Here is a 115343-nt window from a genome sequence, read left to right as displayed (position 1 = left end):
TTCACCACCTTCAAGGCAGTATTGTGCTGATTGCTTGGCGGCATTAGCGGTGGATTCAGCGTGACCTGCAACTTCATTGGCGGTGGCTGACATCTGCCGAGTTGCCGTGGCAATTTGGGTGAGCTCATCATGTTGTTTGGCGACGCCAGCATTGGCTTGATTGGCCGTGCTGGCGGTGTGATCTATTTTATCATTGAGCCGCTGGGTATCTTGATTGATGGCTTGCACCATTTTTTGCAATGTTTGCAGAAACAGGTTCATATGCAAAGACAACTGGCCTATCTCATCAGCGCGCTTGACCCTAAATCTATGGGTTAAATCGCCTTTACCCTCTGCAAGCGCTGCCACGGCTACAGTGAGTTCACTGAGTGGCTTAAACATATGATTGATGGCGATACTGGCGAGTAAATTGACAATAATCACCATAATCAGACTCGACAGTAAGATATCCCAGATCTGTTCATCAACCGAGGCAAATGCTAGTTGTTTATCTTGTACTATGCCCAAGGTCCAGTTGGTGCCAGCAATGGGGGTTAACTGCAGAAGTTTTTGTTGACCTGAGTTGCGCCATAGCACTGTCTCTAACTGCTGGGTTTGGCGCATTTGTTGAATATTCTGCGGGCTAAGTTGCCTGTCTAGCTCCGTCGCTGCGCGGTTGAGTAACTGACGGTTTTCATGGGCGAGGATTTTATTGTTGCCGTCAATCAGGAAAGCTGCGCCTTGGTTGTCAATTTGAAGCTGAGCCACGTTTGCAGCAATTTGATCGATCTGTAGATCTGCTCCCATGACGCCTTGGCTTGTTTGGTTGAACGCCTTTGCCAGTGTCACCACGCTACTGCCGGTTTCCACATCAATATAGGGTTCAGTTGTGATCATGGCATGATGTTGTTGTGCCTGGTGGTACCAAGGTCGGCTGCGAGGATCGACATTAACGACTTGATGCCCTTGTTGATTGACGTAGGTGAGGCTGCCATCTTGTCGGCCGACAAATATCGACATAAAGCCGGCTGCATTTAAGGTTTGGGTAAGCTCTGCAATGGTTTCTTTGTCTGATGAAATAGTGGCTTCGTTAGCCTCAAAAATGGCCTGACGCTGCTGTAGCCAATCACTGACATAAAAGCTGGTCGCTCGACTGGTTTCTGTCACATTAGCGCTAATGGCTGCAGCGGTTTCTTGCTGTAACTGAGTGATCGAAATCCAAGCTTGGATGATGCTAGTGATGGCGCAAATGGCCAAGATGGCTAGCTGAATTTTGTGTTTAATGGTTAAAGTCATGGGGCTATTATCAGGTTAATGAACAGCTGCGAGCTGAAGTTAGGGTATTGAGTTTTTCACAGACAAATGAGCGCCAGACTATACAGAATTTGATTGGGGTAAACATGTGCCAATGCTGTTTTTTTGAACTTGAATCGACGCTATTTCCGTGGCGTAACTTAAGCGATAGGTTTTGCTTACAAATGGGCTTCAATTCAGTGTAGCTATTTACGTTTTGTTAGCGTTTGGCAGCAGTTTGCAAGAGAGCTGGTTTGCAAGATAGGTAGCTGGCAAGAGGGGCGGTTAGCAAGAGGTTAGTTGGCAACTGTTCGGTTGCTAAAAGAAGCGGTAGGTAATGGGCTTGGCTGCGAAGGTGGATGATGATGGTAGCGCATGGATCAGTTAGCGCCCATACACCAACAGTGAATGGGCGCTGCGTTGAGCGATTAGATCTTAAATAAACGTAACCGTTGGCTCACTTGCTCTGACGTGGCCAACATCGTTTGGGTACTTTCACTGACACTTTGCGTTTGTGATGCCAGTTCATGGGATACATCACTGATAGCTTGTGTATTGCGGTTGATATCTTCTGATACCGCTCGCTGCTCTTCAGCGGCGCTGGCAATTTGGGTTGCCATATCCGATATTTCTTCAATCGACTGACTAATCTCTTCTAAGCTGGCCTGAGCTTGCGCTGAGTAGTCGACGCTTTGTTGTGCTAAGTCTGTGCTAGCATGCATCGATGCCACGGCTTGTTGACTATTTTGTTGAAGGGTCGCAATCATATTACGTATCTCTTCTGTTGAGTCTTGGGTGCGGTGGCTGAGCACTCTGACTTCATCAGCGACCACCGCAAAGCCTCGACCTTGCTCGCCAGCGCGGGCTGCTTCAATCGCGGCATTGAGTGCGAGTAAGTTTGTTTGCTCAGCAATCGACTGAATGGTAGACAAAATCGTGTGAATCTCAGCGGCATTATTTTCTAAGGTGCTGACTTCTGTCGCTGCTTGTTGCAGTTGCTGAGACAGATGCTGAATCGACTCGTTACTCTGATTGATGATGTTGGTGCCCGCTGCAGAAGCTTCACTGCTATTTTGAGCCGCGTTGGCGGTCATTTCTGCATGGTTAGCCACTTCATTCGCGGTAGCTGACATCTCATGAATAGCCGTGGCTATTTGGTCGACATCTTGGTGCTGCGCACTGATCCCTTGATTTGTCTGCTGGGTCAGCTGAGCTGAGTGCTGGATCTGGGTGATCAAGGCGTGAGTGTCTTCGGTAATATGACTCACCATCTCTTGTAATGATTGCAAGAAGGTGTTCATGTGCTTTTCTAAATCACCAATCTCATCGTTTTTATCAGCGGCAAAGCGTTGGGTTAAATCACCATGGCCTTGGCTGAGCTTTTCAACCGCGTCAGTGAGCTGATGTAAAGGCGCAAACATGCGATTAATACTGAATGTCGCAATCGCCAGAATTAAGCCACCGAGTATCGCAATGGTGATTAGAAGCTGCTGAGTTTGGCTGTTTATCGATTGATAGACCAAAGACTTTTTCTCAACCACGCCAAGTGTCCAACCGGTATCACCCAGTTTAGACAAATGGGCAAGATAGGGCTGGTTATCATTGGCTGAGGTCAAGGTGACGATATTATCTTGCACAACCAAGTTGTTCACTTGGTTAGCCTGTAATTCGGTAAATAACTGCGTAGCAGGTTGCTGTACTAGCTGACTGTTAACTGCAGCAAGTACGCGATTGTCCTGATCTAAGATGAATGCAAAACCCTGATTTTCAATGTTCAAGTTGCTGATTTGCTCGCTGATATAGTTAAGACTGAGATCAGCGGCCACAACGCCTCGTTGCGCACCAGAAAATGACTGTGCCATAGTGACGACAATTTCACCGGTCACATCGCGGTAGGGTTTTGTCAGTGCTAATTCAGTTTGATTAATAGCAAGCCGATACCAAGGGCGTGTTCGTGGATCATAGCCTTCGGGCCACTCCATGGTTTTGTCACCATAGACAATATCGCCGCTTTCTAGACCGGCATACAAGTAGATAAAGCCACCGGCGTGTTGGCTCACGAGCAGTTCACGCTCAACATCTGACGTGCTAGCGATAATAGACTGGTTACTTGTTAGGATTTGCGATTTAGCCGCAAGCCAGCTTTCAATATTGGCGCTGGTACTTTGGGCTAAAGCATCAAAACGTTGGCTAATATGGCTTTCTGTTTCTTCGGCTAAACGAGAAATAGAAAGGTAAGCTTGCACACTGCTAATGACCACAATAACGGCTAACAGGGCTAGCTGAATCTTATGTTTAATGGTGAAACGCATTGAATGTATACTCACGAACAAAGGTTAATATCAATGCATGTTTTCGCTTGTATACGCGGTTCGTTCCCTCATTATTTCATGCCGGCGGAGTATAGCTGTGGCAAAAAACAAATGAAAGCGCGCTAGATCACAAAATAGACAAGTGTGTATAAGGTGGGTTAGTCTGCTTGTTGGTGCTAATTTAGTAAAAACCTATGTAGGTCAAATACATCAGTTGAAAAATGATGTAGTTTATTTTTTCAGCTAAAAAAATTTAATTTGCCCACAAAAAAGCCCACCTTAAGTGGGCTTTTTTCATCAGTAAAAATTAGTCTTCACTGTCACCAAGTGATAATAGCGTTGCGTTACCGCCTATCGCTGTAATGTTGTTAGTGCGGGTTTTCTCAGTGATAAATCGAGTGAGGTAGTGTGGACCGCCAGCTTTAGGGCCTGTACCTGATAAACCTTGGCCGCCAAATGGCTGTACACCTACCACGGCACCAATTTGGTTACGGTTGATGTAGACATTACCCACATTCACTTTATCAGCCACGCTTAATGCATGACCTTCGTTACGGCTATGGATCCCCAAAGTGAGTCCAAAACCGGTGCTGTTGATTTCGTCGATGACTTGCTCAAGTTCCGAGGCTTTATAACGGATCACATGTAGGATAGGTCCGAAGTGCTCTTTTTCTAGGACTTTAATTGAGTCGATTTCGACAGCGGTCGGAGCGACAAAATGGCCATTATCAGTGCCAGCGGGCAGGGCAACCTGCTTTAACAGTTTACCCACCTGCTTAATGTGATCGATGTGTGCATTAAGGTTGGCTTTTGCTGTGGCATCAATAACTGGGCCTACATCGGTTTTCACTAGGCTTGGATCACCAATGCTAAGCTCATCCATCGCACCTTGCATGACATCAAGCACGCGGTCGGCAATATCTTCTTGTAGGAATAACACACGTAAGGCAGAACAACGTTGACCTGCACTGGTAAATGACGATGACACCACATCTTGTACTACCTGCTCAGGTTGTGATGTTGAGTCAACCACCATGGCGTTTTGACCACCGGTTTCAGCAATGAGTGGAATAATAGCGCCTTCGCGTTGTGCTAAGGTCAAGTTAATGCGCTTAGCGGTGCCTGTTGAGCCGGTAAAACATACACCACCGATGCGCTCGTCAGCCGTGATAGCTGCACCCACTGTCGCGCCGGTGCCAGGTAGGAATTGCAGCACGTCTTTTGGAATACCCGCTTCATGAGCCAGTTGCACTGCGCGATATCCCACAATTGAAGTCTGTTCCGCAGGCTTAGCTACAACGGTATTACCCGCTGCCAGAGCAGCAGTGACTTGACCGAGGAAAATAGCAAGTGGGAAGTTCCATGGGCTAATACAAACGAACACACCACGCCCTTGAAGGAACAGCTCATTAAGCTCACCTGTTGGGCCAGGCAATAGTTCAGGTTGTGCCATCATCTTCTTCGCTTCTACGGCGTAGAAACGACAGAAATCAACCGCTTCACGAACCTCATCGATACCATCTTGAAGGCTCTTGCCGGCTTCGCGTGTACAAAGGGCAATTAACTCTTCACGGTTTTCTTCTAGTAGATCTGCTAGCTTTTGTAGCGCATTCGCGCGGGTTTCGACCGGAGTACGACACCAGCTAGCAAACGCCGCATCAGCACTTGCTAGTGCATGCTCGACAGCTTGGTTATTTGCAAATGCAACTTTACCAACAACTTTTGTGGTATCAAATGGGCTAACAACTTCATGGATTTCACCATCTAAGGTTTCGCCATTGACTAGCGGACCTGCTTGCCATTGCGTGTCTTTATACTTTTCTAATGCGGCAAAGAAGGGTTGAGATTCAGATAAGATGTTCATGTTTAGTCCCTTAGAGTTCTTACGCTCCTCACCGAAAATGTCGGCGGGTTGTACAATTTTATTATTGGCTAGGGTTTTGTACTTTCTTAATGTCGTTAGTGGGTGAACCACCAGTGACTCAATGGGGGTTTTAGGGTCAACTAACTTGTGAACAAATGAGGTATTGGCCCCATTTTCAAGTAGGCGACGAACTAAATAGGGTAATAGGTCTTTATGGGCACCAACTGGGGCATAGATACGCACATTGGTCACGCCACTTTCAGCTAAAATCGTGTCGTAAAGCTCTTCACCCATACCATGTAGGCGTTGGAACTCGTAGTTACGATCTCCGGCCATGTTGGTAATGCTGGCAACAGTTTGCGCGTTATGGCTGGCAAACTGAGGGTATATCGCACCGCGGGTTGCATCTGATAACAGGAATCGTGCACAAGCGAGGTAAGAGACATCGGTACCCGCTTTACGGGTATACAGTGGATAGCCACCTTCACCGTTTTCTTGCGACCACTTTAATTCACTATCCCAGTAAGCCCCTTTTACCAAACGTAGCGGGATTTCATCGCCTTGTTCTTTGGCCAGTTTAGTTAACCAGCAAAGCACTGGCAGGGCGCGTTTTGAGTAGGCTTGGACCACGATACCTAACAATCCCCAGCCCTTCGCTGCATCTGATTGATATAGGCGCTTGAACAGCTTCAAAGACAGTTCAAGGCGATCCATCTCTTCAGCATCGATTGATACACCCACATTCAAGCTGCGTGCTTGAGAAATAAGCTTGATTAAGGTGTCATACAATTCGGTTAATGTACGGTCTTCATTGGCGACTTCATAACGAGGGTGCAAGGCAGAAAGCTTGATGGAGATGGTTGGTCTCGGGGCATCATTCTCGTCGTATTCTTGTGCACCTAATGCCGCAATGGCATTGGAATAATCATTGAAGTACTGCTCGGCATCTTTTTTCGTTAGTGCCGCTTCACCTAGCATGTCGTAACTATGGGTGTAGCCTAACTTACGCTTATCGACGCTGTTCTTTAATGCTTCTTGAATGGTGCGTCCAAGCACAAACTGTTTGCCCATGATCTTCATTGCTGCAAGCATTGCTTGACGAATAATAGGCTCACCAACGCGGTTTACTAACCGGTTGAGCAGGCTACTTGGCTTACCGTTGATGCTCTTATCTAAGGTGACGACTTTACCCGTAAGCATTAATCCCCAAGTGGACGCGTTAACAAGCGTTGAATCACTTTGGCTAATATGTTCGTCCCATTTTGCGCCTGATAGTTTATCTTCAATTAGCGCATCAGCGGTGGCTGAATCAGGAATACGAAGTAGGGCTTCGGCTAGACACATTAGGATAATACCTTCTTGTGTCTCTAGGCTGTATTGTTGCAAGAATGCATCAATACCCACCATTAATCCTTTCTTGTCATACTGGCGTACCTTGCCCACTAATTCATGAGCTCTTGCGGTGACGCGGTCAATTTCTTCATCAGTTGAAGGAACGAGTTTAATCAGTTCTGATAAGTATTGCTCTTCATCGACAATATAGTTATCGGTGATGGCTTGAAAGAGCTCATCAAGGCTTGCTGAGTCGTAACGACCAGTTAGAACTTCACTTGCTTTAAACATAGTTATCACTTCCACCTGGACCTATAAAAAGGGACAGTTTTTGCTTGAACAAAATAGATGTCAGATGCTTTGTTAACCGTATTGGTTTTGTTTTTGTATACAATCTTGCACCTTGCGCGCGCCGATTATACATCCAAAATGTGATGAGGAACACCATTGTGAATCGTTATGTGACTTTTGTTTGATCTCATCGGTCCAGAAGGTGACCAAAGTGTGGCTGGATGAGGGATTGCTAAATTAGCAATAAAAAAGCCAGCGTATTAAATGCTGGCTTTTTTAAATAATTATTATGCTGTTTACCAACGATTTTTTTGACGTCGGCGTGGGCGAGGGATATAGGCCAAAATTAAACCAACTAATAAACCTGCACCGGCTATCATGCCGCCTTGCTTCAAGAACTCGAAGCGTTCGTCATTTTTAAGGTTGGCCAATTGGCGAGTGGCACTATCACGTTCATTGCTTGCTTGTTCTAATGCTTGGTTACTTTGTGCCAGCTGCGCTCGTAATTGACTAATTTGCTCAGCATCGCCACTGCTTGCTTGGGTTAATTCATCCAGCTGCGATTTAACAGAGGTTAGCTCTGCTTGTACTTCAGGTAGCTGTACCCGGAAACTTTTTTCACTGCTAATTAAATCAGCAACAACCCAACCTTCGCGCCCTTTGTGGTCAATGATTTTTGCATAGTCACCTTGCTCTTCACCTAAATAAGTGATCGGCTGACCTGCTTCTACACTGCCTAAGATACGGTATTGAGTACCTGGACCACCATGAAGGTAAAGATAAACTTTGTCGGCAATATAACGTGTTTGGCCTTCAGCCAATAAGGATGGGGACAGTAGCATCATTACTACTAAAGCTAAGAGTCTTAACACTTATGAATTCTCGTCAACGAAATATAGCCACATGCTAGGGATTTGAGGTGGCTTTTGCAAGTATTAGATGTGCTTACAGTGGTGCTAAGCAGCGTTTTGCGCGGATAATAAATTGGCAGGGCGAAATATGCTGGACTGGGATAATTCGTCGCTAGCCGCTAAGGTAAGCGGCAAATAAAAAAGGAAGCCATAGGCTTCCTTTTTTGCAGATTTGGTTAGCTTTAACCAAAGATGCCTTTAATCATGAAGAAGAACATGATAGATAAACCAGCACCTGCAGGTAGGGTAATGACCCAAGAAACCACAATATTACGTACTACACCGATATTGATTGCAGCAATACCGCGTGCCATACCAACACCCAGTACCGCACCCACTAAGGTTTGAGTGGTTGAAATAGGTAGACCTGTACCTGAAGCAATAACTACCGTTGATGCAGCAGCAAGTTCAGCAGCAAAACCGCGGCTTGGTGTTAGGTGAGTAATGTTCTTACCGATGGTTTGCATTACGCGCTTACCAAAGATGGCTAGACCCATAACAATACCAACAGCACCTAATGGCAGAATCCACCATGCTAGCGCGGCTTTAGCACCAATAGTACCGCCACTTTCTACTACTGAAACAACCGCAGCTAGTGGACCAATTGCGTTAGCAACATCGTTTGAGCCGTGCGCAAATGCCATACAACATGCGGTGACAACCATTAAGATGGCGAACACTTTCTCAACATTACCAAACTGAGTTTGTTGATCAGCTGCAGCTGGCATCTTAAGGCGCTTAATTGCTACCATACCGCCAATACCGACGAGCACAGCAACAACAGCGGCTAGACCATACGCTTGCGCCGTAGAGAAGTGCAAACCGACATGTTTTAGACCTTTGGTGATAGTCACAAGTGACATCACAAAGCCTGCAAATGCCATGTAAAACGGTACGTAGCGTTTTGCGTTTTCTAGTGGTGAATCAGTATTGAAAATCAACTTCTGGGTGCTTTGGAACAACATAAAAGCAATGAAGCCGGAAATGGCGGGGGTGACAACCCAAGAGCCAACAATACCTAATACTTTACCCCATTCAACGGCTTCAGTACCCACACCTACCGCAGCAAAACCAACAATGGCGCCGATAATAGAGTGAGTGGTAGAAACTGGCCAGCCCAATGCTGAAGCCAATACCAACCAGATACCTGCAGCAAGTAGTGCTGCAATCATGCCGTAGACGAGCAGTTCGGGCGAATCAACAAAATATGCTGAATCAATAATACCCTTACGAATAGTGCTGGTGACTTCGCCACCGGCCAAATATGCACCGGCGAACTCGAAAATCATCGCAATGATGATCGCTTGTTTAATCGTAATAGCATTTGAACCTACTGAGGTTCCCATTGCATTAGCAACGTCGTTCGCGCCAATACCCCATGCCATTAAAAAACCAAATGCGGCCGCAATTGCAATAAGCACGGGGCCGTTGGTGACTAATACATCAACCATGTTGATACCTTGATTACTTGTTGTTTAGACGCGAGCTAGCATCAGCTCTAAGCGGGAACCAACGCGTTCAGCAAGATCTGCTAAATCACCAACCCACTCAATAATCTTGTAAAGGAACATTACATCCACAGGATTTAGCTCACCTTCAATGCTAAACAACTGTCGACGAATCTTGATTTGTAGATCATCGGTGTCCTCTTCAATCTTGTCGAGTTCAGCGATCATCTTTGCGACTAGGTCTACTTCACGACCACGAAAACCTGTTTCTAGAAGGTCATCGAGTTCATTGATTGCTTGTTTTGCCTGTGTCACTGCATCAATACAGCGAGTAAGGTAAGCGATAAATGGATCATGAATAGCTGCAGGGACCTGCAATTGACGGCCAACGATTCGGCCAGAAATGTCTTTCGCCTTGTTAGCGATTTTATCTTGCTGGGTTAATAGCTCCAGTAAGTCAGTTCGTTCAACTGGCATAAACAAACCACCAGGGAGGGTCAGACGAATCTCTCGTTTGAGTTCATCGGCTTCCCGTTCCGCAATGCTAATTTGCTTACGAAGTTGGACAGCTTTATCCCAATCGTTCTTAGCCGTAGCTTCGAAAAATGGAACGAGTATTGATGCACAAGAGTGCACTTTATCTATATGCTCTTGAAGAGGCTTAATTGGCGATTTTGCAAACACGCCCAAAATAGAGTTTACTGGCATTGCCGTGTACCTATTTAGGTTATTCCACTGTTGGAAAATGCGGGCGCATGTTAACCCAAGCGACCGCGTAAAGAAACTGTGTTTTTGTATAAAAACGAGCAGTTTTTATTCTATCGAGTTATATATTAACTTTAAAGCGCAATCCTAATGCTGTTTTATGACAGTAATATTACATTGTGAACTTTAAATTAAATTATAATGAATTATTCATTACAGGCCTTGCCCGGCCACATAACTAAGCGAGTATGAGGCGAATGGAAGCCGAGATTGAACTGAAACTGTTTTTCCCATCTACACAACAACACGCATTAACCACGTTTCTCGATAGCTTACCCCATAGTGAGCACAAAGGGCAGAAACAGTTATTATCTAATTGTTATTATGATAGTGATGATTTGCAGTTACGTCGCTGGGATATGGGACTGCGGATCCGCGGTTGTGATGGAAAGTTTGAGCAAACGATAAAGACTCAAGGTCAAGTCGTTGGTGGTGTCCATAGCCGGCCTGAGTACAATGTGGCGCTAGCCAGTGATCAACTTGATTTGGCGCTTTTCCCAACAGAAATCTGGCCTCAAGGCCTTGATATCGCCGCACTCCAAGCGCAGCTGAAACCGCTATTTAGTACCGATTTTTATCGTAGCAAGTGGCATATCTACATCGAAGATAGCTTAGTTGAAGTGGCAATTGATATGGGGCAAATATCGGTTGATGAGCAGCAAGAGCCAATCTGTGAAATTGAGTTTGAATTGTTGGCGGGTGAGCCCAGTGCTTTATTATCGTTAGGTCAGCAAGTTGCTAAACAAATTCCGGTGCGTCTTGGTCGTGCCAGTAAGGCGCAGCGCGGGTATCGATTAAGTGCCAAGGCAAGTCCTTTGAGTTTAGAAGCGCTGACCTTTATTTCCTTAAAGCCAGAGGCGAATCTTAAACAGACCTTTATCTCCTTGCTGGCAACAGGTATTGAACGTTGGCAAATTCTAGAGAATATGTTGTTAGATGCTTTTGCCAATCCAGAGCAGTTACCGTTATTAAGTTATCGTTTACGGGCTTGTATTCGCCTGTTACGCCGGACGTTAGAGCAGTTTGGTCAAGACCAAGCAAGTTTAACCACATGGTTTGAAGAGATTGAGCAGCACCTTGAGTTTGTTGAGCAAGGATTAAGCTTAGCGGCTATCACCGACAACAATAACAGCTTGATTGCAAAATTACCTGAGGCTGAGTCCATTGCCAAGCAGGTCGAACGCCAAATACAAACGATGGCGATTCCTGAGCAAATAGAGGCGTTATTAAATCATCAGTTTTATGGTCAATTACAATTAGCGTTAGTACAACAGCTATTTGATTATCAAGCTGGAAAAAGGCATTTCAATAACGAGATTCCGTTACGTGATTTTGCTGATGAAATGCAAGAAGCGTCGTGGCAGCGGATCATCAAAATGGTGCCCGCCGAACGAGATTTAAGTAGCCAAGATTACCAAGCATTTGCTCGTGCGTTAGATGAAAGTGTCTTCGTTGGTGTTGCCTATGGTGAGCTTTATGCTGCTAAAGATCGCGATCAATTTAGGGCACCGTGGCAAGATTTGTTGTTGGGGATTCGCTCTCTCGCAGCCTATCGGACGTTGCGAGAACTACAAAAAGATCAGCCGTGGAATATTGAAGATTGGCTGCAAAACAAGCAAGAAAGCTTGCTGTTTGCCATGGAGCACTCACGTCGAAGTGCGCTACAAAACAATCCTTACTGGCGATAATCTCATTTGTAAAGAAGCGATAGGCTAGCCCCTATCGCTTTTCTAAATCATGGACTTTTTTATTAAGCTGTTCAATTTCAGATAGCAGAATTAGCTGGTTTTTTTCCATTCTCATCAATGCCTGTTCAAGCTCAGATTTAATTTCTTTGCTTTGGCTTTCAAGCTTTTCTGACTCGTCAGGGGCAATAAACAGTGATGCCATATAACCGGAAATTACACCGAAAAAGCTGACACCACATACGATCACTAAACCACCAACAAAGTGTCCAGCACCCGTAACGGGATAAAAATCACCATAACCCACAGTAGATATCGTCACTAATGACCACCACAGCGCATCTTCAGCGGTTTGAATGTTAGCGCCTGGTACACCGTTTTCGATAATGAGGATCATAATCGATGACATGGTTAAAATGGTCACTGTGGCAAGCAAAAGGCTGGCCACAGTGGCTTGGCGACGCTGTTTGAGCAAGGGGCCAATGAGAGACTGGGTCATGCGTAACAGGCGAATAATCCGCAGTACCTGAAATATTCGCGCCATCCGCAATGGTTCAATCGCCGGAATGCTGGCAACTAAATCTATCCAGTGGTGTTTGAAGTACAGCTTTTTGTCATCAGCTTGAAATAGCCGAATGAAGAAGTAACTGATAAAGATGGTACATATACAGGCATCGATGATCATCAACAACCGATTGGTTTCACTGTCAAACGAACCGAAACTAATCATCAATACCACGATAACTGAGATCAATGATAATACCATCATTGCTATTTCAAATGGGCTAGGTGCCTCTTCAACGTGAAATAGCCAGCTACGTTTATTTGCCATGATATCCGATACTCCCTGATGCCGCTTAGTCGCTGCTTTTAGCTATTATCATCGCCAAAATGGATCAAGTCGTCCAGTACTCGCTTTTTTATCTCTAACTGTGCATTTGGATCTAAGCCGTATTTTTCAGCCAGTTGCCGATAATCATCTGCATTAAGTGAAACAGTGAGCCTTGGGCGTTTAGGGCGTTTGGTTACGTTCAGGCCCAAGATAGTTCGAATTTGATCTGATGGACTGACCCCAGCATCAAGCGCAGCTTTGCGAATGGAATACTGAAATTTTTCATCTAAATCAAAGGCTACTTGGGTCGCCTTGGCTGCTTTTTGGTTTTGCGCCCATTGCTCGGGCATTGGCGCTTTTTTATTACTCATGGTACTTCCTTGCTATCTGGTCGCTTTTAGCCGAGCTGTTATTATTCGCCTGGCCAAAAGTCACGTATATCGGTCAAGGGGCGATATAAAGTGAGCATCACATCAGTTTCACCGCCTTCGTAGACTTCTACTTCAACCGCACTTTTCTCTTCATCATCTAACAAGAGATATGCTTCAAAGGGTTCGCCTGTTGCCCCATGGCTGTCTTGAGGTGGCTTCATGCCTCGGTAATCTTGGCGGTGGAAGTAGCCAAATTGCGCGAACTGATGTTGGTGATATTGTTTTCCGAGCCACTGCCCATATTGGGACTGAATCTCACCTTCTAGCGGCAAAGTGACTAGCTGGGCAGTGTCATCTTCTTCAAAAATAACACTAAACTCATCGAGGTCAAACAGTTGCTCGACGATGGAACGAGGGATTTTGATTGATAGGCTTAGGTAGCTTTCATCATCTTCATCTAGGCTGAGGAAGATGGTGTCATTGCTGTGTCCTTTTAATACCCACTCACTGCGTTGACTGCGCTGGTATTCATAGGTGTTAATTGCTTCTACACGTAACTGTTGTCCGCGAAGCGCTGGGGGGAGGGCAAAGCTGTCATCGAGCGAGATCATATCGCCAACTTGTAGGTGAGACACATGGTTGAGTTGACGTTTAGGTTGCTCTTTTTTGCCAAAAATACTTTTTAGAAATCCCATAAATCACTCCGAAAATAACGCATTTAACACGAAAGCACCTTTAGGGAGCCCTAAAGGTGCTATTAGGTAACAAACCATCACTTAAAGCGGTGATGCTTACTTACGTGCTTTAAGGCGATCTAGTACGGCATTAGCATTGGTTTTCTGCTCGCCAATACCCGCTTCGGCTAGCTTAGCTTGTAATGACTTGTCACTGTTCTCTTCAGCGAGTGCTTCAGATGCTTGCATACGGTCATCAAACTGTTGCTGACGTGCCTTGATACGCTCTAAAGAGTCTTTAGCATTAAGTAACTTAGAGTTACTGCTAGCAAATGAGTCCGTGATGGTCGCCGTTGCCTTTTGAACACTTTCAGTGGTCTTTACCATGCTTAATTGGCGTTGATAATCTGCCAATTGACGCTCAGTCTTTTTAACTAAATCTTTTAGTCTTGCAGCATGGGCACTGAAACTGTCGTTAGCTGACTGCTGCTCGGCAAGCTCACTGTCAAGCTGAGCGATTTTTTCTGCGACTTCCAGTGCTAAGGCTTCGTTACCTTGCTCTAGCGCTTGAGTGGCATAACCTTCATGCTCAGTGATAGAACGCTTTAGGCGGTCGACTTCACGGCTGGCTTGCATCTCTTTGGCCATGACATCGGTTAATTCACGCTTTGCTTTGGTTAGGTGCTTTTCTGCATCGCGAATTTCTTGTTCGAAGATACGCGTTGAATTAGCATCAACAATGCTTTGACCCACTTCGGTTGCACCGCCGCGAAATGCGGTCAAGATCTTATTTAGAATACCCATAATTTTGGCTCCTTAATATTGAAACTGTTACTGCAAAAAGTCGACGAGTTCGTCAATGACTTCAAGACAGTTATCCGATAGCACCGAGAGTTCTTGTTCAATCTCTTGCATGCTTGAGTGCACTGAAAGCGCACCATAAACCACATATTTATCATCGACTTTAGCGAAAGATGACAATGGCATTGGAATGTTGAGTTCCAACATGGTTTCAAACATTTCCGCACGACGCTCCTGCTTGACTTCATCTTCGCCCCACAGGTAGGAGATGCATAGCACTTGATTGTCAGTCACAGAAACAAATACGGGGATCTCTTCTCGGCCAACCACGTTAACCTGTAATACTTCCACTTCCCCATCAATTGGGTAGCAGTCGAACTGAAAGCCTGTGTGGCTGTTGTCACCAAGATCGTTTAGGTGATTGGCAATAGTGTGAATGTTCATACTTGTCCTCTTTGACATATTATGTCTGCGATTAAAGATAACAGCTCGACATATTATGTCAAGCGCTATTTTTGATCAGAATAACACTAACCTTTCATTTTCTGACCAAGCCTGTTGGTGGTACTGGTACAGCTGAGATGAGCCAATGCGATTTGGCTTTATCTCGTCAATGTGTTGATAGAAATTTTTAGGGAACTCAAAAGATCCATGGATTAACCCAAGAGTGAGCCAGTCATCAACAACTGGCATACGGTTTAATAAGGCTAATCGGCTTTGGGGATCTTTGCCCGATAATGTCGCAATGCTCCAACCCCATTCGCCAAAACTTGGCACGTTGTGGTGATATTGCTGCACATCAAATCCAGCTAATTCCAGTGTTTTTGCTACGGAAATAAACGCCTTGGGTGCATGGTATGGCGAGGTAGACTGTACAGTGACCACCCCATCATTACTGAGCAGTTCTTTTAATTTTAAGTAGAACATGTCCGAGTACAGCTTATTGAGATCCGGGTGACTGGGGTCGGGCAGATCGACAATGATGGCATCGAATTTTTGCTGTTGTTTAATCAGTTCATCCACACCATTAAAGGCATCGTTAAAGATGAGATTGACCCGAGGGTCGTTTAAAGCATCAGCATTTAATGTAAACAGTGCTTGGCGTAAACGACTGGGCACCTCGTTGTCATGCTGTTTGAAAAGTTTGACTAAATCTTCATCTAGGTCCATCAAGGTGACTGATTTAGGTTGCCAGTCGAGCACTTTTTTTAATCCCAGACCATCGCCACCGCCAATAATTAATACGTTGTCGGTTCGTGCACTTGCAGCCAATGTCGGGTGCACTAAAAACGCATGATAAATATGCTCATCTTGACTAGAGAATTGCAGGCGGCCGTTGATATACAAGGAATACACAGGTGGTAAGTCATTACCACGTAGTCTTTCGGTGAACGTTAATTGCTGAAAACGGGTCGATTTACTGTAGACCACATTATCTTTATACAACAGGTTATTGAAGTTTTGCTCCCAACTTGGGCCATGCCAAGCCAGTAATAGCAGCACCGCTGCTGCGATAAAATGGCCAACAAGTAGTATGGGAGCGAAGCGGATCTTTGGCCAGAATCGCCACAGAAATAGCAGGCCGGCGATGAGGTTAAAGCTGGCAGTCAGTGCTGCGGCAAGTTGGATGTCGATGGCCAGCATAAAGCTCACCCAAATGGCTGCACCTATACCGGCACCGATATAATCTGCACCATAAATGGTACCGGCGTTATGCAACAGGTGTTGCTCACTCAGTGATTGTCGAACTCGGGCAATCAGCGGGATCTCCATGCCGATCATCAAACCGAGAATCACGCCCCAAACGTAGGGCAAATATTCACTGAGCTTTTGCAATATACCAATGAACCCGCCACTGGGCAGTTGATCCGGCGGCAGTCCAACCATCTCCGCAACCAATATTGGTAGTTGTTGACCAAAACCGATGACTGCAGCGGTGATTAAAATGGCGAGTGCACCGCATAAAGCGACAGTGAGCTCCAAAATCGCAAAGCCGCTGAATGCACATCGGATTTTTCGTGCCGCAAAGGCCCCTAATCCCATTGAGACAATCATCAGCCCAATCATGGTGTAAATTGCAGCTTCTAGGGCGCCGAGTATTCGTCCGGCGTAATGGGATAGCAGGTACTCATAGATAAGACCGCAGCCTGCTAGGACAGCCATAATGCCTAGCAGTAAAATATCATCAAAGCGACTGATTTTACCTGAGCCAGTGGTAACTGACTCAGGTTGACTTGAGGAGGGCATTTAAAAACCTATGTTGTCAAACAGCCTAGGCCATTAAGCTTGTTAGAATCATAGCAATTGCGACGCTAATCGCTAATTCGACGGTCGCAATACCTATGTTGTGTTGTTGCTCCACCTCTTCAGCTAGATTGATGGCGGCCAAAACCAGCTTCTTGACCACTTTCAGTAGTAAAGACAAGCAAACCAGCATGATGACTGAGAACACCAACCAGCCAAGAATGTTGCTTACATAAGCTTGGGGGACATACACGATAAAGTGACTTGCAGCATTGAAGCTCAAAGCCATGGCGAGCATGTAGCCTGCATGACGAATCGCTAACGCTGTTTGTCCCTGCGCGAGAGCTTTTTGCATTGATGCTTGCTGGTTACGTTTAGCATAGCGAATCTCACGGAGTCGGGTTAATGCCACCATCATCAGTTGTGATACTGCAAAAGCACTGAAAATCGCGATAAAGGTATCTAGGGTTAAATCTTCAGCCCATAGCAATACGGAGCGAATGATAATCGCCGTGGCGATGGCGGCCGCTGCATCGACTAAAGCGACTGAAATATTGCCTTTAATAATAAGGGCATTTTTATCTATTTCGTTTAGGGCAATTTTGTCATGCAGATAGCGCCCCAGCTTGATTAATACCAAACCGAAAAGCCCGTATGCGCTCATCCCGATTGCTTCAACAAGAAATGACTCGGCAGCTTCACCGGTAATTGCGCCGGTTAATACGATACCTAAGGCTGCTACTGCACCTGCTGTACTGATACCGAAAGCAAAGTTGTCTTTTTCGGCAAGCTCTATACGGCTATCCACCTTTACTGACCAGCCTTGCAGATAGCGCATTGCCGCGAGCAGTGCGATGGCGATGGTTAAATCTATGATTAAGATAATGGCGAGGTCAAAGCTCAGGCCTTCATAACTGTTCAAAAATGTCATTGTCATTTCCTACCTATTTTCCTCGACGCACGCCGCGTGTAGTGCGACTGCTAGAATTTCTTAAATTGCTATTTTTGGCATAGTTCGAGCGGAACTTAGTATTTTTTGCCGCACCAGCACTGCTGGCTTTAGGCACGCTGGCACTTTGGCGAGATAAGCTCGTGGAGCCTGAGCGTGACTTGGCATAAGGGCTATCAAATCGTTTACCTTGGCGGCTAAACTGTTTTTGAGTGCGCTCAAACGTCGCGTTCTGACTGCGAGCTTGTTTGGGGGAGGTATAACGATAGCGTCCGACATCATTGTAATAGCTATAATTACGGCCACTTGACCACCTGTCGTAATACACAGGGCCGCGAACTAAGTTGGAAAACATCGAATACATGCCGTACCAAGCCCAAAAAGACATGCCATTTGAACCTGTTTGCCATTCTCCATAAGAGGGATTACCAACTAGTTGACTGCCGGCACCAAAGTCCTCTGCGCCGTTGGCTAATACCGCAGCTTCTCGGCTAATAGAGTTGACCCTGGCGAGTGCGCCTTGGGACATGTCCGCAACGACATTAACAGGGTCAGAAAGCATGTCGTTAAACAAACTCGGGTCGGCTGCTTGGTAGAGGTTTTCCGCTTCCGCCAGTTGCTGATCGAGATCGACAAAATTACTGCTGACACTTAACTCGTTCAATCGACGCTGAAGCGATTGATAGAGCGGACCTGCGGAGGTTGAGTCTTTTGCCAATTCGTTTAATAGTGGCGTTAATTCACTATTTTGTTTCGCGACGATATCGCTGTATTGACTGAGCAAGTTTGCATTGCGAATTTGACCGTTATCGAGCATATTGCCGAGGTCATCAATTCGTTGTTTTGCTAAGCCTTGGTATTGGCTGATTTTTTCTGGCCTATCGTCACCGCAACCGACTAAGGTAAGCAACAACGTCAAGGTGAGAACACGCATTAGCATTACTGCCATGTTTTCTCCCAATTTGTTTCAGATGTCAGGCAATAATTCATAAGTTGCCCTTAAATTTCATACACAATACATAGTCTGCTTAAGGTATAGTAACCTCACATAGGTGTGAAGCAATAACCCTTTTTAACCAATCATCTGCTGCAAGGCGATCTTGCACTCAGATATTTACACTTTGATTGCATTTACATCATATCTATATCATTTATGACATATTATGTCGGCAGATAAAACTGTTAGGGAATATTTTTACCATGGAGCATCATAGTCAGTCGGGTCTTTCTCCTCTTATCTGTGAACGAGCAGATGAACACCTCCAACGCCTGATTGCTAGGTGGCCTGAAATCAGCCAGCTGTCTGATGAACAACATCAAGAGCTGTATAAGGTTATCGGCCTCAGTGACTTTATTGCCGAGCAGCTCACCCGTCATCCAGAGTGGATTTTGCCTTTGTTTCAAGGCCTGTTAGTTGATCTTGATAGAAAAACCTTTGATGGCGAACTACAAGCCTTGCTGGCCAATTTACAAGATGAGGAGCAGGCGAAGTCAGTTTTGCGCCAATATCGCAATCGGCAAATGGTGACTATCGCATGGCGCGATTTTATCGGCTACGCACCGTTAAATGAATGTTTAGTGGATTTATCGACTTTAGCTGAAGCCTTGATTATTTCAGCTAGAGACTGGTTATATCATTTGATGTCTCAACAATTGGGCACACCCTGTGATGAACAAGGCAATCCACAGCCATTAATGATATTGGGCATGGGTAAGTTGGGCGGACGTGAACTTAACTTTTCATCTGATATTGATCTCATATTTACGTTTCCTGAGCATGGTGAAACCCAAGGAGGGCGGAGGCCAATAGAAAACCAGCAGTTCTTTATTCGTATGGGACAAAGGCTGGTGAATATGTTGCATCAAGTGACGGTTGACGGTTTTGTTTTTCGGGTCGATATGCGCCTGCGCCCCTACGGTGAAAGTGGTCCATTAGTGGTTAGCTTTAGTGGTTTAGAAGATTACTATCAAGAGCAAGGGCGGGACTGGGAACGCTATGCCATGGTGAAAGCCCGCGCGCTAGGGCCGTGGACCCATTATAGTGACGAATTACACGGGATGTTACGCCCGTTTGTTTATCGCCGTTACTTAGATTTCTCAGCCATTGAATCCCTACGTAAAATGAAACTACTCATTTCGCAAGAAGTGAGACGTCGCCAATTAACAGACAACATTAAGTTGGGCGCTGGTGGTATACGAGAAGTTGAATTCGTGGTGCAGAGTTTTCAATTGATTCGAGGCGGGCGAGAGCCGGCATTACGCCAACAATCTCTGTTTGCAGCGATTGATACCTTATATCAACTGGGGCAACTAGAATATCGGGCAGTGGATGAGTTAAAGAAAAGCTATCAACTGCTGCGTCGAGTGGAAAACCTGCTGCAAGCGATAGCTGATCAGCAAACGCAAACCTTACCCTGTGATGCGCTCAATTGGCAACGGCTTTGTTACGCATTAGACATGGCCTCTGAAGCCGAGCTTAGGGCTAATGTTGAAGCGGCGATGAATAAAATCCATGGTCACTTTAAAGATACCGTTGGCGGTCAAGATGCCGATGATGTGGATGACATATGGACGCAGCAACTGTGGAATATTCAACAAGATGACCATGCACAAGCAGTTTTGCTTGAACATGGGGTCGATGATGACGCATTTTGGCCAGCATTAAAGCAGTGGTGGCAAACGGTGATAAAACGCTCAATTGGACCTCGTGGCCGACAAACCTTAGATAAGCTAATGCCGTGGCTATTAAATGAAATTGTTGGCTTTGAATTACCCTCCAAAGCCTTCGAGCCCGTATCTAAAGTGCTAGACCAGATCCTCACTCGAACAACCTACCTAGAGCTGTTGTATGAAAACCCCGGCGCGAGACAACAACTGGTCAGCTTGTGTATGGCCAGCCCGTGGATTGCTGAGCAGCTGGCTAAGTTTCCTATGTTGCTCGATGAGCTTATTGATCCGGTGCAGTTATACGATACGACGGCGTTGGATGATTATGGCAGTGAACTGAGACAATACCTTTTGCGGGTGCCAGAAGATGATATGGAACAGCAGATGGAGGCCTTGCGTCAGTTTAAGTTATCGCAGCAGTTGAAAATTGCAGCGGCTGATGTCACCGGGGTATTACCTGTGATGCAAGTCAGTGACCACTTAACCTTGTTAGCTGAAGCGATTATTGAACAGGTGATCTTACAAGCTTGGCAACAAGTGAGTGCTCGCCATGGTGTGCCGCCGCATTTAACGGGGTCAGATATGGGCTTTGCTGTGATCGGCTACGGTAAAGCGGGCGGAATAGAGCTTGGCTATGGATCTGACTTAGATTTGGTGTTTCTTCATGATTACAATCGCACTAAATACCCAGACAGTTTGCATACTAACGGCGACAGAGAAATAGAAATTGGGCATTTCTATCTAAAACTTGCGCAGCGAATTTTGCATTTATTTTCCACTCGAACCTCTTCGGGAGAGTTATATGAGGTCGATATGCGGCTGCGACCTTCCGGTGCCTCAGGTTTATTAGTGAGTGAAATTGAAAACTTTGGCGACTATCAAGCAAATGAAGCTTGGACATGGGAGCATCAGGCTTTAGTGCGCGCCCGCTTTATGTTTGGTGATGCTGACTTGTCAGTGCGTTTCAATGAACTGCGCTCGCAAGTGTTATGTGCTAGCAGAGAAAAATCGCAATTAGCTGTCGCTGTAAGAGATATGCGTGTCAAAATGCGTGATCATTTGCTGAAAGTTGAACAAGATGAGTTTGACTTAAAGCAGAGTCCAGGCGGTATTGCTGATATTGAGTTTATCGCTCAATACCTGGTATTAGCCAATGCTTCAGAGCATAAAGAACTGACCATGTGGTCTGATAATGTCAGAATATTTGAGTCGTTAGCTGAATTGGAGTTACTTAGTTACGTTGAAGCAAAACAATTGACCGATGCCTATTGTTATCTGCGAGATGAAAGCCATCGTCTGACGCTACAACAAAAACCGACAAGGGTTCCACAAAACCAAGTTATAGAGCACTCACAACAAGTGGTTTCCATTTATGCTTCGGCCATAGAATCACAGTGTTGATATGAGCTTTGGTGGATAAACAGGTGTCAAATGGCCGTTAAAATGCACTGCAAATTGCGAAACTAGCTAGCAGTGCATAAGTAACTTATTGATATTGCAGGTTAGGTAAAATATGGCCTAGTTAATGCAGCTGAACTATTCAATGCGACAAGCTTTGGAGGCTGCTATGGCTAAGCTCGGTAATCAACCCACTTTTACAATCAATAAGTCAATCACAATACCTTGTGAGGCGATGGTTTTTAGCTTGGTTAAGCATTTGCAGCAGGCTCGTCAATCAAGACCTATTCCCGCAGTGATGAATTCAAAACACGATAAAAACAGCGCTAAACCGCGTTTACCTGTGGCATGGCTACTATTACTCGTAAGCCTGTTCATCGTTAATGATTGCCAAGCTGATGCGGAAAAGGTTTCAGGAATCTCAGCTTCGCCATGGTCTATTAGTTTTGATGATATGACCATTGGTGGATATCACTCGTTTAACGCTTTTGAAACACAGCAACGGGCCTTGAGTTATCTGCCTCCAAGTTTATATCAGGGATGGGGAGCAAAAATGGCCTATCGCTATCAAGTTGATGAGATTGAACTTCAATGGGGGGTAGGTGTATTCCAATGGCAGCACAACATGACAATGAAAGCGGATCAACATATGAATAATGGCACAGCCCCCTATCTCTCGCTAGGGATGCAATTTGCCCCATCAGCCACTCAAGCGTTGAGCCTGCAATTTCAACATATTGAGATTGAAAATACCGCCTTTCAGCAAATGGGAGTATCTTTTAAATTATTGTTTTAAAATGGAGATACAACTTGTATCACTATTTAAGAAGATGGGGATTTCATCTTTATAGTGTTGCAGCTATAGTGTGGATATTAGGGCTATCAGCGGAAAATTAACATGAGCGCGGTATCTGGTCACATAGTCAACGAAGCACGTCCTTCTGTGTCGATTGGTATTACTCCTACAATAACAAATGAGCAAGGCGGTGCTTCAACAACTCAACCTGCTATTAGTAAGGTCTCTGTTGAAGTGACTTTATCACAGGCAGGAAAAGCATTAAGCGAGCAAGCAAGCTCAGAACCTAAAGACGTTAAACCTTTAGAAACTAAACCCAGTGAAGAGTTGGTGAAAAATAACTGTGAATGTAAGTCTGCTCAGTCTGAGGATAAACAAACAGTTGAAAAAGAAGCGGTAGATAAAGACGCAGAAGCTGAAGCCGACGATAGTTATGGCATTGGCAAATATATTAAAGCCGCAGCGGGAATAGGCAGTATTATCGCATTATTCGCGTAAGCTTGGTTTATACAAGAAAGGGCGCCTTGAAGGTGCCCTTTTTAATGTGTGATGAGCTGCTTTATTCTAATAAAACCTGTTGGCTGTAAACTGACTTTTAAGGTGAGCAATAGCGCCAACGTCACCGAGATAGTCAGCATAGTAAAAATGGCCACCATGATGATTAACTGATATTTCACCGCAATAATAGGGTCGGTTCCACCAAGAATTTGTCCGGTCATCATGCCGGGTAAGGTAACGAGTCCTGTGGTTGCCATCGATGCTAAAATAGGCGCTTGCGACTGTTGCAATGCTGACTGTATAAACGGCCATGCTGCTTGTTTAGGCGTTGCCCCTAACACTAAGGCGGACTCGTAATCACTACGCTTTTCACTAAACGCGGTGAATAAGCGCTGCAAAGCAACAATATTGCCACTTAAACAATTACCTAATAGCATGCCAGCTAAAGGGATAAGGTATTGGGCGCTGTAAACCGGATCAGGTTGCAATAATACCATGAGCAACAGTCCCATTAAGGGCAAAGTTGCAATCAGAAGTGCCGCGGTAATAGGAAAAAAAAGCACCTTTTTAGGCAGTTTTGCACCGCCTAAGATTGCACTTGCTCCCACCATGAGCATGATGGCTAACCAGGCTAAATTGAGCCATAGGCTATTGAGCTCAAATAACAAACCTAGGTAGACACCTACCAGCATAAGTTGCACAGTCATTCGCAATGTAGCGATACTGATTTCTTTACCTAGTTTGAGTTCGAAGCGGAAATTGATCAGCGCGGGAATCGCTAAAATCAGCATAAAACAGCCGACTGCATACCAGCTGATATCTATCGTCGCCTGCATGATGAGCACCGTTTGAATACTTTGCGCTAAGTGTATCTCGTTTCGCTATCTCGGGGCAGTCCTGTGGCGAGAAAATTTCAGCATTATACTCACGGGAATATTTGGTTGTCGCTGTGCTTTATTTTAACAGTAACCAGCAGCATGTAGTTTCAATAGTGAGTTGATGGGCAAGATAAAACACTGCTCTGTATGAGCAGTGTTTTAAGTGTCTATATTTGTGTTAATACAAATAAGAAATTAAAAAATTAGCCTAACGAGAATAGGCAAGCAGTAGCTGACTGCGGTTCTTAACTTTGGTTTTTTTGTAGATGTTCTGCAGGTGCATTTTGATGGTATTAATCGATACACTTAAACGTTCAGCTACCTCGTTATTACTCAGCCCCATGCAAACTAAAGAAAGCACTTCTTGTTCTTTCTTTGTAGTTAGTTTAAATAAAGATAAATATTCAGTTGAGGCAACTGGGCGTTGCTGGCTCAAAATGTATCGGGACAGGGCTTCATTACTAAAGGATAAATTACCTTCTAAAGTCTGTTTTATCACTTTCAACATGATGTAAGTGGGTTGCTTGCTATCGCAAGCACCAGTAAAGCCCTGATTAAGAAGGGCTAACTCATCATTCAGGGTTAGGTTGTGACATATCGCAATATGCTTGCCGCTGTTAAAAAGCTTGCGATCCAAATTGATCATCGCAAGCGGAATATCATTAATAAAGTGTATTAATATTTTTTTCTTGCTCGAAGAGTGAGCCCATGCAAATTCTGCATCTTGATCTGTATTTAGCGCGAGATCTAATAGTCCAGCACAACTATTTAACAATTGAAGATTGATCGGGTCATCACTAAGTGTGAATAATTCACCTTGGTACATTTCATATCCTTATGACATCTTAGTATGCGCATATTGTTACTCCAGATAGGATTTATTGTAATGTTATTATCCTTTAGGGCGGTATTTTAGTGATCGTGAATTATAAATCAATAGTTATTGTTTAATAAATATTCTATTTGACTATGTTATCTTGTTTGAATTTTATTTTGTTATGAATGATAGCGCTTTCAATTGGCAAAGCTGTATTAAAGGGTGTGTTATAGAGCTGTTTATACTCTAAGGTGTGTTTTTCAATATTTTATACAAACTATAGGGTTTATTATCTTTAAACGTGATTGGTTATTTAGTGTAAATTATTTAAGTTGTTGTTTTTTATGTTTTTTGTGTTTTGGTTTTAATACTTTTTCATAGGTATTAATACAAAGGTATAGTTTTTTGTAAATCCTTAAATTTAAAATGATATTCATAATTTGCATTTATTTTAATTGATTTTATTAATTTTATTTATTTGGTTTGGTGTTGTTTTTTTATTTTCCCTAATGCAGTATGTGCAGCCTAAAATTATCGCATTTTAAATTAATGTGGGTAGTTAAGTGGTAGGGAATGGTAATACTTATGGATAAGTTAAATAAAAATACACCCGCTCAGGAAGATAAAACGCTTATTGCTGGTATAAAGTCAGACAATAGTAATGAGACTCATAATTTAATAGGGCAGTGTTTGAAGGGGCGCTACCTAATCGAGTCGCATATTGGCAGTGGTGGTATGAGTGATATATATAAGGCTAAGGATTTGCAGTTTGAATCTGCTGGTATTGCCGAGCCTTATGTGGCGATTAAAGTGCTGCTTCCACAATACAGTGCAACACCAGAAGCTCGCCAAGTCCTTGTGAGAGAGGCGAGAAAAACTCAGCAACTTTCCCATCCAAATATCATCAGAGTTTACGATGTTGATTCGGACAATCAACACCACTTTTTGGTGATGGAGTGGCTTGATGGTGAGTCTCTAGATCAAGTTATCAAGCGTTCAAAGCCACTGGGTATTAAGTTTGACGGCGTGATCAAAATTATCACTCAAATAAGTGCAGCATTGGAGTATACCCACAGACAAGGTATCGTTCACACTGACCTAAAACCTTCAAATATTATTCTCACCCGTCAAGGACAAATCAAAGTTTTCGATTTCGGTGTAGCTAGGGCGCTGCAGTTGAATTTTGATAAGTTTGCCGTACCTAATCAAGAAGTTAGCTCTCCCCTTAGTGGCTTTACACCTGCTTATGCCAGCTTAGAGCAACTAGAAGGGCAAGATGGTTGTGCTGCAGATGACGTTTACGCATTTTCCTGTATTGTTTATGAACTGCTATCAAGTAAGCACCCGTATCACAGGCAAGCGGCAAACCAAGTCGATATTGCTCAGTTTAAGCTTGAAAAGCCCAAAAATATCAGTTTATTACTGTGGCCCATATTAAAAAAAGGCTTAGCGCTCCATAAGCAAGATAGAGCGGTAAGCGTTGATAGCATGGTTAGGCGTTTGGCGACACCTAAGTGGCCAGTAATGACATCAGTTGCTGCAGCAATCACCTTAATTGTAAGCGTCGGTTGGCTTTATCAGTCACAACACAATGAAATTGAACAACTGCAACACACTGCACATATCGTTGTGCAGCAGCAACAAAAGCTCGCTGATTATCAGCAGTTGAATGGCCAACAGTTACTTGGCCAGTATGCCGCGATCACTGATATTAGTCCGTTGAGCAAACAAGGTTTGTTGGCGATGAAACGCCCACAAATCATGGCGATACTAGCGCGTGATATAGAACAAGTACCGCGCATCGGTAAGGGGCAATATCGTAACTTCAGTGAAATTAACCGGATTTTGCGTGAAGGGCAGCTGCTATTTCCAGACTCAGCCACCCTAGCCAGTATGCAAGTTGAAGTGGATACCAATCAGCAATCGGTATTAAACGCACTGTCTGAGCGGCTTAATATGTTGTTAGCGCAAGGTCGATATGGTGAGCACGGAAGCAATGATATTGGGGTAATTTTAAATGATATGCAGATGGTCCAGTCAGGATATGCATTTGTGCCAAGTGACGCTGCATTTGAGCTATACCAATCACGATTTAACCAAGCATTATCAAACCACGACCTGAAAGCATTAGCTTCGCTTGATGAAGTGGGTGAGTTGCTATTTGCACATCATGAACAAGCTGTTGATTTACTTGATTATGGGCAGAAAATGAGTGCAGCGGTTGTCGAAATCAATAGCTACAACCAAGCCATCTCTCAGGGGCTTGACAAGCCTTACCCTTATGGTGCCGCAGAAATTTACTATGCCGAGACATTTGAACAACTTTCCGTGCAGCTTGATAGCGTGTCTACACCGAAAGAATTACATGCCTTTGACGGTGTGGTGAGTGATCTGGCCACCAATTTACCGCAAGATTTTCAACCTCTTCTTAAGCTTGAAAAGCGAGTCGCTGCAACGTATTTGAGATTCGCCAATATTTATATGGAAAAACAATATTTTAAAACGGCAAGAGATCTGATTGCTCGCGGGAATGAACTGTTTGAACGTCTTGGCGGCGTATAGTGAGACTATGCGCGGATCTTAATTTTATGCAATGGAACTAGGATTGTAATTTGCTATGGAATTAGCCTTAGAAATTGTCAGCTATCATCGGCTATCACCAGAACAGGTATCCAACAAACGCTTGACAGAATCAATGACGCTAGGTCGTTCACAAAATAACGACTGGCATTTACCTGATCCGGAAAAAGTCGTTTCAGGTGTCCACGCTCGGATCGATAAGCAACATGATGGATTTTACCTTTCTGATTTGTCGACCAATGGCTTATTTGTTAATCGTGCAGTCGAAGCGTTAGGTAAAGAACGTCAGCATAAGTTGGTTGATGGTGACTTACTCACTTTTGGCGACTATGAAGTAAAAGTGTCAGCGATTGGTGCGGATGCGGCCAGCAATGAAACCTGGAATGAATCAAGCCTGGCTGGAGGCGACTCACTGCCTGTATCAAGATCGCAACCTCAAGTAACCGGTTTAGCTGTCGCTAGTGTTTTGCACAATGCCTCACAAACACCGGGAAGGTCAGTCTCATCAGAAAGTGATACTTCAAGTTTACAACCCATGCAAGCACCATCAGTGCATCCTGACTTGCAAGATCATATTCAGCTACCTAAACATGCAATACCAGAAGCTTGGGAGCAATCTTTCGAATCATTATCAGAACCCGAGAGTATTGGCGGTCATCAAACAGACAATCATAGCCCTAATCACCAAACCGCGGCACAACCTAAGCAAGCTGTTGATCTAGACTCTGGTGATATGAAAGCTTTCTTTGACGGGCTGGGAGTGGCTAAAGAGCAATTACCTTCAGTGGTTTCCGATGCGCTTCTATTTGAAATGGGGCAGAGCATGAAAATGATGCTCGAAGGCTTAATGGCGACGCTACGTCAACGGTCAGCGCTAAAGAATCAGTATCGAATAAATCAAACGACTTTCCAGCAGCAAGAAAATAACCCGTTGAAGTTTTCCGCTTCAATTGATGATGTGTTTCAGAACCTATTCTTACGCAGAAGTAGCACCTTTTTGTCATCAAAGCAGGCCATTTCAGCGGCTTTTAATGATGCAAGAAAACATGATGAAGCCTTTATCGCAGGAGCGTCAGGGGCGATGCAAGGCTTACTGACTCAACTAGATCCACTGAAAGTTGAGCAGCAACTTGCTCACTTATCGGTGGTGGAATCTTTGATTCCAGGGCAAAAACAAACCAAGTATTGGCGCTTTTACAAGAGCTTATATGAAGACATGTGTAGTGATTTTAAACAGCAAGGGCATGGGGCTCTTTCTGATGATTTTATCAAAGCCTACGATGAAAAAATTAAGACTATATAACGGGTGCAGATGATGAATATGGATATCAAAGTTTGGCTATTTAGGGCCATAGTCGCAGGGTGTGGTATGTTGTTGGCGGCATGTTCAACCATTAATGCCATTGTTCCCCCTTCCACTGACGTAACGTTCAACGCTTCAGCAGATATTAATCCAGATATTAACGGGCGACCATCTCCTGTTGTGGTTAAGTTATTTGAGCTGTCTTCTAGAACCATTTTTGATACGCAGGATTTTTTCACCCTTTATGAGTCTGCAGAAACCATCTTAGGTCCAGATTTAATTAAGAAAGATGAATTAGAAATGCAGCCTATGCAACAACTTGAATACCCGATGACGCTCAATACCAATACTCGATATATCGGCGTAGTTGTCGCCTACCGAGATATTGATGCGTCACGGTGGCGCTCGGTAGTCGAGGTTGATCCCACTGGCTATGACGATGTGAATATTAATATTGAGAAGATTGCGGTTTACAGCACTGAGCAATAAATGCCTATCAGGAAAGTGAGTTTATGAGTGATTTTAGCCCTGTAGCCTGGACCGAAGGCATGTTTTTGCGTCCGCAACATATGCAACAACAAGAACGGTATTTACATCATCAGTATGCCAGCTTAGCCAATCGGGTAACGCCTCTGGCATGGGGAATATATCGATTGGAAATTGATGAGAGTTTATTGCGAATTGGTCAGTTGCGATTGAACCACATCGAATGTGTTTTTCAAGATTCGACACTCGCGGTGTTACCGCAACAACACCCACTACCGGAAGCGATTTCTGTTGCACCGGGAACCAGTGACCAACTGGTTTACATCGTTTTGCCCGTCAGCAAAACCACTGGGCAGAATATTTCGGCAATGGGGCAAAATACCATTACTCGGTTTAGCTTTGATGATCACAATATTGTCGATACCAGTGTTGGGGCTGAAGCGATGGAGGTGTTGCAAGTGGCGAAGCTAAATTGCCAGCTCAAATTACAAGCTGAAGATAGGGCGGGTTATGTGAGCCTTGCTATCGCCAAGATCATCGATGTTTCCGAGGAAGGCGTTATTCGTCTTGATAAAAAATTCATCGTACCTAGCTTAGCCGTGGAGCATAACGAAGTGCTGCAAGCAATGATAAGTGAAGTGCATGGGATGGTGGTACAGCGGGCTGATGCGATTGCGGCAAGGCTGAGTCAAGCGCAGGGAAATGCTAGCTCTATTGCCGATTTTTTGATGCTGCAGTTACTTAATAAATACCAACCTATTCTTGAACGCTATCAAACCACACTCGGTATTCATCCTGAACAGGTCTTTTCGACATTTTCCTGCTTGTCTGCTGAGTTAGCCACTTTTAGCGCTCCTGATAAACGCGTTGCTCAGTTGCCTGATTACCACCATGAGAAGCTGAGTGCCTGTTTTAGCTCTTTAATGATGGTGCTTAATCAGTTCTTGAGTAGTGTGTATGAGCAAAGTGCGATTGAATTGCCCCTTGAACGAACCAAATTTGGGATTTATTTCAGCCAAATCGCAGATAAAGCCAGTTTAGACAATGCTGAGTTTGTATTAGCGGTAAAAGCCAGCATTCCCAACGAAGAGTTACGCCAACGATTGCCGGCACAGATAAAAATTGGATCGGTAGAAACAATTCGCGAGTTGGTCAATAACCAGTTGGCTGGTATTGGTGTAGCGGGGTTACCCGTCGCGCCTCGTCAGGTCCCTTATCATGCCGGATACCATTATTTTCAGCTTGATAAAACCCATGCGCTTTGGCGTAGCTTACAGGCAAGTGGCGGTATTGCTATTCACTTATCGGGTCATTACCCAGACTTAGATATCGCCCTATGGGTGATTCATAACTGATCTTCACCATATTAAGGATGATATAAAGTGAATGATAAAACGGTGGTAAAGCCACGCCCAGGTATGCGGTTAGCACCTGAGCAAGCACCAATGCCCACTGAGGCTGATAGCCAAAAAACTCAGGTTCAACACTGGCCAACAGCTCCCCGTGCTAATCAGTCCGTGTTGGGGGTGTCCCAGAATATTATGGTTGATCAGGCTGGCACACTGTTGTCGATCGGCATCCAGATCAGAAATAGTAATCATCATGATGACGTGACCTCTTTAAGAGTGCAGTGTCTCGAGTTAATTAAAAATTACGAACAAAACCTTCGCAATAGTCATTTAGCTGCTGAAGATATAGAGTCAGCACGGTATTGTTTGTGCTGTTTTCTCGATGAGACTGTGCTCAATACCACTTGGGGAGGAGAGAGTGTTTGGGCGTCGGAGAGCTTACTGTCAACGTTTCATAAAGAAACCTTAGGCGGAGAGTATTTCTTTACTTTAATGCAAGACTGCTTACAACAACCACAACAAAAACATCAGCTGCTCGAACTGATGTATTTATGTATAACGTTAGGTTTTGCGGGCAAAATGCGTCTAGAGCCTCAAGGTGAACAGCAGCTGGAGCAGTTAAGGGATAGGGCCTTCCAAGCGTTGCAAGCTGTAAAAGGTGATCGTCACAAAGCACTATCACCTAATTGGCGTGATAAAGTGGTTCAAGATGTGGCCTTTGTACAGCCATTTCCCATTTGGGTCATTGGGGCGTTATTTGCGGTCTTAACCCTGTTTATATACATGGGATTTAGTTACAGCATTAATCAATATTCGTCTAACGTGTACAAATCGTTGGTGGCGCTGGTGCCATGGCAGCCAACCAATAATCATGACGCGCAGAGTCTCAGTCGTGATGAGGCCTTGGTATTACAACAATTGTTGCAAACTGAAATTGCTAAGCAGTTGCTGGAAGTTGAACAGTTAAGCGATCGCACTCGCATTCGTATTGGTGCGGGGGTGCTGTTCTCATCGGGAAGCACTCAGCCTCGGTCTGATTTTGAGGCGATTCTAGCCAAAATAGCCCGCACGTTAGAGAGTACTTCTGGCAAGATTCTGATCACGGGCCATACCGATGATGACCCCATTTTTACCAGTAAATATCCTTCCAATTGGCATTTGTCTCTAGCCAGAGCCACCGCAATCGGTAACTTTCTTGCCAATAATGCCTCATTGAGTGGACGACTTTGGCCCGAAGGACGAGGGGAGTCTGAACCAAGAGTTGAGAATAATAGCGAGCATAATCGAGCGCTTAATCGGCGAATTGAAATCGACTTGCTATTTTAATTGTCATACAAGGGAACTGTTAAATGTCAATAAAATCATTGGGCAACAAGCTAGTTAACTATGTTAAATCCAAGTGGTTTATTACTATTGTTGGATTTCTTTGTTTGGCCCTTCTGCTTTGGTTTGGTGGTCCGATGGTCGCGATTGCGGGTTACGAGCCGCTAGCATCGCCTTTGGTCAGAGTTATTGTATTACTCAGTATCGTTATCATCTGGGGAAGCGTTCATTTCATCTATAAAGCCAAGCGTAAAAAACAAAGTGATGAGATGGTCAATCACTTGATTAATGGCGAAGGAAGTCAAGAAGGTGCCGTTGGAGACGAGGTTGTTCAAAATGAAATTGCCTTGCTGCAGAAGAAAATGCAACAAGCTCTCGATATTTTAAAAACCACAAAATTAGCCAAAAACAAAAGTATTTACGAACTGCCTTGGTACATCATGATAGGCCCACCTGGCTCCGGAAAAACCACAGCGATAGGCCACTCAGGACTCGAATACCCGCTAAAAGAGAAAATGGGTATTGATATGATTCAAGGTGTAGGAGGTACTCGTCATTGTGACTGGTGGTTTACCAATAAAGCTGTGTTGATTGACACCGCCGGTCGCTACACCACCCAAGATAGCCATGCAACTCAAGATAGTCGCGCATGGCAAGGTTTTTTGGGGTTATTAAGAAAATTTCGCCCCCAGAGACCAATCAATGGCGTGATCATTAGCATGAGTATGGCTGAGCTGCTGAATCAGACCAAGACAGAACGAAATCTGCATGCACGAGCAATTAAGCAGAGATTGCAGGAGCTGCAAAATCAGTTGGGTATGACTTTCCCTGTTTATGTGTTGTTGTCTAAATCTGATTTGATTGCGGGCTTTAATGAGTTTTTTAGCGACTTTGATAAAGAAGACTGTGAGCAAATTTGGGGTATTACCTTTGAGTTAGATTTGAGTCAGCCTCAAGACAATACTGTTAGCTCTTTCAACAAAGAGTTTCATGAGTTGTTAGTTAACCTCAATGCTCGCATTAATCAGCGTTTGATGCATGAAAGGGACTTGATTAGGCGTGCACGGATCTATGAATTTCCAAAACAGTTGCGACTGCTTCAATCTGCGACAGATGATTTTCTAAAAGAAATTTTCTCACCCAATGCTTATGAAGAGTCGCCATTATTACGGGGTGTTTATCTCACGAGTGCGACCCAAGAAGGTCAGCCAATTGATCATCTATCTCAGCATTTAGGCAGTGGCGTAACCAGCACTGTTGACAATAGTACTCATCAGCAAAGTCGCAGTTATTTTATTAAACGGCTTTTGGAAGAGGTTATCTTTCCTGAGAAAAATCTTGCTTCGACGAATCGAAAACATACGCAAAAGAATAAAAAGCTAAGGCGGGTGACGATTGCGATGGCCGCCACTGTAACATTGGTGATGACTTATGCGTGGTGGGACAGTTATCAGTGGAATCGTCAGCTTATTGATGGCACCCAACAAGCATTGACACACTATCAACAATTGACAGATGGCGGGCTGAATCCGCAGTCGCAAATTGTGACGTTAACTCAGGGGTTAACCCAATTGCACGTGTTGGCGCAAGGTGTAGACAACGATCGTTTGCAGCAGGCAAAAACGTTGGGATTATTCCAAGGCGATAAGCTAAAACAGCCTGCGGATGCCGCTTACCAGCGAGCACTGGAGGGGTATTTTAGGCCGTTTCTTATGCAGGTGCTTGTGCAGGAAATGGCTGAAAATAGTTCACACCTTAACTACCTGTACGAAACGTTAAAAACCTATTTGATGTTTTATCAGCCACAGCACTTTGATGCCGATGATATTCAGGTCTGGTTTTCTGCTTATTTTGACCGCAATGTACCAGGTAAAGTTAATGCCAGTATACGTGAACAACTTAATGGTCACTTAGCTACCCTGCTAGGAATTGGAATTCGTGGCTCGACAATCAATGAAGAAGCGGTCATTCAAGCTCGGGCGACCTTGACGATGCTACCTTTGGTTGAACGTGCATATCAACGACTTAAAAGCGATCATCTGCAAAGCAGTATTCCGGATTTCAGGCTGATAGATATTCTTAGTTATGAGAGTCTTGATGGGTTGATGTTTCAAAGCGGACGAGCGCTTGATGCGGGTATTCCCGGGCTGTTCACCTTTAATGGTTTCCACGGTATTTTTAGCATAGAAAAAAGCAAAATTGTCAAAAATCTAACCGCGGATAGTTGGGTTTATGGTGATGATCTAAATCATCTTGATGAACAAGCCAAGCAGCGTTTAGCTGCAGAGTTAGAAAGGAAGTACATTCGTGATTATATCTATTACTGGGAAGACTTTATTGCTGATATCGCAGTGAAAAATTATCAAACGCTGTCACAAGCAGAGATAGTTACCCGAGCTTTGTCTAGCCCAGATCAGCCTATTAAAACCATCATTTCAGCGGTACAGAAAAATGTGCAATTGACTAAGTTACCACTATCAACAAATGCCAAAGCGGCAGTTGAAGTCGCTAAAAGTGCCAGTGATGTTGCGTTTCAATCAAAGAAAACCCAAATCAATCGTTTATTACCTAAAGAACCGTTGCAAGTAGAAGTGGAGCTGCCAGGTAAAGACGTTGAGCTCGCGTTTAGCGAAATACTGTCGATAGAGCTTAGCCAATTAGATGAGATTCAAACCACACTGAGGGCGCTGAATCGAAACATTGGCAAGATTATGCTCAATGGTGACAACCGCGCAAGCTTGATGAATCAAAGTTTAGAAGGTCAATTTGCTCAGTTAGGTAGCAATCTGGCAGAGCAGATCATCGATATGCCATATCCAGTGAACAATTGGCTCGATGATATTGCTTATCAAGCGAAGCGCATGGCAAGTAATAATCAAAATCAACGCTTTAATGGCATTTGGCAATCGCAAGTTTTGGCTGAATTCAATCGTGCCATTAAAGGTCGGTATCCGTTTAATCGCCAAGCTGCAGAAGATGTACGTCTGAAAGACTTTAGCAAATTCTTTGGCTATGGCGGGACGTTAGATAAATTCTGGGACCAGTACCTCGCCAGTCATGTCGATACCAGTAAAAAACCTTGGCGCTTTACCAAGAACATCGGCATCAGCAATGACATTTTATTAATGTATCAGCGAGCGGAAGTGATTAAAGAAGCGTTTTTTGAACCCGGTACCAAAAGACCCAAAATCGATTTTACGTTAGAGCCGCAACTGCTTGATAGCAACGTCAGCTTATTTATGTTGGAAGTCGATGAACAACAGCTTAAATACCGTCATGGCCCGTCACGAAAAGAGCAATTTGTTTGGCCAGGCATCAGTGCCAATAACGAAACACGCATTGCATTTACTCCACCCAATGGCGGACGTTCAATTAACATCAAATATGAAGGAGAGTGGTCGTTTTTCCGCTTGCTTGACGAGCTAAGTAATAAGCGCCCTCAGACTAAGCAAGATGGTGTACTAGAAATTGAGTTAAGTGGCTACAACGCAGAACTGAAGCTGGTGGCCAATAGCGTAAATAATCCGTTTTGGATGGCCAATATGGAGCAGTTTTCATGTCCACGAAATCTCTAAACCCGATCGGCTACTGCGGCAAAGTACCGTCAAAGGGAGATTTTGTGCAGCATAATCTCAGTGCCGATTTTATTAAAAGCTGGAGTGAATGGCAGCAGGCGGTCGTTGCGGTCAGTAAGGAGCAAATACCACAATGCTGGTTAGATTGTTACCTAACCAGCCCTGTTTGGCATTTTGCGTTGTCAGCTGGTGTGTGCAGTGACTTTGCCATGTGCGGCACGATGATCCCAAGTGTCGATAATGTCGGTCGCCACTTCCCGTTTACCCTCGCGGCTCAGCATCGGTTAAGTCCTTTGGCTATTTGGCATCATAGCGCTGATTGGGCTCCGAGCTTCCAGCAAGCCATTCTTGAAACCTTGGAAGATGACTGTCAATTGGAACCTTGGTTGGCAAAGCTTATAGATAGGATTGATTTTGCTACCGCTCCTGAAAATCTACACATAAATGACCAGCATGTAGATCTCGTCAAAAAGTCATGGGTTTTCCAAGGCCGTGAAGGAATTGCTGCTGATCATTTATTGCATCGTTATTACCAACAACATTTTGGACGTTACAGCATTTGGTGGACAGAGGGCTCACAGTGGGTATCTCCCTGCTTTATCGTTTGTGAAGGTCTGCCAGAGGTGAGCCAGTTTGTGTCAATGCTCAATGGCCAATGGGCTGAAAGAGATTGGAATGTGGCGCGCGTCACGGAGAAACAGTAATGCATCAAACAAGTCATGGGATTAGCCATAGAGGTACGGTAAGAGAAATTAATGAAGATGCCTGCTTAGAGCTAACTCACTTGGGGGTTTGGGTCGTGGCAGATGGCATGGGAGGGCATGCAGCTGGTGATGTTGCCAGTCAACTTGTGATTGATGTTATTCAGGAGTCCTTAAGTCACTGTACGCCTGAGCAGGTTAGCCAAGCATTGTTGGTGAGTGCGTTGGAGGAAAGTAATCGACGTTTAAGACAGATGAGCGAACAACAATTTGCCGGAAAAATCGCTGGTAGTACCGTAGTTATTTTGTGGATTCATCAACACCAATATCACTTAATGTGGGCTGGAGATAGTCGAGGTTATTTGTTTCGCGGCAACGAGTTAAAACAAATTACCAAAGATCATAGTCAGGTTAATGACATGGTCGACGAGGGTGTCTTGCTCCCTGAAGAAGCTGAACAACATCCTTTAGCGAATGTGATCACCCGTGCCGTAGGAGTGGACGATTACTTATTAGTGGATATTAAGCAAGGTACCTTGGTCAATAACGATATATTCCTTTTATGTACGGATGGATTAAATAAAGAGCTGACTGATAATGAAATTGCTAATGCTATTCAGCCAGGAAATATCATTGATTCAGGTATGGCGTTAATTCACAGTTCATTAGTTCGTCATGCGAAAGATAATGTCACTTGTATATTGGTTAAAACTCACTACGGCATTTCAAATAATCAATCTCGCGATGTTGATGAAGGGGATAAAACCATACCTGTATTTGTGTAATTAATTCTCGTTATTGATTTAAATGTGTGATGCAGATTATTATGTCTTCTGATTGTTTTATATTTTTTATTTGTTTGGGTGTTTTTTGTTTTTCGGTGTATATAGGTATGTATTCGCATGGGTGTGATTTTTAAATTTATATATACTTGAGTGTTTTTTGTTTGTTTGGAATTAATGTTTGGTTTTTATTCAAGGATTGAATTTGTGCAATTTGATATGCTAAAAATAGATGAATATACATTACCTGTTTCTGCAGATAATCCTTGCGGTAATGATCCTCGTGAAAATGTTAGTCCAACTTCAAGGTATTACTCCCTTAAAGATGTAAGAAATAGTGCAAGAGCTAAAGAGCGTAAAGCCTTAGTTGATGAAGAAAACGTGCTTAGCGTTGCCACAGATTGGCGGCCGATCGCCGAGCAGGTTCCACAAGCATTAGTTGATGAGTGTAAAGACTTGGAATATGTCGCTTGGTTTATTGAAGCGCGTTGCAGGTTATCGGGTTTTAAAGGCTTGGCCGAAGGCTTTGTGCTAGCAGCGAAGTTGATAGAACTGTACTGGGATGCATTGTATCCGACTCCCGACCCCACAGATCTCGAGGAGAGACTTTCTCCCTTGATAGGCCTTAATGGTGTTGATAGTGAAGGCTCACTTATTCAGCCGATAAAATCCATTTTGATATCACAAGGCTCGACTTATGGCGCTTTTTCTACTTGGCAATATGATCAGGCGCAGGAAGTGGCAAGATTAGATAAAGACAAGCAACAAAAGCGCATAGATGCAGGTGCTGTGAGTTTAGAAGAGCTGGAGTTAAGTATAAAAGAGACTGACGATGAGTTTTATCTTCACTTGTGCCAAGACTTAGAGCAGGCCGTTGCCGGGTTTAATTTACTCTCTACAGCCATGGACAACGCCATGCAAGGCGTGCCGCAGCCGACAAGTTATATCAGTAAAGCATTAGCACATTGTCAGCAACAAGTCCTCACGATTGCCGAGCCAATTTTAAATAAGCATCGAGTTGCTGATGATGAAGCTGAGTTATCACATCAGCAAGGTGTTGAACTGTCTCAGAATAAACCAACTAATGATAAAAATATTATTAAGCAGCTTAGTTCAAGGGAAGAGGCTATTAATAATCTGAGTAAGGTTTCAGAGTTTTTTAGAAAAACAGAACCACATTCACCAATGTCTTATGCCATAGAGCAAGTGATTCGTTGGAGTGATTTAAGTTTGCCTGAATTATTAAATGAATTGATTCAGGATGGTGAAGCAAGGAATGGTTATTTTAAGTTGTCGGGTATTAAGCCTGAAGAATGATTTAACTTGCGAGCATATAAAGGAAAGGAGTTCTAATGAGTATTCACGATAGATTAAAAAGAGTACGAAAACCACGAGTACATATTACATACGATGTGGAAACAGAAGGGACGGTAGTTAAAAAAGAGTTACCTTTTGTTATTGGTATCACGGGTGATTTTACTGGGCACAACACAGAAAACTTAAAGCCTTTAAAAGATCGTCGGTTTATTCAGATTGATCGCGATAATTTTGATGATGTGATTAAGCGCATGAACCCAACGTTGTCGCTCGCGGTAGAAAATACTTTGGCGGGTGATGATTCGCAGTTAAAAGTCGATTTAAGTTTTAACTCATTAGAAGACTTTGAGCCAGCAGCGATTGTTAATCAAGTTGAGCCGTTGAAAAAGTTGATGGAAACCCGCAATAAACTGCGAGATCTGATGACCAAAGTAGATCGCTCCGAAGATCTTGAGAATATCCTTGAGGATGTACTGAACAACACGACGAGCTTAGAAAAGTTAGCGCAAGAATTAGATATTCAAGGAGCGGAGTCATGAGCACGGAAACAGCGGATGCGGTATTAGAACCAGCAGCAGAGCAGGCGAGTGTCTCTTTGTTGGAGCAGGCTATTGGTGCAACAAAGCAAACCGATTCAAATCGCGCCGAAGAATTGATTCGCTCGCTTACTGAGGAGGCGTTAAAAGGCACGGTAAAATGGAATAAAAACCTGACAGTGACCTTTAATGAAGCGATTAAAGTGATCGACAGCGTAATCTCAAAGCAGCTGGCAGCTATTATGCATCACGATGACTTACAAAAGCTCGAAGGCAGTTGGCGTGGGTTACACCATACCGTGAGTAATTCAGAAACGAATGAAACTCTTAAGATTCGTATGATGAGCTTAAGTAAAAAAGAGCTCCATAAGGATTTAAGTAAAGCGGTAGAGTTTGATCAAAGCCAGATGTTCAAAAAGATTTATGAAGCGGAATTTGGCACGCCAGGCGGCGAACCTTATGGCTGCTTAGTTGGCGATTACGAATTTAGCAATCACCCTGAAGATGTCGAAACCTTGTCGTTAATGTCTAACGTGGCAGCTGCGGGCTTCTGTCCATTTATTTCCGCTGCAGGATCATCGCTATTTGGCTTTGATGACTGGACTCAGTTGAGTAAACCCAGAGACTTAGAGAAAGTCTTTGAGTCATTGGAATATACTCAGTGGCGTTCTTTCAGAGAAAGTGATGATTCTCGTTTTGTTTCCTTGACCATGCCTAGAGTGCTCGCTCGACTACCGTATGGTAATGCGACAAAGCCAGTTGAAGAATTTTGCTATGAAGAGTTTGAACTGGATGAAACCAGTACTCGCTCTAAAACCGCCAATCACGATGATTACTGCTGGATGAACTCCTCTTACGTGATGGCAACCAATATGGGGCAAGCTTTCAGTAAGTATGGATTCTGCACGGCGATCAGAGGCGCAGAAGGAGGCGGCAAGGTCGAGGGTTTACCTGCGCATATCTTTACCAGTGATGATGGCGATCCTGATCTTATGTGTCCAACTGAGATCGGTATTACAGACCGCCGTGAAGCAGAGCTGAGCAAGTTAGGTTTTCTGCCACTGTGCCATTACAAGCATACCGACTATGCGGTGTTTTTTGGCGCGCAGTCTTGCCAAAAACCACAGATATTCTCCAGTCATGATGCGACTGCTAACGCCGCAATTTCATCTCGTTTGCCATACCTAATGGCGACATCACGTTTTGCCCATTATCTGAAAGTAATGGCGCGAGATAAGATTGGTAGCTTTATGGAAGCGGAAGATGTTGAGTCTTGGTTGAATCGTTGGATTTTATCTTTTGTTAATGCATCAGAGGGAGGGGGGCAAGATATTCGTGCCAAATACCCACTCGCTGATGCAAAAGTCGAAGTGAAAGAGATTCCTGGACAACCAGGCAGCTATAACGCAGTTGCATGGTTAAGGCCGTGGTTACAGATGGAAGAGCTTACTGCCTCGCTAAGGCTAGTGGCAAAAATTCCTAAAGTGGGCTAACTGCGCTTTCAAAGATATGCGCTTTCAAGGATAGATATCTGCATGAGTCAGGAAAGCATTTCATTTGTTGATGATGAAATATTTCAGCATGATGCCGCGTGTACATTTGCGGCATCTGAACCACAACTCCGGCTTAAGAATAAGCATTTAGTGGAGCGATTTTTGCGCGAGCCTAATAGTAGAAGATCTCTGCTGTTATGGTTAGAAAATAGTGGTGCTTCACTCCCTCGCTTAGATAAGCAGTCTATCTATCCTTTGTTGTTAAAAGCAGTCAACGAGATTGACCGTAAAATAGCGCAGCAACTTAATGCGATTATTCACCACCCCAGCGTGCAGCAGCTTGAAGCAAGCTGGCGTGGTGTATTGTATTTGGTCGAGCAAAAACAACGCTGTGATAAATCAGAACGCGTCAAAGTAAAGCTGCTTGACTGCAGCTGGAAGACCTTGAGCAAAGATATTAATAAAGCGATAGAGTTCGATCAAAGCGAGTTTTTTAAGCTTATTTATAACAATGAGTTTGATATGTCAGGCGGTGAGCCGTTTGGGGTAGTTGTCGGCGACTACATGATAGGTAATCGACAATACGGTGGACAAGGTTTCAATGATATTGAAGTGTTGAAGGAGATTTCTCGTACTGCCGCTGCGGCATTCGCGCCATTTATTTCATCGGTTTCACCGACTTTTTTTGGCGCTGATGATTTCTCCGATCTTGCCGTTAGTACTCACTATGCAGATACCTTTGAACAACCTGAATACATTAAGTGGCATGCTTTTAGGCGTATGGATGATGCCCGATTTATCGGCTTAACGTTGCCGCAAATTCTTATGCGTCCACCTTATCGAATTGATGGCTTACGCAGTGAAGGTTTTAAGTTTAAAGAGCAAATATCACAACCACAACGCGATCATCTTTGGGGTAATGCGGCTTATGCATTTGCTGGTATTTTGATTCGGGCTTTTACTGAATCAGGATGGTTTGGTCAGATCCGTGGAATGCAGCCAGGACAAAAGAAAAAAGGCTTAGTGAGCGACTTGCCTGTTTGCCAATATGAAACGGATTTACATCGTAAAACAAGTAAACCTTCGGTGAATTTACTGGTGACAGATAGCGCAGAAAAGTCACTATCAGATCAAGGGTTTATTCCGCTGTCTCCCATTCCAGGTTGCGAACATCTGGTGTTTTACAGCAATGCCTCCGTTCAAAAGCCACAGCAGTATGAGCGTTTGGAAGAGAGTATAAACGCAAAGCTATCAGCAATGCTGCAGTACATTTTGTGTGTCTCTCGGTTTGCCCATTACATTAAGGTGTTAGGCCGAGATAAAGTGGGCTCTTCACTCTCTGCCGAACAATGTCAATCAGAATTACAAAAATGGCTGCATCAATATACTACCGCGTCAGAATCCGCTTCGGATGAGATACGCAGTAAATACCCATTACGCAGTGCCCAAGTACAGGTCAAAGAGATGCGGGGGAAGCCAGGACATTTTTATTCCATCATTCAGCTTCAGCCCCATTTCCAACTTGATCAAATGGTATCAAGTATCAAGTTGGTGACTGAATTAACGCCAAGAAATTAAGTAAAACGGGAAAAATAACATGGAAATAGTTAAGCAGATGATTCAAGAAGCCAAATTAACTGAGGCGATTGAATTTGTGCAGCAACAGCTAAAGGATGACCCCCTTAACCCTGACTTGAAGAGTACCTTAATTGAACTCTTATGCATTAATGGTGAGTTCGAACGGGCAGATAACCTGCTGAATTTAATTGTGCAAAAGCATCCTGATTTTCTAATTGGTGCGGCAAATTTACGCCAGCTGATTCGTGCTGCGCAGTCGCGCCAAGATTGTTTGAATGGGCAGAGCGTTCCTAAATTATTTCAAGACGTTGATGCTCACAGCGAAGCTTTTATGAAGCTACGTTTAGAGCTCAGTCAAGGTCCGTCAGATGAGGTGAGTCAGCGAGCCCAAGCCCTAGAGTTAGCAAGGCCTGAAGTTGCCTTAACTATCAATGAAAAGTGTAACCAAGAGGTGCGTGACCTCGATGATACTCTCGGTGGTTTTGTGGAAATTTTTGGCACCGATGGCAACTACTATATTGCCCAGCTTGCAGAGATAGATTACTTGCATTTGAAACCTGTCTCATCGCTTATTGAACATGTTTGGCGCCGGGTTGATTTAGCGATTAAAAACGGACCAAGCGGTGAAGCCCATATTCCGGTGGTATATGCCATGAGCGAAACAGACTCGCAAAAGCTGGGACGAGAGACTGACTGGTTAGAGGCGGCTACTAATGTGATGACAGGCCGTGGCATGAAGATGTGGTTTGCAGATAATGAGGCTGTGCCATTTAATGCCATTAACAAGCTTGCTGCAGCCAGTTAGGTATAACGCTTGATGACCACTAATACCGCTATTGGCTCTGCCAAAATACAAGCCTCGTTATTAGATCGATTAATCGATGATGATCCGCAATCTGCCGATAGCAAAGAAAGCCATCGAGGTCTGAACTTACAACAGCTGCGCAGTAACGTTAGGCGTGATTTAGAGAACCTGTTGAACGCTAAGGTGCAGTGGCACAAATGGCCATCGCATTACCATGAGTTAGAGGCATCTTTGCTCAATTATGGTCTTAGTGACTTTTCAAGTATGGCTGTGGCAAGCCTCGAAGGCCGGCAAATGTTATGTCAACAAGTTGCTGACACCATCAAGCGATTTGAGCCTAGATTTATTGAAGTCTTGGTTGAGACCACTGATACAGAGCAACCGTTAGATCGCATATTACGCCTGCGGATTAATGCGCTGCTGTATGCCGATCCTGAGCCGGAATATATTACGTTTGATTCTGAGGTTGAGCCCGTTCATTTAGGTATGACAGTAAATGAGGCCGAATTTTGAACCAAGAATTACTGAAATACTACAATCGAGAGCTAGCCTTTATTCGCCATATGGGGGCCGAGTTTGCTCAGCAGTACCCTAAATTAGCGGGGCGATTGCGACTGAGTGACGAGCACGTTGAAGATCCTCATGTCTCAAGGTTGATAGAAGCATTTGCGCTTTTGACTGCGCAAATTAGGCAGAAACTTGATGATAGTTTTCCTGAACTGACTGAAGCTTTACTTGGTCAACTCTATCCAGATTATCAAGCTCCTATTCCTTCTATGTCGGTGATTAAAATCGAGACAGAGAATGTCTCGACTACAGGAGTTGTATTACCAAGGGGGAGTCAAGTCGATACGCAGGTTGAAGGCATGAAAACTTGTCACTTTCAGACTTGTTATGATACGAAATTATGGCCGTTAGATGTCATTGATGCGCAATTTGAAAATGCCCCTTTTAATGCCCCGAAACCAATCTGGAATGAGCATGCTAAATCGACGTTAACCATCAGTCTGGCCGGCGAATTTACTGAAGTATCGATGGCAACTTTAGCAATCAAAGAGCTGCGGTTCTTTCTTAATGGGCAGGCACATCAAACCTTTCATTTATATCAGATGCTGTTTGAGCATTGTATTGGCATGGCCATCTCGCCAAAGGGTCAATATAACCAAGCTAAATATATTGAAAGACGCCATATTCAAGCAGTGGGTTTTGCTGAGCAACAGCAAGTTGTTCCATACAGTCAACGCACGTCATCGGGTTTTCGCTTGTTGGTGGAAAACTTCCTTTTTGCTGAGAAATTTCTATTTTTTGATTTAGTCGATTTGCAAGATTGTTGGCAACATTTGCAGAGTGAGTTTGAGTTACATTTTTACTTCAATACCACTGCAGAAGATCTTGAGAAACAGGTTAATGCCAATCATTTCATGTTGGGGTGTACACCCATCATCAATTTGTTTGAGCAAGAGCTTGAGCCTATTAGCGTCGATTCTGCTCAGTACGAGTATAAGCTGCAAGCGCGATATTTAGATGCAGAAGTTTCTGAAATCATCGCCATCAACGAAGTTGCAGCGTTTGATCCAGCTGATAACAGAATCAAGGTCAGCCCTTTCTATGGTGAAGCTCATCCCGCTTATTTAGGCCAAGATCGTTTGTTTTGGCATGTGAGAAGAGAAGCCGCGAGTTGGGCTGGTGGCTATGCAGAGCAAGGGACAGAGTTGTATTTGTCTTTAGTTGATAAGGATTTTAAAGGGTTTGATATAAACGCCGACGATGAGTCTTGGGTGCTCAGTGCCAAAGCGCTTTGCAGCAACCGAAATTTAGCTGCACATCTGCCTTTTGGGACTGATGAACCTAAGATGTTCATTGCTGAGCGGGCGGATATTATTAAAAAAGTGAAGTGTTTGCATGCGCCCACCTTACCGGTACGCCCGGCACTATCTGATGCGTCACGTTGGCAACTAGTGAGTCACCTGACGTTAGATAGTTTTAGTGGGGCTCATGCGCTGAAACATTTAACAGAAACACTAAAACTGTATGACTTTAAAGCTTCACCAGAGAATAAAGCGTTAATTGATAGCATCATTGCGGTGGATATGGCCCCAGCAACAGCCCGAGTAACCCATGCAGGTAAAGTGGGCTTCTGTTCGGGAACGGATATAGAGCTTACGTTTAGCAAAGATCATTATGCCGGTTCGGGAGTGTTTTTTTTCTGCAGTGTTTTGGACCACTTTTTTGCTCAATTTGCGGTAGTTAATAGTTTTACCCGTTTAAGTCTACGTTTTAGCGGCCAAGAGCGGCGTTATTATACTTGGCCTGCCAGAGCAGGTAGTAGGCCGCTGCTATGAGCATTGAACAATTATTGCTATCGCCAAATGAACATGATTTTTATCAAGCGGTTTTTCAAATACAGCGTCAGCTTAGTGATGATAAAGCGAGCTTTCATGGTGTCGGTCATGACAGTTTACCAAACCAAGAGTTGATTCGATTTAAAGCTGACCAACACTTGGGGTTTCCTGGGCAGTCAATCAGTAAGGTAGCAATTAAAGATAAACAACTTAGTCATGGCACGGCTGTCGACATGAGCGTTTCATTTATGGGGCTTACAGGCCCAAGTGGCGCACTACCGCAACACTATAGTGAGATGGTATTGGCTAGATTGAAACTCAAAGATACTGGTATGAAGGACTTCTATGACCTGTTTAATCATCGATTAATCTCATTGTTCTACCGGGCTTGGGAAAAGTACCGATATAGTGCCAGTTATCAACTAGGTAGCGACACTAATATAGATTCATTTTCTTCAGTATTACAGTACTTTAGTGGTCAAAGTAGTTTAGCTAAGTATTACGCTGGTTTTCATCATCGTGCCAGCCCCAGTGCCGAAAGTTTAGCGACTATGTTAAGGGAGTTTACCCAAGGGCAGGTTGAGGTCGCACAGTTTCAAGGTCGCTGGCAGAGATTAAAACCTGAGGAGCAAACACAGCTAGGTGGTCGTTGTCGACCTGAAGGCCAGTACGCATGTTTAGGCGTTGATGCCAGCTTAGGCAAACAAGTCTGGGATATCAATTCGGCAATCAAAATTACCCTTAGCTTTAAGAGCAGTGAACTCGCTGCTGAGTTTTTGCCGGGTAAGCAAAAAACTAAATGGGTAAAGGCGTTGATAAGCGATTATTTGGGCAAGGCAACGCAGTTTAAGTTGCAACTTAATGCCACTACCGCGCAAATGCCCACTGCACAACTATCCGCCAATGGGCTTGGTTTAGGCTCAGGTTGTAGTTTAGTGAGCCGTCCCTGTCAGTCACAAAAAGTACAAACAATATCTATTTAAACTCTTTACTAAAGGATTAGCGATTATGTCAGCGATGACACTGAGTAAATTAGTAGAAAAACTTAACCCGAACAGCAAAAGAGCGTTGGAATCTGCTGCGAGTATTTGTCACAGTCGCAGCCAGTTTACCGTCGAAATTGAGCATTGGCTGTTGGCAATGTTAGAAAGTGACTTGGCTGATATGACGCTAATTTGCGATCACTTTTCAATTGATAGGGCACAGTTATCTGATGAGCTCAAGCGAGGTTTAGAGGGCTTTAAAACCGGTAATAGTTCAGCGCCCAGCTTATCACCCCATATCGTGAATCTGTTGCGGCAGACGTGGCTTAACACCAGTATTGAGTTTGCCGATACTCAGATTCGCTGTGCTTATCTCATCTATACCTTACTTAATGACGACTCTCTAAGTGCACTGGTATCACGTAGTGCTAAACAGTTATTACACATTGACAGTGGCCAGCTATTACATCATTGGCCGGAGATGAGCCGTCAAGGTCAGCAACAATCAACGGAATCTGTTAATGATTCGCTAGATGCTGAAAAAAGTACGACATCAAGCTTGGCTCAGTTTACTCAAAACCTCACCGCTGACGCCAAAGCCGGCAGAATCGATCCAATATTAGGCCGAGACAATGAAATCCGCCAAATGATCGATATTTTGACTCGGCGTCGACAGAACAATCCGATTTTGACCGGTGAAGCTGGCGTGGGGAAAACTGCAGTAGTAGAAGGACTAGCATTAAAAATCGCCCAGCGTGATGTGCCGCCTGCGTTACAAAATGTCGCCATACACATGCTTGATTTAGCGTTACTGCAGGCTGGTGCTGGGGTAAAAGGTGAGTTTGAGAATCGCTTAAAGACATTAATCCAAGAGGTAAAGCAGTCTGCCCATCCCGTTATTCTGTTTATCGATGAAGCACATACTATGATAGGTAGCGGTGGAGCAGCAGGTCAAAATGATGCGGCTAATTTATTGAAACCTGCATTAGCGCGTGGGGAATTGAGAACGATTGCAGCAACCACTTGGGCTGAATATAAAAAGTTCTTTGAAAAAGATGCCGCGCTGACGCGCCGGTTTCAAGTGGTGAAAATAGAAGAACCAAGCGAGCAGCAAGCTGTGGTCATGATGCAAGGGTTACTACCGATAATGGAGCAGCATCATAACATCTTGATTAATGAGCAAGCATTAAATGCCGCTGTCAGCTTGTCCCATCGCTATATCACAGGTAGGCAACTTCCAGATAAAGCAGTCAGTTTACTCGATACTGCTTGTGCGAGGGTGGCAATGAGCCAAGCTTCTACGCCTGGTGCAGTGGAGGCGCTAGAGCGGCAAGTTGTGCAATTGAACACACGAATGGCATTACTGCAACGTGAGGTCAAAACGGGCGAGAATCATAGCAAGACACTCAAACAGTTAAAGCTGGAGTTGAAGTCAGTTGAGCGTGAGCTAGTGCCTTTGCAACAATTGTGGCAGCAACAGCTTAATCAAGTAAAACGTATTGCCGAACTTATCAACCTATTGCAAGCGGATGACGTTGACAATGGTGCAGAGTTGTTGATGGAACTCAGTAAGATAAAACAAGACCTTACAGAAACAGAACAACTGATGGTGCATTGGCAAGTAGACGGCCAGTTAATTGCAGAGGTAATTTCAGACTGGACCGGAATTCCTGTTGGAAAAATGCAACAAGATGAGATCAACACCATTTTGTCATTAAAGCAAAGTATGGCGAAAAGGGTGGTTGGCCAAGATCATGGCCTTGAGATTATTGCTAAAACGGTACAAACCTCACGAGCACAATTGGGTGATGAAAAGCGACCTATTGGGGTGTTTTTATTAACCGGTCCAAGCGGGGTGGGGAAAACCGAAACGGCATTGACCCTTGCAGAGCAAGTGTATGGTAGTGAAGACAACCTTACCGTCATCAATATGTCAGAGTTTAAAGAAGAGCATAAGGTGTCTTTGCTATTGGGATCGCCTCCAGGGTATGTGGGTTATGGCGAAGGAGGGGTCTTAACTGAGGCCGTCCGTCGTAAGCCATACAGTGTCATTTTGCTTGATGAAATGGAAAAGGCTCATCCAGGTGTACAAGACATTTTTTATCAAGTGTTTGATAAAGGACAGATTAAAGACGGTGAGGGCCGTGATATCGATTTCAAAAACACCATTATTATCATGACATCTAACGTAGGCACAGACACTACTATGTCTTTGTTTGAAGATGAAAATACAACCCCTTCGATTACTGGGCTAACAAAAGCGCTACAAGATGATTTACTTGAGTTCTTTAAACCAGCATTTTTAGGTCGCGTTAATGTTGTTCCTTATGTGCCTTTATCGGTTGAGACACTTAATAAAATCACTGAGCTTCAGTTGGCTCGTGTTGGGGTACGACTACAAGATAACTATCAGGCTAAGTTTAATTACACCGATCTCGTTGTCGATAAAATTGTGTCTATGTGCCAAGACTCAGGATCGGGGGCACGTAATATACATCGTATTTTACAGCAAACATTATTACCCGACCTCTCGGTTAAAGTGTTAGAGAAAATAGGAAAAAATAGAAAAACAACCTCTGTTAATATTGATGTAAATAAAAAAGGTTTCACTTATAAGGTATAGTTTTCTTTTTAAATAGTTAGTTTGGGTGTGCAAAGTGTGGGATTGGTTTTGGAGTTGGTCAATCCCACAAGCTTTATTTTTCCTAGCTTGTAACATCAAAGTGTTAAATTAATTTGTTGATGTAAGTCAATAGTGCTATTTGTTTGTTTTAATTCAAGTGCTGCAGGTTTAAGTTGTTGTTTTTGCTGGTTATTTATTTTGTTTTTGACTTGTATTTTAATATTGATGTTATCAGTGTTTTATTATAATCTTCGCCCGTAATGTAATGATTGATATTTAAATTGGTTTTTATTTATAGATTTAATTTAAATGTAAATTAAATTTGCATTCAATTTGTTTGCTTGGTCAAACAGTAATTAGCCTGTCCAATAACGGATGATTAAACGCACAAGGAGCATGAATAATGCAAGCGAATACTTATTTAAACTATGAAGGTATAAAAGGCGAAACGACAGCAGAAGAATACAAGGATATGATCACAGTCTTATCTGTTGACTGGAATGTGAGTCGTGAGCTGACTTCTTATACGGGAACTGCACAAGATCGTGAAGCGAGTGCAACTCGTTTGGGTGATGTCACAATCACTAAGTTACAAGATAATGCGTCAACTTATTTATTCGAAGAAGCAACCATTGGTAAAGGCAAGAAGGCTGTTTTTCATATCACCAAACAGGGTGACAAAATTGAAGAGATTATGCAGATCGAACTGACAGATGCCATGATCTCAAGCTACAGCGTGTCAATTCAGGGTGACCGCCCTGTTGAGACTATCACTATCAGCTACACAGAAATGATGATGGCTGTGACGCCAACAGATGACAAAAACAATGTTACTGCAGCGCTTCGTTATGGCTACAGTGGTGTTAAAGGTCAACAAATGTAATTGCATTTGCGATCAAAGGCCTTGGGATCTGATGATTCCGAGGTCTTAGTTTAGATTTACTGAGGCAAGGAATGCTAAAGGCGACACAGGCAAATAACATAATCAGTATCCAAACCCCGTTGGGTAAAGATGCGTTGTATTTAACTCACTTATCTGCTGATGAGGCGATTTCACAGTTATTTTCTATTACGGTTTCCATGTATGCGGTCGGCACGAGTATTTCGCTACCTAGTTTGGTGGGGAAAAGTGTCACTATTGCCTTGAGAAATGCTTTTTCATCAGGGGCTGTAAGATACTTTAACGGCGTTGTTAGTCATATGGAATCTGCAGGCATGAGAACTGCAGCAAGTGATGTTAGTGAAGATTATATCGACTATCAGGCCGTGATAGTACCCGCAGCAGCACTAATGCAAAAGCGCACCAATTGCCGTATTTATCAGAATTTATCGGTTGTTGATATTGTCAGTGATCTGTTTGGTCAACATAGTGTGTCGTTTCAAGATAAGACCACCAAAACCTATCCTAAATATGACTATTGCGTTCAATACCAAGAATCAGATTACGATTTTGTTGTAAGGCTATTGCAACAAGAAGGCATTTTCTATTTCTTTGAACACAGTGCATCAGCGCATACGTTAGTGCTAGCCGACGATATTACTGCGTACAAAAAATGTGCTGAAGACCAAGTTAGATGTTATTCAGGTCATCTGTCAGAGTCCCATGTCGTACATTGGCAAGGGGGGTTATCTATGGTCAGTGGCGCATATACCCAAAAAGGTTATGACTTTGAGCAACCCAGTTTATTTCCGCTAGGTAGTATTTCTCAATCTGAACTACCGGCTCAGTCAGCACTGGAAGTATTTGATTATATTGGTGAATCAGAAATCAATAAACGTCCTCAGCCTTATGCAAACAGTCAACTGGAAGCGGTACAAAAGGATATGTATAAGTGTTCTGGGCAAAGTGACTGCCGTAGTTTTGCTGTGGGTCAGTTCTTTACCTTTAAAGATCACGAAGATAGCCAATACAAAGGGCAGAGTTTTGTTGTAACCGCAATGCGCACTAGTGCCACTCAAGCAAATCAATCCGGTGCAAGTCAATCTCAAAGTAATTGTGTATACAAAAATGACTTTGAATGTGTGCCTAAATCAACCCCCTATCGACCAAGTAACCTACAGAGAAAACCGTTAATTAATGGGGTGCAAACGGCAATTGTGACAGGCGACGCTGGTGATGAGCAGCATATTGATAAGTTTGGTCGAGTGAAAGTGCAGTTTCACTGGGACCGAGAAGGGACATTTGACGGTAAAAGTTCGTGCTGGATCCGGGTTGCCCAGAATTGGGCTGGCAATAAGTGGGGAGCATTTTTCTTTCCAAGAGTTGGCCAAGAGGTGTTAGTGGAATTTATTAATGGTGATCCCGACCAGCCCATTGTCAGTGGTGCTGTGTATAACGCCGATTTAATGCCGCCATATGCGTTGCCAGCCAAGAAAACACAAAGCGGTATCAAAACCCGCAGTACGAAAGAAGGTGCCGCAGATAACTTTAATGAACTGCGTTTTGATGATGAGAAAGGTAAAGAGCTGCTGTTTTTACAAGCGGAGAAAGACCATCAGTTAAATGTCAAGAATGATCAATTCGATACCATTGGTCGTGACCGTATCGGCGAGGTTGGTAACGATGATCGCCTAACGATAGGTAATGATGCCGCCATTGATGTTGCTAATAATGTTGCGTTGACTGTCGGTAAAGATCGCCTTAGTGACATTGCAAGCAACGATAAGTTAACCGTAGGTAAGACACTTAATATCGAGGCAGGCAAAGAGATTGTGCTTAAAACCGGCTCGGCCTGTATCAAGCTCAGCAGTGACGGTGCGATTAGCATTGAGGGCACCAACATTAAGGTAAAAGGCACTAACGTTAAAGTTGATGGTACCGCTATCGCGTTGAAAGCGGCACAGATAAAGTTGAATTAATGATGGAGTTTGTCACATACCCTGAAATAGGTGTTGCAGGCGAAGGCTGTAAAGGGATTCTATTTTATTGTCAGTTTGGCCATAAATATTTGATCTGTCATCCCGTCGACAAGCCTGAGGACCCATTTCTGCCATTACCGAGAATGGATGTTTGGTGTACCCCTTCTTACGGAAGGCAACTGCTGTCTTTACGTCACCCATGGCGAAATGACGCCAGTGTATTAGCACAGTTGGTTAGCTATTTATCTGGGGAGAGACTGGCTAACCAATTGGACGAGTATGACATGATCACGCACCTAGCAATCGCGATGCAACAACGCCAACTGTTGGTATTTCCTTTGGAAAATGACTGAGGATGGATGTGTTTAATATAAGGATATTTCTATGGCTATGCCCGCAGCAACCTTAACCAGTATGCATGTTTGCCCCAAGGTTAATCCGGGACCGGTTCCCCATGTTGGCGGGCCAGTCGTTGTCGGTTCGCCCAATGTGTTGATCGGTTCTCTGCCCGCAGCTCGACAAGGAGATAAGTTGGTTTGCGTTGGCCCTCCCGATTCTATTAGTGCTGGTTCCTCATCGGTAATGATTAACGGTAAACCCGCTGCAAGGATGGGGGACAGTACCGCACATGGAGGGAAAATTGTTGTTGGAAATCCCAGTGTACTCATTGGTTAGCCAGTGAATAACTACAAATAATGTTTGTCCACCTAAAATGATTAATATAAATGCCTATTTCAATGAGTTGCTTGCTCAGCGGAAAAAGATGAACCTGTCTTTGTTAAGTACGCAAAAAAATCTTGATGACAACACTCAGGCATTAGCGACGTGTGTTGAATTGCTCAATGATGTGCCAAATAACGAGCAGCACATACTTGCCGCAAAAACAGCTGAGCAACTAGTTGTTTATCTTGGTGATAGCGATAATAAACTCACCAAGGAGCTCGATTATGAACAGGCTGATTTACAGATCATTTTACAGTTAGTCGCGCTAGCTAATTGGCCAACAAATTCGCCGCAATTTAGCGAGTTGATTCATAGGTTATATCAAAGTGAATTGCCGGAGTTAACCTGCTTGGCACCTCGCTGTTGTTTGTTTTTAGGTCAACATTTTGCCCCGGTTGAGTTCCCGTTGGCGTTAGCGCAACAACCAGTATTGTTCAATCAACACTTGCTATATCGTTTCTATCATCGATGTTTGTCTGAGTCAGATATTCAGGCTTATCGGCAGCAGTTTTCACTGTCACCGTTGACTGAGCTTTATCTCGATGTTCTATCCTACCGAGGGCAGAACTTCATTAAAATTGTTAGAAAGTTCATTGAGTTAGAATATATGGATTCGCATTTGTTTGAAGTTTTCGTGACGTCATTGCCGGAGCTTGAAGCCAGCAAACTAGTGAATATGTTAAGTGGTGAAGAACGTCACATTGCCTTTGTTATCAAAACAATGGCGTTAACTGGATACTGCAAATTTATCCCTTATTTGGCCCGATATATGATGACTGTGGAGCAGGGGCAAGCCGCTTTTATCGCAATCCGTTTAATACTGGGTTCCAAACTCGATCATTTTATTCCCTTGGAGGTGCAATTCGATAGTGACGAGCAAGCATTACCGCAACATTGGCAATACTATGGCGCTAAATTACTTGATGCTTGGCAAACGCAATCTGTCGATCTCATTCACAACCAATTGTTAGATGGCCAAACCATTACCATGGCCAATATCGACAATATTATTATCACCACCAGTCGCCATCACCGTAAATATGCCTTGCTACATCGAAAGCGACTGAAACCTAACTTGTTTACCCCGCATTTCGATATGCTTGAGTGGCATGCATGAATATTGTACTAGATGAGATCAGGCTGAATATTGGTGTTGAGGCAAATACCCTTGCGGCAATGAGCCTACCTTATGTTGCCACTGAATCACAGCTGATAGATGAATCTTATGTTGGTGGATTTAGTGACAGTTTCAATATAGATGCCTCGAACATTGATATTGAGCAGCATATTAGTCAGCTAATCGCGCCGTTACTGCAGCAAATAAGTAGCGAACACGCTGAGTTTTATCTCAAGCGACCTATATTTTGGTTGATGCCGGAAGTGACAACTACTCAGCCTGATGTGATAGAGCGTTGGTTGGCGCAATTGCAAATGGACTATCCTCAACTGTTTAAGCATGCCCAAAGCCAAATATTCCCCTATGGCCGAGCAGCTTTGCCAATTGCATTGGCGAATTTAAAGGGGTTAGTTTCTAAGGGGATCACTGAAGTTGCGCTTATTGCCGTGGATTCAAGTATTGGCGATTTATCTCGTTGCTTAGCTGAAGATTTGCTGATTCACCGAGACAGTGAGCAGGGTATTTTACCATCAGAAGGTGCCGCATTAGCCTTAATCAGTATAAAGCCTGAAGGGCTAACAGTGGAGTTTTCACAACAATCACTAGCCGTGGAAACGCAACGATATCAAGCGGTAGAGAGTTTGTTTAAGGAGGCTAAAAGCCATCTTGCAGAACGTCATATTGCTAAACTATATGCCCCAGGAAATGGAGAACCTAGATTATTGCAAGATTGGCTAGGGGGATATATTCACCTCGCTGGTTGCATTGATCAAAACAGTGAAATAGTACAAACAGCATATTACACCGGCGAGCTTGGTGGCGTGACCGGTTTGTATAATTTGATTCATATTTATCATAGCTATCGACGTGGGCGTACAAAGGGAGCTGTAGTTCAACTTGAGTTGTCTCAAAGCTTACATCATGGATTAGCGATTTATTCATGGACAGGGAATGGTCAGCATGGGTGAAAAAATAGCTCAATTTCATTTTCGTGGCCTGCATCGCCACCTAATGATTTTACCGCGTAGTGAGGCGAGTCCACAGGGTTATACGCTAGTGGACAAATGTTCTGCTCATACAAGTTGTGTAAAGGAAATCGCGCCTCATTTAGCCAAGGACCGTAACGCATTATTCCATGCGCAGCGATTATTAGCGCTAGTTGGCCAGCCGACAGAGTTGGTGCCTCGTCAGGTTGCCGGTAAGTTGAGTAAAGCAATTCAACAGGGGTTGCTGAGCGTTTACGTTGAAATGGCAAAAGACTTTCTTCATACCTCAGAGGAAACCGCTACGGCTATCGGTTCAACTAGCAGTGCACAACCCCAAGTTAAAGCGAGTGCAAAGGGAAAGGCCAGCCAATCACAGCCAACTCAAGGGCAGCAAAGCAACTATACCGCTACGGATATTCCTATCGCTGATCAAACCTGTCGCTCCGATCCCGTGTCGATGTTTTCCGGTGAAGAGATTTTAGCTGTGGTTGATTTCGAAATAGCGGCTGTTATGCCGCTTAGGTGGCAGCGACTTTATCGTTCAAGCCGTGCAAATGTTGATAGTGGTTTAGGCTTTGGCTGGCGCCATAATTTTAGTGTGCAGCTCGAGCAGATGATTGAGCCCGCTCCTAAAGTTGGGCCAAAGCAGCAAGATAGACAATGGCTCGAGCTGACTGATGAAGAAGGGCGGATTCATGTGTTTGACCCAGTTAAACTGGGTCAAACCAGCTATCAATTGGCGACGGGGTTTGCGCTCACCTATCAAGCTTTAGATAAATATGTACTGATAAAACCTGATGATAGTCATTGGAGCTTTCGAAAATATGCCACTATAAGCGGTGATGTGTGGCGACTTGATACGATTAGTAACCTTAACGGTCAGTACTTTCAACTAAGTTATGATGCGCATTCTAGGCTGGCATTAGTTTCTACCTCTCCTAAACGGGGAATTGCCCTAGGTTATAGCGCTGATGGACACCTGTTGACTGTCAATGGGTTCCATCTTGATGATAAGGGCGTAAAGCATCACCAGACACAGCCACTGGCACAATATGAATATTGTCAGCACGGCTGTTTGATTGCGGCTACCAATAGCCAAGGGTTGACAGAGCGATACAGTTATGTTGATGGGCAATCAGCATATAGAGAGCAAACCGACACACGCGAACAGCATGCGCCCGTTTGGCTGCTAAAGCAACGTACTCGTGCCTCCGGTTATAGCCACTATTTTCAGTGGCAAATAAATGGGGTTAGCAGCCAGTGTGTTAAGCAATGGGGAGACCAAAACACCTACCAGTATCAGTTTAGTTATCATTCACACCAGCAAGGTAGGCTGACTCGTTGTATCGACAGTTTAGGTAATGAGGAGTGTTTTGTTCATGATGCTCAAGGGCGTTTATTGGAATTTCTCAATGCAGAAAATCACCTCACTCAATACCGTTATGATCGCTGGGGACGAAAAATTGCCAAAGTCGATCCGCTAGGGCATGAGACTCGATATCAATATAACTCAAAAGGGCAGTTGCAAGCCCATATCCAGGCTGATGGTGGCAAGACAGTTCATCAATACAATGCTTTGGGGCAACGTATTGTAACCATCGACCCATCGGGTGCTGAGTATCGCCGACGCTTTGATGCCACCGGACGTTTGTTGTCTGAAACCTTAGCTGATGGAAGGCTACGACAATACAGATATAACGACCAAGGGTTACTAGTTGAGTTTGTTAATGAACAAGGTGTTACAGTGCGTAATCACTGGGGCTCAGAAAGCGAATTGTTAGCCCAGCAAATTGGCGCGAAACTAACCCGTTATAGCTACGATGCTATGGGGCGCGTTAATGCGGTGGTAGACCCGCAAGGATTAGTGACTGCTTTAAATCGTAATCAGCAGGGCCAAATTGTTGAACAACGTCAGTATCATCATCAACGGCCAGAAGCCTATATTATTACTGAGTTTAAATACGATAAGGCTGGTCGTATTGTCTCCAAGACGTGTCCGCAGCGTTTTCCTCGTCAGCTTGGTGTAGATGGGAGCAATCGCACTCACGCTACACGTTGGTATTATCAGGGGTTATCACAACCGAGTGAAATGCACTTGAGTGAAACTTGCTGGCTAAAGTACCACTACGACGGTGAACGTAACTTAACCAAACTACAGCGCAGTGACGGTGCTTGTATTGATTTTCGATACAATCGTACTGAACAAATCAGCAAGGTTATTGGCTTTGATGGGCGTGAGCAGCACTTTGAGTTTGATGCAGCAGACAGGTTAAGCAGCATTGTTGATGGTGAACAACGTATTATTAAATTGACGCGTGATGCTTTGGGGCGTGTTATCAAGCACAGTAGCATGTTGCTTGGCGACGCCAGTGATAAGCGTTTAGTAACACACAGCGCTCACAACCATTTTCATTATGATTCTCTAGGGCGGGTTGCTCGTGCCCATAACGACACCAGTCATCTTCAGTTGCAATACCACCGTAATGGCAAGGTAGAGCAAGCTCGTCAGGGAGTGTGGCAATTTACCTATCGTTACAATCAGCAAGGTTTGCGCGAGTCTTTGCATTTGCCTGACGGAACAATAGTGAACTATCGCTATGATGAGTTTGGCCAACTAACGAACATGACACTGAGAGCACAGGGCCGTTATAAAAAGCTGCAACCGTTAATTGCGCGAGTTTACAATCGGGCAGGATTAGTGACGCAGCAAACCTTAGGCAATGGCGTTGAGCTGCAACAGGTTTTTGATGAATATTCACGATTAACCCAGCAACATTGGCAACATCCTGATTTGGGGAGTGTGCAGTACTGCCAATATCAATATGATGAGGCAGGAAATTTAGTTAATCGCAAACAAAACACCCCAGCTAAGGTTAAGGGTTATAAAACGCAAAACTGCGATATGTTGTCGTCAAACTCAGTCGGAAACTTGTCAGAGGCTGTCGCTGGTTTAACGGTTGAAAATAGATACCAATATAATGTGCTTAATCAGCTTATTCATAACAAAAGTGTTATTTCATCTGCAGAGCATGAGGTCATCAGCGATGATGCTTATTATTGGGATGATTTTGGTAACCCCTGTAATACACAGAACTCAAGCGATGAGCACAGGGCGGTGACGGTTAAGCAAGATCGATTACTCGCACTGGGAGAGCAGCAATTTAGGTACGATCAATGTGGTAATCAAGTACAAAGTATCGCTAAAGGTGAGCGTCAACACCGGCGATTTAATGCGCTTAATCAGTTGGTTGAAATCAATGTCAATGATCGGCTAATTCGTTATCAATATGATGCCCTTGGACGTCGAATTGCAAAATTTGACCAGGGCGTTCGTATTGACTATTTGTGGGATGGTGACCAACTTATCGGTGAGCATCAGGCAGGCATTTATACATGGTACATATTTGAGCCAGATACTTTTTTGCCGATCGCATGTCTCAAGCAAGATCAAATTTATTGGTACCATTTAGATCAATTGGGGACACCTTGTGCGGCATTTGATAGTGATATCAAATTAGTTTGGCATACGAACAGCGACCCTTTTGGATTAACCTTGCAGCAAAATATAGCGGATGAGCCAGATACTATCAGCTTTAATAACCCCCTTCGGTTTCAAGGGCAATATTTTGATCAGGAGTCAGGGCTGCATTACAACCGCTATCGCTATTATTGCCCCAAGCAACAGCGTTTTTTGAATCAAGACCCCATAGGTTTAGCTGGTGGACTCAACCACTATCAGTATGCGCCGAATCCGATCAACTGGGTTGATCCGTTCGGCCTATTGTGTAAAGAAGGCCGAGATACTTTATCTGCCATGTTAGATAGTTTAGTTGGCGCAGGTATCGATCAACACACCAAAGATAAGATTTTGCAAAGTGCTATTGATAGCGCTTGTATTACCGATCCTGAAGGGAAGGTAAAGTTCTGTAAGGCTGATGGTATCAACAACCTCAATTATAACTACACTGTGCAATCAATGGATGAAGCAAGTAGCGGCCTAACCATCCGCCATAAAATGGGGGATAAGTTTAAAGAGATAGAATTATCCATTGCCGAATTTGCCGGTATGCATGAGTTTGATGGTGAGTTGGTCAACGAAGCCTGGGCGGAAAAAGGTCGAATTAAAGAAGATAACGCACGGCCGTTGATTGAAGCGCAGAAAGTTACGGGTAGTGAACAAGTTTATCAGCTAACGGAGCAACAGCAGCAAGCTTTGCAGCAACATTGTGATGAACGTGATGATGCCATGTGTGTCCGTGACAAGCACCGCCGCGGCACCGATGCTTATAATCAGCAAATTCCTCATGTGAATAAAGCGTCGGCTAAAATTGGCGAAAAAGCCGCTGACATGGCGGTTAAAGCTAAATACCCCGATTATCAATTGATTCATCCTGATGACCTAGATAATTCAGATTCGGTCTCTGGTACCTTTGATATGGTTTATCAAAACCCTCAAGGTGATGTGATTATTGTGGAGGCTAAAGGCGGTCAGAGTACGTTAGGCAAAAAGCAAATAGGTGATCAAGATTACCAGCAGGGCACGACTAATTATGCGGCTGCGATAACCGAGAGTATGAAAGCTAATCGTGAGGCTAACGCTGCAACGGATAGAAAGGCTGCTAAGGCGATACAGAAAGCTGCCTGGCGAAAAAAACAGGTTCAGTATTTACACATAGAAACGCCTATTGCAAAAACTGATACAGGCTCAAGCATTGGCGAAGTTAACATCTCCGAATTTGATATTGATGTAACAAAATTAGTAGGTTAATGATGAAGGTAGAGAGAGCATATAAGCCCGAGTTTGAAAAATATGTCCCGTTAGAGGAATGGTTAGAGACGCCTCGTGAAGCCCGTGAAGAAATGGCTGAATGTATCGTTTTAAGACGCGGTAATTTACTATTGTTTAGTGAGGAAATGTTAGATCTTGCTCGTTGGCTAACGTGGGAGACACAAACTGCCGACATCGAGAAGGAGTCGGCAACTGGCCTTAAGTATGCTTCCAAAATGTATGCGGCATTTTTTGAATGTGCCCGCGAGCCACAGAAAACCACCACCTTCAATATTTATGATTTACCCGAGGTGAGTTGGAATGGGTTGGGTTTACTAGAACAGGGCTATATAAATCCAGCAGAATGGTTTGATGCCTATTTTTTAGCGGTGATAACCCGTGACACTGAAAGTATGGATACATTGGCCAGTTTTCCGGTTGAGATTATGCGCCAAAGTGCCACTACTGCAGGTCCTGTATCCTATAAATTAGTTGAAGTGTTTCAAGCCTATCATCAGCGTACCAGTGACTTCCCTGCGCTACTTAATGAATGTATGGCTATGGCGATGAAGCAGGGCAACGATTGGGCGCTCGATATTGCCATGGGCTACCTTGAAACCTTTGCGGCGTTAACCACCAATGCTGGATTTGATTTTAATGAAGTATTGGCTAAAAACCTGCAACGCCAAGAGCAGTATTGGATACAAGAAAAGGGTCAAGATATCGTCCCTGTGTGCTCATTCATACCGCTGCAACTGCTTGGCATGGCCTGCATGTGGTATGACCGTGGTAATGAGGTCATTGTTGAAAGTGACTCACTACCACGTTTTTTAATTGATGGCCGCTATTTTTAGTCATTTTTGCTTAATCATTAGAGGTCATCTGACAGCAGGTTGTTGTGACGATGTCCCTAATTGCGCCAAGGGATTTTGGTGTGAGGCCTTACCCATCGTTAAAACCGATAGCGGTTCAAGCGTTGGTGAAGTTAACATTTCCGAGTTTGAAATTGATGCAACACGGTTAGCAGGCTAAAAAATGAAAGTAGAAAGAATATACAGACCTAAGTTTGAAAAAGTATCCTTGGAAAGGCGACTGGAGACGCCTCGTGAAGCGAGTGAAGAAATGGCCGAATGTATCGTACTACGGCGTGATAATTTACTGTTGTTTAGCGAGGAAATGTTAGATCTTGCTCGTTGGCTAACGTGGGAAACACAAACTGCCGACGTCGAACAAGAGGCGGCAACTGGACTTAAATATGCCGCAAAAATGTATGCGGCGTTTTTTGAATGTGCCCGTGAGTCAGAGAAAACCTCTACCTTCAACATTTATGATTTACCCGAGGTAAATTGGAATGGGTTGGGTTTACTAGAGCAGGGCTATATAAATCCAGCAGAATGGTTTGATGCCTATTTTTTAGCGGTGATAACCCGTGACACTGAAAGTATGGATACATTGGCCACTTTCCCGGTTGAGATTATGCGCCAAAGTGCCACCACCACCGATGACGTGGTGTATTCGCTAGTTGAAGTATTTCAGTCATATCATCAAAGAGAGCAAGACTTCCCAGTTAAACTTAATAAGGCCATGAAAGCACTATTAGCCGATGGTGATGATTGGTCACTTGATATTGGCATGGGCTACCTTGAAACCTTTGCGGCATTAACCACCAATGCAGGGTTTGATTTTAACCAAGTACTGGCTAAAAACCTGCAGCGCCAAGAGCAATACCATATTAGGGAGTCCGGTCCAGATAGAGCTCCAGTGTGCTCATTCATACCGCTGCAGCTGCTTGGCATGGCCTGCATGTGGCATGACCGTGGTAATGAGGTGATTGTTGAAAGTGACTCACTACCACGTTTTTTAATTGATGGCCGCTATTTTAAATGATAACCAAACTTTGTTAACACAGTCAGTGACCAATTAAAAGCAGACTACACTATAAGGTCAACGCACGATTTAAGCATAGGAATGCAACCGCGTATTAAGGAGGGATACACATGACCATTCAACTTTCTGGCTCAGTTGGTGTTGATGGACACAACCAAGCTAATGACATTAAAACGGTTCAAGCAGCGCTAAATAAGCTCATTCATTTGCTTGCCCCTACAAGCAAACTTGTTGTCGATGGCAGTCTTGGCCGAGTGCCTGCCAACTCGAAAACAGTGGCTGCTATCACTCAATTTCAACGAAAAATCGTTGGTTTAATTCGCCCTGATGGCAGAATCGATGTTAATGGTCGTTCCCATAGAGCCCTTAATCAAAAACTACAGTCAATCTCAAGCTCCCCGGTTGCCGTCGTGGACACTGCGGCTTTGATACAAGGCACGCCTTGGATGAAAACCGCTTTGGCCGAACAGGGTCAGGCAGAGATAGCTGGCGCTGTCGCTAATCCGAGGATACTAGAGTATTTCAAGGCATCTAAATTTTGGGGTACCGATGACTCAGGTGGCGAGAACGCATGGTGTGGTTCGTTTGTTGCGTGGGTTATGCAGCAAAATGGATATACCCCAGTATCGAATGCGTTTAGGGCAAAATCATGGATTGATTTTGGCCAAAAGATCACTGAACCAGTTTATGGTGCAATTGGGATTAAATCACGCCAAGGTGGTGGCCATGTGGCTTTTGTTGCGGGTCAAAGTGCTGATGGCCAGTCACTTTATATGTTGGGAGGCAATCAGGCCAATAAAGTGCAAATATCCAAATACTCTCGTGCTGTGTGGACAGATTTCGTGTTGCCAATGAATGCCCGTCGCGCAGGGAGGAGCTTACCCATTTACACAGCGAGTGCGAGTCAAGCTGGGAGTGAAGCATGAGGTTGGTATTATTGATGATCAATCTGTGGGTGGTTGTGGCGTGTCAGGCTGCGAGTGATACCACTGCACCACAGTTAGCGGCAGATGCGGTGGTTTCGGCATTGGTAAATACTCCATACGCAGCTAAAGTGCATGATTTTAAAGTGGTTAGTCGCGATTACCAGGATCCCAAAACACAAGAATGGCTGCGACACCATACTATTTCAGCTGATGTGCTTAATACCTATCGTGGCGCGGAGTTTGAGTTTATCGAATTTGAAATGTATACCGAGATAGATGAGACGCTCAGTTTGGATAAAGCTGCGGTTAATATCGTCTTATGTGAGAGTGAACAAGGGCAGTTATATTGGCCAGGTACCGGATCTATTTTTCCTCCAACTGCAGAAATAGATGCATTGTTTGCTCGTTCGGCCAATAGAGTTAATATTTATCAAAGTTATTTCTCATGGTGTCGATAACACCAATTTATACCTATGTACATATTGTAGCGTGTATATGTATTTAAGGGTTAGTATTAATTAGTGCTTTAATTGTTAATATTGTCGTAATTAAGCATGATTTTATTATTTATGTTGGTGTGTTTTTTGGGTTTTTGTATGCGTTTTAAAAATTATTTTTATTTAAGTTTTTGATATTGGTGATAAATATTTTTAATTTGTTTGAGTATTATGGTTTTTAATAATAAATAATAAAATTTGAAAAACACTCTGTGTGGCGGTATTTTTGTGCGCATTATTTAATGGATTAAATGAAGGTGTTATGAAATTTAGACTGTTATTTTTAGTGGTGAGCTGTCTTTATTTATCTGCATGCGCATCAACTGTAGAAGAGAAACCTAAGCCTAAACCTAAAGTGACTATGTCTAGTAGCTGTTTAGATTACGCTGTTAAAAATGGCGAGCAAGTCTCTGGATTTAAATCAGTATATTATGACAAAAACAGTGATATACCACTGGATAATCTCGATAGTAATATGTCCTGTATTGTCACTTATTTAGCTAATCACCCCAGTAAACGTATTGAAGTGCAAGGATTTACCGATGACACTGGTAGCTTAGCTTATAATCAGGCTTTAGCTCAGCGTCGAGCCCAGGGGTTAGTCGAACACTTGGTATTGCTAGGTGCTTCGCCAAGTCAATTACAAGCCTCTTTTCGTACGCTTGAAAAACAAGCTGATAAGCCATCGCTGACGAAAGAGCAGCGTGCTAAACATCGCAGGGTCGATTTCTTTGTTATTGAGGGGTAGGCGCTCAGATTTCTCTGGTCGAGATTTCAACTCACAACCCCAAAAAGCTAGGTTTTAACCTAGCTTTTTTTATTACTATAACTTTGAGGCCAATCCGTTTGGCTGTTAAGTTGATACACTGAGCAGCTTCACGGCGTTTATCCGACGAATGCCCGATATGACAATCAATTGCGTGGTAATTCAGTTGAATTGAACATGGACTGTTACCATTTGGTTTTGCACTATAATTATTGCCATAGACTTTGCCAGCAAATACGCTGAAACCGTTGAGGATATGGCTATGGTGCGCATTTTTCCTAGTATTACTGTTTCTGTTGTTCGTCAGGTTTCAAATTTGCGAATTGATTGTAAGCTGGCTGGTACGGTAACAGAGCGAGACTGCAATAATGTTGCTCCCATGTGCCAGTTGCTATTAGCCCAAAATCATGGGGTTGATCTGCTACTGGATATTAGCCAGCTGCAACATTGTAGCTTGTTGCTATTATGCAAAAAACTGCTTGTTGCAGCTAAACATCAAGATGCATTTCACCATATTGCTATTTTTGGTGGGGACAGCTGGCAACCAGTGATAGCTAAGCTAAGCCAACGCTGGATGATAGCCGATGTGAGACATTTTCATTACCGTGCTGAGGCCATATCTTGGTTAGATTCCGCCTCTTGATTAAGCGGGTGGTTTAATGACCTTTATCTTCCTTTCGGGGAACATCTGGCGTAAGTGAGGTGTTACTATCTCAGCATCTGCGCGAATTAAGATAATTGGTGACTCAGTAAATATGGATGCCGCCGCTTGATTGAGGTAGTTGGCATCTATCTGCATCAATCTTTGTAGTTGCTTTTGTCGCTCTTGCTGACTGATATTCAAGGTCAACTGGTTAATGTAATAAGCTTGAGTACTTTGGATATTGCTTGCATTAAGCTGGTATTGGCTGGTCATGTAATGGCTTAGGGCGTCCACCTCGGCAGGTGCCGCAAGTGCTGATTTGGCGAGATTGATATGATCGAGGATGCCTTGCATGAAGGTACCAGTATGTTGCACTTTGGTTTGCCCAAAAAACTTTAGCGTTGTTGCTTGAGGGTTACGAAAGCAGCGTCCGTACACCCCATACGTCAAACCGCGGGTTTCACGTAAATCATAGTATAACCTGCCGCTAAAACTGCGACCAAGCCACCTTGCAAGCAATTGGCATTGCTGTGCAGCTATTTTGGTATCGGGCAGCCGATAGCCGACTCTGACCTGTGTTTGTACGGCGCCCGGTGAGTCAATTAGGTAAATTAACTGATTACTTGCAGTTGTTGCAGCGGCTGAATCTACAGAGTTAAGGCGCTCAGGCGCCACAGAGCTATGTGTTAAAGGTTTAAGTATAGGCTTGAGTTTAGCGATGATAGCGTCATTGAGCGAGTGGCTCAATAATAAGTGCCATTGCGCACCATCTAGTAACTGGGTTTGTATGTTTGTAAGTTGTAGATTATCGAGCTCATCTTGCCACTGCGGATTATTGAGTGACTGATTGTAAGGATGCAGCTCTCCAAGAATGAGTTTCGCCCAAGCGCGATCAATTTCTGCACCACTATACGCATTAATATGTTTATTGAGTTTTAAGTTTCGCTGAATGCGCTGCGTATCTAGCGCTGCAAAACTGTCTGGTTGCCACTGTTCAACCAGTAAAGTGATAGCGTCAAACAACGCTTCGTTAGGGCATGCTAAAGATAAACTGATATGGTGCACACCAGCGCTGACCTGAAGGGTCTCTATGCAGCTCAGTGAGCTGCTATTAGCAAGCATCAATGCCTTTTGCCGAAATGCTGTTTGTATGACATCAATATCCGCCATAGGTTGTTGCGAGTTGAGCAACACTAAGTTGATGTAGTTTAACTTAGATGTTGTATGTGGCAGTTGGTGTACGCTGACATGGTCGAGTTGTTGATACAAATAGGCGTTGTCTAAGGCGTTTGAAACCTTTGCTGGAAACGTAATCTCAGGTGCGCCAGTTAAGCTAGAGAATTCGGCAATGCTTGGTGCCTGATGGGGGGTAAAGTCAACCCTCGTTTGCTGGCAGCCTTGAGTAAGCAATATGGCTAAAACAGCTCCTAGAGCGCGTGTTATTGTTCTCATAAAGCCCACTCCTCAATGGTATCAGCTAGCCCTGTAGGTAACCATTCCAAAAGGGTTTTACCCCAACGTATATACCAAGGCGGAAGAAGTTTAAGTGTGACGGTACCGTTTAAGAAGTAGTGCTCAGCGACGCTTTGTAATTGCTGTGTCGTGACGGCGTTGATGCGCTCCCAAGGGGCTGATAAAGGGGTCAGCTTGTCTTGTGTCGGAGTCGCAGACAGTTGTGTGGCGAGTGTGGTTGGGTCATCGAGTTGGGTCAAGGCTTGTATTAACCAGGCTCGTTTGAGTTGATTGAGCTTAGCCTCATCAATGCCTTGGGTCGCAATATCTTTAATGAAGGCATTAACTGATTCCGTCAGGCTATCTAAGGGAATGGAGGCTCTAGGCACTAACACTAGGTTAGTGACTCCCATGTAGTGCATTGATAAAGGTATTGAGTAACTTAAGAAAAACTCACCGTTTTTTAATCCATCTTGACGAATTAAACTATTACGATTTTGCAATAAGTATTGCTCAAGGAGGCTGACAGCCGCCGCGTCTGGATGACCTTGTCCCACGGTATGCCATGCGAGCACAAGTGCTGGCCAGGGGCCGCGTGAATCAACTATTTGTCCCTGTACTTGTTTAGCTGCGAAAGTAAATTGCTTATCTCGTACAGGTAAGGGGGAGCCCGGTTTAGACCATTGACCAAAATATTGATCAACCCAATCGTTACTTGTCTCAGGAAGTTGGCCAACTAATGTCAACTGCATATTATCAGGACGATAAAACTGGCGGTGAAACTCAGTTAGGCTTTTAGGGGTTGCTGCTTCAATGTCTTGTTTACTGCCGATAACTGCGTGGCTGTAGGGAGAGCCTTTAGCTTGTGTTAGTAGAAACTCCATAGCTTGGCGTACATAGGGTTGATTATCTATGGTTGTCGCCATCTCTTCTAACACTGTTTGCTGTTGGTTTTCTACGGTTTGTTGACTGAGTAACGGCGATACAAATCGGTCTGATTCAAGCCACAGCGCAAGCTCAAGAGCGTAGCTGGGAATCGTGGCATAATAATTGGTATATTCAAAAAACGTGCTGGCATTAAAACGGCCGCTGAACTGCGCCATGGTCTGTGCATAACTGTCACCGGGTGCCTGCTGACTGCCTTTAAATAACATATGCTCGAAAAGGTGAGCATAGCCGGACTGGCCTGTTAACTCATCTCGCGATCCAACCGCAAACTCGCTTGCAATGACAACATTGTCTGCTGTTGGCAAGGACAGTGTTCTAACTTGTAGGCCATTGTTAAGTTGGCGATACTGAATTTTTTGCTCAATCTCATACAGTGGCTTAGCAAGGGAGTCGAGGCTGGGCTCTATAGTTGCCGCATTGGCTAAGTGAGGAAATAGCCCTAGTGCGATACAGTGGGCTGAAACTAAAAACCAATAAAATGCAGACGTTGGTAACAACAGTTTTGCAGGGCGGCTGTGCATGTACTCATTCCAGTTGAGATGACTTAATGATTCGGGTCCTTTGATCTTTTGCGATTGAATTTTGCTTGAATAAATTTCTTACATAGTGCTGCAAATAGTGTTGCAAAAATCATCTTGAAAGATCATTACGCCTTAATATAAAGCTTCATTTGGTTAAAGCAACTTTGTCAGTTAGCTGTTTTTGTGTTGGTAATAGCCTTGTCAATTAACGAGGTTGTTTGCTTTTGATACTGACAGAAGAAACGTGGGTAGTCTATGGACGGAAGACTACCCAGTTTTTTTAGGGTTATTTATATAATGAAGGCGCGTCTTTTTCAGGACGAGTTTTGAAGCGGCGATGGAGCCACATATATTGCTCCCGCTTTTGATCTATGATTGATTCAATAATCTTATTGCCACGAATGGCGTCTTGTATCTCATCTTCGCCAGGGAAGTTGTCTAAAGGCGCTTCTATCTTAATGGTATAGCCACTGTCATCATCATTACGTACGACAACAAAAGGAAGTACTTTAGCTCGGCCCAATTTGGCTAATGTGGTTGCCCCAGTGATGGTTGCCGCATCTGGGACGGCATAAAACGGAATAAAGGTCGCACTAGAGCGGCCAAAGTCCTGATCGGCGGTATACCAGATCACATCTGGATTACGTAAGCAGCGCACCATCTGTCTAACATCTCGCTTAGGTACCAAAGCTTTATTTGAGCGCAGCCGCCCTTTAACTTGAAGATATTCCATCACCGGGTTGTTATGTGGGCGGTAAACGCCGACACCAGGCTGGAATTGGCCAAAGATCCTTGCTCCCATCTCTAAAGGTAGACAGTGAACTGCAAATAAAATTACACCATTACCTGCTTGAAGTGTTTGCTCCACATGGTGTTTTCCTTCTATTTTCATGTGTCGCTGTACTTTTTCATCCGACCACCACCAAGCGTTAACGGTATCAAAGATAGCTTTACCCGTTTCTTGAAAGTTCCTTTTTAGCAGTTGTTGGCGTTGCTGCTCAGGCATGTCGGGGAAACATAAGGTTAAGTTTCGCTCAGCGGTGTTTACCCGGCTCCCGAGAAGTTTCATCGCTAAGCTACCTATGGCGCTACCTAATTTCATTTGCCACTTAAGGGGCAAAATTTGGGTTAAACGCATAAAGGCGACACCTAACCATAACAGCCAAAACTTGGGATGATACAGGTGAGAGGAAAACTGGGCTTTGTCGATCACGGCTAACTCATTATTTTCTGACTATTGGGTTATTCTAACTTAAATTTTCGATAGTATTAGTGAGATTATTAGATATTTATAACAAATAGATAAACGCTTGTGTCTGTTATTGGCGACATGAGCTCAGGTTACCTGAATTTATTTTCTTTTAGTTGGTGAATCGCGAGGGCGATTTTGCTGTTATGTCAGGGAGTGAAGGCGATTTGAATACTTGGTTGTTGGTGGCCAGCAGTTGGCTTTGGACGCCACTGAGTCAGGGGCAAGCCTTGGTGTGTTCAATTACGGCACTCGAGCAATGTATTGCGCAAGTGCCAAAGCATGTCGCCCATAAAGTGCCAAATACCTTATCCCAAGCACAACAGGCATTGGGGGGACGAGGGGCGCTAGTGTACCCCTTTGACGATGCCAGTATAGAAGGTTTGGTATTGTTGTCTGAATCTGCCATTCCGACTCAGGTTTCCGCTTATTGGAATGAGCAAACCTACTCTTTACCTTTGAAACAACAATATGAGTTAACCCTTTGGCATGAATTAGGACATATAGAAATTGGCAAATTACAGCCACAACAAGCCCCCTGGAGTGCCTATCAGCATGAATGGTTAGCTGATGTGTATTTGGTTTGGCGATTGGCGCTCGAGCGACGAGATGAAGCGTTGGCATGGCAACAATACCATCGCCGCAACTTAGCTCTGATGACTGATGTTGCAGCTATGAGTCATTGGTCTTCACCTATTCTTTGGCAGCTATTTCAGCGTTACACTTGGTCAGAGTTAGGTGAGTTTAGTGATTTTCAAAGTTTGTTTAATGATTTTTATCCTCACTGTCATCAATATAGCAAAGATGAATTAGCGGAATATGCCAGCTTAGTTGGCCGAACTTTTGGTCGCGGCCGCACGTTTTCACTGCCCAACTATATGTTTTGGCGTCGGCCTGCATTAGGTCAATACCTACAACCAACTTTATCTACGATGATGGGGGAAAGGGTGGCCAATGACTGGCTATTAGAGCATCAAATGTACACAAGTGAGTAATGGTGACACGACGTAGAAAACAAACAGGGAGCCGAAAGCTCCCTGTTAATATGTAACTGGTCTGACTTGCTATGCATTCGAGCGGAGTTAGTTGGGGCGTCCGTCTCGGCGTTGTCGTAACACTAGCGTAGGGTTAAAGTCGATATCACCCTCATCATTAATCGTGACTAATTGATCATCTTGCTTTGCTACTGCGGTACTTTGATTGTTATTGCGTCTAACAAATAGCAATTGGTAACCCAGCTTCGCTAACGTATAGAAAGCAAAACGTTGTGCGGTAGTCAGTCTATGCCAGTGTTCGTCAATGTCTGGTTGTGTGATCCTTCTTTCACCCAGATCTGTAAAAGTGTGACTCAGTGCCGATGCTTGCATCTACACAGCTTCCTTAATGATTAAATCATAATATTTTGCGACCAGTAGCTATATAAGCAGATGTTGAATTTTTATGCAAGTGAAGCCAGTCGCATTTTACAAGCCGCAGGTTGAATTGATTGTTTTGCAGAGCAAACATTTGATAGATAAACTTATCCGCTGATTGGGGCTAGCCAATCCCGCTGCGAGTAACGTATTCTATGGTCGACATCGGTAGTGTTATAAACTGACGTTATCGACATGGAGTTAGAGTGCTGCAGTATAGGAGTTAAGCACGATATGGATATTAAACCATCAGCTGTGACCGATCCCCAAGGTCAACAGCAACCCGCGCTTAAGCGTTTTCCCACTTTAGATAATCGTGAGCTGGTGAAAACCAGTTTTTGGATTAGCCAGATATTTATGATTTTGGCCACGGTTGCCGGCGTATATTTGGCCGCTCAAGAGGGCCTGTCACAAGCTATCACTTTCGACTCGTTGACAAATCAACAGAATAACTACTACTTGCGTCACGCGTTATATGATGAAGTTGCTGATAATGTCGATGAAATTGATAATTACGTCGCTGTCATAGTGACTAAAGCCGCCCATGAACGTAAGAACTTTCGACCAATAATGGCAACGTTTGTTTGGGATAACATGCGTTACTCACCCCACACATTGGAAACCCCTAGCTCAATACTGTCGCAAACACGACGGTTTTATATGAAGTCAGCCGATATTGTTGATAAGGTTGAGCGTGGATTTTACGGCGCCGCATACGGTGGCAAACTCTTATCGGCGTTGACCGAGCAGATGCGCCAAACTACGTTACCTATGCTTAAACAAAGTTACACCGAGCTTAAGCAGACGCTACGTGAAAATGATATTGAAGTGGAATAAACAGGGATATTTATGTCAATACGTTGCCCAAGTTGTCAAAGCAGGCAGTTTACTATTTATGATTTTCACGGTGAAGAAGTCGATAACTGCCAGAAGTGTGGTGGGTTATGGTTTGAAAAAGGAGAATTAAACAGCGCGCTATCTAGCGCGGATAACGGTGATGACCGTGTGCGTTTAGAGCAGTCGATGGGGGAGTTCTTAGGTATCTCTGAGCGTCACTGCAGCCATTGTGATAAGTCGATGGAACACTATTACTTAATGGCAGGCTATGAAGTTGAGATAGACGTATGTGATAGTTGCCACGGCGTTTGGTTGGACGCCGATGAAACCCAAAAAGTGGTGGACTCTCCAAAAATAAAGCAATTGCTGGCTAAGTTAGACAAGCAAATCAATATGAAAACTTGGCTATTTCAGTACTTATCGCAGATGCCTGTTGAATACAATGTGAAGCCAAAAACTACGGCTTGGCTTACCTACTTGTTGATGGTGCTCAATATTGGCATCTTCGCCGCCTATGGTTTTAATTTACCGCTAGCTGAAGTCGTTATTGAGCAGTTTGCAATGCGCGCTGATCAATTACTTGCAGGACAACAGCCGTGGACGGTGTTAACTCACATGTTTCTCCATGGCGATTTGATGCATTTAGCTGGCAATATGTATTTTCTCTATGTGGTAGGAGACAATTTAGAGGATGCACTAGGTAGAGCGCGTTTCTTAGGCTTGTATTTACTGTGTGGCTTAGCGGCCGCCGCAGCGCAAATTGCGGCAGATCCACAATCAAATATCGCTATGGTGGGCGCAAGTGGCGCCATTGCGGGCTTGTTTGGTATGTACTTACTGTGGTTTCGTCATGCTAGCCTGACTTTCATGTTTATCATTTTTCAGAAAAAAGTCAGCCCAATTACCTTTTTCGCTATCTGGTTGATATTTAATATTATTGGAGTGCTCTCTGCTGGGCAGGGGGTAGCCTATTGGGCTCATATTGGTGGGTTTGTCGCCGGCTTATTGCTTGGGGTGGGGTTGAAAAAGTCGGTAATGGCCAATAATCCTATATTGGCGATGCTCAATCGGTCGGAATTGAAAGTTCAGCGCTAATGATATCGGTAAGCAGGTGTATGCTTTAGCACCTGCTTACTTAGTTTAATTGTCCCGAAATTATTGGGTTAAAAATGCCATTGCAGCGTTACGGTTTGGTAGTTACTTCCCCCTTTAATTCGCCCAAACGCCGAGCTGGTTTCGAAGATGCCAGAACGGTGGTGAATACTGTAACCGAGCCACAAGTTTTTCATTCTTTGACTGTTGATGATATCGCCAATGTTGACTTCAAATGAGAAGTCTAGGTAGTTGAGCAGTTTAGATGGCTTGTAGCCTTTTTCTGCGATTTCTGATCCTTCAATATAAGTAAGATTACTGACATAGGACAGGCCTTCTGCGACCCCTAAGCGCCAACGTGGACCAAGCTTAAAGGTGTAGAATGCCTTGATGGCGACAACGGCCTCAATAATATCGTTTTGTACTTCAGAGTCATAATGCCATACCGCACCAGGGGTGAAATACAACTCGATCGGCAAAGTAAATAGCGTGTCAGTTAACCTTGTGCCGTAAAACAAGGAGGTCATTTGGTTATTGTAGGGGTCTTTTTCAGCGTTGCCCGATAAAATATCATTGAGGTTTGATGGGGTCGCCCAGCCATGAGCAATACGCAAGAATTGGTCGTTATCTTCTGTTGCACTTGGGTTTTTGTAGTCAAACCGCTGTTTGCCAGGCTCGGGGAAAAAACCAAATCCGAGGAAGCTTTCATACTGATATTGACTGTCAATCGTTGGCAAATCCGCGATACTGTCTTCAAGTCGACCGACGCCGAACTTGCCTAATAGGTAGAGGTTACGTGACACATGGTAACGGGCAGTGATACCAGCGTTGAACTGCAACCCTCCTTCAGCGTCATATTTGTCAACACCATAATAGTATTGGTTAAATTTATCGGTTTTCCATTGGAATTCTGCATAAGGGATCAGATCCCAATCACCACTATGCCAATGGTATTTGGTTCGTGTATACATGTAACCACGTTTGTTGGAGTCCGAAAGTAGTGCAACATCGGCTTCCCATGGACCGTGATTAAACTTGTACTGTAATCCAAAATCAAAAGCTTGGGCTTGAGATTCATTTTGTAGTTCTTTGGGGATGTCTACAAATCGAAATCGGGTATAGGCGTTAACTTGGTGAGCATCATTTTTCCAAAGGTGTAGTCCGGCCTCCATACCGTCAATGAATCCATAAGTGCCTTGATACTTGAGCAATGGCAATACATCGTATACTTCATCATCTTCAACAGCGTATGGAATGTCCCCTCGACGAACGCCGATAGCTATGCCCCAGGTGTCATATCGCAGAGCATCGGATATCTGTGGTTGCGTATCTTTGATTTCATCATTGTCGCTTTGAGGGTCGCTGGCATAGGCCAAGCTCATAGGGAGTATTAATAAACTAATCAATTTACTGAGCTGGCAAGACATATATCGAATCATAGTGACGCTGTATTCCACACGAAAGGCTATTACATGAATAATGATAAAGGAATGTTATCAGGATAGTGGATTATTGGCGAATCGAACTGAAATGACTGGCCAATGAAAAGGCTGCCGAAGCAGCCTTTGTAGATGATGTTAATCGGCCTCTTTAAGGCTTTGAGTTAAATCGACAATCGCTTTCTTACCGTCACCAAACAGCATTAATGCGTTATCTTTGGCAAATAGCGGGTTAGGTAATCCTGCAAAGCCAGGGCTTAAAGAACGCTTGACCACCACCACGGTTTTAGCTTTATCTACGTTAAGAATTGGCATGCCATAAATAGGGCTGCCTTTATCTTCGCGCGCCATTGGGTTAGTCACATCGTTTGCGCCAATGACGATAGCCACATCGGTTTGCTCGAACTGTGGATTGATCTCATCCATCTCAATCAGTTTATCGTAGGGCACTTCGGCTTCGGCTAACAGGACATTCATATGGCCTGGCATCCGCCCCGCAACAGGGTGAATAGCGTATAGCACTTCTGCGCCGCGCCCTTCCATTACTGACGCCAGTTCACGCACAGCGTGTTGAGCTTGAGCCATTGCTAAGCCGTAACCTGGCACGATTACAACACGCTCTGCGGTTTCAAGTAGCATAGCAACTTCTTCAGGAGATGATGAGGTCACCTTTCCGGCGTAGACTTCATCGGCATCGACCGTATCACCGCCTTCAGCCATAACACCGAACAATACATTGAATAATGAACGGTTCATCGCCTTACACATGATTTGCGTTAGGATAATTCCCGATGCACCGACTAACGAACCTGAGACGATAAGTACCGTGTTGCCAGTGATAAAACCTGTTGTTGCCGCTGCAATCCCCGAATAGGAGTTCAGAAGTGCAATCACAACCGGCATATCTGCGCCACCGATAGGAATAACCAGCAATAGGCCAAGTAATAGTGCGACACCAACTAAAGCGTAAATGAGTGCGGTATTGCTTGGATCCATTACAACGGCAATAGATAAGCCTAAAGCACTGGCAAGCAGCAGAGCATTGAGCACTTTATTACCTGGCACTTTGATCGGATTACCTGAGATGAGTTCCTGCAGTTTTGCAAATGCCACAAATGAACCAGACAAAGTCACTGCGCCGATAAGCACAGTTAAACTGATTGAGACTAACGCCACTGTATGGTTTGCAGATTCAGGGTCAAGGAAGTTGGCCAATGCGATAAATAGCGACGCACCACCACCAAATCCATTTAGCATAGCTACCATTTGTGGCATGGCAGTTACTTGAATCTTGGTAGCCATGACAGCACCAATGGTACCGCCGAGTAGCACACCGGCGATGATCCACTCATAGCTGAGAATGCTTTGGTCGAGTAAGGTTACCACCACCGCAATAAACATACCTAATGCAGAAAGTTGGTTACCACGAACCGCAGTTCTTGGCTTGGTGAGCCCCTTAATGCCTAAAATAAATAAACTGGCAGCCACAAGGTAGGCAAGATAAATAATTGTCATACTCATGCTGCATTATTTCCTTTTAAACATAGCTAACATGCGATTGGTCACCATATAGCCACCAACCACATTGATCGTGGCTAAAACCACGGCGATAAATCCAAGTACATTGACCCATAAACCGGCACCGGAACCTGCTGAAAGTAATGCACCGACTAAAGAGATTCCTGAGATCGCATTTGAGCCTGACATTAGCGGCGTATGCAGGGTAGGTGGTACTTTAGTTATTAGTTCGACACCCAAGAAAACGGCGACCATAAATAAAGTCAAAAGCAGTAATAGTTCCATTATGAAGCCTCTTGGTTGTCTGCATTTAATGCAGGTAAATCGAGTAGCTCACGTAAGCGAGCATTGTGGACTTGCTTGTTGTGGGCTGCCACAGTGTCTTGGACGATCTCATCTTCGAAATCAAGTACCAAGTTACCTTCATCGTTCACCAACAATTTCAGTAGGTTTTCAATGTTGGTGCCATACATTTGGCTTGCATGAGTGGCCGCGGTTCCCGGCACATTAGATGGGCCAAGAATGGTTACACCGTTATGAACTACCACTTGATCTAATTGGGTAAGCTCACAGTTACCGCCTGTTTCCGCCGCCAAATCAACAATAACCGTGCCTTGTTTCATGGCATCGACCATTTCCTTGGTGATCAAAATCGGTGCTTTACGACCCGGAATCGCTGCCGTGGTAATAACGATATCTTGCTGGGCTAGTACATTAGCCATTGCTTGTTGCTGACGCTTGAGGAAGTCATCACTTTGCTCAGTTGCATAACCACCTTTGGTTTCGGTGTTTTCAGCTTCTAAGTCAAGTTCAACAGGCTTAGCGCCAACTGAAATGATCTGTTCTCTTGCAGCTGGGCGGATGTCATAAGCTTCAACGACAGCGCCTAAGCGTTTAGCGGTTGCGCAAGCTTGCAGTCCCGCAACGCCGACACCCATGATGAATGCCCGTGCAGGTTTTAAGGTACCTGCTGCAGTCATCATCATTGGGAACAGGCGAGGTGCCTGATGCGCAGCAAGTAGTACTGCTTTGTAACCGGCGATGGTTGCCATTGAAGATAGGATATCCATGCTTTGAGCCCGAGTAATTCGAGGTACAAGCTCTAATGCGATGGCCGTTGCACCGGTTTCAGCAAATGCTGCTACATTTTGCGCTTGGGCTAACGGATCCATCATACCAATGACAAACTGATGAGGTTTTACGACAGCTTTTAGCTCGTCGAATTGAGTCCCTTTGCAGTTTACAACTGTGATGATATCCGCATCAGCAATGATCTGATCACGGGGGCTAATGGTGGCACCAGCTTGTTGATATTCTTCATCGGTATAACCAGCCTCAAGGCCAGCTCCGGATTCAACAAGGATCTGGAGGTTCAGTTTGATAAGGCGAGTCACATTAGCTGGAATTAACGCGACGCGCTTTTCTCCAATTTGACTCTCTTTTAGTAGACCTAGTTTCACAGAGGAAACCTCTTAGTTAGGGACAGACGTCGTTATTAATATCTTGTAGGGTTATTATTGTGGCTCGTCTAACTTCAGACACAAGCGCGAATTTTTCATAATCCGCGTTTTCGCACTGGTCAGAGCAAAAAGTTTGCGCTAGGCCACATTTTTTTCGCTGCGATTCTGTGCTAGACACCACTTTTTCTTATAAAAATTAGCTTTCGCCCTCACTTTTGTAGCTCAATATTTCGCCTTTGCATATTCCAAAAACGAATTAAAAATTAGATTTTATTCTTTTTTGCTTTTCATGCTAACGGCTAAGCTAACTCAATTACACTGATACAGGGCCGTCCTCATGTTGTTAAAAGAGCTATCATCACTGGCTTCTCCGCTGTCTCCAGGACAAGTGGATAAGCTTAAGCAACTCACCGCAGAACTCAGCGCCGTGCAATTGGCTTGGGTGAGTGGCTATCTATCCGCCAGCGCAGAATTGGGTGGCGCTGCCGCAACAACCGAGAGTGCGCCTGAACAAACACTAACGATTTTATATGGCAGTCAGACTGGTAATGGTCGTGGTGTGGCAACCGACTTGGCTCAAAAAGCTCAGGAACAAGGTTACGCAGTCAACTTGATCTCTATGGCTGACTACAAAGTCCGCCAATTAAAGCAGGAAACTCTGTTACTGGCTGTTGTTAGCACCCACGGTGAAGGGGAAGCCCCTGATGATGCCATTGAGCTACATAAATTCTTAGCATCAAAACGCGCACCTAAGTTAGATAATCTACATTATTCGGTGTTGGCATTGGGTGACTCTAGTTATGAGTTTTTCTGTCAAACCGGTAAAGATTTTGACCAGCGTCTGTCGGCGTTGGGTGCCAAAGCATTAGCGCCAATGGTTGAATGTGATGTTGACTATGAGTCAAATGCCGAGCAGTGGCAGCAAACCGTACTCGAAGCCGTGAAGCCTTTGATAGCGAGCTCAACGAGCAGCGCTAATGTGGTATCTATCGGTAGTGCAGCCTCCAGTACCCAAATGTACAGTAAGCAAAAACCTTATACCGCCGAACTACTGGTTAGCCAAAAACTCACTGGCCGAGACTCTGATCGTGATGTGCGTCATGTTGAAATCGATTTAGGTGAATCAGAACTGAGTTATCAGCCCGGTGATGCATTAGGTGTTTGGTTCAGTAATGCTGAAGATTTAGTTGATGAAATCATCAACAAGTTAAGTTTAGATGCTGACGAAAGCGTGACCATTAAGGATGAGCAGTTAACGTTACGGCAGGCACTAATTAGTCACCGAGAAATTACCCAAATCCACCCATCGCTGGTTCAAGGCTGGGCGCAACTTAGTGGTGATGAACAGTTAACAGCATTGAGCGAAGACCGAGAACAGTTACGCCAGTTTGTGCTAAACCATCAACTTGCTGATCTAGTTGCTCAATACCCTGTTGAGATTACCGCATTCCAACTTGTTGAGTTATTGCGCCCGATCACCCCGCGTCTTTACTCGATTGCGTCAGCGCAAAGTGATGTAGAGTCTGAAGTGCATCTGACGGTGGCATTGGTTGAAGATGAGCGCGAAGGTGTTGCGCGTTTTGGCGGGGCTTCTCGTTTCTTAGCTGAAAGCGAAGAAGGTGCTGAAGTGAAGGTATATGTAGAGCCAAATAACCACTTCCGTTTACCTGAAAATCCGCAAACGCCAGTGATCATGATTGGCCCTGGTACCGGTGTTGCACCATTTAGATCTTTCATGCAAGAACGCAGTGCTTTAGGGAACACCGGCGATAGTTGGTTATTCTTTGGTAACCCTCATTTTGAACAAGACTTCCTCTACCAAACTGAATGGCAGCAGTATTTAAAAGATGGCACCTTGAGTCGTCTAGACTCTGCATTTTCTCGTGATCAAGCCCATAAGATTTATGTTCAACATCGCATTGCTGAGCAAGGTGAAACCCTGTGGCAGTGGCTGGAGGCTGGCGCGCATATTTACGTATGTGGTGATGCCGAGCGTATGGCAAAAGATGTGCATCAAGCATTGGTCGATTTAGTGGCTAAGTATGGCAGTAAAAGCGAGGAAGAGGCCGAAGCTTTCTTAGCGACATTACGTAGCGAAAAACGCTATCAGAAAGATGTGTACTAACGTACCGATGAATACGAAGCACATCATAAAAATTTAATAAGAACAATAGTCTTGTATGGATGTTAATCGGTACAAGCGAGAGTGAGGCAATAGCCATGAGCGAGCAAAAGCTATCAGTAAATGAATATCTCAAAACCGACAGTAATTATCTACGTGGCGGGATTGAAGAAGGGTTAGATACATCTTTAACAGGATCATTCAGTGAAGGTGATCAGCAGTTGATTAAGTTTCACGGCTTTTATCAACAAGATGATCGTGATTTACGTAATGAAAGAAAAGAGCAAAAACTAGAGCCTTTGTATAGCTTTATGTTGCGTGCTCGCGTGGCAGGTGGAGTATGCTCACCAAAGCAATGGCTGGGTGTCGATAAAATTGCGTCTACATTAACCAGCTCAAATAGTATTCGATTAACCACCAGGCAGACGTTTCAATATCATGGTATTCCAAAGCGTAATTTGAAAACCTTGATTCAAGATTTAGATAAAGAAGCGTTAGATTCCATTGCGGCTTGCGGCGATGTAAACCGCAACGTGATGTGTAACCCTAATCCGGTTGAATCTAAGTTGCATCAGCAGGCGTATTACTGGGCAAAGAAGTTATCTGATAACTATTTGCCACGTACCAAAGCCTATGCAGAAATCTGGTTAGGTGACGATAAAGTCGCTGTTAGCGAAGGTACCGAAGTTGAGCCGGTATATGGTAAAACTTACTTACCTCGTAAATTCAAAATGGCTGTAGCAGTTCCACCAGATAACGATGTTGACGTTTACACCAATGATCTAGGGTTCATTGCTGTTGCAGAGCAAGGCGAGCTGGTTGGATTTAATTTAGTTGCTGGCGGTGGCATGGGCTCTACCCACGGTGAGGTTGAAACCTTCCCACGCCTTGCTGACGATTTTGGCTTTATTAAGGCAGAAGATACGCTGAAATTTGCCGAAGCGGTGCTCAAAGTCCAGCGAGACTGGGGTAACCGTGTTGATCGTAAACAATCTCGTTTGAAGTACACCATTGTGAAACATGGCTTTGATGCGTTTAAAGCAGAAGTTGAAAAGCGCGCAGGTGTGAAGTTTGAGCCAAAGCGAGATGTGATTATTGGTGATCGCGGTGACCGTTATGGTTGGATTCAAGGCGTTGATAATAAGTGGCACTTAACCCTATTTATTGAGGGTGGGCGTATTAAAGACCTGCCTGGGCAGCCACTGCAAACTGGGTTGAGGGAAATCGCATTAGTACACAAAGGCGATTTTAGAATGACCTCTAACCAAAATATCATTATTGCCAGTGTCGATGAGCAGGACAAACAGCAGATTGAAGATATTGCTCGCAGCCACGGCTTGATGGGGAAGCTTATCTCTGAAACTCGCGGCCACTCCATAGCCTGTGTTGCTTTGCCAACCTGTGCATTGGCGATGGCCGAAGCTGAGCGCTACTTCCCCGACTTTATTTCTAAAGTAGAAGCCTTGCAGGAAAAACATGGCTTCATTGATCAGGGTATCGTTGTCAGGATGACAGGCTGTCCCAATGGCTGTGCGCGGCCGTTTGCAGCAGAAATTGGATTAGTAGGTAAAGCGCCAGGACGCTATAACCTTTATCTCGGTGCCAGCTTTGAAGGTACTCGATTAAACAAGCTTTACAGAGAAAATATTCAGGAAGCTGAGATTCTCTCTGAACTTGACAGCTTGTTTGCTCGTTATATCGCAGAGCGTGAAGCTGGTGAAACTTTTGGTAACTTCACGGTGCGTATTGGTGTCGTGAAGGCGGTTAATGACGCCGCTAAGGACTTTCATGGTTGATTCCGTGATCACTGCTGACGAACTTAAGGCGCTATTATCTGCGCCTAAAGTTGAGCAGGATATTGAGCTTAAACGCATTAATGAGTTTCTTGGGCAATTGTCGCCTCAAGAACGAGTGACCTGGGGGCTAAAGTATCTACCAGGCACCCATGCGCTATCATCAAGTTTCGGCATTCAAGGTGCGGTAATGTTGCACCTTATGACGCAGCAGCAAGCCGATATTCCGGTGATATTGACTGATACCGGTTATTTGTTTCCTGAAACTTATCAGTTTATTGATCAGTTAACGGAGCGATTAAAGCTGAACCTTAAAGTATACCGCTCGCCAATGAGCAATGCTTGGCAAGAAGCACGCTTTGGCCGTTTATGGGAGCAGGGGCTTGACGGTTTGGAAGAGTATAACCGGATGAACAAAGTGGTACCGATGCAACGTGCTCTTGAAGAGTTGCAGGTAACCACTTGGTTTGCCGGATTGCGTCACAGTCAATCTAGTACCCGTGAAGGTCTACCTATATTGGCGATTACCGGTGGGCGTTATAAGCTGTTGCCAATCATTGAATGGAACAATAAACAAGTACATGAGTATTTGACTGAAAACGATCTTCCCTATCATCCGTTGTGGGAAAAAGGCTACGTTTCAGTTGGTGATACTCATTCTACTAAACCCCTTGAGTTAGGCATGAGTGAAGAAGAAACTCGCTTTAACGGTATGAAAAGAGAGTGCGGTTTGCATTATGAGATTTAGCCCAATCGGTTTTACGACATCGCCCTCAAAAAAAGCACGATTAAAGCACTGATATTGTCGGTGCTTTTTTATGGTCTCAAGTAGTACTGAGGTACCACTTGGTGTGGCTTGAGGTGACGCTTTGAAAAGCATTATTTAACAGTATCTTACGCTGCTTATGACTTGGCTTGTAATCGCGGGCAAGAAAAGTTTTACATTTTTTTACACAGAGTTATGCACAAGGTGTTTTTTTGTTCTATAGTCTTAGGTTCCCGTAGGTGGTTTTAAGGCACCATTCTGTTTTAGGCTTAAATTTGAGCCTGGCTAGATTGTCATCTTCCTCCAGCATAATGTGGATGGTTTAGCAGGCAGAGGCGTTGGTTGCATAAAACTAACAACAAGGCGATGCCTTGGGTATTTGATTGACTTGCTAGCGCTTGTACAATCATAAGCCTCTCCCTCCTGGGCAGCACGCCGCTGCCCAGGAGCAGAGCGAATCTAATGGCATTCTCTACTCTGCGCTTTGTAACAATTTCACTTTGAAATTTATCACGTTAGGCGTACTTATTTCGCTGCTATCGTAGTATAGTCCCTTCAGCAATCCTCCACGGAACCCCCAAGTTGTTATTATTAGGCATGGATGTTGAGCATCGAGATGTTTAAAAAGGTAACGACCGTGGACATTTTTAAACCACTGCAACAAGTAGAAAATAAAGGGAAGAATGAATGAACAAGGTGTTAATTGGCGGCGCAGTCATTGCTTTAGGTGTTGGTGCCTATGTTGTGTCGCAACAAGGTGGTAATAATCTCGGTGGTGGTGATGATATGCTGGGGCATATTCCTGCTGACACTCCTATGTTGGCGGTACAAACAGCGCCTTTCCCAATCAAAGACTATATCGACACAATGTCAACAAGTCAGATGCCGTCCATTAAGGCGTTTGCTGATGAGCTGGCCTTAAGTCCTGAGCCTATGGCTCAGTTTCTTGCAAGCCTAACGAACAGTTATGCGCAGGCCAGTGCTAGTGGTCAGGCGTTTGTTGACACTTTTGGTATGCCTGATAGCGGCCGTAGCTATTTTTATATGCTGGGTGCTTTACCGGTCGCTAAAATTGAACTGGATAACCCGCAAGCGATTTGGGATGTGTTGGATAAGGCGGAGCAGCAAAGTGGTGTCAGCCATATTAAGCAGCAACGTCAACAATTAAGTTATCGCGCTTATCGGTTAACACAACCTCAGGATGATGAGCAACTGGATGTGGTAGTCGCAATTGATAATAATATGCTGACCATCACTTTGGATGCGAGCTTTGCAGAGCCGGCATTGCTTGATACCGCCTTAGGTTTGACAAAACCTGAGGTTTCTATCGCCGATTCTGGCCTGATAGATGAATTATATGCACGCCATGGCTTCTTAAAAACAGGCTTGAGCTATATCGATCATCAACAGCTTATTACAGCATTGACCACGACAGATGGTAACCAGTTAGCATCACAGTTGACTAAGTTGTTCAAATTAGTGGGAGATGACCCGCTTTATGAGTTACGAACACCAGAGTGCCACAAGGATCTGAGCGCAATAGCCAGCAACTGGCCGCGTACAGTCATGGGGTATAACCAACTAGATATTAATTCAAAGCAAAGCACGTTGAATTTTAGTACTGTGATAGAAAGCAACAATCAAACCATGCTTGGTGCGCTAAGTAAACTGCGCGGTTTCTTGCCTAGTTACTCACAGAATGTTACAGCCAGTACCTTTTCAATGGGACTGGGTATCGATGTCAATGAATTCGTCCCTGCAGTGACCACCATTTGGAACGAGTTTTTACAGCCAGAATATCAATGTGAGCCGCTACAGCAAATGCAGTGGCAAATGAATCAACAGAGCCCCGCAATGCTTGGTATGTTTACCGGCATGGCCAATGGTGTTAAAGGCGTGAGCCTAGGTTTGATTGATTATCAACTGAATGAAGATGACAGCCAATCTCCATTTGGACAAGTCGATGCTATCATGACGCTATCGGCAGATGATCCGTTAATGCTGCTCAATATGGTTAAACCGTTTGTTCCTGAGTTAGCTCACGTGAACGTACCAGCCGATGGCACACCGATATCACTGAATCAAGCAATGCAAGTGCCTGCAGCATATGGCGTGGATGCGAAGTTAGCGGTTAAAGGTCAGCATTTGGTGATCTACACCGGTGAGGCAAGTGAAAAGGTGGCCAATGGCCTCAAAAATGAAGCGGTTACTAATAATGGCTTGATGAGCGTTTCTGCTGATTACCAAAGAATGCTAGCGCCCATAATGGCTATGTTAGAGATGAGTGGTGAGCCTATTCCACCAGAGTTACAAGACTTTCAGTACTATAATATGGCAATCACTTTCGATATGGATATTAATGAGCATGGCATTGTGATGGACTCATTGATGCAATCGAACGCGAAATAGGTATCTTTATCTGTCACTTAAGGCCCTAGTAAGCGCTTTTGTTTGCTAGGGCTTTATGTCAATCAGCTTAAAACCAATCGGCATAAAGATGTGATCGCCCAGCGAGAGTTTAGCGCTTTTGAGACAAGGTCATTAAATGCTCCTCTGCCGATTGGTATAACTCGTTATCTACTCATCATGTTTGGCGAACTTTAGTAGCTTGGATGCTGTGTTAAAACGCCCTGGCAATTATACCTTTTAGCCATTCAAATTCGCTAAACTGCCCCAAACCTTTACACTGATTGGCATTATTTGGAGAAACTATGATCACCACAGGCATTTTACTTAAAGCCAATGAGGCAAGACTCGTCACTTTAACTGGCAACCGCGAAGATTATGCGGTTGCTGACAGTGATACCAATAAACTGTCTATTGCTAAAGCGCCATCACAAAGTGATGTGGCACACTTTATTCAGCAGCTGTCTAGCTACCTTGAGCAAGCAGGGACACAGAAATTGATTGTTAATCGACGAGCGACAACTGGCCAAGGTGCTGGTGGGGCAGGTACTTTTATATTGGAAGGCGTGATATTGGCAAGTGTGAAAGTGCCCGTTGAGTTTGTCCACCCAGCAACGCTTAGAGCCACTGATAAGCGATGCTCTGGATTAAAAGTTGCTAGACCGAAAACCGTCGATATGGGCAAGGCTTTCGATCTGGCATTTGAAGGCCTACTCGCAGGTTAATCGACATAAGGCCAATGACTAACTCGCTTTGTCTTTAACTTGCTTTGTCTATTTGCAAAGCCGCTAGGGTTGCAGCGATATCTTGAGCCGCCGTTTCTGGGTTGATGTCATCATCTATTTTTAGAATGGTGCCATCTTTGCCGATATAAAAAGTCACTCGGCTAGCCACACGGACTAAGTTGAGGACATCATAAGCTTTCGCGGTGGCTTTGCTTGGATCACTCAACATCGGGAAATCGGCTTTTTCTTGCTTGGCGAAGGCTTGGTTATCCTCGAGATCATCAACACTCGCCATCATGTAAACCGCATTATATTCTCGAATTAAATGACCATCTCTGACTAGTGAGCGGCACTCTAGTGTGCAACCTCGGGTATTTGCCATTGGGTACCAAGCCAGAACTAAGGTTTGCTTGCCCAAGTAATCTTTTAATTGATAATAATGGCCATCGGTGGCTTGTAGACGAAAATCAGGGGCTTTATCACCGACTTGTAAATCAGTGGCCTGGGCCGTCATTGACAGTAAAAAGTAGCCGACGCTAGCGAGTAATATTGTTAATTTTCTCATTCTTATTCCTTGTCTATTAGGTAAGGTCCTGAGGTAAAACCTTCGATAGTCTTAACTAAACCTGTCCAGTTAACGCCGTCATCTAATGCCAATGTGATATCGGGGTAGGTAGCGACGCCGCTTATCTGCTTGCCATGTAAGTTATATACTGCACTATTAGATAAACTCACTCTTATATCACTTTTTGGTAAAGTAAAGCGATAGCTTAAATCAAAATTCCCCCGCGTTGGTTGACCAACCAACACCACCTTTGGCCACCCTTGAGCCATATGTACTAGCCATTGGCATTCACCTTTGCAGTGGGGACCGATTAGCAGGGCTAATTTACCTGGACGATTTTGGCTGGGCAGCGGGTTGATTTTGATTTGGCTATATGGAGCTTTACGTGCATACCATTGGCTAAACAGCTCGGTTTGTGTGGCCTTTACTGCTTGTATTGCGGTACTAAGGTTGAGCTGTTCAAAACCAGAAAACTGATTCAGTGGTAAGAAGTGCCTGCTTTGTAGGTAATCAGCGCGTAATTTATTGTTAAGCCGATACCGTGCAATCGCAACAGGCGGTTGTACTCCTGAATAGCTTTGCATGCCATAGTGGTTAGCAAGATATTGAGTCAGTCCTGAATCGCTGCCTTTAGCCCTGCGTAGATCTAGAATAGTTAAAGGTGTCAGTAGGCTTTGTTTTATCGCCTGCCTGAAAGCTTTGTCATATGCAAACTGGTCAAAGTCACTGACCTCAATCACATTGTGTAACTCAGACTTTAGTATTCTGCTGGCTTTAAATGGCAAGTAGGGTGGCCGATCGCCGTCAATCAGCGGCAAGGTTATTGTCTTACTTTGGTGACCATCGAATAGAGTGAGGTTAACATGCTCGCTGGCTCTGGTACCTATTTCTCGTCGTAGTTGCGGTATATGGGCAAGCTCAGCTAATAGGGCTTGGTTATCTTGATGTAAATCGATAGCAAGATAACGCATTGCAGCATTCAGCCAATAGTTAATTGGCAGGCCATCAATGTGTGTTAAGTAAGGAAATGCTGGGTCTTGCAACTCAGTATGGCTACTGAGCGCCATATATTGACTATCCATGTAGCGAATGTGCACTGGTAGCTGTTTATCATTATGGCTTATGGCGATATCGGCATTGATATCATTTAACTGTGCAAGGATTTTTTGCACTGCAGGAGCAAACTCAACCACACTGACTTGTCGCGTTAACGTCTTTTTATATTGCTCGATTGCTTTGTTAACCCGTTCAAGCCTTGCAGGATCAATTGCGGCGATGGCAGAGTGAGCGGAGATTTGCTGCGACAGGTTACTCAGGTCTTTGTTGGCCTGATAAGGGCTGAGGTGCGTATTGACCCAATCACCTTGTAAGCTTATGACGCCAAGCGCGACAGTACTGATGAGAAGGGCTGCACCAAAGACGTTGATGATAGTTTTAGCACCAAATTGCATTACGCTCCTTACCTCATATACGCTTTGTCCAAAATCATCGCCTTCAACTTTGCAATCAACCGCTTAGCTAGGCTATGTCTGTAATGAGTCAATAGACTGAGTATCCTTCAAATCGACGCAATTTGCTAATCCTATCAGCTAATAACTAAATGGAATAAATTTTAATTTTTATCTATTTTTTTAATTATAAGAAAGTGGCTATATTAGGCTGAAGAATTTTCGTCAGGAATTATATATGGAACTTATCACATTACAGGGTCAACAGGCCGTGGGCAAAGTGTGGCTTGTTGGTGCAGGTCCTGGCGATGTCGAATTACTCACAGTCAAAGCCTATCGAGTATTGCAGCAAGCAGATGTGGTGTTATTTGATGCCCTAGTGAGCGATGATATTATGGCTTTGGTACCTAGCGATGCTGAACGTATTGCAGTGGGTAAGCGTGCAGGTAAACACAGTGCGGCGCAAGAAGAGATCAACCAATTGTTGGTGACCAAAGCCTATACACGTAAAAATGTAGTTCGACTTAAAGGTGGTGATCCATTTATTTTTGGTCGTGGTGGCGAAGAGTTAGATTCGCTGGTTGAGGCAGGTGTCCAGTTTGAGGTGGTTCCCGGCATTACTGCTGCAAGTGGCACAGCTGCCTATGCGGGTATCCCATTAACCCACAGAGATTACTCCCAAGGTGTCACCTTTATCACTGGCCACTGCAAGCTGGAAAGTCGCCCAATGGATTGGCAAAGCCATGCTAAAGCTAATCATACATTAGTCATCTATATGGGTATTTTAAATGCAGAGCTTATCAAGCAAGGCTTGATTCAAGCTGGCAGATCTGCAGATACCCCAGTGGCAATTGTGTCTAAGGCCACAACACAATCTCAACGACAGTTTATTGGTAAACTCAGTGAACTAGATAAGTTGGCTGCAGATCCTCAATTGAAGATGCCGGCTCTGATGATTATTGGCGAAGTCGTCGAGTTAGCGGATTCGCTCAACTGGTTTAAGCCTGATGCTGATTCATCTCAGGTCAATGACTTAGCTGCATTAAGCCTTAATCTATAATAAAATCTTTGGCAAAAAGCGCTTTTAGCGCTTTGCTGTACTCGACATCGGCAGAAGGGCGCACCAGTTGGGCGAGTTCTTCACCAATGGGGGTCAGCCGATAATAGTTAAATAATAGATGCCCACCTTTGGGGGTCAGTGTCATTTTACGCTCTTGTAGAGTAAAACTGATGGGGGTTTTGCTATTAAGCAGCCCGGTTTCAAACTCACTGCGGTGCAAGATACCTGCGTCAATGAGTGTTAAGATCGTTGAATAAGGTAAGCCAAACTGCGATAAACCGATATTGATAGCATCTGTTTTTCTAAATAACTTTCCTATCCCACCGGCATAGCGATAACCAATAATCAATTTATGTCGCGACTCACTATTGATTTTAATCGCCATCGCCAGCACTTTCTCAAAGAGCTGCGCTTCTTTGTGGGTCAGCTGTTTGAGCGTGGTTAGCGTCCGCAGGCTGAAGTGACCGGGTGAGGTGATTTCATGGGCTAATATTTTTCCCCATAATTCCTGCATTTTGCGGTTATGGATTTGCTCGGCAAGCTGAAAAAATTGATGTACCCAATCAGGGTCTAAATCTGAGCCCGTGACTTCAGACGGCGTGTTAGCGAGGGCGATGGTGTATACAGACTCCAGGTTTGCCTGGTACTGACTGGCTAACTTGCGTTGACGATGCTCTGCTCGCTCGGCAATAGATGCTTGAGATGCGCGGTAACCTTCTTCGCTCGCTAAGCCTAGTTTTCTGCCCAACAATAGCGCTTTTTTGCGCGCTGACACCTCAGAGGTTTGCTCTTTTTTGTTAGAAACGACAGTGTCAGCCATGGTGTGTTAATACTCAAATAGATCGTAGGTTATTAGACAAAATAATAGTGATAACATCCGGCATTGAACAGTAAAAAATAGTCAAAGTGGCATAGTTATGACTATTTTGTTGTATTAGCTGGCCAGCAGACACGGTACTCTGGTGTAGGCGTAAGTGGAATATTACGCGCCAGTATCAGTGAACATAATGCAAAGCCAGCGCCGATGAAAAATACCATGCTGGGTGAATATAGCCATAATATACCCAGTAATGCAGGGATCACCACGGCAGCAATATGATTAATTGTAAAGCTCACCGACATCGTTGCTGCAATATCTTGTTTATCAGCGATTTTTTGAAAGTAGGTTTTCATTGCAATTGCCATTGCGAATAACAAATGGTCAATCACGTATAAACCGGCGGCAATGTAGGGATGGCTTACAAAGGCATAGCTGACGAAAACAATAATCAGTCCGACATACTCGATAGTGAGTGCACGGCGCTCGCCAATTCGGCCGATGAATCTGCCTAAGGCTGGGGCAAACAGCAAGTTCACCACGTAGTTGATTAAGAAAAGTGCGGTGATTTGGCTGACGCTATAACCAAATTTTTCAACCATCATGAACCCCGCAAAGACCATAAATATTTGCCTTCTAGCGCCGGAAAAAAAGGTCAATAGATAGTAGAGCCAGTACTTCTGACGCAGAATAATTTTCTTATGTTGTGCTTCGCCTTCTGGAAATCGCGGGAAATTAACATGGAGGATAGCAACCATCAGCAACCCAAGTGCACCTATGAAGGCATACATATAGACATAATCAAATTTCAGCCATGTCATTAATATCCAAATACTGCCATAGCCTGTTAGGGCTGCCGCCGCTTTCCATGCCATTGCTTTACCCATAAACCCAGCAGTATCTTGCTTATCAACCCATTGCAAGGTGAGTGATTGGTTGATGGTTTCAAAGTAGTGAAAGCCGACCGACATTAATATGGTGGTTAAATACAAGCCTAAAGCAGAAGGAAAAAAGCCGGTTATTGCCACACCAATACTGAGCACGGCTAAAGAGATTAAAGCGAAACTTTGTTCTTTTAATACGATGAGTACGAAGATGGCGGTAAAGGCAAGAAAGCCTGGGACTTCGCGTAAACTCTGCAAAAGGCCGATTTCGGCGCCAGTAAAAGCGGCTCGTTCTATGACGAAGTTATTGAGCAATACCTGCCAGACTGAAAAAACCAATGACATGATAAATGTCATCCATAACAACAATGCTTGTGGTGTCCTTTGCATTTCCCAATCCATCAAATATTAAGGTGTCCAGTCTAGCTGATTTAGGGCTGTTGGCCCAAATATAATTTAAAGGTCAACTTGTTATTTCTTGATTTTATTTGTTTTTTCTATATCCATCTGCGTTAGCTCACCCAATAGGAATGATAGGCATCTTGCGTTTTTTGGTAGATTCATATGCTGATAGCTGCGGAGACATCTGTAATTATTTTGTAAAGTTTATTGTAAATATTAATGCAAATCGTTCTCATTTCTAATATTTTGTGTGAGTTTTTTAGGGGGAGCTGTTTTACAGCGGAGAAAAAATATGAACACAAGATTAACTTTGCTCGGAATATGCATTGCAAGTGCTTGTTCCATAAGCAGTGTTAAAGCGGCAGATCCTGCTGAGCTTGAAAAAGCGATAGCAAGGCAGGAGGCTGAACTTGCTAAGTTAAAGCAAGATTTGGCAGTGCTAGCAGCACAGCAAGAGCAACAAGCACAACAGATCGAGACTAAACCGCAAAAGCACGACACTCATAACAGTGGCACGAGTGAGAGCCCATGGAGTCAGTTTTCTTTCAAGTCATACGGTACGGTGAACTATACCAGTGATGAATACTATGAAAATGTCCAAGATACCTCACCAGAGCGTCGCTCTCGCTTTGATCTAGAGCGAATCGTTACTGAATTTGGCTACCAATTCAATGATGAATGGGACATCGAAATTGAAATTGAGTATGAACATGGGGGTACAGGTACCGCACTAGAATATGACGGTTTTGATGAATTTGGTGAATTTGAATCTGAAGTAGAAGCCGGTGGCGAAGTGATGATTGAAAAAGCACAAATTCGCTATCGCCCTAATTCAGCGTTTGGGGTGAAATTCGGTAATATCCATTTGCCTATCGGGCTGTCGAGTATTTTACACAAGCCTGATCAATATCTCACCGTGCTACGTCATCGAAGTGAAGCGGCGATGATGCCAGCAGTGTGGAATGAAACGGGAATCGGCATCTTCGGTGAATTAGCTAACTTTCATTATCAAGCTCAGATCGTCAGTGGCTTGAATTCAGAGTATTTTCGCACTTATGACTGGGTTGCTTCGGGGCACCAAAAACGCTTTGAGCATGTAAATGCTGATGATTTGGCTTATGCACTGCGTTTAGATTATGGCAACTTTAAGCAGCCTGGGTTTGCAGCCGGAGTCGCTTATTACTATGGCAATACTACAGGTAACCGCCACAAGAGTAACAAGGTAACGGGCGACGGCACGGTATCGATTCTTGCGCTATCTGGTGCCTATGTTGAGGGGCCCTGGATTCTGAGAGGGCAATACCTTTATGGCACCTTGAGCGATGCCGATGCAATCACTCAAGCCAATAAAACCACGCCGGGTTTGAAGCCTGGAAATTTTGCACAACTGGGCTCAGAGTCAGAAGCTTTTTTTGTTGAGGCTGGCATAGATCTAAGTCATTTCAGCGCCATTCCATTAACGGTATTTGCCAACTTAGATTATTCCAACCCTTTAAAACAGGTCGAAACTGGTACCGCATCTAAACGTTATGAAAACACTTGGACCAGCATTGGTGTTAATTACTCACCCATACCCGAAATTGTCATCAAAGCCGAAGGTGGGCGTCAACAAGTGGCCGTCGCCGCAATTCCTGATACCAACTTTTTTGCATTAGGCGTCGGTTACCAATTCTCTCTTTAACAGCCTGTTTCGTAAGGTTGATACAAACTTATTTTGGAGCTTTAACATGAACACGATTAAATACTCAGCTATCGCTGCTGCCCTAATCTCAACATTATCTGCTTGTGGCGGTTCAGGTAGTAGTGACAATAACACCACTGACCCCGTTGTACCTGAAACAGGCTTTACTTTTACTGCTGATGAGATGATTACTAATTTGACCGACGATGTGATTGTCGCAGGATATGCGGCATTAGCCGCTCAAGGTGAAGCCATGCTTGCAGCGACACAAACCTTAGTTGCGACGCCAACTCAAGCAAACTTAATCGCAGCCCAGCAGGCATGGAAAGCGGCACGTCAACCTTGGGAGCAGGGAGAGTCGCATATTTTTGGCCCGGTTGATTCATTAGGCATTGATCCGCATCTTGATAGCTGGCCACTCAATACCACTGACCTAACCACCGTACTAGCCACCAATACGGGTTTTGATGCCGATACTATCAAAGGCTGGAATGATGATGTTCAAGGGTTTCACACCATGGAATACCTGTTGTTTGGCGACGGTGTCGCTGACAATGAAAAGGATATTGCTGATTTGACGGCCACAGAGCGTGACTACTTGATGGGCTTGGCGGAAGTTTTTCGTGATTATACCAAAACCTTAGATGACGCGTGGCAGCTGAGCCACGATGGTCAGCAAGGGCAAGCATATGCAGTACTGGTGAAAAATCCAGGTAGTGATGGCAATACGTTCTATGCTTCGCAAGTGGGGGTTATTGAGGAGTTAATTAATGGCATGATTGGCATTGTTGATGAAGTGGGTAACGGTAAAATTGCCGATCCGTTTGGCGCGACAGTCAATGATGCAGATACGTCAAAAGTGGAGTCTCAATACTCTTGGAATTCGCTAACCGACTTTAGTGATAACATTATTGGGGTGAGAAATGTCTACCAAGGTGAGTTGACTGGTCAAGCGGACAAGCAAGGTATTGTCGACTTTGTTGCCGCAGCAGATGAAGCGCTAGCGGCACGTATTGGCAGTGAAATTGATGATGCGATTATTAAAATTCAAGCCATTGCTGGACCTAATGATATGCCATTTAGGCAGGCGATTTTAGATGAAGACGGTCGAGCGCGGGTACAAACTGCGGTTGATTCCTTAACCAAGTTACAGACAAGTTTAGAGTCAGATGTGCTGCCTCTTCTACAGGACTGGAATATCTAATGTTAATTAAAGGGGCCTTGGCCCCTTTTTTTGCTTGTATAACCATGATTTTTATATGGTTTACAAGTGGTTTCCTAATTCTTGAAAGAGTATATAAAGCATGAAACTAACCCGTCATCGTTCACTCACCAATGCCACAGCGGCATTTAGTATCTTTATGGTGCTAAGTGGTTGTGGAGGTTCTGGAGATGATGTCACCGAACCTGTCAACCCTGAACCTGAAGTGACATATCCAGATTTTACTGATGTTGTAGCATTAGGTGGCGAGACTACCACCTATGATGCAGCGGCATCAGGTCATGGGTTTTCTACGCCTGCGCCCAATTTAACAGCAGCGGAACTTGAGCTACATCTAGCGGGTGATTTAGGCTTTGAAACCGCTTTTACCACCGCACCCAATCTTGAGCATCCTGATCTTGATGGCCTAGGGCCTGTATTTAATAATGCGGACTGCAACTCTTGCCATCAAAGAGATGGTCGCAATTCAACACCATTAATTCCTGTCGGTGAAACGCGAGTGAAATTGGGGTCGGATGCTGGCATCTTTTTGCGGATTAGTTTGGCCGCCGACGAACCTTGTATAGAGGGGACACCAAGTAATAACTATTGCGCACCTATTCCGGTGCCAGATTTTGGTGGACAACTATTCCACCGGGGTGTGCTTCAAGCACGGCCTGATTGGCAGCAGAATCACTTTGGTGGCCAAGCTGATGTGTATCTCTCCTATGAAACTCACCAAGTTACATACCCTGATGGCCATACAGTGACCTTGAAAAAGCCGTTATTTGAGGTAGAAAACCCCTATGACGCCCCTGGGGAGACAAAACAAAGTGCCAATGTTACTTCAAACCTTTTGCAAGATGATGTACTTATGGGCTGGCGAAATGGTATGCCGGTATTTGGTTTAGGTTTGCTAGAAGCGATTCCTGAGGCGGATATTCTAGCTCTTGTCGATGAGGATGATAGTAACCAAGATGGCATTTCTGGTCGGGCGAACTACGTGTTTGATGCGGTAAAGGCACAGGATGGTGATCCTAACCCTGTATCGCTGGGGCGTTTTGGTTGGAAAGCCAACACACCGAGTGTGAGAGTGCAATCTTTGGGTGCACTGCGTGGGGATATTGGCATTACCAACCCGTTATTTCCAGATGAAAGCATCGTCGGTACGTCATTGCATGATAGTTACTTAACGCGCACCGGATTTGTTGATACAGGAAGTGATGAAAATGGTGCACCGGAAGCCGATGCAGCGTTTAGTGATTCAGTGGTGTTTTATGCTGAAACTTTAGCTGTTCCTGCACGGCGTAATGTGCAAGATGCTGATGTACGTGAAGGGGCACGACTGTTTAGTGAAATAAACTGTAGCGGCTGTCATCAACCTAAATTCGTCACCAAGTCCCAAGGGCAGATCGGCGGAGGAGAGATGATAGCAGGCCTTAAGGGGCAAACGATCTATCCGTTTACCGACATGTTGCTGCATGATATGGGAGAAGGCTTAGCAGACAATCGTCCTGATTTTCTTGCTGACGGACAAGAGTGGCGTACACGACCGTTGTGGGGGATAGGGTTAACGCAAACGGTAAACCCGCAAGCTGGCTTTTTACATGATGGCCGCGCTGCGACTATCGAAGAGGCGATACTGTGGCATGGCGGGGAAGCGCAAAATAGCACGGATAAGTTCATGGAGCTAACCGCGGCAGAGCGGCAACAGCTCATTGCTTTTGTGATGTCGCTTTAAGGCGTTCTACTAAGCGCTACGCTGGGCTAACACACTGTTGGCTCAGCGCTATTGCCTTAATTGATAGCGTTATGTGATAAAGATTAAATTAACGCTATTATCTCTAGGGTTGCTCGTGATCTGATTCAAGTAAATAATTGCTAATATCCATTATGATTAATCTATCGATATTAGCTAATTTTTCAGAGGCGCGAGTGAGCAAATTTTTAATTATTTATTCGAGTGTGCATGGTCAGACCCTCAAAGTTACCAACTACTTAGCTGATAAACTTGCGCAGCAAGGCCATCAGGTGACAACGGCATCGATTGATGACGTACCGGCATTAGATGAATTTGATAAATTGGTACTAGGTGCAAGTATCCGCCATGGTAAGCATAACCCCAGTGTTTACGACTTCATTACTGAACATCAAACTGTGCTCGAACAAAAGCCAAGCAGCTTTTTCTCTGTGAGTTTAGTGGCGCGCAAGCCCGCAAAAAATACGCCAGAAACCAATCCTTATATGCAAGCTTTCTTGGCTAAATCTCAATGGCAACCTAAATTGCTTGAAGTGTTTGGCGGCAACCTAAATTATCAAGGTTACAATGCAATGGATCGCAATATCATTCGTTTCATTATGTGGATCACCAAAGGGCCAACCGATGCCCACACCAATGTGGAGTATACTGATTGGCAAAAAGTCGATCGATACGCTGATCAATTAAGTGCATTGTAACGGTTAAACCACTTAGACAATATCAAGGACTCCTATGGCGAAAAAGCATTCGGTGGTTAGCAAGGTAATCGCGGCATATCAGGTTCGTCAGCATCAATTATTGATTGTGTTGTGTTTGTATTTATTGGGTACTAGCGGTTATCTGATGATGGGCAGAGCTTTGCGTGCCAATGCGTCATTTTGGGACTTGTCACATGTTTACTTGGGTCTGTTGACTTGTGTGATAGCGATGACCTTTTTGGTTACCAACATTATTGGTAACAAGTGGCGTCAATATTTTCCTTGGCTGGCGATGGATTTCTCGCAACTGAGTAATGATTTTAAGGGCCTGTTTAAAGGGCATTTGCCCCAAGCTGGTGGCAGTGGGTTGTTCAGTTGTGTTGAAGGGATTGGGATGTTGATTCTCGCCGCAGTGAGTGTCACTGGTCTTATGTGGTTTGTGCTTCAAGGTAGCGCTGATGCGCTGATGTGGCGAAGTTACCATATTATTGCGGCAAAAAGCTTAATTGTGTTCTTGATTTTTCATGTCATTTTCGCTGCGCTGCACTTGCTGGATTTTATCCGTAACTAGGTTACTTTGTTCAGTCTTAGATAGTGATTGTTCAAAAGGATTCTCTGGCTAAATTTACGTGAACTGATTGGTGGCCAAAACCACTTTGATAACGTCAATATTCCACTGTATATTTCTGTTTTACTATTGATAGGTAACGGTATAAAGGTAGCTGTAATTGCTACCTTTTTTATTGTCATTACCTAAAGCCTTTATCGTAAATTATGCTACATTAGCAAATGAAGGCTAGGTAATTATTGGTCTTTCTGGGATTTAATATCATCGAGTTCTGAGCTAAAGGAAAGCCAGTATGAGCGAGCAAAAACTTAAGGTTTTACACCTTGTTGATGATTTTTCCATGGGGGGCGTTAATGTTGCTTTGTCTAGTTTGACAAACAGCGACCTAGCTAAAGACTATCAGTTTGTTATTCAGCGTCTTAGTTTTGATTCTGTCGGCCAGTGGCTGCAAGCGTTCAAAAAAATAAAACAACAAAATGCAGATATGATCTGTATTCACTATTCTGCGAACTGGTGGCGACTATTATTTACTGGACTACTGCGAATGCTATTTCGCGGCCGTATTGCCTTGCAGGAGCATCATTATAGTCGCGGGTTTGTGCAACATAATGTCAAATCACCGAAGCGATTTTATAGGATGCTGAAGTTAATGTATCGCTGTGTCGATCAGCTACTTTGTATCTCAGTTTCTCAACGTTTATGGCTTTTAGAGCAACAATTGGTTAGTGATAAAAAGTTGCGTTTTGTTGGCCAAAGTTGTCAAAGGTTGCCCCTGCTTGAATTACCGCCAAAACCGTTAGCAGCGCCGTTGGTGATAGGTGCGTATGGTCGCTTCAATCAGCAAAAGGGCTTCGATTTATTGGTCCAAGCGATGACGTTAATGGATCCACAAGTTGTGCAGCTAAAACTTGCGGGTGAAGGGCCGCAGCTAGGGCAGTTACAAGCCCTTGCTGATGAGAATGACAATATTGAGTTTATTGGAAAAGTTGATGATATTGGCCAGTTTTTAGATCAAGTTGATATGGTGGCAGTACCCTCTCGATGGGAGCCTTTTGGGCTAACGTGCTTAGAATCCTTATTGGCGGGCAAGCCTGTAATTATATCGATAGCCGATGGCTTGCCAGAGCAGCTTGATTACTTGAACGCAGCAAATTTACTTGAAAGCTGGCCTCGCTTTACCGCGATGACACCTGTTGCGATGGCGGCAACATTAACTCAGGTGCTAAATCAATTGGATAGTCAACAGCAAAGCATAGCTTTATCCGATGTGGCGAGAAAGCGAGTAGCTCAAAGTTGGCCGGCGTTAATTCAACGTTGGCGTCTGGTATTAGCAGATATAAAAAAAGCGCCTTAACGGCGCTTTTTTATCGTGTTTTACTTGTGCTCTACCGCAAGGTAGTTAATGAGGTCAATGAGCTCACCTAAGGTGCGGATTTGGCCCATGTTAACAGCATACTTGTCGTTAACGATGAAGGCTGGAACGCTTTGTACACGGAATTCACGCTGCTGCATGCGCCATAGGTCGATTTTATCATCTACTGCTTTGCTATCAGCAATAGCATCGTATTTGCTGATGTCAAAGCCGTTGTCAGCGAAGACTTTTTTGATGTCGTCACGATTGTTGATTTCAGGCTTGTCATGGGCGCTGTGGTCATGATTATGGTTGTGACCGTGGGCGCCTTCTTCACCTTGAATCGCTGCGAACATGGCATGAGTCATCTTGTCGCCTAAATTCGCTTCTTGAATCACCGCTAGTGAGCGCATGACTTCAGTGCCAATATCACTATTCATAAAGTCAACGTGCTTGTTGTCGAAGCTGACAGACTCATGCAGGTTGGCCTTGATATCGCCCAAGAACTGAGTTTCCATGTTGAAACAGTTATGGCAATAAAAAGAGAAAAACTCGGTAAGTTTAGGCTCTGCACTAGGCGCTTTATTCGTTACAGTGGTGAAGTGTTTTCCTTCAATGAACTGGGCGGCAAAACCGCTTAATGGTGCTACGGCCAATGTTAAAGCTAATGCAATGTATTTAATCAAGCTACTGTCCTCAAGTGTGTAAGGTTTGCCCAGGTAGTTGTAACCTAAATTTAACGCAAACCTCTATGATATTTAGCATAATAGCGAAAGCTTAAGTATGACTGAAGTTGCCTGAAATGGCAGTGTTTTGCATGTGACCTGTGACAAATATTTGCAGGGATCTCATAAGTTCCGTCGTAAAGTTTGCCATGCTTCACAAACTTGCTTAAATTTTATCGGGTCGCCCCCCTCTCTATCTGGATGCCACTTTAATGCCAGCCGACGCCATTGCTTACTAATGTCTTTATCAGATGCGTTATTATCGAGTTCGAAAACCCTTAATGCATGGCTTGGGTGCATATTGGCAGGATTGGCACCGATGTAATCTTCATAGCGACTCCAAAATGACGCTAACATCTCTTGGATTACGTTAGGGCAGGTATCGTAGTTATGCCAATCTAAGTAATAGTCTCTTAGGGCATCATCACTGGATAGTTGCTGGCTAAGGTCGTTCGGCAGTATGCGAAAAATTTGAATCTCCATTGACTTAACCTGCAAGTAACTATTGGGTAATAGAATAGACTGCAGGTTAAAAAGGGCATTCATCAGTAAAAAGTTGCGCTTAAATAAGGCTTTTTCGGGGTGACTATCTAAATCCTGCATTAAACCTTTTTTTTGTAGTTCGGCAGCGAGGTGATGGACCTTCCAGCTTTTATTACTTGCTTGTAGCAAACTGAGCAAAGGCCAAATAAGTGGGTTGTCGCCTTTGATATGACAGACTTTATCTGCTTTGGTGTTATCAGCTAGCCTAGCTTCTGTGTAGGCTGGTTTGGCTAAAAGCATAAACGAGACTCTAGATAACTGGTGATAATTTCTACTATGACACAGCTTGTGTTGAACGCAAGTATTAATCTTTGTGCTTAAACACAATATTTGCTCGCCGCTATACCTGTTTAATAATGATGATTTATGAGTTTATTTGTTGGCCGTTGAGTTAATTGCATATGCGGAATTAACGGGGATTTATAGCCACATATTTTTTCAATATGTGGTAAGCCAGCATAAAAGGTTATTACTTTCGTGAAATTAACCTGTTGTTATCGCGGTCATAGTCTTTGCTAGAGTAGCGATGAGGAATTTAATTATGGTATGTTGTTTCGTTGGTAGGAAAAAGTATCAACTATTTCATTCATCTTTAGCTAGGGAAGCATAACGTGGGCCGTTGGCGTTGGGCATTACTGATAGTATGGTTATTAATCGGTTTCTCTATCACTGCGTTGATGGCGAGTTGGGTTTATGACAAAGAAACTCGCGCAATTACCATAGAATTCCAGCAGGATGTAGATGATAAAGCTGCTGCGCTTGAGCGGGAAGTACTGCTCAATGTCGAAGTGCTATATGCGCTTAAAGGCTTATTTGAAAGTTCCGATAATGTCACCGCAGCAGAGTTTAATAAAATTGCTGCGCCTTATTTACTCAGACACCAAGATATTGATTTCCTGCAGTGGGCCTCAAAGACATCTGGGGGAGGTCAAGAGCATTACCCTGTAACCTATTTGGCTTCCTTAGCCAGTGATAACGAGCTTATCACTGGCTATGATTTGTTGAGTCACTCGGCTTACGCCAATGCGATTAGTCAGGCTGTCGATTTAGATCAAGTGGTGGCTAGCTTAAGCAAATTAACTAATAGCAGTAAACTGGGCATCAAAGTGTTTATCCCCGCCTATCGTGGCGAGCCTGTAGATACCCCGTCTAGAAGAGCGCAAAATTTTGGCGTGGCAGCATTAAGCCTTAAAGTGGATGAAATGTTTAATCGTGCTGTGCAGCGCACCGCTAGTAAAGGCATTCACTTTACCCTCAAAGATCATACAAACCCGCTTGTTGAAACCTTACTAACTTTACATTTAGGGGATGAGCATGGCGGTCATGGAGTTGAGTCATTTGAATATCAACGCCAGTTAACCCCTTTTGCCCAGCGGCGTTGGAGTCTTATTGCCCGTCCAAGTTTTGAGTATATTGCTGGTCATCGAAGTGAGTTACCTTATGTTGTTGGTATATGTGGCAGCTTGTTTGTGTTGTTGGCTGCGGGCTATTACGTCACTATGCGTCGCAGAACAGAATTGGTTGAACAAGAAGTTCAGCAGCGGACTTTAGATCTCTACAAAGCGAAACGACAGTTAGAATTGCTTTCACAGACAGACGGACTAACGGGCCTCGCCAATCGACGCCACTTTGAGCAAAGGTATGAGACGGTTTGGAATGAAGCTATACAATCAAAGCGCTGCATTACTTTGATGATGCTAGATGTCGACCACTTCAAGTCCTTCAATGACACCTATGGTCATCTTGAAGGGGACAAATGCTTAAAACGTGTCGCACAAACGATCGAACAGAGCTTAAATCGTAAAAGTGACTTTATTGCGCGATATGGTGGTGAAGAGTTTGTATTGTTGTTACCCCATACACGGGATAATTCCATTCCGGCACAGCGCTGTTTAGAGGCGGTGGAAGCATTACAGATCCCACATTCGGCGGCAATAACCAGTGACTTTGTGACGGTGAGTATCGGTGTTGCCGCAATGATACCGACAACGGCTAATCATATCGAAGATTTGATTGCGTTAGCCGATGCCGCGTTGTACCAAGCTAAAGAAAATGGCCGTAATGGCATTCACTATCATGTGCCGCCAGCACCTGACTTGGTTGAGCAAGGTGTGGCATAGTGCTATGAGAACAAACAGTGTTTAGTGATCAGCTTCTATTTAGCCTTTTTCATCAATAGTTATCATCAAAGAAGTTGAGTTGCTTTAAAGTAAAGAGTGCTCCTTTAACGCTAGTTCCACCTCGGGAATGTTTAATCCGATGATGCGCTTGTTACCTATAATAATTACCGGGTAAGCGTTTGCGGAGAGCTCGGTAAATCTTTGCTGAGCTTGCTGGTCTTTTTCTGGATTAAATTCAGTATAGCTGATGTTATTTGCGGCAAAATAATCTCGAGTATTTGCACATACTGGGCACCAATCCGTGCCATACATAATGACCGGTTTATCTGAAAACTCAAAATGTTGAGAGTAGTCACCTACCACAACAGGTGTTGGAGTTGTAAGCCACTTGTAGCCGTGTAAAGCCCCATATCCTAGTGCCAAGCCTAATGCTAAACATAATGTATAAGAGATGATGTTCTTAATAACCGATACGCTAGGATGGGGTTTAGTTAGATTGTCAGTGTTACTCATATTCATTCCATGAAATTAATTATTATCTCTTCCACTTTAAATGAGCAAATATGGTCGGCCAATAGTTCTTTTTTACTATATTTGGCCGGATTGATGAACACTGTGTCTTATATACTTTTAAGGGGGTGTATAAACACGTAGATAATATTTAATTGCTATTATCGTTGGTTATGGCGCTGAGTAATAAATCAATTTCTCCAATTAGAAATAATAGAGAGTGAGAAAATGAAAATTAAAAATATGTGTAAAGTACTGCTGGTCATTTAGGGCTTTCTGCTACACGCAGCTTACACAGTGTGTGGCAGCGCTTGAGCGCTGCAGCTTTCTGGTAGTCGAAATTGTAGTTGCCTTTCAGGCCTGTGTCGCAAGCATACCACAACCTAACCGTTGCTATTTCCCATAAGCTGACTATCAGCTATGTTTACTGGTAGAGTTAAGCTTGTACTACCAGTGTTTAGTTTAAATTAGCAATGTATTTATCTGATTTATTTTCCAAGCTGTTGCTTTTCAATAATTAACCTATAATCTCTGGGTAAGAACACTTTATAGCGGTGATGTGCTTAGCTATGGGCAATGCTACCTGCAAATTTAAAATCTCAACGCTCAACCTGTTTAATTTTGTTGACCCCCCCAATGCTTACTATGACTTTGAGAATATATATACAGCACAGCAGTGGCAGAAAAAACTGACCTGGATAGCACACTACCTCGCTTCAGAGCAGCCCGATATTATTGCTTTTCAGGAAGTGTTTAGCATTGATGTCTTGAAACGGTTGCTGGCAGATTGTGGCTATGAATATGTTTGTGTGGTTGATGAACCAACGGTTGTTGATGAGTTTATCTATCGTGATCCTGTGGTCGCATTAGCATCAAAACACCCAATTACACAGACTACCCGTATAGATAGCCATGCTGAAATATTACCGGTGTTATCCCTGCCGAGTGATTTTGCTTTTAGCCGCGTCCCATTGTTAGCTACAGTTAATCTGCCTCAATTTGGTGAACTCGATCTATTTGTTATTCATTTTAAGTCTCAGCGTGGCACTTTGAGCACCGAAGAGATCACTAATAAGGATATGTCTGCAACGGAAATGTTTGCCTTGGAAGCTGCCAGCAAGTGGGCGGCTGCACAGCAACGTGGAGCAGAAGCGACATTGTTGCGCTACGCGATTGCTTCGCGTCGTGCCAAAACCCAAAACCCTTGTGCGGTGTTAGGTGACTTTAATGATTCTCTGCATAATGGTGTGTTAAGTACTTTGGTTAGCCAAGATAGTCGCTTAAAAACTCAGCTAAGTCCCAATGAATTTATCCAGTATAGCCTTCATGATGCCTACCAATTGTTTGAGGCCAACCACTATGCTCGTAGTGCAATTGATCGTCCAGCTACTCACTATCATCTCAATAAAGGCAATGTGCTTGACTATATCTTGTTGTCAGCTGAATTTAATAGTCAAAACGATCAAAGTTTAGCCGAGGTGATTAGTTACCAAACTTTTGATCAACACCTCACTAGCCCCCAATATGACAGAGACAGTCATAGCAGCGATCACGCTGCAGTAAGCGTTACCTGCCGCATAAGGAGCTGATTCACCGATATTTAATAGTGCTATGGCTTGCGTAGTGCCGTTATTATTCATATGTTGATACAGGAGGTTGATGTCAGCCTATATGGGTGAGCAACCTGAACCACTATTTTCAAGGACAGGGTGGAGTTAACTGTGCATATGCAACAAAAGATAAATCAGCAAAATAACTTTTTCTATATGACCTTTGCGCTAGTTGGGCTGCTGGTTAGCTCATCTTTGGTAGAGGTCATGCCGCAAGGAATTCTAGAGTATGTCCTTGAAACATTTACCGTGATAACTTTCATTGTTTGCTTACGCAGTTTGCGCTTTGATAGGCGTTGGTATCACTTTATGGTCATGTTGGTTGTGTCTTGGTTCATCGCCACTCTGGTCAGGAATGTACTCGACATCAAGGTGATGGACTTGTTGATGCTATCGTTTATGTTTGCGTTTTTTTGGGGCACTTTTAGCTCGGTAGCGCGGCAGATATTGTTTGTAGGCCATGTTGATCGCAATAAGATTATTGGCTCTATCGCATTATTTTTATTGCTAGGGCTAATGTGGTCATTAATTTATTTGTTTATTTTAGAGTTTTCACCGCACTCGTTCACAGGAGTCGAGCCTGCTGCATGGGGAGATAACTTTTCTCAAATGGCTTATTTTAGCTTTGTTACCCTAACAACCTTAGGCTATGGCGATATCAGTCCGGTGACGCCGTTTGCCCAAGTGGCAGTGTATATGGAAGCGATTGTTGGCGTATTTTATATGGCAATTGTGGTGGCAAGTCTAGTGAGCGCTGGGCAAGCTCGACCTGAAGATTCTGAACAATTAAAGCCCACTGAGGATGAATAAGGTCGATTATGTTAGACGCTGTATATCGTCCGCCTAATGATACAGATGCTGATAGCGGGCAAACCACAAAGGTTTATTCCATTTTTACTTTTCAAAGCCTCAGTGAGTCGGATATTGCCGCGTTTCGTTATCATTTATATTGTCCAGCTTGCTCTGCACAAGCTTATTACCGGAAAGCTTCTAAAGATGGTAAAGCTGCTTGTTTTGGCTCTCGCTATCATGCTGCGGACTGTATCGAGTTTAGGCCATCTACGGCGAGAAAGCTTGAGGAAGCCGATGCCTTAGCTGTAAATGAGGTCTTGGCTAATGATGATGAAATGCAAATTGATTTTAGTATCAAGCCACGTTTGTCACCTCAACCTAGCTTAGGTAAGGCAGCATCCCAGATCCAAACCAGCTCCAAGACTTATACCAAGACCAAGAATAAGCCGGCATCGACAGTGGCTGAAGTTGACATGCAGCCAGCTAATCAAGCGACCTCACAACCGTCAATATCACAAGATCCAAATGGTACCGTGGCAATCACTAAGCAAGGCTTGCCGCGACTATTAAACAGTTTACTGCGGGGAAGTGAATTACAACATGCCTCATTGTGGGTCTACACCGATGAGAAGTACCGTTGGCGAGCTAAAAACTTGTTTGTTAACTTTGCTGATGCAGAGCCTACCGAAAAAGGGGCGCCAAGAATGTATTGGGGAACATTGTCCCACGCAGATAAGCAAATGCTCTGGTTAAACCCAGCAGAGAATAAGTTGCTTGGTATTCCTATTGATGCCTATCAACAAGAGTTTAAAAAGCGTTTTAGGGTTAATGATGCCAATGAACTCTCAGGTGCTGGGATTATCATTTTTGGTCGCTGTTATTGGAATAGGAGCAAGACTCGAAAAATCATTCAGCTTTGGAATAAGGATGTCAGTCGTATGCACATCACTAAGGTTGAAAGTTAAACCAGCTGTCGTTCTGTCGCTGCTTTCTCATGTTTTTTTCATTTTGCAAAGCATCCTTTGCAATATCATTTTTGTTTTGAATGGCAAAGTGAATCATCTTCTCGGGTATGAATTGGTAATTCCTCAATTTATTTTCTTAAGATTTTGTTTTTAAGAGATATTAACTCCTGGTTTAAATATTGGCACAACACCTGCTTATCTATGTATGAGCGTACCAATTAAATGTGTTGTGTATTTAAACTAAGGAGGCCGCTATGGCATATTCAAATTTAAATCTTGCAAAGGAGCAATTGCACTTTGCTATTAATCAAAACTTATATGAAACGTCTGATGCATATCGTTGCCGCGTAGATTATGTGATTAAGCTTATCGGTGAGCAGGCACAAAAAGATTTAGTCGCCTCAAAGCCGAATCAACATGTTATCTATGAAGAGGCCGATTTTGTATTGGGGTATAACTAATGAACTTAGCCATTATTTTGCGGTGACCCATGTATTTTTACATGATGTCACCGCAATTTTCTTTATTGTAAACACTTTCGTTGTTGTCTTTTGGTCCACCAATTATCACCAAATTGATAGACTGCCAGCCCCAGTATGACTAAACATGCCCCTATAATGAGTGTCTGACTGATCTGTTCATTATTGAGCACTGCGCCTAAGCCCATGGCAAAAATAGGGGTGATCAAGGTAACCAGCGCCACGGTACTCGCATTGAGATGCTGCAAAATATAAAAATAGCCGACAAAGCCAATTAAAGAGCCAAATATACCAAGGTAGATTATCGACCATAGAGATTTAGCACTCCAAGTGTCGACAGGAAAAGTGCCATCAAATAGCCACCAAGCTAGTGCAAACATTGGCGTTGACACCATTAGCGCTCCTACTGTACTCGCGATCGGATGAATACTGATCTGCACCGTTTTAATCAACACGCCGCTGAGGCTAAACAGTGTCACCGCACAAAGAATTAATAGTAAGCCGAGTATGGCTGTATCGCCCAAAGCCAGTTTAGATGAGCACACCACCGCCAACCCAGAGAATGCGAGAATGAGCGCAACAATACGAATGTGGCTGAATTTTGCTTCCCCTAAAATTCGTTGCGCCATTAGTCCGGAAATAATTGGCGATAAACCAAATAGTAAAGACATGGTGCCAGACGGGATGTAGCGGGCAGCCATATAGCTTAGCAGCATGCCGCCAACAATGCCGATGGCTGAAAAACCATACAATTTAAACGCATTTGCGGTGAGCGGTAAACGAATTGAGCTACATAGAATCACCACGCCACCAATGACTAAAGCGAGCACCATTCGCAGTAAAACTGCCATGGTTGGATGTACACTCTCACTGCTCCAGACAATCCCTAGTGGGGTTGTTGACCAGATCAATACAACAGCAATAAATGCAATGGCAACGAGTTTGGGAAGTGGTGGCTGTGTTTTCATTACATGTCTACCTCAATGTTCCGTATTAATAGCAATAGGTGACAACAACGAAGGTAAGCAAAGCGAAGTGGTGACCGCAATGCTGATTGTTGCGGTCATGAATATAGTGACTTAGTTAATTCAAATGATCCGCAGGCCTTTGCAGCCACACACATACACACAGTACGTGTTGTCGTACTGATGACTGGCGATTATGTGTATTGAGTGCTAGGTACATTGCTGGCTTCTTAATATGAAATTACTTAACTAAATCTGACTACAATTTTAATAGTGAAGGTCGGCCATTGTATTGTCAATTAGGTGTTGCGCTTTATATTAGCCATTAATGTAAGAAACAGTGTTTTATGTTTGCTGAGAATAGCGCTGAACAGATTTTACTTGGTGAAATTAGACTGAAAAAGATGACAAGCTGTTGGAGAGAAGTTGGTGAATATCGAGATGCTTAGAAAATCAAAAGGGGCATTGCCCTTTAGCTAATGCCCCTTTGATATGTTTACGATTATATGAACCTTTGCCTTTTTTCGGTTGTTCAACCTGGCTCTTGAATAATTTACTGGTGACTAATGCTTTTACGGCATTGTCGTTAATTTTACCTCGACCATGGTCATGGACATAAGTCGACGTTACTTGATGTTTTGCCATATCTTTTCCTTTTATACAGTGAGCTAATTGTAGAAGTATACATAGTAGCTCGGTAATGAAAACGGCTGCAATATAAGCGAATGTTGATGCAATGTACAGTGCCTTATTTGAATATTTTGTGACCAGATTTGCACTTTCAATAGGTGCTTACTTGCCCTGTCTATTTATAGCTTGATCTAGCATTTTTACCTTACCATGCTGGCTGCTTAAACCTTAGCGGCTGAAAAGTCAGTTTAACAATGATACGGTTAAAGACTAATGCTAAGGCTGAGTTTACGGTTGAGGTTAAGGCATAGTTACTTGCAGATTAAGTGTTCCTTAAGGTAGTAATAGCAAGTAGGTTTTTGTTTTTAGTGCGTTTATTTGTTTATTTGTTTATTTGTTTATTAGTCAATAAGGTTAATCTGGCTGGTGAAAGATAATTCATTGATTATTAAGATTTAATAAACCTTATGCCATTGCATGATGTTGCTAACTTGACTAATATTTTAGTTACGTGAACTGGCACACAATCTGGGTGTCAAAAAGTGTGACCAATATGGCTGTCGAGCAATGATGTAACAAGCTAAAAACGTGAAGGTGATGAATGGATAGAGCAAAGATCTTGGTGATTGATGATGATCCGGTTTGTACTGGGGTGTTGTTGGCTATGCTAGGCGATGATTATCAAGTGACAACAGCAAACTCAGGTATTGGTGGCATCGATTTGCTTGAGTCAATAACACCTGATTTGATTTTTCTTGATATAAGTATGCCGCAAGTTAATGGTTATCAAGTGTTGAAGTATCTCCAAGGTGACAGCGAAAAAGCCGCAATTCCTGTGGTAGTCATAAGCACTTTAGTAGAAGAATCCGATCAAGAATTTGCTAAAAAGCTTGGCGCAAGTGACTATGTGACTAAACCTATTCTTCCAGCAGATATTCAAAGTAAGTTAGATGAGTATCTGCCGAACTAACCCCTTTTCTGAGCGTGAAGTAGGGGGAGTTGCTGAATTAGAAGTAATAGAGATAACTATAACCACATGAAATGTAGTGATATTAAAGTCTATTACTGTAATATCGATCGAAGATTTTATTCTAAGTGGATAGGATGATTTTTAAACTAATTGGTTAACTTTTTATCGCTGATCGATTATATTTAATCGTCCACTTTCATGTAGACTCGCAGGGATGCAACATGGGTCAAAGTTGAAAACTAGAAAAACGTGCTGGCACATTAGTCTTTTAAAGACAAATGTGCCAAGCATGAAACTTTAATCTTTTCTTGATAGCCACAACTTCTTCAATTGTGGATAAAACAAACTCAAAACCACACCAAATAAGCTTGCCCACATGACGCAAATAAGTGCTGCGACGCCGTAAAGAGCGGTTTCATTATCTGCAACAGCGATATACATATGGTGCGTGCCTTGTAAAAGGCCAATAAAAACTACTAAACAAACAATACTGCCAATAATCGGTTTTACCATGTTACTCACCCTATTGTGTTAAGTTGAACCTAACATAGCTAACTTTGGTGTTGTGGTGCAAGTTTGTCATTGTCGTTTTTGAACAAGTTAATGGTTTTTATTACATTTTACATTGGATCTCACTTCTCACTAACTCTATGTACATAATCACATTTAAAATAAAAAGCCGCCTGTAATGGCGGCTTTCTAATGGTTTTTAAGCTTGGTTTAACGTCCGCCTGGTTCGGCAAACTTGGTCATCCAATCTTCTACTTGGTTGTACCAATAGATAGAGTTATTCGGCTTCATGATCCAATGGTTTTCATCGGGGAAATAGATCATACGAGACTCGATGCCTCGGCTTTGTAATGTACGGAAAAGCTCGAATCCTTGTCCCACTGGTACGCGATAATCTAACTGACCATGGATCACTAATGTTGGGGTATTAAAGTTACCGGCTCCGTAGTGAGGAGAGATAGACTGATAAATTTCAGGCTTATCCCAATAGTTACCAAAACGGGTACTGTGAACGGCAAAGTCAGCCGACATTTGCGAGTACATGTTGTATACAGCTGCATGGATCAGTAACGCATTGAATGGATGCTCTTGGCCAAGGATGATAGAGGTGAGGTAGCCACCATAACTTGCTCCACCCGCAACCATTCGCTCATTGTCAATCCAGTCTTTTTTCTCAAACCATTGTGTGGCTTTCAACACATCTTCTAATGACTTGTTTTTCCAGTCTGGGTTGATACTGTCAGCAAACTCTTGTCCGAAGCTGCTAGAGCCATGGAAGTTTGGCCAGGCTGTCACATAACCCCAAGAAGCGAAGGTCTGGGCGTTCCAGCGATAATGGAATCCATCAGAAATCGCATTATGAGGACCACCGTGAATTAGCATCATGAGTGGGTATTTTTTACTGCGGTCAAATCCAGGAGGGTAGTGAACCCACATTTGGATATCTTGGTCATTGTAGCCTTTGTAGGTTACCGACTCGTAGGTTCCTAAATCAACGTCGGCAAGGACATCATCATTGAAGCTATCAAGACGGGTGGTTTTACCGCTGCGAGTGTTGATTTTCACAACCCGTGCAGGGTAGAGGAAGCTGTCGTTGGCAGCGACAAGTGTACCGTCTTTTGAAATTGATGGCTGACCAAAGTTTGTTGCATCAGTGATGGGTTTAACTTTGCCATTTTTGGCGCTGATGTGATAGATACGGCGGGTGGCGGCATCATCAATAGCGGCATAGAAGCCTTTGCTGTCAGCGGTCCAAATGAAGCGTGCAACAGATCGATCCCAATCGGTAGTAATCTCTCGGGTCGTTTTACGTTTTAGATCATACAGATTTAAATTGGCAGTATCTGCATAGAAACCATGGATAAGCTGGCGGGTAAAGGCCAAGGTTTTTCCATCTGGGCTAAAGCGAGGGTTGCTATCGGGAGCTTCATTGTTTGGCGTTAGGTTTGTCGCCTTATTACTGCCAATTTTGGCGAGAAAGATATCGATTTTAGGGTCGACATTACGCGTTGCATGATCTGCAGGCCAACCGTTTGCATTGAAAGCTATATATTGCTCATCAGGTGATACATCGTAACTTGCAGCACTTTGATAAGAGCGAGGCAGTTGTTGATTTAGCGGTACTGTTACCGCTTCCACTTCGCCGCCTTTGGCATCAATTCTAAACACATGAGCTTGTCTGTCTTCGTCAATCCAATGATCAAAGCTTGAATAAGGCAACGCATTCCATTGTTGTGCTGAGACTTTGTCATCTTTGTCGGCTTTGAGCTGTTCACTCATTTGCTGCCAATCTTTACCGGGGAAGACGCGACTAATGAAATATAAGTGCTCTCCAGCCCATTTTATGCCATATACGCCGCCTGGGACTTGAGTTAAACGTTGCGCCTCGCCCGCCTGATTTAGCGGCAGCAAGTAGATTTGTCCCGCTTCATCGTCATCACGTTTACTCACAAAAGCCAGTGTTTTGCCATCGGGTGAAAATACTGGTTCACTTGCACGTAGCCCTTTTGCGGTCAATGGGCGTTGCTTACTGCCATCTTTGGCGAACAACCATAATTGAGTTGAGCCTTTATCTTCAGGTACATCATATTGGGTGACTGGCGCTACAATGTATTCCCCATTAGGCGAAATAATTGGGCTGCCAATCCGGTTGAGTTGCCACAGCACATCAACCGAAAGAGGTTTGCTCTGTGCAGCAAATGCGTTGCTTAACGGCATGAGCAGACACAGTAAGATAATCCCGACTTTCTTCACGAGTGGTCTCCTTGGATAACATTCTATTTGTTAATAATTTTATTATTGTTTGCCAAACACGGCTTGGGCGACAACAGTATAGCCATGATTGCTATGTAACTGTAATAAGAAAATGTATCGCTATGTTTAGCATTGATGTGCGGTTGTTATTATGAGCCTATGTTTAACGCTTCAATGAAATATCACCACTACGAATAAAAGCAATTTCACCCGCCAAATTAACGAGTTTAGCTTCGATATGCATAGACATTGGGAATTGGGCGTCAGGTTGTTTTATCAACACTTCTGCATAGGTTCGGTAGCGGTTGGACAACATAAAGTGCTGTGTTTTTGACTGACAATCGAAAAAGAAATTGGGTTCGCTAAGGTTAATATTTTCCAACCTATGTTGTGCTTGTCTAAGGTACTGCTCAGTGGTGCTGATATGACATTGGTAGCGCTCGTCATCGCTATTAAATACGAACATCAGTGCAGCTTGGTCATTCAATTCACCTTGAAAGCCACCTTGATAGTGGGTGAGCTCAATGATGGTTGCCTGTGCACTAGTGCTTATTAGTAACAAGGGGACAATCAATCGTGCACATTTGCCAAGTGATAATGTCATCATCTTAATCCTGCAGTTGATTTAGCTTTATGTTAGTCGACGATGAATGATAAAGCACTAACTATCATAAGGTTAAGTTAGCTTTTACTAAACTTATATTAATAAATAGCAGGTAAAGAAAAGGATAGCTAAAGCTATCCTTTTAGTTTGGGGGCGGGGAGGTAAATCGTGTCTACGGCTTTTGCCAGCTGAGGTCTATGCTTGACTCAACGGCAGCTGCAATATCAGCTTCGTTAAATAGCAAAGGGCGGAATTGCTTACTGCCAGAGTACAGTTCAGATTGGTCATTGAACTGTGCAGACATAAAGTTACTCGATTGCGAGTAAGTTAGAATTCCCTTAGCCACTGGGCCTTGGTCGGTAAAGCTAACAGCCATCATCCAGCTTGAACCATAACGGATCGGGTAACCTTGAGCTGTTAAACCTGATGCTAATGGTGCAGTGGTAACTACATCAGTTGCTCTTGGGTAGGTATGCTGCGGCACTAAAGTATCATCACCACTGAGGCTGGTTGAGAATACGTTAAACCCACCCTCTGCATTATGGGTTCCAGGCCAAGGAAGCTTAGTTCCTGATGGAGTGCCATCTGGTAAGGATTTTTCGACAAATTGCACATTGCCCATTGGGCTATCAACGTCAAAACCGGCAGCTTCAAGATTGGCGGTTGCACGAGCTAGAGCCATGAGGGCACTGCCATCGGTTGATAGGGTGTTTGGTGTATTTGCGGCATCATTGGCGTCAAACGGCACGGTTAACATGGTAGATTGATCGAATAAATGGGCAAATTCACGTATGAGCGCACCACCGATACTGTCATTATCCTGTTTACCATTCCACTGAGATAATGCCTGGCACGCGGCAGTTATGTCTTGGCTTAAGCTGTCAGAAATCATCACCGGCGTATCGCCTTGAGCTTGGCATTGGCTGATAAGATCATCAAATATTAAGCTCTCAAGATAGATTTGATTAGAAAGTACTGCTGATTCAAGTTCTTGCAAGTTAAACTTACCATCTTCACCACCGGCCTCATTCATCAACTTCAATGCCATGCGGGTCCGTAATGATTGTTGGCCACGTTCTGGCCCATACATTGCAGAATAACCCTCAAGTGGACTAGCCAAGTTGGTTGACCAGAAAGAGTTGTTGGAGTTTTGAACGAAATCACTGCGTTCTAATTTAGGTGCGAATTCATAGCCTAGCGGCGAGTCATAGGCAAACAGTGAACTATTTCCCGGCAAGATAGTAAATCCGGCTTGCTGACGAGTCGCTATAATATCTGGATTGGTTTTGAGTAGGCTGATTGCTACACCAGTTAACCCAGGCACTGTGGAGTCATCGATATAAAATGCATTACCGTCTTTATCAGCATACATGGTGTTATTAAAGATCACACCATCGTAATTCTTAAATGCTTGTTGAAACTCGCTCATATTGGTGGCGCGATTCATGGCTAGCCAATGATCAATCGGATCTTTGTTGGCCATATTGGCGTCTTGTAGCATAAAGGCTTGGCCATCATCCCATCCAAATGGAGCCTGAGTAATTGGTGCCTCAGCAATAGGACCCTTGGGGGTAGTATAAATGTCCTTCTCCGCGATTAGCATGCCGGCCGGGCCGCCATTGACCAATATCTGCACTGTTTCTTTAGTAATTGGCATGGCTTCACCATCAAACAGGTATTGCATGCGGTCGCCGCTGACCAATTCTAAGTTGTATAGTACAAAGTGCTCGGCTGTCGAAAAAGTATGAGTCCAAGCAACATCCTTATTGAAGCCGATATTGATTGCGCCCGGCATTCCTACCAAAGAGCCGCCCATGACATCAATATGACCTGGAATAGTGAGGTGTGACTGCCAAAATCGTAAATTACCGGTATGAGGGAAATGAGGATTACCTAACACCATACCTTTGCCGTTTTCGGTTTTATCTCGGCCCAACCCCCAGCCATTAGAGCCCAAATCCCTTGGATTAGTTTCTGGTGTGGTGATTGTTTGTTTGTGGGCTAAGAACTTGGTATTGATATCATTGATAAATGCGGTTTGAGCTACCGATGGTGCTGAGCCGACAATACGCGGCAAGTACTCCTCTCCATCACCAGGGTTGGCGTAGAAAATCAGATCGAGAAAGTTTGCCGCGCCAGGTAGCAGGGCTATCGAAAATAGGTAGTTGGCAACATCGACACCATCAATCGGCTTCACCCATGGTTGGCCTGCGCAAAATGGATCTGCGGTCTGGGTTTGGGCTTCGACATCTGCGAGATACTGGTTGTACCCAGCACTAAAACCTTCCATCAAAGCTCGAGAGTTGTAGCTAAAGCTTGTGTATTGAGTTTCTGCTTTCTCACGAATCTTTAATGCCTTGTAGGCGAAATCAGAAATCAAATTTCCATTATCTTCGGCGGTTGGTAGTCCGGTAGAAAAGTCGATGGATGCATGGGGGCCAAAATACATTGAACGTTCAGAATTTGCCTTGATAAAACCATCAGCAAGTACGCACAGATTGTCTTGTGCTTGGGCGTAGCCACTACCAAAGCCTAAACTTTCTAGGTTATCCGCTTGAATGTGCGGTACACCGTAAGCTGTACGACGAATTTGTGCTTTAAGTAGGCCATCAGGGGCGAAAACTTGTAGTGGCGGAGTGACTTCTGGTTGTGGGTCGGGTCGTTGGATATTTGCACTGCCTTCATCATTACCACAGCCACTAAGGAGCACAGCAGAGGTAATGCCCATGGCAAGCATGAACTTATTAAAATGCATCGAATGGTCCCTTTTTGTTATGTAATAACACCAGTAACGCTGGTGAAACCCCAAAAAATTCAGATGCCCTAATTTTGAAAGTTAGATGTTAATTAACTGCTTAGCGAAAATAATTAAGCTCTAATTGGTCAAATACTGCAAAGACATAAAAAACCATTTAAACAGTCATTCAAACGTTTGTCTATATTTTGCAAATGGAATTTAATTTTTAGCAATAACGAAACATGTGTAAGCAAAGGGAGGGGGCAGTGACAACCTTGATAGCCAGTATGTTGTCACTGTTAAACTTGAAACAGAGGTTACATGGCATGACCTCGGTTATAACGTTGGGCAAAACCGAAAGGACCCATTTTGATGGTTTTAATCGCATCTAACCAACCAATAACCATTGGCACTAATGTCCAGCAAAACAATAGGTAGAGCGTTCCTTTAAGGTGCTGACCTAGATAAAATTTATGTAATCCTAACCCGCCTAATAGGATGCTAAATAGGATTGCTAACTTGCGGCTTTTTAGACGAATACTGGGGTCGACGCCTGCCAACGCCTCTAATCCTTGAACGCTTGCACAATGGTCACAAACCCTTGCATCAACAGGGATCTGTTCAAGGCAGCTTGGGCATGAAATACGAGGACAACTATTACTTTTCATAGCAAACTCCAGTAGTCACTTTCACGATTAGAATGAAAGGTTATTATGCGTACATGTGTTAGCTCAAATCTAGGTGTCTGCTTCACAGTTTTCAAAAAGTGTTTGCTTTTACTCTGCGCGGGTAATTACCTATGTTTAGTCTTGGCTGAACTATAATGAATCAAGTGAATCGCCACGCTAGAGCTTAGGTTAAAGGAGGCGGGCAATGGCAGTTAAAGGTATGGGAACTCAAACGGGAGCACCGTTAGGCAATATTCTGGCCAGTAAAATGCGCATAGATACTGATCCACTAAGTCAGGAGGTCAATGTGAGTAGTTATCAAGTGCACAAAGGCTGGTTAGACGACCAAGATCAGTTGCAGCTAATTGAAAGCTATATGCATGAAGAGGATGCATAGGCATAGCGCTATCACATTGGTGCTATTTTAACAGTTCTACACAGTCGTGGTTTCAGATTAGTTTGATCACACAATAAGCAATTAACCCCCTTAAGGTTAGCTGTCGTTTGCCGATAAAAGTTAATCGAGCAATAAAATCCATTAACAGGGTATGCAACTTGTTGATAAGAGGGGGGGGTGATGGATGTGCGAATGAATTTGACTGTTGCTAATCAGCAAATCAGTGATTATAGCCGTTTGAGTGTGAGCTCAAAATCCCCAAACAACAGTGTTGATCGTGTTGACTCCGCTGCGGACGTAGTTAATGTTTCGCTTAAGGGACGTCAAATGTTGGCGACCGAAATAGGTAGCCAACTGCATGCGAGTCAAAACCAGCTGCAGTCGCCAAAGCAAACCGAGGAGAGCGAATCTGAAAAAGATGCTTTGACGCAACTGATAGAAAAATTACAACAGCAAGTTGAAAAACTTGAGCAGCAACTGCAAGAGCTACAAGGCGAGCGTGGCGAAGCGGCTGATAAACAACGCCAAGTTATCCAATCTCAAATCACGGCTTTATTGGCTCAAATAGCCGAATTGACTAAGCAGAAAACCCAACAAGCAAGCTAAAACTATTTGGGCGTGTTTGTTTTCGCGGTTAAATCTTGTTTGGTTAAGATGCCTAGTCAAGAGCATTTTAATCGCAGCAAGTGGCCGGTAGCCTGTTATTTGCCGCTTAACATATTAAGCAAAATATCGCTTAACAAAGCGTAGAATGCTTGTTGCTGATCTCGCTTAGGCAGCGTAGGTGGCATCTTTTTATTTGGTTTTTTCAGGTCGGATAACAACCTATCAAAGTCCCATCCTTGGGTGACGATTTCATAAACAGCTGCAAAAATCAGCTCGAATGATCAACACGCCTTAATTATCCATTTGCTCTATCTATTGACCCTACCTATTTATCCTAGCTGTTTATCCTATCTATAAGAACTCCCTTTAAAGGCTGGGTGAATAATTATTCATTTTTCGTGTGGTTGTATCGTTAACTTTCTACAGGTTCAAATGTTAACGGTTAGGCTTTCTTTGAGTTAGCTATTAACAAAGAACGCCTCTCTAAAAAGGAATACCTCAGTAGTGGTGCATAGTTGCATTATATTAACGGTCAATAATTAAGCGATTTCCTAATTTTTATTTATCTATAGTAATTTAGGCTAAATAATCTTATGTTTATATATCATTTTTGAGTAAAAGTTTGAACTTAAACCAATATTGAGTATACCTCTTTAGGGATATTTGGGTGATTTACTAGTGATTTTTGTCACACAAATGTTTGTTTATTGTTTACCCGAATCTTACGTGTTTGTTATAGCTGAGGGCGTCTAATTGACAATTTGATTACAATAAAAAACAGCATAAAAAGTGAATAATATTCACTTTGAGGAGTGTGAGATGAAGTTACAAAAACTAGCGGTTGCAATTGCGGTATCTGCGGTTTTGGCAGGTTGTAACGATAGTGATGATGATGGCAACAATGTCACCTGTGGTGAAGGGTCTCAACTGAACCCTGATACCAATGTGTGTGAAGTCATTCCGGTTGAGCCACCAGAGCCAGTCGATCCGGTAGAGTGCGGTGAGGGTACAGTCTTAGACCCTGATACTAACACGTGTGTCGTTCCACCGACGACAGGTCCTATTGATTTTTATAACAGTGATAGTTGGCAAGAGACCTTCCCTGATCAGCATGCCACTTGGGCAAGCACTGAAGATAATAATCCAGAATCTGGTGCGCCTACCGATTTATTGGCCGCCAATCCAAACTTAGTCAGTGCTTGGGCGGGTTACGGCTTTGCTAAAGACTACAATCGTGCCCGTGGTCATCACTTTGCATTGACCGATGTGATTAAGACTTTGCGTACCGGTAGCCCTGTGGTTGGCCATGATGGTGAAGTGGTTGGTGAAGCA

96 protein-coding genes (2 of these 96 cut by a window edge) are annotated in these 115343 nt (G+C 43.9%); 58 read left to right on the top strand and 38 right to left on the bottom strand.

Annotated features, from left to right (window positions below):
* The 6 genes from ACHUFW_RS12120 to ACHUFW_RS12095 form a co-directional block, all read right to left on the bottom strand.
* Positions 1 to 1275, bottom strand: partial view of a methyl-accepting chemotaxis protein gene (locus tag ACHUFW_RS12120; RefSeq protein WP_394203375.1) — the 5' portion only. Its footprint begins 618 nt before the window's first position; the window shows 1275 of its 1893 coding nt (coding positions 1–1275); the start codon lies at positions 1273 to 1275; its stop codon lies off the left edge, out of view.
* 425 nt (positions 1276 to 1700) lie between these two features.
* Complete coding sequence (locus tag ACHUFW_RS12115; RefSeq protein WP_394203373.1) at positions 1701 to 3584, bottom strand: methyl-accepting chemotaxis protein; 1884 nt, start codon at positions 3582 to 3584, stop codon at positions 1701 to 1703.
* Between the two features lie 307 nt (positions 3585 to 3891).
* Positions 3892 to 7071, bottom strand: coding sequence for a bifunctional proline dehydrogenase/L-glutamate gamma-semialdehyde dehydrogenase PutA (gene putA / locus ACHUFW_RS12110; protein ID WP_394203371.1), 3180 nt, complete (start codon positions 7069 to 7071; stop codon positions 3892 to 3894).
* Between the two features lie 296 nt (positions 7072 to 7367).
* Entirely contained in the window at positions 7368 to 7943 is a 576-nt protein-coding gene (locus tag ACHUFW_RS12105; RefSeq protein WP_394203369.1) for a TIGR04211 family SH3 domain-containing protein, read from the bottom strand.
* 221 nt (positions 7944 to 8164) lie between these two features.
* Positions 8165 to 9433: an inorganic phosphate transporter gene (locus tag ACHUFW_RS12100; RefSeq protein ID WP_394203367.1), complete on the bottom strand. Its 1269-nt coding sequence runs from the start codon at positions 9431 to 9433 to the stop codon at positions 8165 to 8167.
* 24 nt (positions 9434 to 9457) lie between these two features.
* The gene (locus ACHUFW_RS12095) at positions 9458 to 10138 is read right to left on the bottom strand and encodes a TIGR00153 family protein (protein WP_394203366.1); all 681 of its coding nucleotides are present in this window, start codon (positions 10136 to 10138) and stop codon (positions 9458 to 9460) included.
* A 254-nt stretch (positions 10139 to 10392) separates the two neighbouring features.
* Here ACHUFW_RS12095 and ACHUFW_RS12090 point away from each other — a divergent pair, with 254 nt between their 5' ends.
* Complete coding sequence (locus tag ACHUFW_RS12090) at positions 10393 to 11883, top strand: CYTH domain-containing protein (RefSeq protein WP_394203364.1); 1491 nt, start codon at positions 10393 to 10395, stop codon at positions 11881 to 11883.
* Positions 11884 to 11914: 31 nt separating this feature from the next.
* Here ACHUFW_RS12090 and ACHUFW_RS12085 read toward each other — a convergent pair whose 3' ends face one another.
* The 8 genes from ACHUFW_RS12085 to ACHUFW_RS12050 all read right to left on the bottom strand — a co-directional run bounded on the left by ACHUFW_RS12085 (position 11915) and on the right by ACHUFW_RS12050 (position 18700).
* Positions 11915 to 12712: an ion transporter gene (locus tag ACHUFW_RS12085; RefSeq protein ID WP_394203363.1), complete on the bottom strand. Its 798-nt coding sequence runs from the start codon at positions 12710 to 12712 to the stop codon at positions 11915 to 11917.
* A gap of 38 nt (positions 12713 to 12750) precedes the next feature.
* Complete coding sequence (locus ACHUFW_RS12080; protein ID WP_394203362.1) at positions 12751 to 13083, bottom strand: hypothetical protein; 333 nt, start codon at positions 13081 to 13083, stop codon at positions 12751 to 12753.
* Between the two features lie 41 nt (positions 13084 to 13124).
* On the bottom strand, positions 13125 to 13778 hold the full coding sequence (locus tag ACHUFW_RS12075; protein ID WP_394203360.1) for a hypothetical protein: 654 nt from the start codon (positions 13776 to 13778) through the stop codon (positions 13125 to 13127).
* A 96-nt stretch (positions 13779 to 13874) separates the two neighbouring features.
* Complete coding sequence (locus tag ACHUFW_RS12070) at positions 13875 to 14561, bottom strand: PspA/IM30 family protein (protein WP_394203358.1); 687 nt, start codon at positions 14559 to 14561, stop codon at positions 13875 to 13877.
* Positions 14562 to 14588: 27 nt separating this feature from the next.
* A complete protein-coding gene (locus tag ACHUFW_RS12065) occupies positions 14589 to 15002 on the bottom strand; it encodes a YjfI family protein (protein ID WP_179025622.1) in 414 nt (137 codons plus the stop codon).
* A 75-nt stretch (positions 15003 to 15077) separates the two neighbouring features.
* Positions 15078 to 16805 (bottom strand): polyamine aminopropyltransferase, encoded by a 1728-nt coding sequence (locus ACHUFW_RS12060; protein ID WP_394203356.1) that lies wholly within the window; start codon positions 16803 to 16805, stop codon positions 15078 to 15080.
* A 25-nt stretch (positions 16806 to 16830) separates the two neighbouring features.
* Positions 16831 to 17733, bottom strand: a complete 903-nt coding sequence (locus ACHUFW_RS12055; RefSeq protein WP_394203354.1) for a DUF350 domain-containing protein — start codon at positions 17731 to 17733, stop codon at positions 16831 to 16833.
* A 13-nt stretch (positions 17734 to 17746) separates the two neighbouring features.
* Entirely contained in the window at positions 17747 to 18700 is a 954-nt protein-coding gene (locus ACHUFW_RS12050) for a hypothetical protein (protein ID WP_394203352.1), read from the bottom strand.
* Positions 18701 to 18951: 251 nt separating this feature from the next.
* Between ACHUFW_RS12050 and glnE the strand changes: the two genes are divergently transcribed.
* The 3 genes from glnE to ACHUFW_RS12035 all read left to right on the top strand — a co-directional run bounded on the left by glnE (position 18952) and on the right by ACHUFW_RS12035 (position 23110).
* On the top strand, positions 18952 to 21819 hold the full coding sequence (gene glnE, locus ACHUFW_RS12045) for a bifunctional [glutamate--ammonia ligase]-adenylyl-L-tyrosine phosphorylase/[glutamate--ammonia-ligase] adenylyltransferase (protein WP_394203350.1): 2868 nt from the start codon (positions 18952 to 18954) through the stop codon (positions 21817 to 21819).
* Positions 21820 to 21985: 166 nt separating this feature from the next.
* A complete protein-coding gene (locus tag ACHUFW_RS12040; RefSeq protein WP_394203348.1) occupies positions 21986 to 22612 on the top strand; it encodes a hypothetical protein in 627 nt (208 codons plus the stop codon).
* Between the two features lie 102 nt (positions 22613 to 22714).
* Positions 22715 to 23110, top strand: a complete 396-nt coding sequence (locus ACHUFW_RS12035; RefSeq protein ID WP_394203346.1) for a hypothetical protein — start codon at positions 22715 to 22717, stop codon at positions 23108 to 23110.
* A 41-nt stretch (positions 23111 to 23151) separates the two neighbouring features.
* Here the strand turns inward: ACHUFW_RS12035 and ACHUFW_RS12030 are convergent, their stop codons facing one another.
* Positions 23152 to 23946: an ABC transporter permease gene (locus tag ACHUFW_RS12030; protein ID WP_394203344.1), complete on the bottom strand. Its 795-nt coding sequence runs from the start codon at positions 23944 to 23946 to the stop codon at positions 23152 to 23154.
* Between the two features lie 250 nt (positions 23947 to 24196).
* On the bottom strand, positions 24197 to 24814 hold the full coding sequence (locus ACHUFW_RS12025; protein WP_394203342.1) for a response regulator transcription factor: 618 nt from the start codon (positions 24812 to 24814) through the stop codon (positions 24197 to 24199).
* Between the two features lie 576 nt (positions 24815 to 25390).
* Here ACHUFW_RS12025 and ACHUFW_RS12020 point away from each other — a divergent pair.
* The 30 genes from ACHUFW_RS12020 (at position 25391) to ACHUFW_RS11875 (ending at position 63753) form a co-directional block, all read left to right on the top strand.
* Positions 25391 to 27367, top strand: a complete 1977-nt coding sequence (locus ACHUFW_RS12020) for a serine/threonine-protein kinase (protein WP_394203340.1) — start codon at positions 25391 to 25393, stop codon at positions 27365 to 27367.
* Between the two features lie 55 nt (positions 27368 to 27422).
* Positions 27423 to 28688, top strand: coding sequence for a type VI secretion system-associated FHA domain protein TagH (tagH, locus tag ACHUFW_RS12015; RefSeq protein ID WP_394203338.1), 1266 nt, complete (start codon positions 27423 to 27425; stop codon positions 28686 to 28688).
* 18 nt (positions 28689 to 28706) lie between these two features.
* Positions 28707 to 29177: a type VI secretion system lipoprotein TssJ gene (tssJ, locus tag ACHUFW_RS12010; protein WP_394203336.1), complete on the top strand. Its 471-nt coding sequence runs from the start codon at positions 28707 to 28709 to the stop codon at positions 29175 to 29177.
* Positions 29178 to 29200: 23 nt separating this feature from the next.
* A complete protein-coding gene (tssK, locus tag ACHUFW_RS12005) occupies positions 29201 to 30529 on the top strand; it encodes a type VI secretion system baseplate subunit TssK (protein WP_394203334.1) in 1329 nt (442 codons plus the stop codon).
* Positions 30530 to 30556: 27 nt separating this feature from the next.
* Positions 30557 to 31849, top strand: a complete 1293-nt coding sequence (tssL, locus tag ACHUFW_RS12000) for a type VI secretion system protein TssL, long form (RefSeq protein WP_394203332.1) — start codon at positions 30557 to 30559, stop codon at positions 31847 to 31849.
* A 23-nt stretch (positions 31850 to 31872) separates the two neighbouring features.
* Positions 31873 to 35421 (top strand): type VI secretion system membrane subunit TssM, encoded by a 3549-nt coding sequence (gene tssM, locus ACHUFW_RS11995; RefSeq protein WP_394203331.1) that lies wholly within the window; start codon positions 31873 to 31875, stop codon positions 35419 to 35421.
* A complete protein-coding gene (tagF, locus tag ACHUFW_RS11990; RefSeq protein WP_394203329.1) occupies positions 35403 to 36125 on the top strand; it encodes a type VI secretion system-associated protein TagF in 723 nt (240 codons plus the stop codon). Before tssM ends, tagF begins: the two co-directional genes overlap by 19 nt.
* Complete coding sequence (locus ACHUFW_RS11985) at positions 36125 to 36907, top strand: PP2C family protein-serine/threonine phosphatase (RefSeq protein ID WP_394203328.1); 783 nt, start codon at positions 36125 to 36127, stop codon at positions 36905 to 36907. The genes tagF and ACHUFW_RS11985 overlap by 1 nt, the downstream gene beginning before the upstream one ends.
* Positions 36908 to 37111: 204 nt before the next feature.
* Positions 37112 to 38221: a type VI secretion system protein TssA gene (tssA, locus tag ACHUFW_RS11980; RefSeq protein WP_394203326.1), complete on the top strand. Its 1110-nt coding sequence runs from the start codon at positions 37112 to 37114 to the stop codon at positions 38219 to 38221.
* Positions 38222 to 38256: 35 nt separating this feature from the next.
* Positions 38257 to 38760, top strand: coding sequence for a type VI secretion system contractile sheath small subunit (tssB, locus tag ACHUFW_RS11975; RefSeq protein ID WP_394203324.1), 504 nt, complete (start codon positions 38257 to 38259; stop codon positions 38758 to 38760).
* Positions 38757 to 40250 carry a type VI secretion system contractile sheath large subunit gene (tssC, locus tag ACHUFW_RS11970; protein ID WP_394203323.1) on the top strand — a complete coding sequence of 498 codons (1494 nt, stop codon included), beginning with the start codon at positions 38757 to 38759 and terminating at the stop codon, positions 40248 to 40250. Before tssB ends, tssC (ACHUFW_RS11970) begins: the two co-directional genes overlap by 4 nt.
* Positions 40251 to 40292: 42 nt before the next feature.
* Positions 40293 to 41828 (top strand): type VI secretion system contractile sheath large subunit, encoded by a 1536-nt coding sequence (tssC, locus tag ACHUFW_RS11965; RefSeq protein WP_394203321.1) that lies wholly within the window; start codon positions 40293 to 40295, stop codon positions 41826 to 41828.
* Between the two features lie 19 nt (positions 41829 to 41847).
* Entirely contained in the window at positions 41848 to 42633 is a 786-nt protein-coding gene (locus tag ACHUFW_RS11960; RefSeq protein ID WP_394203319.1) for a type VI secretion system accessory protein TagJ, read from the top strand.
* Between the two features lie 12 nt (positions 42634 to 42645).
* A complete protein-coding gene (gene tssE, locus ACHUFW_RS11955) occupies positions 42646 to 43146 on the top strand; it encodes a type VI secretion system baseplate subunit TssE (protein ID WP_394203318.1) in 501 nt (166 codons plus the stop codon).
* Entirely contained in the window at positions 43143 to 44975 is a 1833-nt protein-coding gene (tssF, locus tag ACHUFW_RS11950; protein ID WP_394203316.1) for a type VI secretion system baseplate subunit TssF, read from the top strand. Before tssE ends, tssF begins: the two co-directional genes overlap by 4 nt.
* A complete protein-coding gene (gene tssG / locus ACHUFW_RS11945) occupies positions 44972 to 45958 on the top strand; it encodes a type VI secretion system baseplate subunit TssG (protein WP_394203314.1) in 987 nt (328 codons plus the stop codon). The genes tssF and tssG overlap by 4 nt, the downstream gene beginning before the upstream one ends.
* A gap of 25 nt (positions 45959 to 45983) precedes the next feature.
* Positions 45984 to 48581: a type VI secretion system ATPase TssH gene (tssH, locus tag ACHUFW_RS11940; protein WP_394203313.1), complete on the top strand. Its 2598-nt coding sequence runs from the start codon at positions 45984 to 45986 to the stop codon at positions 48579 to 48581.
* A 403-nt stretch (positions 48582 to 48984) separates the two neighbouring features.
* Positions 48985 to 49464: an Hcp family type VI secretion system effector gene (locus ACHUFW_RS11935; RefSeq protein ID WP_394203311.1), complete on the top strand. Its 480-nt coding sequence runs from the start codon at positions 48985 to 48987 to the stop codon at positions 49462 to 49464.
* 71 nt (positions 49465 to 49535) lie between these two features.
* On the top strand, positions 49536 to 51440 hold the full coding sequence (locus tag ACHUFW_RS11930) for a type VI secretion system Vgr family protein (RefSeq protein WP_394203309.1): 1905 nt from the start codon (positions 49536 to 49538) through the stop codon (positions 51438 to 51440).
* Positions 51440 to 51793, top strand: coding sequence for a hypothetical protein (locus ACHUFW_RS11925; protein ID WP_394203307.1), 354 nt, complete (start codon positions 51440 to 51442; stop codon positions 51791 to 51793). Before ACHUFW_RS11930 ends, ACHUFW_RS11925 begins: the two co-directional genes overlap by 1 nt.
* Before the next feature lie 31 nt (positions 51794 to 51824).
* On the top strand, positions 51825 to 52115 hold the full coding sequence (locus ACHUFW_RS11920; RefSeq protein WP_394203306.1) for a PAAR domain-containing protein: 291 nt from the start codon (positions 51825 to 51827) through the stop codon (positions 52113 to 52115).
* 88 nt (positions 52116 to 52203) lie between these two features.
* A complete protein-coding gene (locus tag ACHUFW_RS11915; protein ID WP_394203305.1) occupies positions 52204 to 53280 on the top strand; it encodes a hypothetical protein in 1077 nt (358 codons plus the stop codon).
* A complete protein-coding gene (locus tag ACHUFW_RS11910; protein WP_394203303.1) occupies positions 53277 to 54248 on the top strand; it encodes a hypothetical protein in 972 nt (323 codons plus the stop codon). Before ACHUFW_RS11915 ends, ACHUFW_RS11910 begins: the two co-directional genes overlap by 4 nt.
* Entirely contained in the window at positions 54241 to 59034 is a 4794-nt protein-coding gene (locus ACHUFW_RS11905) for an RHS repeat-associated core domain-containing protein (protein WP_394203301.1), read from the top strand. The genes ACHUFW_RS11910 and ACHUFW_RS11905 overlap by 8 nt, the downstream gene beginning before the upstream one ends.
* The gene (locus ACHUFW_RS11900) at positions 59034 to 59888 is read left to right on the top strand and encodes an immunity 49 family protein (protein WP_394203299.1); all 855 of its coding nucleotides are present in this window, start codon (positions 59034 to 59036) and stop codon (positions 59886 to 59888) included. The genes ACHUFW_RS11905 and ACHUFW_RS11900 overlap by 1 nt, the downstream gene beginning before the upstream one ends.
* 181 nt (positions 59889 to 60069) lie before the next feature.
* Positions 60070 to 60921 (top strand): immunity 49 family protein, encoded by an 852-nt coding sequence (locus ACHUFW_RS11895; RefSeq protein WP_394203298.1) that lies wholly within the window; start codon positions 60070 to 60072, stop codon positions 60919 to 60921.
* Positions 60922 to 61031: 110 nt separating this feature from the next.
* A complete protein-coding gene (locus ACHUFW_RS11890) occupies positions 61032 to 61847 on the top strand; it encodes a TIGR02594 family protein (protein ID WP_394203296.1) in 816 nt (271 codons plus the stop codon).
* The gene (locus ACHUFW_RS11885; protein WP_394203295.1) at positions 61844 to 62305 is read left to right on the top strand and encodes a hypothetical protein; all 462 of its coding nucleotides are present in this window, start codon (positions 61844 to 61846) and stop codon (positions 62303 to 62305) included. Before ACHUFW_RS11890 ends, ACHUFW_RS11885 begins: the two co-directional genes overlap by 4 nt.
* Before the next feature lie 301 nt (positions 62306 to 62606).
* Positions 62607 to 63092: an OmpA family protein gene (locus ACHUFW_RS11880; protein ID WP_394203294.1), complete on the top strand. Its 486-nt coding sequence runs from the start codon at positions 62607 to 62609 to the stop codon at positions 63090 to 63092.
* Between the two features lie 280 nt (positions 63093 to 63372).
* Positions 63373 to 63753, top strand: a complete 381-nt coding sequence (locus tag ACHUFW_RS11875) for a SpoIIAA family protein (RefSeq protein WP_394203293.1) — start codon at positions 63373 to 63375, stop codon at positions 63751 to 63753.
* Here ACHUFW_RS11875 and ACHUFW_RS11870 read toward each other — a convergent pair whose 3' ends face one another.
* The 3 genes from ACHUFW_RS11870 to ACHUFW_RS11860 all read right to left on the bottom strand — a co-directional run bounded on the left by ACHUFW_RS11870 (position 63754) and on the right by ACHUFW_RS11860 (position 67887).
* A complete protein-coding gene (locus ACHUFW_RS11870; protein WP_394203291.1) occupies positions 63754 to 65205 on the bottom strand; it encodes an insulinase family protein in 1452 nt (483 codons plus the stop codon).
* Positions 65202 to 66674: a M16 family metallopeptidase gene (locus ACHUFW_RS11865; RefSeq protein ID WP_394203290.1), complete on the bottom strand. Its 1473-nt coding sequence runs from the start codon at positions 66672 to 66674 to the stop codon at positions 65202 to 65204. Before ACHUFW_RS11865 ends, ACHUFW_RS11870 begins: the two co-directional genes overlap by 4 nt.
* 286 nt (positions 66675 to 66960) lie before the next feature.
* A complete protein-coding gene (locus ACHUFW_RS11860) occupies positions 66961 to 67887 on the bottom strand; it encodes an LpxL/LpxP family Kdo(2)-lipid IV(A) lauroyl/palmitoleoyl acyltransferase (RefSeq protein WP_394203288.1) in 927 nt (308 codons plus the stop codon).
* A 182-nt stretch (positions 67888 to 68069) separates the two neighbouring features.
* On the opposite strand from ACHUFW_RS11860, the gene ACHUFW_RS11855 reads away from it, so the two are divergent.
* Positions 68070 to 68918 carry a hypothetical protein gene (locus tag ACHUFW_RS11855; RefSeq protein WP_394203286.1) on the top strand — a complete coding sequence of 283 codons (849 nt, stop codon included), beginning with the start codon at positions 68070 to 68072 and terminating at the stop codon, positions 68916 to 68918.
* An 87-nt stretch (positions 68919 to 69005) separates the two neighbouring features.
* Here the strand turns inward: ACHUFW_RS11855 and ACHUFW_RS11850 are convergent, their stop codons facing one another.
* Positions 69006 to 69290: a hypothetical protein gene (locus ACHUFW_RS11850; RefSeq protein ID WP_394203285.1), complete on the bottom strand. Its 285-nt coding sequence runs from the start codon at positions 69288 to 69290 to the stop codon at positions 69006 to 69008.
* Positions 69291 to 69569: 279 nt separating this feature from the next.
* On the opposite strand from ACHUFW_RS11850, the gene ACHUFW_RS11845 reads away from it, so the two are divergent.
* Both ACHUFW_RS11845 and ACHUFW_RS11840 read left to right on the top strand, forming a co-directional pair.
* On the top strand, positions 69570 to 70172 hold the full coding sequence (locus ACHUFW_RS11845; protein WP_394203284.1) for a hypothetical protein: 603 nt from the start codon (positions 69570 to 69572) through the stop codon (positions 70170 to 70172).
* 12 nt (positions 70173 to 70184) lie between these two features.
* Complete coding sequence (locus tag ACHUFW_RS11840) at positions 70185 to 71267, top strand: rhomboid family intramembrane serine protease (protein ID WP_394203283.1); 1083 nt, start codon at positions 70185 to 70187, stop codon at positions 71265 to 71267.
* Between the two features lie 68 nt (positions 71268 to 71335).
* On the opposite strand, the gene ACHUFW_RS11835 is transcribed toward ACHUFW_RS11840, so the two are convergent.
* The 4 genes from ACHUFW_RS11835 to ACHUFW_RS11820 all read right to left on the bottom strand — a co-directional run bounded on the left by ACHUFW_RS11835 (position 71336) and on the right by ACHUFW_RS11820 (position 75681).
* Positions 71336 to 72703 (bottom strand): MipA/OmpV family protein, encoded by a 1368-nt coding sequence (locus ACHUFW_RS11835; protein WP_394203281.1) that lies wholly within the window; start codon positions 72701 to 72703, stop codon positions 71336 to 71338.
* 138 nt (positions 72704 to 72841) lie between these two features.
* Complete coding sequence (locus tag ACHUFW_RS11830; RefSeq protein WP_394203280.1) at positions 72842 to 74224, bottom strand: NAD(P)(+) transhydrogenase (Re/Si-specific) subunit beta; 1383 nt, start codon at positions 74222 to 74224, stop codon at positions 72842 to 72844.
* A 6-nt stretch (positions 74225 to 74230) separates the two neighbouring features.
* Positions 74231 to 74506 carry an NAD(P) transhydrogenase subunit alpha part 2 gene (locus ACHUFW_RS11825; protein ID WP_394203278.1) on the bottom strand — a complete coding sequence of 92 codons (276 nt, stop codon included), beginning with the start codon at positions 74504 to 74506 and terminating at the stop codon, positions 74231 to 74233.
* Positions 74506 to 75681 (bottom strand): Re/Si-specific NAD(P)(+) transhydrogenase subunit alpha, encoded by a 1176-nt coding sequence (locus ACHUFW_RS11820; RefSeq protein WP_394203276.1) that lies wholly within the window; start codon positions 75679 to 75681, stop codon positions 74506 to 74508. Before ACHUFW_RS11820 ends, ACHUFW_RS11825 begins: the two co-directional genes overlap by 1 nt.
* Positions 75682 to 76018: 337 nt before the next feature.
* Between ACHUFW_RS11820 and ACHUFW_RS11815 the strand changes: the two genes are divergently transcribed.
* From ACHUFW_RS11815 to ACHUFW_RS11795, 5 genes are all read left to right on the top strand, one after another.
* Positions 76019 to 77806, top strand: coding sequence for an assimilatory sulfite reductase (NADPH) flavoprotein subunit (locus ACHUFW_RS11815; protein WP_394203274.1), 1788 nt, complete (start codon positions 76019 to 76021; stop codon positions 77804 to 77806).
* A gap of 59 nt (positions 77807 to 77865) precedes the next feature.
* A complete protein-coding gene (gene cysI / locus ACHUFW_RS11810; RefSeq protein WP_394203272.1) occupies positions 77866 to 79599 on the top strand; it encodes an assimilatory sulfite reductase (NADPH) hemoprotein subunit in 1734 nt (577 codons plus the stop codon).
* Positions 79592 to 80344, top strand: coding sequence for a phosphoadenylyl-sulfate reductase (locus ACHUFW_RS11805; protein WP_394203270.1), 753 nt, complete (start codon positions 79592 to 79594; stop codon positions 80342 to 80344). The genes cysI and ACHUFW_RS11805 overlap by 8 nt, the downstream gene beginning before the upstream one ends.
* A 705-nt stretch (positions 80345 to 81049) precedes the next feature.
* Entirely contained in the window at positions 81050 to 82771 is a 1722-nt protein-coding gene (locus tag ACHUFW_RS11800; RefSeq protein WP_394203269.1) for a hypothetical protein, read from the top strand.
* Positions 82772 to 83073: 302 nt separating this feature from the next.
* Positions 83074 to 83493, top strand: a complete 420-nt coding sequence (locus tag ACHUFW_RS11795; RefSeq protein WP_394203268.1) for a DUF3010 family protein — start codon at positions 83074 to 83076, stop codon at positions 83491 to 83493.
* A 34-nt stretch (positions 83494 to 83527) separates the two neighbouring features.
* On the opposite strand, the gene ACHUFW_RS11790 is transcribed toward ACHUFW_RS11795, so the two are convergent.
* Positions 83528 to 84058: a peroxiredoxin family protein gene (locus ACHUFW_RS11790; RefSeq protein WP_394203267.1), complete on the bottom strand. Its 531-nt coding sequence runs from the start codon at positions 84056 to 84058 to the stop codon at positions 83528 to 83530.
* 2 nt (positions 84059 to 84060) lie between these two features.
* Positions 84061 to 85509 carry a S41 family peptidase gene (locus ACHUFW_RS11785; protein ID WP_394203265.1) on the bottom strand — a complete coding sequence of 483 codons (1449 nt, stop codon included), beginning with the start codon at positions 85507 to 85509 and terminating at the stop codon, positions 84061 to 84063.
* Between the two features lie 235 nt (positions 85510 to 85744).
* Between ACHUFW_RS11785 and cobA the strand changes: the two genes are divergently transcribed.
* Positions 85745 to 86566: a uroporphyrinogen-III C-methyltransferase gene (gene cobA / locus ACHUFW_RS11780; protein WP_394203263.1), complete on the top strand. Its 822-nt coding sequence runs from the start codon at positions 85745 to 85747 to the stop codon at positions 86564 to 86566.
* Here the strand turns inward: cobA and ACHUFW_RS11775 are convergent.
* Positions 86556 to 87386: a TIGR03899 family protein gene (locus ACHUFW_RS11775; protein WP_394203262.1), complete on the bottom strand. Its 831-nt coding sequence runs from the start codon at positions 87384 to 87386 to the stop codon at positions 86556 to 86558. The two genes, cobA and ACHUFW_RS11775, sit on opposite strands and share 11 nt — an antisense overlap.
* A 101-nt stretch (positions 87387 to 87487) precedes the next feature.
* Positions 87488 to 88657 carry an MFS transporter gene (locus ACHUFW_RS11770; protein ID WP_394203260.1) on the bottom strand — a complete coding sequence of 390 codons (1170 nt, stop codon included), beginning with the start codon at positions 88655 to 88657 and terminating at the stop codon, positions 87488 to 87490.
* A 304-nt stretch (positions 88658 to 88961) separates the two neighbouring features.
* Here ACHUFW_RS11770 and ACHUFW_RS11765 point away from each other — a divergent pair, with 304 nt between their 5' ends.
* The 6 genes from ACHUFW_RS11765 to ACHUFW_RS11740 all read left to right on the top strand — a co-directional run bounded on the left by ACHUFW_RS11765 (position 88962) and on the right by ACHUFW_RS11740 (position 95930).
* Positions 88962 to 90350 carry a porin family protein gene (locus tag ACHUFW_RS11765; protein WP_394203258.1) on the top strand — a complete coding sequence of 463 codons (1389 nt, stop codon included), beginning with the start codon at positions 88962 to 88964 and terminating at the stop codon, positions 90348 to 90350.
* Positions 90351 to 90396: 46 nt separating this feature from the next.
* Complete coding sequence (locus ACHUFW_RS11760; protein ID WP_394203256.1) at positions 90397 to 91554, top strand: imelysin family protein; 1158 nt, start codon at positions 90397 to 90399, stop codon at positions 91552 to 91554.
* 157 nt (positions 91555 to 91711) lie between these two features.
* Entirely contained in the window at positions 91712 to 93292 is a 1581-nt protein-coding gene (locus ACHUFW_RS11755) for a di-heme oxidoredictase family protein (protein WP_394203412.1), read from the top strand.
* A gap of 194 nt (positions 93293 to 93486) precedes the next feature.
* Positions 93487 to 94008, top strand: coding sequence for a menaquinone-dependent protoporphyrinogen IX dehydrogenase (gene hemG / locus ACHUFW_RS11750; protein ID WP_394203254.1), 522 nt, complete (start codon positions 93487 to 93489; stop codon positions 94006 to 94008).
* A gap of 34 nt (positions 94009 to 94042) precedes the next feature.
* The gene (locus tag ACHUFW_RS11745) at positions 94043 to 94579 is read left to right on the top strand and encodes a cytochrome b/b6 domain-containing protein (protein ID WP_394203252.1); all 537 of its coding nucleotides are present in this window, start codon (positions 94043 to 94045) and stop codon (positions 94577 to 94579) included.
* Between the two features lie 289 nt (positions 94580 to 94868).
* On the top strand, positions 94869 to 95930 hold the full coding sequence (locus ACHUFW_RS11740) for a glycosyltransferase family 4 protein (protein WP_394203250.1): 1062 nt from the start codon (positions 94869 to 94871) through the stop codon (positions 95928 to 95930).
* 20 nt (positions 95931 to 95950) lie between these two features.
* Here ACHUFW_RS11740 and ACHUFW_RS11735 read toward each other — a convergent pair whose 3' ends face one another.
* Positions 95951 to 96613 (bottom strand): thiol:disulfide interchange protein DsbA/DsbL, encoded by a 663-nt coding sequence (locus ACHUFW_RS11735; RefSeq protein ID WP_394203248.1) that lies wholly within the window; start codon positions 96611 to 96613, stop codon positions 95951 to 95953.
* A 162-nt stretch (positions 96614 to 96775) separates the two neighbouring features.
* Positions 96776 to 97435, bottom strand: a complete 660-nt coding sequence (locus ACHUFW_RS11730; protein WP_394203247.1) for a DNA-J related domain-containing protein — start codon at positions 97433 to 97435, stop codon at positions 96776 to 96778.
* Positions 97436 to 97806: 371 nt separating this feature from the next.
* Between ACHUFW_RS11730 and ACHUFW_RS11725 the strand changes: the two genes are divergently transcribed.
* A complete protein-coding gene (locus ACHUFW_RS11725; RefSeq protein WP_394203245.1) occupies positions 97807 to 99315 on the top strand; it encodes a diguanylate cyclase domain-containing protein in 1509 nt (502 codons plus the stop codon).
* 84 nt (positions 99316 to 99399) lie between these two features.
* On the opposite strand, the gene ACHUFW_RS11720 is transcribed toward ACHUFW_RS11725, so the two are convergent.
* Positions 99400 to 99828 (bottom strand): glutaredoxin family protein, encoded by a 429-nt coding sequence (locus tag ACHUFW_RS11720; RefSeq protein WP_394203243.1) that lies wholly within the window; start codon positions 99826 to 99828, stop codon positions 99400 to 99402.
* Positions 99829 to 100394: 566 nt separating this feature from the next.
* Here ACHUFW_RS11720 and ACHUFW_RS11715 point away from each other — a divergent pair.
* The 4 genes from ACHUFW_RS11715 (at position 100395) to ACHUFW_RS11700 (ending at position 103653) form a co-directional block, all read left to right on the top strand.
* Entirely contained in the window at positions 100395 to 101414 is a 1020-nt protein-coding gene (locus ACHUFW_RS11715) for an endonuclease/exonuclease/phosphatase family protein (protein WP_394203241.1), read from the top strand.
* A 138-nt stretch (positions 101415 to 101552) separates the two neighbouring features.
* Positions 101553 to 102245: a potassium channel family protein gene (locus ACHUFW_RS11710; protein WP_394203411.1), complete on the top strand. Its 693-nt coding sequence runs from the start codon at positions 101553 to 101555 to the stop codon at positions 102243 to 102245.
* An 8-nt stretch (positions 102246 to 102253) separates the two neighbouring features.
* The gene (locus tag ACHUFW_RS11705) at positions 102254 to 103192 is read left to right on the top strand and encodes a hypothetical protein (protein ID WP_394203240.1); all 939 of its coding nucleotides are present in this window, start codon (positions 102254 to 102256) and stop codon (positions 103190 to 103192) included.
* Positions 103193 to 103446: 254 nt separating this feature from the next.
* The gene (locus ACHUFW_RS11700) at positions 103447 to 103653 is read left to right on the top strand and encodes a hypothetical protein (protein WP_394203238.1); all 207 of its coding nucleotides are present in this window, start codon (positions 103447 to 103449) and stop codon (positions 103651 to 103653) included.
* A gap of 62 nt (positions 103654 to 103715) precedes the next feature.
* Here the strand turns inward: ACHUFW_RS11700 and ACHUFW_RS11695 are convergent, their stop codons facing one another.
* Together ACHUFW_RS11695 and arfA are read right to left on the bottom strand one after the other, a co-directional pair.
* Positions 103716 to 104639 (bottom strand): DMT family transporter, encoded by a 924-nt coding sequence (locus tag ACHUFW_RS11695; RefSeq protein ID WP_394203237.1) that lies wholly within the window; start codon positions 104637 to 104639, stop codon positions 103716 to 103718.
* Between the two features lie 450 nt (positions 104640 to 105089).
* Positions 105090 to 105281, bottom strand: coding sequence for an alternative ribosome rescue factor ArfA (gene arfA, locus ACHUFW_RS11690; RefSeq protein ID WP_394203235.1), 192 nt, complete (start codon positions 105279 to 105281; stop codon positions 105090 to 105092).
* Between the two features lie 586 nt (positions 105282 to 105867).
* Here arfA and ACHUFW_RS11685 point away from each other — a divergent pair.
* Positions 105868 to 106236: a response regulator gene (locus tag ACHUFW_RS11685; RefSeq protein WP_394203234.1), complete on the top strand. Its 369-nt coding sequence runs from the start codon at positions 105868 to 105870 to the stop codon at positions 106234 to 106236.
* 297 nt (positions 106237 to 106533) lie between these two features.
* Here ACHUFW_RS11685 and ACHUFW_RS11680 read toward each other — a convergent pair whose 3' ends face one another.
* The 5 genes from ACHUFW_RS11680 to ACHUFW_RS11660 form a co-directional block, all read right to left on the bottom strand.
* Complete coding sequence (locus ACHUFW_RS11680; RefSeq protein ID WP_394203233.1) at positions 106534 to 106749, bottom strand: hypothetical protein; 216 nt, start codon at positions 106747 to 106749, stop codon at positions 106534 to 106536.
* 207 nt (positions 106750 to 106956) lie between these two features.
* Positions 106957 to 108999: a prolyl oligopeptidase family serine peptidase gene (locus tag ACHUFW_RS11675; protein WP_394203231.1), complete on the bottom strand. Its 2043-nt coding sequence runs from the start codon at positions 108997 to 108999 to the stop codon at positions 106957 to 106959.
* Between the two features lie 163 nt (positions 109000 to 109162).
* Positions 109163 to 109606, bottom strand: a complete 444-nt coding sequence (locus tag ACHUFW_RS11670; RefSeq protein WP_394203230.1) for a hypothetical protein — start codon at positions 109604 to 109606, stop codon at positions 109163 to 109165.
* 169 nt (positions 109607 to 109775) lie between these two features.
* Positions 109776 to 112358 (bottom strand): acylase, encoded by a 2583-nt coding sequence (locus ACHUFW_RS11665; RefSeq protein WP_394203229.1) that lies wholly within the window; start codon positions 112356 to 112358, stop codon positions 109776 to 109778.
* 299 nt (positions 112359 to 112657) lie between these two features.
* Positions 112658 to 113008: an NINE protein gene (locus tag ACHUFW_RS11660; protein WP_394203228.1), complete on the bottom strand. Its 351-nt coding sequence runs from the start codon at positions 113006 to 113008 to the stop codon at positions 112658 to 112660.
* 205 nt (positions 113009 to 113213) lie between these two features.
* Here ACHUFW_RS11660 and ACHUFW_RS11655 point away from each other — a divergent pair, with 205 nt between their 5' ends.
* The 3 genes from ACHUFW_RS11655 to ACHUFW_RS11645 all read left to right on the top strand — a co-directional run.
* Positions 113214 to 113405 carry a hypothetical protein gene (locus ACHUFW_RS11655; RefSeq protein ID WP_394203226.1) on the top strand — a complete coding sequence of 64 codons (192 nt, stop codon included), beginning with the start codon at positions 113214 to 113216 and terminating at the stop codon, positions 113403 to 113405.
* Positions 113406 to 113597: 192 nt separating this feature from the next.
* Complete coding sequence (locus ACHUFW_RS11650) at positions 113598 to 114011, top strand: hypothetical protein (protein WP_394203224.1); 414 nt, start codon at positions 113598 to 113600, stop codon at positions 114009 to 114011.
* Positions 114012 to 114830: 819 nt separating this feature from the next.
* Positions 114831 to 115343: the 5' portion of an ammonia-forming cytochrome c nitrite reductase subunit c552 gene (locus ACHUFW_RS11645; RefSeq protein ID WP_394203222.1), read on the top strand. It continues 1212 nt past the right edge of the window; 513 of the gene's 1725 nt are visible here — the first part of the coding sequence; it begins with the start codon at positions 114831 to 114833; its stop codon lies off the right edge, out of view.

Source organism: Shewanella waksmanii (assembly GCF_043643685.1).
Taxonomy (GTDB): Bacteria; Pseudomonadota; Gammaproteobacteria; order Enterobacterales; family Shewanellaceae; genus Shewanella; species Shewanella waksmanii_A.
Note: the sequence above shows the minus strand (reverse complement) of the source record. Positions and strands in the feature narration are given on the sequence as shown.

Excerpts from the sequence above, each read along its gene's own strand:
- glnE (WP_394203350.1), top strand. The coding sequence starts at position 18,952 with ATGGAGCATCATAGTCAGTCGGGTCTTTCTCCTCTTATCTGTGAACGA.
- ACHUFW_RS11825 (WP_394203278.1), bottom strand. The coding sequence starts at position 74,506 with ATGGAACTATTACTGCTTTTGACTTTATTTATGGTCGCCGTTTTCTTG.
- ACHUFW_RS11885 (WP_394203295.1), top strand. The coding sequence starts at position 61,844 with ATGAGGTTGGTATTATTGATGATCAATCTGTGGGTGGTTGTGGCGTGT.
- ACHUFW_RS11880 (WP_394203294.1), top strand. The coding sequence starts at position 62,607 with ATGAAATTTAGACTGTTATTTTTAGTGGTGAGCTGTCTTTATTTATCT.
- ACHUFW_RS11655 (WP_394203226.1), top strand. The coding sequence starts at position 113,214 with ATGGCAGTTAAAGGTATGGGAACTCAAACGGGAGCACCGTTAGGCAAT.
- ACHUFW_RS11790 (WP_394203267.1), bottom strand. The coding sequence starts at position 84,058 with ATGAGAAAATTAACAATATTACTCGCTAGCGTCGGCTACTTTTTACTG.
- ACHUFW_RS12075 (WP_394203360.1), bottom strand. The coding sequence starts at position 13,778 with ATGGGATTTCTAAAAAGTATTTTTGGCAAAAAAGAGCAACCTAAACGT.
- ACHUFW_RS11710 (WP_394203411.1), top strand. The coding sequence starts at position 101,553 with ATGCAACAAAAGATAAATCAGCAAAATAACTTTTTCTATATGACCTTT.
- ACHUFW_RS12050 (WP_394203352.1), bottom strand. The coding sequence starts at position 18,700 with ATGGCAGTAATGCTAATGCGTGTTCTCACCTTGACGTTGTTGCTTACC.
- ACHUFW_RS12085 (WP_394203363.1), bottom strand. The coding sequence starts at position 12,712 with ATGGCAAATAAACGTAGCTGGCTATTTCACGTTGAAGAGGCACCTAGC.
- ACHUFW_RS11755 (WP_394203412.1), top strand. The coding sequence starts at position 91,712 with ATGGTGCTAAGTGGTTGTGGAGGTTCTGGAGATGATGTCACCGAACCT.
- ACHUFW_RS11680 (WP_394203233.1), bottom strand. The coding sequence starts at position 106,749 with ATGGTAAAACCGATTATTGGCAGTATTGTTTGTTTAGTAGTTTTTATT.
- ACHUFW_RS11795 (WP_394203268.1), top strand. The coding sequence starts at position 83,074 with ATGATCACCACAGGCATTTTACTTAAAGCCAATGAGGCAAGACTCGTC.
- tagH (WP_394203338.1), top strand. The coding sequence starts at position 27,423 with ATGGAATTAGCCTTAGAAATTGTCAGCTATCATCGGCTATCACCAGAA.
- ACHUFW_RS11905 (WP_394203301.1), top strand. The coding sequence starts at position 54,241 with ATGGGTGAAAAAATAGCTCAATTTCATTTTCGTGGCCTGCATCGCCAC.
- ACHUFW_RS12060 (WP_394203356.1), bottom strand. The coding sequence starts at position 16,805 with ATGCCCTCCTCAAGTCAACCTGAGTCAGTTACCACTGGCTCAGGTAAA.
- ACHUFW_RS11650 (WP_394203224.1), top strand. The coding sequence starts at position 113,598 with ATGAATTTGACTGTTGCTAATCAGCAAATCAGTGATTATAGCCGTTTG.
- ACHUFW_RS12095 (WP_394203366.1), bottom strand. The coding sequence starts at position 10,138 with ATGCCAGTAAACTCTATTTTGGGCGTGTTTGCAAAATCGCCAATTAAG.
- ACHUFW_RS11850 (WP_394203285.1), bottom strand. The coding sequence starts at position 69,290 with ATGCAAGCATCGGCACTGAGTCACACTTTTACAGATCTGGGTGAAAGA.
- ACHUFW_RS11890 (WP_394203296.1), top strand. The coding sequence starts at position 61,032 with ATGACCATTCAACTTTCTGGCTCAGTTGGTGTTGATGGACACAACCAA.
- ACHUFW_RS11705 (WP_394203240.1), top strand. The coding sequence starts at position 102,254 with ATGTTAGACGCTGTATATCGTCCGCCTAATGATACAGATGCTGATAGC.
- ACHUFW_RS11985 (WP_394203328.1), top strand. The coding sequence starts at position 36,125 with ATGCATCAAACAAGTCATGGGATTAGCCATAGAGGTACGGTAAGAGAA.
- ACHUFW_RS12065 (WP_179025622.1), bottom strand. The coding sequence starts at position 15,002 with ATGAACATTCACACTATTGCCAATCACCTAAACGATCTTGGTGACAAC.
- ACHUFW_RS11775 (WP_394203262.1), bottom strand. The coding sequence starts at position 87,386 with ATGGCTGACACTGTCGTTTCTAACAAAAAAGAGCAAACCTCTGAGGTG.
- ACHUFW_RS12055 (WP_394203354.1), bottom strand. The coding sequence starts at position 17,733 with ATGACATTTTTGAACAGTTATGAAGGCCTGAGCTTTGACCTCGCCATT.
- ACHUFW_RS11855 (WP_394203286.1), top strand. The coding sequence starts at position 68,070 with ATGTCAGGGAGTGAAGGCGATTTGAATACTTGGTTGTTGGTGGCCAGC.
- ACHUFW_RS12070 (WP_394203358.1), bottom strand. The coding sequence starts at position 14,561 with ATGGGTATTCTAAATAAGATCTTGACCGCATTTCGCGGCGGTGCAACC.
- ACHUFW_RS12020 (WP_394203340.1), top strand. The coding sequence starts at position 25,391 with ATGGATAAGTTAAATAAAAATACACCCGCTCAGGAAGATAAAACGCTT.
- tssK (WP_394203334.1), top strand. The coding sequence starts at position 29,201 with ATGAGTGATTTTAGCCCTGTAGCCTGGACCGAAGGCATGTTTTTGCGT.
- ACHUFW_RS11895 (WP_394203298.1), top strand. The coding sequence starts at position 60,070 with ATGAAAGTAGAAAGAATATACAGACCTAAGTTTGAAAAAGTATCCTTG.
- tssG (WP_394203314.1), top strand. The coding sequence starts at position 44,972 with ATGAGCATTGAACAATTATTGCTATCGCCAAATGAACATGATTTTTAT.
- ACHUFW_RS11870 (WP_394203291.1), bottom strand. The coding sequence starts at position 65,205 with ATGAGAACAATAACACGCGCTCTAGGAGCTGTTTTAGCCATATTGCTT.
- tssE (WP_394203318.1), top strand. The coding sequence starts at position 42,646 with ATGACCACTAATACCGCTATTGGCTCTGCCAAAATACAAGCCTCGTTA.
- tssC (WP_394203321.1), top strand. The coding sequence starts at position 40,293 with ATGAGTCAGGAAAGCATTTCATTTGTTGATGATGAAATATTTCAGCAT.
- ACHUFW_RS11920 (WP_394203306.1), top strand. The coding sequence starts at position 51,825 with ATGGCTATGCCCGCAGCAACCTTAACCAGTATGCATGTTTGCCCCAAG.
- ACHUFW_RS11915 (WP_394203305.1), top strand. The coding sequence starts at position 52,204 with ATGAACCTGTCTTTGTTAAGTACGCAAAAAAATCTTGATGACAACACT.
- ACHUFW_RS11685 (WP_394203234.1), top strand. The coding sequence starts at position 105,868 with ATGGATAGAGCAAAGATCTTGGTGATTGATGATGATCCGGTTTGTACT.
- cysI (WP_394203272.1), top strand. The coding sequence starts at position 77,866 with ATGTTAATCGGTACAAGCGAGAGTGAGGCAATAGCCATGAGCGAGCAA.
- ACHUFW_RS11815 (WP_394203274.1), top strand. The coding sequence starts at position 76,019 with ATGTTGTTAAAAGAGCTATCATCACTGGCTTCTCCGCTGTCTCCAGGA.
- ACHUFW_RS11785 (WP_394203265.1), bottom strand. The coding sequence starts at position 85,509 with ATGCAATTTGGTGCTAAAACTATCATCAACGTCTTTGGTGCAGCCCTT.
- ACHUFW_RS11670 (WP_394203230.1), bottom strand. The coding sequence starts at position 109,606 with ATGATGACATTATCACTTGGCAAATGTGCACGATTGATTGTCCCCTTG.
- ACHUFW_RS11800 (WP_394203269.1), top strand. The coding sequence starts at position 81,050 with ATGAACAAGGTGTTAATTGGCGGCGCAGTCATTGCTTTAGGTGTTGGT.
- ACHUFW_RS12090 (WP_394203364.1), top strand. The coding sequence starts at position 10,393 with ATGGAAGCCGAGATTGAACTGAAACTGTTTTTCCCATCTACACAACAA.
- ACHUFW_RS11960 (WP_394203319.1), top strand. The coding sequence starts at position 41,848 with ATGGAAATAGTTAAGCAGATGATTCAAGAAGCCAAATTAACTGAGGCG.
- ACHUFW_RS11740 (WP_394203250.1), top strand. The coding sequence starts at position 94,869 with ATGAGCGAGCAAAAACTTAAGGTTTTACACCTTGTTGATGATTTTTCC.
- tssB (WP_394203324.1), top strand. The coding sequence starts at position 38,257 with ATGAGTATTCACGATAGATTAAAAAGAGTACGAAAACCACGAGTACAT.
- tagF (WP_394203329.1), top strand. The coding sequence starts at position 35,403 with ATGTCCACGAAATCTCTAAACCCGATCGGCTACTGCGGCAAAGTACCG.
- tssM (WP_394203331.1), top strand. The coding sequence starts at position 31,873 with ATGTCAATAAAATCATTGGGCAACAAGCTAGTTAACTATGTTAAATCC.
- tssH (WP_394203313.1), top strand. The coding sequence starts at position 45,984 with ATGTCAGCGATGACACTGAGTAAATTAGTAGAAAAACTTAACCCGAAC.
- ACHUFW_RS11695 (WP_394203237.1), bottom strand. The coding sequence starts at position 104,639 with ATGAAAACACAGCCACCACTTCCCAAACTCGTTGCCATTGCATTTATT.
- ACHUFW_RS12035 (WP_394203346.1), top strand. The coding sequence starts at position 22,715 with ATGAGCGCGGTATCTGGTCACATAGTCAACGAAGCACGTCCTTCTGTG.
- ACHUFW_RS12080 (WP_394203362.1), bottom strand. The coding sequence starts at position 13,083 with ATGAGTAATAAAAAAGCGCCAATGCCCGAGCAATGGGCGCAAAACCAA.
- putA (WP_394203371.1), bottom strand. The coding sequence starts at position 7,071 with ATGTTTAAAGCAAGTGAAGTTCTAACTGGTCGTTACGACTCAGCAAGC.
- ACHUFW_RS12040 (WP_394203348.1), top strand. The coding sequence starts at position 21,986 with ATGGCTAAGCTCGGTAATCAACCCACTTTTACAATCAATAAGTCAATC.
- ACHUFW_RS11875 (WP_394203293.1), top strand. The coding sequence starts at position 63,373 with ATGGTGCGCATTTTTCCTAGTATTACTGTTTCTGTTGTTCGTCAGGTT.
- ACHUFW_RS11805 (WP_394203270.1), top strand. The coding sequence starts at position 79,592 with ATGGTTGATTCCGTGATCACTGCTGACGAACTTAAGGCGCTATTATCT.
- ACHUFW_RS11935 (WP_394203311.1), top strand. The coding sequence starts at position 48,985 with ATGCAAGCGAATACTTATTTAAACTATGAAGGTATAAAAGGCGAAACG.
- ACHUFW_RS11840 (WP_394203283.1), top strand. The coding sequence starts at position 70,185 with ATGTCAATACGTTGCCCAAGTTGTCAAAGCAGGCAGTTTACTATTTAT.
- ACHUFW_RS12100 (WP_394203367.1), bottom strand. The coding sequence starts at position 9,433 with ATGGTTGATGTATTAGTCACCAACGGCCCCGTGCTTATTGCAATTGCG.
- tssJ (WP_394203336.1), top strand. The coding sequence starts at position 28,707 with ATGGATATCAAAGTTTGGCTATTTAGGGCCATAGTCGCAGGGTGTGGT.
- cobA (WP_394203263.1), top strand. The coding sequence starts at position 85,745 with ATGGAACTTATCACATTACAGGGTCAACAGGCCGTGGGCAAAGTGTGG.
- ACHUFW_RS12030 (WP_394203344.1), bottom strand. The coding sequence starts at position 23,946 with ATGCAGGCGACGATAGATATCAGCTGGTATGCAGTCGGCTGTTTTATG.
- ACHUFW_RS11845 (WP_394203284.1), top strand. The coding sequence starts at position 69,570 with ATGGATATTAAACCATCAGCTGTGACCGATCCCCAAGGTCAACAGCAA.
- ACHUFW_RS11720 (WP_394203243.1), bottom strand. The coding sequence starts at position 99,828 with ATGAGTAACACTGACAATCTAACTAAACCCCATCCTAGCGTATCGGTT.
- ACHUFW_RS11745 (WP_394203252.1), top strand. The coding sequence starts at position 94,043 with ATGGCGAAAAAGCATTCGGTGGTTAGCAAGGTAATCGCGGCATATCAG.
- ACHUFW_RS11910 (WP_394203303.1), top strand. The coding sequence starts at position 53,277 with ATGAATATTGTACTAGATGAGATCAGGCTGAATATTGGTGTTGAGGCA.
- ACHUFW_RS11930 (WP_394203309.1), top strand. The coding sequence starts at position 49,536 with ATGCTAAAGGCGACACAGGCAAATAACATAATCAGTATCCAAACCCCG.
- ACHUFW_RS11660 (WP_394203228.1), bottom strand. The coding sequence starts at position 113,008 with ATGAAAAGTAATAGTTGTCCTCGTATTTCATGCCCAAGCTGCCTTGAA.
- ACHUFW_RS11835 (WP_394203281.1), bottom strand. The coding sequence starts at position 72,703 with ATGATTCGATATATGTCTTGCCAGCTCAGTAAATTGATTAGTTTATTA.
- tssC (WP_394203323.1), top strand. The coding sequence starts at position 38,757 with ATGAGCACGGAAACAGCGGATGCGGTATTAGAACCAGCAGCAGAGCAG.
- ACHUFW_RS11770 (WP_394203260.1), bottom strand. The coding sequence starts at position 88,657 with ATGCAAAGGACACCACAAGCATTGTTGTTATGGATGACATTTATCATG.
- ACHUFW_RS11730 (WP_394203247.1), bottom strand. The coding sequence starts at position 97,435 with ATGCTTTTAGCCAAACCAGCCTACACAGAAGCTAGGCTAGCTGATAAC.
- ACHUFW_RS11925 (WP_394203307.1), top strand. The coding sequence starts at position 51,440 with ATGATGGAGTTTGTCACATACCCTGAAATAGGTGTTGCAGGCGAAGGC.
- arfA (WP_394203235.1), bottom strand. The coding sequence starts at position 105,281 with ATGGCAAAACATCAAGTAACGTCGACTTATGTCCATGACCATGGTCGA.
- ACHUFW_RS11715 (WP_394203241.1), top strand. The coding sequence starts at position 100,395 with ATGGGCAATGCTACCTGCAAATTTAAAATCTCAACGCTCAACCTGTTT.
- ACHUFW_RS11900 (WP_394203299.1), top strand. The coding sequence starts at position 59,034 with ATGATGAAGGTAGAGAGAGCATATAAGCCCGAGTTTGAAAAATATGTC.
- ACHUFW_RS11760 (WP_394203256.1), top strand. The coding sequence starts at position 90,397 with ATGAACACGATTAAATACTCAGCTATCGCTGCTGCCCTAATCTCAACA.
- ACHUFW_RS11665 (WP_394203229.1), bottom strand. The coding sequence starts at position 112,358 with ATGCATTTTAATAAGTTCATGCTTGCCATGGGCATTACCTCTGCTGTG.
- ACHUFW_RS11700 (WP_394203238.1), top strand. The coding sequence starts at position 103,447 with ATGGCATATTCAAATTTAAATCTTGCAAAGGAGCAATTGCACTTTGCT.
- ACHUFW_RS12025 (WP_394203342.1), bottom strand. The coding sequence starts at position 24,814 with ATGTACCAAGGTGAATTATTCACACTTAGTGATGACCCGATCAATCTT.
- ACHUFW_RS11765 (WP_394203258.1), top strand. The coding sequence starts at position 88,962 with ATGAACACAAGATTAACTTTGCTCGGAATATGCATTGCAAGTGCTTGT.
- ACHUFW_RS11830 (WP_394203280.1), bottom strand. The coding sequence starts at position 74,224 with ATGAGTATGACAATTATTTATCTTGCCTACCTTGTGGCTGCCAGTTTA.
- ACHUFW_RS11865 (WP_394203290.1), bottom strand. The coding sequence starts at position 66,674 with ATGCACAGCCGCCCTGCAAAACTGTTGTTACCAACGTCTGCATTTTAT.
- ACHUFW_RS12115 (WP_394203373.1), bottom strand. The coding sequence starts at position 3,584 with ATGCGTTTCACCATTAAACATAAGATTCAGCTAGCCCTGTTAGCCGTT.